Source organism: Salsuginibacillus kocurii DSM 18087 (assembly GCF_000377705.1).
GTDB classification, from domain to species: Bacteria; Bacillota; Bacilli; order Bacillales; family Marinococcaceae; genus Salsuginibacillus; species Salsuginibacillus kocurii.
Genome location: NZ_KB898624.1, coordinates 174,187 through 289,529 on the forward strand (window position 1 = coordinate 174,187; position 115,343 = coordinate 289,529).

93 protein-coding genes, 1 other RNA gene, 2 pseudogenes and 1 riboswitch (2 of these 97 only partly in view) are annotated in these 115,343 nt (G+C 41.7%); of the genes and pseudogenes, 47 read left to right on the forward strand and 49 right to left on the reverse strand.

The features are described from left to right. Nucleotides 1-240, reverse strand: the start of a protein-coding gene (locus D469_RS0105215) for a toxic anion resistance protein (RefSeq protein WP_018922318.1). Its footprint begins 822 nt before the window's first position; only the first 240 of its 1,062 coding nucleotides appear in the window; the start codon lies at nt 238-240; the stop codon falls past the left edge of the window. A gap of 162 nt (nt 241-402) precedes the next feature. On the opposite strand from D469_RS0105215, the gene D469_RS0105220 reads away from it, so the two are divergent. The 5 genes from D469_RS0105220 (at nt 403) to D469_RS0105240 (ending at nt 8,809) form a co-directional block, all read left to right on the forward strand. Then, nucleotides 403-825 carry a DUF2203 domain-containing protein gene (locus tag D469_RS0105220; protein WP_018922319.1) on the forward strand — a complete coding sequence of 141 codons (423 nt, stop codon included), beginning with the start codon at nt 403-405 and terminating at the stop codon, nt 823-825. A gap of 14 nt (nt 826-839) precedes the next feature. Then, nucleotides 840-1,598: an NRDE family protein gene (locus D469_RS0105225; protein WP_018922320.1), complete on the forward strand. Its 759-nt coding sequence runs from the start codon at nt 840-842 to the stop codon at nt 1,596-1,598. A gap of 16 nt (nt 1,599-1,614) precedes the next feature. Further along, the gene (locus D469_RS0105230; RefSeq protein ID WP_018922321.1) at nt 1,615-2,460 is read left to right on the forward strand and encodes an alpha/beta hydrolase family protein; all 846 of its coding nucleotides are present in this window, start codon (nt 1,615-1,617) and stop codon (nt 2,458-2,460) included. A 228-nt stretch (nt 2,461-2,688) separates the two neighbouring features. Further along, nucleotides 2,689-7,284: a glutamate synthase large subunit gene (gene gltB / locus D469_RS0105235; protein ID WP_018922322.1), complete on the forward strand. Its 4,596-nt coding sequence runs from the start codon at nt 2,689-2,691 to the stop codon at nt 7,282-7,284. Nucleotides 7,285-7,324: 40 nt separating this feature from the next. Next, entirely contained in the window at nt 7,325-8,809 is a 1,485-nt protein-coding gene (locus D469_RS0105240) for a glutamate synthase subunit beta (RefSeq protein ID WP_018922323.1), read from the forward strand. Between the two features lie 182 nt (nt 8,810-8,991). Here D469_RS0105240 and D469_RS0105245 read toward each other — a convergent pair whose 3' ends face one another. Then, on the reverse strand, nt 8,992-10,068 hold the full coding sequence (locus tag D469_RS0105245) for an FUSC family protein (RefSeq protein WP_018922324.1): 1,077 nt from the start codon (nt 10,066-10,068) through the stop codon (nt 8,992-8,994). A 130-nt stretch (nt 10,069-10,198) separates the two neighbouring features. Here D469_RS0105245 and D469_RS0105250 point away from each other — a divergent pair, with 130 nt between their 5' ends. The 10 genes from D469_RS0105250 to D469_RS0105295 all read left to right on the forward strand — a co-directional run bounded on the left by D469_RS0105250 (nt 10,199) and on the right by D469_RS0105295 (nt 21,197). Beyond that, entirely contained in the window at nt 10,199-10,513 is a 315-nt protein-coding gene (locus D469_RS0105250) for a hypothetical protein (protein WP_018922325.1), read from the forward strand. A 50-nt stretch (nt 10,514-10,563) separates the two neighbouring features. Then, a complete protein-coding gene (gene kapB, locus D469_RS0105255; RefSeq protein ID WP_018922326.1) occupies nt 10,564-10,944 on the forward strand; it encodes a kinase-associated lipoprotein KapB in 381 nt (126 codons plus the stop codon). 110 nt (nt 10,945-11,054) lie between these two features. Next, nucleotides 11,055-12,215 (forward strand): PQQ-dependent sugar dehydrogenase, encoded by a 1,161-nt coding sequence (locus D469_RS0105260; RefSeq protein ID WP_018922327.1) that lies wholly within the window; start codon nt 11,055-11,057, stop codon nt 12,213-12,215. Between the two features lie 253 nt (nt 12,216-12,468). Further along, nucleotides 12,469-13,668 (forward strand): cystathionine gamma-synthase family protein, encoded by a 1,200-nt coding sequence (locus tag D469_RS0105265; RefSeq protein ID WP_018922328.1) that lies wholly within the window; start codon nt 12,469-12,471, stop codon nt 13,666-13,668. Between the two features lie 23 nt (nt 13,669-13,691). After that, entirely contained in the window at nt 13,692-14,903 is a 1,212-nt protein-coding gene (locus D469_RS19710) for a M20 metallopeptidase family protein (protein ID WP_018922329.1), read from the forward strand. Between the two features lie 20 nt (nt 14,904-14,923). Beyond that, nucleotides 14,924-15,964, forward strand: a complete 1,041-nt coding sequence (locus tag D469_RS0105275; RefSeq protein ID WP_018922330.1) for a homoserine dehydrogenase — start codon at nt 14,924-14,926, stop codon at nt 15,962-15,964. 35 nt (nt 15,965-15,999) lie between these two features. Continuing rightward, complete coding sequence (locus tag D469_RS0105280) at nt 16,000-17,439, forward strand: aldehyde dehydrogenase family protein (RefSeq protein ID WP_018922331.1); 1,440 nt, start codon at nt 16,000-16,002, stop codon at nt 17,437-17,439. A 41-nt stretch (nt 17,440-17,480) separates the two neighbouring features. After that, a complete protein-coding gene (locus D469_RS0105285; RefSeq protein ID WP_018922332.1) occupies nt 17,481-18,647 on the forward strand; it encodes a M24 family metallopeptidase in 1,167 nt (388 codons plus the stop codon). A gap of 201 nt (nt 18,648-18,848) precedes the next feature. Further along, a complete protein-coding gene (locus D469_RS19715) occupies nt 18,849-20,162 on the forward strand; it encodes a TRAP transporter large permease subunit (protein WP_169577111.1) in 1,314 nt (437 codons plus the stop codon). Nucleotides 20,163-20,261: 99 nt separating this feature from the next. Beyond that, on the forward strand, nt 20,262-21,197 hold the full coding sequence (locus D469_RS0105295) for a DMT family transporter (protein ID WP_018922334.1): 936 nt from the start codon (nt 20,262-20,264) through the stop codon (nt 21,195-21,197). Nucleotides 21,198-21,207: 10 nt separating this feature from the next. Here the strand turns inward: D469_RS0105295 and yidD are convergent, their stop codons facing one another. Together yidD and dapA are read right to left on the reverse strand one after the other, a co-directional pair. After that, nucleotides 21,208-21,456 carry a membrane protein insertion efficiency factor YidD gene (yidD, locus tag D469_RS0105300; RefSeq protein ID WP_018922335.1) on the reverse strand — a complete coding sequence of 83 codons (249 nt, stop codon included), beginning with the start codon at nt 21,454-21,456 and terminating at the stop codon, nt 21,208-21,210. A gap of 175 nt (nt 21,457-21,631) precedes the next feature. Beyond that, nucleotides 21,632-22,525, reverse strand: coding sequence for a 4-hydroxy-tetrahydrodipicolinate synthase (gene dapA / locus D469_RS0105305; protein WP_018922336.1), 894 nt, complete (start codon nt 22,523-22,525; stop codon nt 21,632-21,634). Between the two features lie 166 nt (nt 22,526-22,691). Beyond that, nucleotides 22,692-22,876: riboswitch (Lysine riboswitch) on the reverse strand. 369 nt (nt 22,877-23,245) lie between these two features. On the opposite strand from dapA, the gene D469_RS19720 reads away from it, so the two are divergent. From D469_RS19720 to D469_RS0105350, 8 genes are all read left to right on the forward strand, one after another. Next, complete coding sequence (locus D469_RS19720) at nt 23,246-23,521, forward strand: hypothetical protein (protein ID WP_018922338.1); 276 nt, start codon at nt 23,246-23,248, stop codon at nt 23,519-23,521. 50 nt (nt 23,522-23,571) lie between these two features. Then, entirely contained in the window at nt 23,572-23,955 is a 384-nt protein-coding gene (locus D469_RS0105320) for a type II toxin-antitoxin system PemK/MazF family toxin (RefSeq protein WP_018922339.1), read from the forward strand. A gap of 299 nt (nt 23,956-24,254) precedes the next feature. After that, entirely contained in the window at nt 24,255-25,436 is a 1,182-nt protein-coding gene (locus D469_RS0105325; RefSeq protein WP_018922340.1) for an alpha/beta hydrolase, read from the forward strand. Nucleotides 25,437-25,771: 335 nt separating this feature from the next. Then, entirely contained in the window at nt 25,772-26,464 is a 693-nt protein-coding gene (locus D469_RS0105330) for a hypothetical protein (protein WP_018922341.1), read from the forward strand. Nucleotides 26,465-26,703: 239 nt separating this feature from the next. Further along, on the forward strand, nt 26,704-27,033 hold the full coding sequence (locus D469_RS0105335; RefSeq protein ID WP_018922342.1) for a hypothetical protein: 330 nt from the start codon (nt 26,704-26,706) through the stop codon (nt 27,031-27,033). Between the two features lie 142 nt (nt 27,034-27,175). After that, the gene (locus tag D469_RS0105340; protein WP_018922343.1) at nt 27,176-27,415 is read left to right on the forward strand and encodes a DUF2642 domain-containing protein; all 240 of its coding nucleotides are present in this window, start codon (nt 27,176-27,178) and stop codon (nt 27,413-27,415) included. Between the two features lie 70 nt (nt 27,416-27,485). Next, nucleotides 27,486-28,382 carry a manganese catalase family protein gene (locus D469_RS0105345; RefSeq protein WP_018922344.1) on the forward strand — a complete coding sequence of 299 codons (897 nt, stop codon included), beginning with the start codon at nt 27,486-27,488 and terminating at the stop codon, nt 28,380-28,382. Nucleotides 28,383-28,738: 356 nt separating this feature from the next. After that, nucleotides 28,739-29,935: a hypothetical protein gene (locus D469_RS0105350; protein ID WP_156816912.1), complete on the forward strand. Its 1,197-nt coding sequence runs from the start codon at nt 28,739-28,741 to the stop codon at nt 29,933-29,935. 74 nt (nt 29,936-30,009) lie between these two features. On the opposite strand, the pseudogene D469_RS21500 reads toward D469_RS0105350, so the two are convergent. Beyond that, nucleotides 30,010-31,260 (reverse strand): annotated as a pseudogene (locus tag D469_RS21500) (YeeE/YedE family protein). Nucleotides 31,261-31,547: 287 nt separating this feature from the next. Between D469_RS21500 and D469_RS0105365 the strand changes: the two are divergent. Further along, on the forward strand, nt 31,548-32,138 hold the full coding sequence (locus D469_RS0105365; protein WP_018922348.1) for a hypothetical protein: 591 nt from the start codon (nt 31,548-31,550) through the stop codon (nt 32,136-32,138). A gap of 198 nt (nt 32,139-32,336) precedes the next feature. On the opposite strand, the gene D469_RS0105370 is transcribed toward D469_RS0105365, so the two are convergent. Then, entirely contained in the window at nt 32,337-33,122 is a 786-nt protein-coding gene (locus D469_RS0105370) for an HAD family hydrolase (RefSeq protein WP_018922349.1), read from the reverse strand. Nucleotides 33,123-33,833: 711 nt separating this feature from the next. Here D469_RS0105370 and D469_RS0105375 point away from each other — a divergent pair. The 14 genes from D469_RS0105375 (at nt 33,834) to D469_RS0105440 (ending at nt 49,552) form a co-directional block, all read left to right on the forward strand. Beyond that, nucleotides 33,834-36,674, forward strand: a complete 2,841-nt coding sequence (locus D469_RS0105375; protein WP_018922350.1) for a 2-oxoglutarate dehydrogenase E1 component — start codon at nt 33,834-33,836, stop codon at nt 36,672-36,674. Then, nucleotides 36,667-37,959 (forward strand): 2-oxoglutarate dehydrogenase complex dihydrolipoyllysine-residue succinyltransferase, encoded by a 1,293-nt coding sequence (gene odhB, locus D469_RS0105380; RefSeq protein WP_018922351.1) that lies wholly within the window; start codon nt 36,667-36,669, stop codon nt 37,957-37,959. Before D469_RS0105375 ends, odhB begins: the two co-directional genes overlap by 8 nt. A 562-nt stretch (nt 37,960-38,521) precedes the next feature. Beyond that, on the forward strand, nt 38,522-38,827 hold the full coding sequence (locus D469_RS0105385) for a hypothetical protein (RefSeq protein ID WP_018922352.1): 306 nt from the start codon (nt 38,522-38,524) through the stop codon (nt 38,825-38,827). A gap of 597 nt (nt 38,828-39,424) precedes the next feature. After that, nucleotides 39,425-39,835: a hypothetical protein gene (locus tag D469_RS0105390; protein WP_018922353.1), complete on the forward strand. Its 411-nt coding sequence runs from the start codon at nt 39,425-39,427 to the stop codon at nt 39,833-39,835. A gap of 173 nt (nt 39,836-40,008) precedes the next feature. Then, on the forward strand, nt 40,009-41,661 hold the full coding sequence (locus tag D469_RS19725) for an ABC1 kinase family protein (protein ID WP_169577112.1): 1,653 nt from the start codon (nt 40,009-40,011) through the stop codon (nt 41,659-41,661). Nucleotides 41,662-41,908: 247 nt separating this feature from the next. Continuing rightward, nucleotides 41,909-42,388, forward strand: a complete 480-nt coding sequence (locus D469_RS0105400) for a hypothetical protein (RefSeq protein ID WP_018922355.1) — start codon at nt 41,909-41,911, stop codon at nt 42,386-42,388. A gap of 324 nt (nt 42,389-42,712) precedes the next feature. After that, nucleotides 42,713-43,930: a NupC/NupG family nucleoside CNT transporter gene (locus tag D469_RS0105405; protein WP_018922356.1), complete on the forward strand. Its 1,218-nt coding sequence runs from the start codon at nt 42,713-42,715 to the stop codon at nt 43,928-43,930. Between the two features lie 354 nt (nt 43,931-44,284). Further along, complete coding sequence (locus D469_RS0105410) at nt 44,285-45,277, forward strand: phosphate/phosphite/phosphonate ABC transporter substrate-binding protein (RefSeq protein ID WP_018922357.1); 993 nt, start codon at nt 44,285-44,287, stop codon at nt 45,275-45,277. 112 nt (nt 45,278-45,389) lie between these two features. Then, nucleotides 45,390-46,166, forward strand: a complete 777-nt coding sequence (gene phnC / locus D469_RS0105415) for a phosphonate ABC transporter ATP-binding protein (protein WP_018922358.1) — start codon at nt 45,390-45,392, stop codon at nt 46,164-46,166. Beyond that, nucleotides 46,163-46,969 carry a phosphonate ABC transporter, permease protein PhnE gene (phnE, locus tag D469_RS0105420; protein WP_018922359.1) on the forward strand — a complete coding sequence of 269 codons (807 nt, stop codon included), beginning with the start codon at nt 46,163-46,165 and terminating at the stop codon, nt 46,967-46,969. Before phnC ends, phnE (D469_RS0105420) begins: the two co-directional genes overlap by 4 nt. Next, entirely contained in the window at nt 46,969-47,775 is an 807-nt protein-coding gene (phnE, locus tag D469_RS0105425; protein WP_018922360.1) for a phosphonate ABC transporter, permease protein PhnE, read from the forward strand. The genes phnE (D469_RS0105420) and phnE (D469_RS0105425) overlap by 1 nt, the downstream gene beginning before the upstream one ends. Before the next feature lie 12 nt (nt 47,776-47,787). Then, entirely contained in the window at nt 47,788-48,621 is an 834-nt protein-coding gene (locus D469_RS0105430; protein WP_018922361.1) for an HAD family hydrolase, read from the forward strand. A gap of 132 nt (nt 48,622-48,753) precedes the next feature. Next, nucleotides 48,754-48,957: a DUF6501 family protein gene (locus D469_RS0105435; protein WP_018922362.1), complete on the forward strand. Its 204-nt coding sequence runs from the start codon at nt 48,754-48,756 to the stop codon at nt 48,955-48,957. Nucleotides 48,958-48,985: 28 nt separating this feature from the next. Further along, nucleotides 48,986-49,552, forward strand: a complete 567-nt coding sequence (locus D469_RS0105440; protein WP_018922363.1) for a hypothetical protein — start codon at nt 48,986-48,988, stop codon at nt 49,550-49,552. Nucleotides 49,553-49,563: 11 nt separating this feature from the next. On the opposite strand, the gene D469_RS19730 is transcribed toward D469_RS0105440, so the two are convergent. After that, nucleotides 49,564-50,349 carry an alpha/beta hydrolase gene (locus tag D469_RS19730; protein ID WP_018922364.1) on the reverse strand — a complete coding sequence of 262 codons (786 nt, stop codon included), beginning with the start codon at nt 50,347-50,349 and terminating at the stop codon, nt 49,564-49,566. 163 nt (nt 50,350-50,512) lie between these two features. On the opposite strand from D469_RS19730, the gene D469_RS19735 reads away from it, so the two are divergent. From D469_RS19735 to D469_RS19745, 6 genes are all read left to right on the forward strand, one after another. After that, nucleotides 50,513-51,331: a S1C family serine protease gene (locus D469_RS19735; RefSeq protein WP_018922365.1), complete on the forward strand. Its 819-nt coding sequence runs from the start codon at nt 50,513-50,515 to the stop codon at nt 51,329-51,331. An 80-nt stretch (nt 51,332-51,411) separates the two neighbouring features. Further along, nucleotides 51,412-54,918, forward strand: a complete 3,507-nt coding sequence (gene addB / locus D469_RS0105455; RefSeq protein WP_018922366.1) for a helicase-exonuclease AddAB subunit AddB — start codon at nt 51,412-51,414, stop codon at nt 54,916-54,918. Continuing rightward, on the forward strand, nt 54,911-58,639 hold the full coding sequence (addA, locus tag D469_RS19740; RefSeq protein WP_018922367.1) for a helicase-exonuclease AddAB subunit AddA: 3,729 nt from the start codon (nt 54,911-54,913) through the stop codon (nt 58,637-58,639). The genes addB and addA overlap by 8 nt, the downstream gene beginning before the upstream one ends. A gap of 1 nt (nt 58,640) precedes the next feature. Further along, complete coding sequence (locus D469_RS0105465; RefSeq protein ID WP_018922368.1) at nt 58,641-59,858, forward strand: exonuclease SbcCD subunit D; 1,218 nt, start codon at nt 58,641-58,643, stop codon at nt 59,856-59,858. Next, nucleotides 59,821-63,222 carry an AAA family ATPase gene (locus D469_RS0105470; RefSeq protein WP_018922369.1) on the forward strand — a complete coding sequence of 1,134 codons (3,402 nt, stop codon included), beginning with the start codon at nt 59,821-59,823 and terminating at the stop codon, nt 63,220-63,222. The genes D469_RS0105465 and D469_RS0105470 overlap by 38 nt, the downstream gene beginning before the upstream one ends. A gap of 828 nt (nt 63,223-64,050) precedes the next feature. Beyond that, a complete protein-coding gene (locus D469_RS19745) occupies nt 64,051-64,899 on the forward strand; it encodes an alpha/beta hydrolase (RefSeq protein ID WP_156816913.1) in 849 nt (282 codons plus the stop codon). 465 nt (nt 64,900-65,364) lie between these two features. On the opposite strand, the gene parC is transcribed toward D469_RS19745, so the two are convergent. The 9 genes from parC to D469_RS0105520 form a co-directional block, all read right to left on the reverse strand. Further along, nucleotides 65,365-67,812, reverse strand: a complete 2,448-nt coding sequence (gene parC, locus D469_RS0105480) for a DNA topoisomerase IV subunit A (protein WP_018922371.1) — start codon at nt 67,810-67,812, stop codon at nt 65,365-65,367. Then, nucleotides 67,809-69,788 carry a DNA topoisomerase IV subunit B gene (gene parE / locus D469_RS0105485; RefSeq protein ID WP_018922372.1) on the reverse strand — a complete coding sequence of 660 codons (1,980 nt, stop codon included), beginning with the start codon at nt 69,786-69,788 and terminating at the stop codon, nt 67,809-67,811. Before parE ends, parC begins: the two co-directional genes overlap by 4 nt. Nucleotides 69,789-70,039: 251 nt before the next feature. Then, a complete protein-coding gene (locus D469_RS0105490) occupies nt 70,040-70,453 on the reverse strand; it encodes a CoA-binding protein (protein ID WP_018922373.1) in 414 nt (137 codons plus the stop codon). A 172-nt stretch (nt 70,454-70,625) separates the two neighbouring features. After that, on the reverse strand, nt 70,626-71,366 hold the full coding sequence (gene fabG / locus D469_RS0105495) for a 3-oxoacyl-[acyl-carrier-protein] reductase (protein ID WP_018922374.1): 741 nt from the start codon (nt 71,364-71,366) through the stop codon (nt 70,626-70,628). Between the two features lie 86 nt (nt 71,367-71,452). Then, on the reverse strand, nt 71,453-72,736 hold the full coding sequence (locus D469_RS0105500; protein ID WP_018922375.1) for a GntP family permease: 1,284 nt from the start codon (nt 72,734-72,736) through the stop codon (nt 71,453-71,455). A 19-nt stretch (nt 72,737-72,755) separates the two neighbouring features. Then, entirely contained in the window at nt 72,756-74,315 is a 1,560-nt protein-coding gene (locus D469_RS0105505; RefSeq protein WP_018922376.1) for an acyl CoA:acetate/3-ketoacid CoA transferase, read from the reverse strand. A 312-nt stretch (nt 74,316-74,627) separates the two neighbouring features. Continuing rightward, nucleotides 74,628-76,643 (reverse strand): sigma 54-interacting transcriptional regulator, encoded by a 2,016-nt coding sequence (locus tag D469_RS0105510; RefSeq protein WP_018922377.1) that lies wholly within the window; start codon nt 76,641-76,643, stop codon nt 74,628-74,630. A gap of 197 nt (nt 76,644-76,840) precedes the next feature. Next, nucleotides 76,841-78,028 (reverse strand): acetyl-CoA C-acetyltransferase, encoded by a 1,188-nt coding sequence (locus tag D469_RS0105515; protein ID WP_018922378.1) that lies wholly within the window; start codon nt 78,026-78,028, stop codon nt 76,841-76,843. A 125-nt stretch (nt 78,029-78,153) separates the two neighbouring features. Beyond that, a complete protein-coding gene (locus tag D469_RS0105520; RefSeq protein ID WP_018922379.1) occupies nt 78,154-79,662 on the reverse strand; it encodes a carboxypeptidase M32 in 1,509 nt (502 codons plus the stop codon). A 137-nt stretch (nt 79,663-79,799) separates the two neighbouring features. On the opposite strand from D469_RS0105520, the gene D469_RS0105525 reads away from it, so the two are divergent. After that, nucleotides 79,800-80,105, forward strand: a complete 306-nt coding sequence (locus tag D469_RS0105525) for an iron-sulfur cluster biosynthesis family protein (RefSeq protein WP_018922380.1) — start codon at nt 79,800-79,802, stop codon at nt 80,103-80,105. 9 nt (nt 80,106-80,114) lie between these two features. Here the strand turns inward: D469_RS0105525 and D469_RS0105530 are convergent, their stop codons facing one another. From D469_RS0105530 to D469_RS0105605, 16 genes and pseudogenes are all read right to left on the reverse strand, one after another. Further along, nucleotides 80,115-80,321: a hypothetical protein gene (locus D469_RS0105530; RefSeq protein ID WP_018922381.1), complete on the reverse strand. Its 207-nt coding sequence runs from the start codon at nt 80,319-80,321 to the stop codon at nt 80,115-80,117. Nucleotides 80,322-80,401: 80 nt separating this feature from the next. Further along, nucleotides 80,402-81,538 (reverse strand): THUMP domain-containing class I SAM-dependent RNA methyltransferase, encoded by a 1,137-nt coding sequence (locus D469_RS0105535; RefSeq protein ID WP_018922382.1) that lies wholly within the window; start codon nt 81,536-81,538, stop codon nt 80,402-80,404. Between the two features lie 289 nt (nt 81,539-81,827). Then, nucleotides 81,828-82,222, reverse strand: an RNA gene (rnpB, locus tag D469_RS21505) — RNase P RNA component class B. A gap of 57 nt (nt 82,223-82,279) precedes the next feature. Beyond that, nucleotides 82,280-82,672 (reverse strand): ribonuclease HI family protein, encoded by a 393-nt coding sequence (locus tag D469_RS0105540; RefSeq protein ID WP_018922383.1) that lies wholly within the window; start codon nt 82,670-82,672, stop codon nt 82,280-82,282. Nucleotides 82,673-82,690: 18 nt separating this feature from the next. After that, nucleotides 82,691-83,020: a cell division regulator GpsB gene (gene gpsB / locus D469_RS0105545; protein ID WP_018922384.1), complete on the reverse strand. Its 330-nt coding sequence runs from the start codon at nt 83,018-83,020 to the stop codon at nt 82,691-82,693. Nucleotides 83,021-83,095: 75 nt separating this feature from the next. Next, complete coding sequence (locus tag D469_RS0105550; RefSeq protein WP_018922385.1) at nt 83,096-83,671, reverse strand: SLOG family protein; 576 nt, start codon at nt 83,669-83,671, stop codon at nt 83,096-83,098. Between the two features lie 74 nt (nt 83,672-83,745). Next, a complete protein-coding gene (locus D469_RS20985; RefSeq protein WP_018922386.1) occupies nt 83,746-84,087 on the reverse strand; it encodes a spore coat protein in 342 nt (113 codons plus the stop codon). A gap of 166 nt (nt 84,088-84,253) precedes the next feature. After that, nucleotides 84,254-85,498 (reverse strand): ribonuclease H-like domain-containing protein, encoded by a 1,245-nt coding sequence (locus tag D469_RS0105560; protein WP_018922387.1) that lies wholly within the window; start codon nt 85,496-85,498, stop codon nt 84,254-84,256. A 25-nt stretch (nt 85,499-85,523) separates the two neighbouring features. Next, a complete protein-coding gene (locus tag D469_RS0105565; RefSeq protein ID WP_018922388.1) occupies nt 85,524-87,779 on the reverse strand; it encodes a DEAD/DEAH box helicase in 2,256 nt (751 codons plus the stop codon). A 107-nt stretch (nt 87,780-87,886) separates the two neighbouring features. Then, nucleotides 87,887-88,063, reverse strand: a complete 177-nt coding sequence (locus tag D469_RS21980; RefSeq protein ID WP_018922389.1) for a hypothetical protein — start codon at nt 88,061-88,063, stop codon at nt 87,887-87,889. Nucleotides 88,064-88,509: 446 nt separating this feature from the next. Then, nucleotides 88,510-89,024: pseudogene (locus tag D469_RS19755) on the reverse strand (nucleotidyltransferase family protein). A gap of 570 nt (nt 89,025-89,594) precedes the next feature. Continuing rightward, nucleotides 89,595-91,637 (reverse strand): methyl-accepting chemotaxis protein, encoded by a 2,043-nt coding sequence (locus tag D469_RS0105580; RefSeq protein ID WP_018922392.1) that lies wholly within the window; start codon nt 91,635-91,637, stop codon nt 89,595-89,597. Between the two features lie 719 nt (nt 91,638-92,356). Next, nucleotides 92,357-93,292, reverse strand: a complete 936-nt coding sequence (locus D469_RS0105590; RefSeq protein ID WP_018922394.1) for a chemotaxis protein — start codon at nt 93,290-93,292, stop codon at nt 92,357-92,359. Between the two features lie 177 nt (nt 93,293-93,469). Next, the gene (locus D469_RS0105595) at nt 93,470-94,459 is read right to left on the reverse strand and encodes a glycine betaine ABC transporter substrate-binding protein (protein ID WP_018922395.1); all 990 of its coding nucleotides are present in this window, start codon (nt 94,457-94,459) and stop codon (nt 93,470-93,472) included. Between the two features lie 73 nt (nt 94,460-94,532). Continuing rightward, a complete protein-coding gene (locus D469_RS0105600) occupies nt 94,533-95,369 on the reverse strand; it encodes an ABC transporter permease (RefSeq protein WP_018922396.1) in 837 nt (278 codons plus the stop codon). Then, nucleotides 95,338-96,555 (reverse strand): quaternary amine ABC transporter ATP-binding protein, encoded by a 1,218-nt coding sequence (locus D469_RS0105605; RefSeq protein WP_018922397.1) that lies wholly within the window; start codon nt 96,553-96,555, stop codon nt 95,338-95,340. The genes D469_RS0105600 and D469_RS0105605 overlap by 32 nt, the downstream gene beginning before the upstream one ends. A gap of 257 nt (nt 96,556-96,812) precedes the next feature. Between D469_RS0105605 and D469_RS0105610 the strand changes: the two genes are divergently transcribed. Further along, nucleotides 96,813-97,352 (forward strand): GbsR/MarR family transcriptional regulator, encoded by a 540-nt coding sequence (locus tag D469_RS0105610; RefSeq protein WP_018922398.1) that lies wholly within the window; start codon nt 96,813-96,815, stop codon nt 97,350-97,352. A 44-nt stretch (nt 97,353-97,396) separates the two neighbouring features. Here D469_RS0105610 and D469_RS0105615 read toward each other — a convergent pair whose 3' ends face one another. The 4 genes from D469_RS0105615 to D469_RS0105630 form a co-directional block, all read right to left on the reverse strand. Beyond that, the gene (locus D469_RS0105615) at nt 97,397-98,215 is read right to left on the reverse strand and encodes a SurA N-terminal domain-containing protein (protein WP_018922399.1); all 819 of its coding nucleotides are present in this window, start codon (nt 98,213-98,215) and stop codon (nt 97,397-97,399) included. Nucleotides 98,216-98,444: 229 nt separating this feature from the next. After that, nucleotides 98,445-99,233, reverse strand: coding sequence for an ABC transporter ATP-binding protein (locus D469_RS0105620; RefSeq protein ID WP_018922400.1), 789 nt, complete (start codon nt 99,231-99,233; stop codon nt 98,445-98,447). A 186-nt stretch (nt 99,234-99,419) separates the two neighbouring features. Beyond that, complete coding sequence (locus D469_RS22835; RefSeq protein ID WP_476748568.1) at nt 99,420-99,707, reverse strand: iron-sulfur cluster assembly accessory protein; 288 nt, start codon at nt 99,705-99,707, stop codon at nt 99,420-99,422. A 60-nt stretch (nt 99,708-99,767) separates the two neighbouring features. After that, entirely contained in the window at nt 99,768-100,664 is an 897-nt protein-coding gene (locus D469_RS0105630; protein WP_026286119.1) for a dipeptidase, read from the reverse strand. 91 nt (nt 100,665-100,755) lie between these two features. On the opposite strand from D469_RS0105630, the gene D469_RS0105635 reads away from it, so the two are divergent. Beyond that, on the forward strand, nt 100,756-101,145 hold the full coding sequence (locus D469_RS0105635) for a YppG family protein (RefSeq protein ID WP_018922403.1): 390 nt from the start codon (nt 100,756-100,758) through the stop codon (nt 101,143-101,145). A 63-nt stretch (nt 101,146-101,208) separates the two neighbouring features. Here D469_RS0105635 and D469_RS0105640 read toward each other — a convergent pair whose 3' ends face one another. From D469_RS0105640 to D469_RS19760, 13 genes are all read right to left on the reverse strand, one after another. Continuing rightward, nucleotides 101,209-102,429 carry a DUF418 domain-containing protein gene (locus tag D469_RS0105640; RefSeq protein ID WP_018922404.1) on the reverse strand — a complete coding sequence of 407 codons (1,221 nt, stop codon included), beginning with the start codon at nt 102,427-102,429 and terminating at the stop codon, nt 101,209-101,211. A 110-nt stretch (nt 102,430-102,539) separates the two neighbouring features. After that, complete coding sequence (locus D469_RS0105645; RefSeq protein WP_018922405.1) at nt 102,540-102,875, reverse strand: cyclic-phosphate processing receiver domain-containing protein; 336 nt, start codon at nt 102,873-102,875, stop codon at nt 102,540-102,542. Nucleotides 102,876-102,976: 101 nt separating this feature from the next. Next, nucleotides 102,977-106,681 carry a dynamin family protein gene (locus D469_RS0105650; RefSeq protein ID WP_018922406.1) on the reverse strand — a complete coding sequence of 1,235 codons (3,705 nt, stop codon included), beginning with the start codon at nt 106,679-106,681 and terminating at the stop codon, nt 102,977-102,979. A gap of 24 nt (nt 106,682-106,705) precedes the next feature. Next, nucleotides 106,706-107,863, reverse strand: a complete 1,158-nt coding sequence (locus D469_RS0105655) for an MFS transporter (protein WP_018922407.1) — start codon at nt 107,861-107,863, stop codon at nt 106,706-106,708. Nucleotides 107,864-107,902: 39 nt separating this feature from the next. Then, complete coding sequence (locus D469_RS0105660) at nt 107,903-109,117, reverse strand: EAL domain-containing protein (RefSeq protein ID WP_018922408.1); 1,215 nt, start codon at nt 109,115-109,117, stop codon at nt 107,903-107,905. Nucleotides 109,118-109,188: 71 nt separating this feature from the next. Then, entirely contained in the window at nt 109,189-110,031 is an 843-nt protein-coding gene (locus D469_RS0105665; RefSeq protein WP_018922409.1) for an alpha/beta fold hydrolase, read from the reverse strand. Between the two features lie 213 nt (nt 110,032-110,244). Beyond that, nucleotides 110,245-111,153, reverse strand: a complete 909-nt coding sequence (metA, locus tag D469_RS0105670; protein WP_018922410.1) for a homoserine O-acetyltransferase MetA — start codon at nt 111,151-111,153, stop codon at nt 110,245-110,247. A 144-nt stretch (nt 111,154-111,297) separates the two neighbouring features. Continuing rightward, complete coding sequence (locus D469_RS0105675; protein WP_083910731.1) at nt 111,298-112,158, reverse strand: PHP domain-containing protein; 861 nt, start codon at nt 112,156-112,158, stop codon at nt 111,298-111,300. Nucleotides 112,159-112,257: 99 nt separating this feature from the next. Further along, nucleotides 112,258-112,755, reverse strand: coding sequence for a DUF4352 domain-containing protein (locus tag D469_RS0105680; protein WP_018922412.1), 498 nt, complete (start codon nt 112,753-112,755; stop codon nt 112,258-112,260). A gap of 166 nt (nt 112,756-112,921) precedes the next feature. Beyond that, nucleotides 112,922-113,752, reverse strand: a complete 831-nt coding sequence (gene nadE / locus D469_RS0105685) for an ammonia-dependent NAD(+) synthetase (protein ID WP_018922413.1) — start codon at nt 113,750-113,752, stop codon at nt 112,922-112,924. A 237-nt stretch (nt 113,753-113,989) separates the two neighbouring features. Then, on the reverse strand, nt 113,990-114,292 hold the full coding sequence (locus tag D469_RS0105690) for a hypothetical protein (RefSeq protein ID WP_018922414.1): 303 nt from the start codon (nt 114,290-114,292) through the stop codon (nt 113,990-113,992). A gap of 12 nt (nt 114,293-114,304) precedes the next feature. Continuing rightward, on the reverse strand, nt 114,305-114,721 hold the full coding sequence (locus D469_RS0105695) for an acyl-CoA thioesterase (RefSeq protein ID WP_018922415.1): 417 nt from the start codon (nt 114,719-114,721) through the stop codon (nt 114,305-114,307). Nucleotides 114,722-114,725: 4 nt separating this feature from the next. After that, on the reverse strand, nt 114,726-115,343 hold the final stretch of the coding sequence (locus tag D469_RS19760; protein WP_018922416.1) for an AAA family ATPase. Its footprint extends 1,725 nt past the window's final position; the window shows 618 of its 2,343 coding nt (coding positions 1,726-2,343); its start codon lies beyond the right edge, outside the window; it ends in the stop codon at nt 114,726-114,728.

Here is a 115,343-nt window from a genome sequence, read left to right on the forward strand (position 1 = left end):
CAGTTCATTTCCTTTTTGATTCATCATTTCATTAACTGGTCGTTTCAGGGCGTCAAGAGATTCACCAGCATTAGCTTGCTCAGCTTCTCCAAGTCCACCAAGTTCTTTTAATAAGTCATCAGTATCATCAGAGGAGCGGAATCTATCAAAATATTCTTTTGCGTCACTTTCAGCTGCCTGCTCTTCGTTTTGCGGAAGGTCTGTATTTACATCTTTTATTTCTTCGTTTTGATTGCTCATCACAATCCTCCTTTTCGGATCGCGTTATTTCCTTCGGTTTGAACGTATTGTATCATGTTTTGGCCGATGTCGTCGCTTATGCTTTATTTTCATCTGTAAATTCGATACGATACCAAACAAGGAAAAGTTTCAAGTTCGAATGAAAAGATAGGAGGTAACGTGGTGTTTCAACGATATTTTACCATAGCTGAAGCTAATGCTTGGCTGCCACAAGTTAAAGAGCTGATTGTTCATTTGCAGTCATTAAAACGTGAATTTGAAATGAAGATGCATCGACTTGAAAATATAAGCGCTGGGACAGAAGAAGCCGAGCGCACGGTGCTTAGTAAAGAGGACCAATTTTTGCTTGAAGCTTCCATTGATTTTTTAGACTGGCAAGCAAAGGCAAATATAGAACAATTTGAAAAAGAAGGCATTTTAATTAAAGGAGTAGATGAAGGATTAGTAGATTTTCCAGCAATGATTAATGGTGATGTAGTACTGCTCTGCTGGAGGCAAGGTGAAGAATTTATGACCCACTACCATGGTGTTTATGAAGGTTTCATTGGCCGCAAATCGATTGAAGATATAGAGGACACGAACTAGAGAGGAAGTAAGTGATGTGTTTAATTGCCGTTAGTTATTTCGCTACTCCGAATTATCCACTCATTGTAGCAGCTAATCGTGACGAGGCGTACGAACGTCCGGCCCAGCCTGCCCATTTTTGGGGTGAGAATAAGAATATATTAGCAGGAAGAGACCAAAAGGCCGGTGGCAGCTGGCTTGGAGTGACCAAACAAGGAAAACTAGCAGCTGTCACTAATATTAGAAAAACGGAACAGCAAAAAAAGAGGTCCAGAGGCCAGCTTGTAACTGATGTGCTTACGGCAACGAGTAAGGTAGAAACAACATGTGCCACTATTAAAGAAGAAAGCGACTATTATAATGGCTTTAATCTTTTAGCTTACGAAAGAGAAGAATTTCTTTATTTGTCCAGTGAAACTAGAAAACTCGAGAAGTTGCAGCCTGGCCTTCATGTTATCAGCAATGCTGAACGTTCGATTTCTTGGCCAAAAACAAAAAGAGCGACTGAACGTTTTCAAGAAGCGATCGACACCTACCCAGAAGATGAGCTGGCTGCCCCGCTTTTTAACTTGTTAAGTGATCGGAAGCAGCCGAAAACAAGCCACCTACCAGACACAGGAGTGGGGATAGAGACAGAAAAGCTTCTTGCTCCTATTTTCATTAAAAGCGATTCTTATGGAACTCGCTGTCAAACCGTTCTGTTTTTTCATAAAAGTGGAAAGATAAGCTTTTATGAAAAAAGAATCGAAGAAGGCTGGCAATTGAATGCATTTGAATTTTTCACAAAAAACTAACGAATGGAGGTATAAAATGCAAGAAGAATTTGTACTTGAGCGTTCAGCTGATCAAATCATTCGAGGAACCGTTTTCACTGCGGAAGGAACGAGCGGAAAAAAGCCGCTCGTTATTATATCTCACGGTTTCAAAGGTTTTAAAAATTGGGCTTTTTTTCCGTATGCTGCCAAAAAAATAAGCCAAGCTGGTTTTCATGTGATTACTTTTAATTATTCAAAAAACGGAGTAGGACCTGACTTAGAATCTTTCGATGAGCTGGATAAATTTGCCGAAAATACGTTTGCAGATGAGTTGGAGGACCTGGAATACCTGCTCTCAGCAGTTGTAAATGAAAAAGTACCTTATTGTGAGTTTATGGATATCGATAATGTCTTTTTAATAGGCCACAGCCGTGGCGCTGGAGATATCATGCTTTATGGGACTGAGACTAGCCTGGTTGATATTAAAGGAATGGTCAGCTGGAACGGAATTAGTTCGATCGATTTTATTTCAGCTGACATTAAGAAAGAAATTCGCGAAAAAGGAGTCGGCTACATTCCAAATAGCCGTATAGGCATTGATATGCCTCTGCATCAGCCGCTATTAAATGAAATTGAGGAACATGGAAGCCGGTTTAATATATTAGAAAAAATAAAAACAACAACGATCCCGCTTTTAATCGTACAAGGCACAGAGGATGGAGAGTGGTTACTCCAATCTGCTCGTTCATTATATGAGCACGCATCTATTGGAGAGTTGAAATGGATTGAAGATGCGAATCACACGTTTAACAGTTCACATCCGTTTGTGGAAGCTTCCGTTGAACTAAATAAAGCCCTCGAAGTTACAATCGCTTTTCTTCATGCAAGTAAAAGAAATTAAATGCAGGCAAAGGTTATAAAAATGCATATGAATGTATATATCATAAATTGAGTAATTTTTGTTAAACACTTTTTTTTCCTTTCACACCCCTATAGTAAGCGTTTTCAATAACTTTTTGATTTGAGAAATAATTTGCCGAAGTTTCAGAAAAATGATATGATCTTGTATATTACGGCTTCCGTTGCTAAAGGTTTGACCAGATAAAGAATTGAGAGAGGTGTAGAGGGTATGAGTGGAATGAAAATGAGAAAAGCAGAAGGTTTATATGACCCTCAATTCGAGAGAGATAATTGTGGTATAGGCTTTCTTGCGGACATTAAGGGGACTCCCTCCCATAGCATAGTGGAGGATGCACTTACCATTTTGCGCAATCTGGAACACCGAGGTGGCCAAGGGGATGAGCCAAATACCGGTGATGGCGCTGGTATTTTAATGCAGATCCCTCACACTTTCTTTAAGAAGAAAACAAAAGAAGAAGGCATTGACCTGCCCGCTGCTGGGGAGTACGGGATTGGCATGCTCTTTTTGTCTCAAGATGAAAGAAGGCAAAGAGAAGCTGAACGACAGGTAGAAGTTATTATAGAAGAAGAGGGCATGAAGCTTTTAGGTTGGCGCACCGTGCCTACGGACGGGACAATGTTAGGAAAAGCTGCCCAAAGCACGCGTCCAACGATCCGACAGTTGTTTATTGAGAAGCAACCTGCAGAAATAGATCAAGAAGCTTTTGAAAGAAAACTGTATGTAATCCGAAAACGGGCTGAACTAGAAATAGGACCACTTGTGGCTGAAGAAGACAGCTTTTACTTCGCAAGTTTGTCGACTAGAACGATTATTTATAAAGGGATGCTTACAACAAAGCAAGTCAATGAATTTTACTCTGATCTGAATGACCCGGAGTTTAAGACAGCAGTTGCTCTTGTGCATTCAAGGTTTAGTACGAATACGTTTCCAAGTTGGGAACGTGCTCATCCGAATCGTTACTTGATTCATAACGGGGAAATTAATACATTAAAAGGTAATGTGAATTGGATGCACGCGCGAGAGGCAGTATTCACGTCTGAAAAATTCGGCCAGGATTTAGAACGAATCCACCCTGTTATTGATCAATACGGCAGTGATTCGTCAATGTTTGATAACACGTTTGAATTTTTAACACTAGCCGGTCGCAGCATGCCTCACACAGCCATGATGATGATTCCAGAGCCTTGGCAGAATAACGTTCATATGTCGCGGGAGAAAAAAGCATTTTATCAGTTCCACAGCTGCTTGCTTGAGCCATGGGATGGCCCTACTGCTATTGCATACACAGATGGCCGCCAAATTGGAGCTTGCCTGGACCGAAACGGGTTGCGACCAGCAAGGTATTATGTCACAAAAGATGACAAGATTATTATGTCTTCAGAAGTTGGCGTCATAGATATTGAACCAGAGAATGTGTTGTATAAAGAACGTCTTCATCCCGGCCATATGCTGTTAGTAGATCTGGAGGAAGGGCGGATTGTACCTGACGAGGAATTAAAAGCAGATATTGCAGGTCAAGAACCATATGAAAAATGGGTGAATGAGTACTTATGTGACCTTGATGATGTGATGGAGACACCAGAAGTTTATAATACGGATCATGAGAAGTTGTTAGATCGTCAGCTAACTTTCGGCTACACGTTTGAGGAATTGAACAAACAACTTTTGCCGATGGTTACTGATGGAGTAGACCCGGTAGGATCAATGGGCTATGATTCGCCCCTGGCTGTATTATCAAAGAAACCTCAACTGTTATACAGCTATTTCAAACAGTTATTTGCCCAAGTTACAAACCCGCCAATTGATGCGATTCGAGAAGAGGTTGTAACAGCTGTTGGGACAACAATTGGAAAAGAAGGCAACCTGCTTCATCCTGAACCTGAAAGTGCCAAGCATATCTATTTGAACACGCCTGTCTTGAACAATGAGCAGCTTGCTAAATTGCGTGCTAACAAACGGGATGGTTTTCAAGCTTCAACATTGCCAATTGTGTTTGACGCAAATAAAGGTGCAAAAGAATTGGAATTGAAGCTTGAAAATTTATTTGACGCTGCAGATGAAGCGATTGAAGCTGGGTCTTCTGTGTTGATTTTAAGTGATCGCGACGTTTCAAAAGACCAGGCGCCAATCCCTGCTTTACTGGCAGTAGCTGGCCTTCATCATCACTTGATTCGAAAAGGGACAAGAACAAAGGTGACCATCCTTGTAGAATCAGGTGAACCAAGAGAAGTGCATCACCTCTGCTTGTTGCTCGGCTACGGAGCTGAAGCTATCAATCCATACCTTGTATTCGATTCTATAGATGGCATGATTCAAGATGGTTTAATAGAAGATATTTCTTATGTAGAAGCAGTGGAAGCTTATATCAAATCTGCTACAAAAGGGATTATGAAGGTCCTCTCTAAAATGGGGATTTCAACGATTCAAAGTTATCGAGGTGCCCAAATTTTTGAAGCTGTGGGGATTGATAATAGTGTTATTGACCGCTATTTCACCTGGACCACTTCAAGAATTGGCGGAGTAGACTTAGAAACGATTGCAAAAGAAGTATTGTTGCGTCATGAACGGGCCTTTAATGAAGCTGAAGGACGCGATGATACGCTGGATGCAGGTGATGATCACCAATGGCGGAGAAACGGCGATCCGCACCAATACAACCCGCACACTATTCATATGCTCCAGCACGCCTGTCGCCAGAATGACTATGAACTATATAAAAAATATGCTAAAGCGATTAACGAACAAGAAAAAGATCAAACAACGCTGCGCGGTTTAATTAAAACGAAGACAAACCGCACGCCAATTCCACTTGAAGAAGTGGAACCGGCCGAAGCTATTGTAAAAAGGTTTAAAACTGGGGCAATGTCCTTTGGCTCAATATCACAAGAAGCGCATGAAGCATTAGCCATTGCAATGAACCGGCTGGGCGGCCGCTCAAATACTGGAGAAGGCGGGGAAGACCCAGATCGATTCACCCCTGATGAAAACGGTGATCTCAGACGAAGTGCTATTAAACAGGTAGCATCTGGTCGCTTTGGGGTAACAAGTAACTATTTAGTAAATGCTGATGAAATCCAAATAAAAGTAGCGCAAGGCGCCAAGCCAGGTGAAGGTGGACAGCTGCCAGGCAATAAAGTATACCCTTGGGTAGCTACTGTTCGCGGTACCACTGCTGGCGTAGGTTTAATTTCGCCGCCACCGCATCACGACATTTATTCAATCGAAGATTTGGCCCAACTTATTCATGACCTTAAAAACAGCAATCCAGATGCACGCATCAGTGTGAAACTTGTGTCCGGCACTGGTGTGGGGACGATTGCAGCCGGCGTGGCAAAAGGGCGTGCTGATCACTTGGTAATCAGCGGTTATGATGGTGGAACTGGTGCTGCAGCCAGAACGAGTATTAAACATGCTGGTCTTCCTTGGGAGCTCGGTTTAGCTGAAACCCATCAAACGCTTGTCATTAATAATTTACGAAATCGTATTAAAGTTGAGACTGATGGTAAGCTCATGACAGGCCGGGATGTGTTAGTGGCCTCTCTCTTAGGCGCTGAAGAATATGCTTTCTCAACTGCTCCACTTGTTGTCTTAGGCTGTATTGTCATGCGTGTATGCCATCTTGATACATGTCCGGTAGGCGTGGCCACGCAAAACCCTGAACTACGAAAGAAATTTATGGGCAGCCCCGACCATGTCGTTACCTTTATGCATTTCATCGCAGAAGAACTTCGTGAAGAGATGGCCGCATTAGGTTTTAAAACCATTGATGAAATGATTGGCCGCACCGATTTACTTGAAGCGAATGAAGAGGTCGATAACTGGAAAGCAGAGAAAGTAGACCTTTCTAATCTGCTGTATCGCCCAGTAAAAGAGGACCAATCTAAACATTTTGCCCATTTGGAGCAGGACCATCAATTGGCTGAGTCATTGGATGTTAATGAGTTGTTGCCAATCGCAGCAGCTGCTATTGAAAATGAATCACCGATCGAGGCAAGCTTTTCAATTGCAAATACTGACAGGGTTGTCGGTACTATTGTCGGTAATGAAGTCACAAAAAAGCATGGCTTAAAGGGATTAGCTGAAGACACACTTCGTTTTCACTTTAATGGTTCTGCCGGCCAGAGCTTTGGGGCTTTTGTTCCAAAAGGAATGACTCTTTCGCTTGAAGGGGACGCCAACGATTATTTCGGAAAAGGCCTCTCCGGAGGAAAAATTTATGCTTATCCTCCTGAAAACTCTACGTTCGCACCAGAAGAAAGTATATTGATCGGGAATACGAGTCTTTATGGGGCCACTTCCGGCGAGGCTTATATTCGTGGAATGGCCGGTGAACGTTTCGCTGTGCGTAACAGTGGAGCAGACGTAGTGGTAGAAGGTGTAGGCGACCATGGTTGTGAGTATATGACCGGAGGGACTGTAGTGAACCTTGGAAGCTGGGGGAAAAACTTTGCGGCTGGTATGAGCGGAGGTATTGCTTATGTCCTTGACCCTGACAACGAATTACAAGCTAGCTGCAATAAAGAAATGGTTTTACTTGAGCGGGTGGAAACAGAAAAAGAAGCTACTAAATTAAAAACGCTGCTTCAGAACCATGTAACGTATACAAACAGTTCGCTTGCTGCTTCATTGCTTAATCAATGGGATCGAGCAGTACACCAATTTGTGAAGGTTATTCCGAAAGACTTTAAGCGCATGCTTGAAGCGATTGAACGAGGAATGAACGACGGTCTGTCAGAAGAAGAAGCGATTATGGCAGCTTTTGATGAAAATAAGAACGACAAAGCACGTGTAAGCGGAAAATAATATGAAAACAGCTAGAGATTATTAGTTTGGGGTGAGAAGAGTGGGAAAACCTACGGGATTTATGGAATATAAGCGGGAAACTCCGCCAAAGAAAAATCCGCTGGCACGAGTTAAGAATTGGCAGGAATTTCAAATCGTTATGCCAGAGGATAAACTCCAAGACCAGGGGGCTCGCTGCATGGATTGCGGCGTTCCCTTCTGCCAGGCTGGGACTTCAATGGAAGGCTCTGGGGAAATTGGTTGTCCTGTCTATAACTTGATTCCTGAATGGAATGAATTGATTCATCAAAACAAATGGCGGGAAGCTCTTGCCCGGTTGCATAAGACAAATAATTTTCCTGAATTTACAGGGAGAGTCTGTCCTGCCCCATGTGAAGGCAGCTGTACTCTAGCGATTAATGACGATCCAGTCACTATCAAATCAATTGAATATCACATTGTGGAGAAAGGATTCCGCGAAGGTTGGATTACCCCGGAACCACCAAAAACACGAACAGGGAAAAAAGTAGCTGTAATTGGTTCTGGACCGGCTGGGCTCGCTGCAGCAGCCCAGTTAAATAAAGCGGGTCATACTGTAACAGTCTATGAAAAAGATGATCGCATTGGTGGTCTGCTCACGTATGGCATCCCGGACGTTAAATTAGCCAACCGGATTGTTAATCGCCGAGTCGACCTTCTAAAAGAAGAAGGTGTTTCATTTGTTGTAAATACAGACGTCGGTAGCGATTACCCTGTCGATCAACTGTATGAAGATCATGACGGCGTAATTTTGTGCACAGGCGCTCAAGTGCACCGCAATGTACCAGCTGAGAACAGCGAACTTAAAGGCATTCACTATGCGATGGATTTCCTTCGTAAAAATACAAAATCCTTGCTGGATTCGGGGCTTGAAGACCAAGATTATATTAGTGCAGAAGGTAAAAATGTAATTGTAATCGGTGGAGGCGATACAGGAGTCGACTGTATCACTACTTCTGTTCGCCACGGTGCCAAATCAATCACGCAGTTTGACATTCATGAGAAAAAAGGAATGGACCGAGACCATGATAATCCATGGCCTCTATATCCAATGATCTATAATCAAGAAGATGGCCATAAAGAAGCAGCAGCTGTTTATGGAAGAGACCCGCGTTCTTATAAGTTGATGACCAAATCATTTACAAGTAACGAAGACGGTCAAGTAGTAGGTCTCACTACCGTTGAAGTGGATACCGTCTATGAAAATGGCCAGAAAAAACGGGTTGAAGTTCCAGGAACTGAACGGGAATGGCAAGCGGATTTAGTATTTCTGGCTATAGGTTTTACTGGTCCGGAACAAGAACTACTCGAGCAAATGGATGTAAAACGGACAGACCGTTCAACAGTGGATGCTCCGTATGGCTCTTATGAAACCAATGTAGAGGGAGTATTTGCCGCGGGAGATAACCGTCGAGGCCAAAGCCTGGTCGTTTGGGCCATTCATGAAGGGCGGGAAGCAGCTCGGGAATGTGACCGTTATTTGATGGGAACAACTAATTTACCATAACTTCTTCACTTTCTCGTGTATAAGCGATTCCTTAAACGATATGCACAGCTAAATAAGCACAGAACGACGTAGACTAAAGCATACAGAAATGGTACAAGAGGTAAAATGGCGTTTGTTATACGAATGAAGTAAAAGATAATATGAAAGGAAGGGGCTGCCAAGTTGGCGAAAGCTCCTTCTTTTTATTTAAAATAGCGAGCAGGTTGATCATATGCCTGATTTCTATTTTCATACGCTTGCCGCGTGAGCCATTGCTCTATATCTTCGAGGCAATCATGAATAAACAACAGTTCAATGTAGAGTGTTGAAGCCGGCTCAAAGTTATAATTCGTTTTAATCGGTTGAAGTTCTCTAATTTTGATGGAGGGTTTCAGATAAAAAGAGAGTTTTGCTAATGTTTCATATTGACGCTCTGCAATGATGCCATCCTCACTGGCTAAGCAGTCTGCTAAGTCCTTTGAAAAATCAGAAATGGTTTCTTTGGCTGCGGTAGAAAAGTTTGGCTGCTTATTGATCGTCTGAAGCTGACCAATCGAAAATAAAATACGCTGTAGTAAAATAAGCTTTTTTTGTTCTAAAATAAACTGTCGTTTTTCTCGTTGATTCATGTAATGAAAAACTGATTCATTTTTTTGATAAGCCAAAAGCCGAAATAGTTCATCCAATTCAGACAATAAAGAAGCATAAGCTACTCGGTGTGAGCGGCCTTTATTGGAAGAATATAAAAGAGCTTGAACCGATTGACTCAGTACACGGCTTATATTTTTTTGAAAATGATGGCGTCTCATTTCAATCGCTTTTAAATAATTAGGCGGCCATATTAATACATTGATCAACGTAGATACGATTAAACCAATCGACGTGTTCGTGACCCTGAGCAAAAAGTCATATCCATAATGGCCACTTAATTCAGGTATCATCGCGATCGCTGTCAACGTGGCAACAAGAGCTCCTTCCTGCAAACGAAAAAAATGACAAAAATAGAGAGTAAGTACTGCGGCAAGACCATAAGTTAAAGCCCCGGGTCCGAACATCGAACTTAATATAATTGAAATAAAAGCACCGATCATAGAAGCGGGAAAGCGTATTAGGCCTTTGCGGATTGAATCAATAACGGTTGGTTCGATCGTAACAATGGCTGTCATAACTGCAAAGGCTGGCGGCAGCCCAAAATATAAACAGATCCATCCTGTTATAAGCACTGCAATACCTGTTTTAATCATTCTGCCGCCAATAACAGGAAACGGATACTTGTTCACAGCAAGGCACCTCTTTCAACAATTTAAAAGTAGAATGGTTCCTCATATGAGCGTCCATAATGTTAAAATTAAGCTAAGCAACGTATAATAAACTACGTAAACGCTGTGAAAGAGAAAGGAAAATAAAAGTATGAAATCATTATTGGTTTTATCCAGCGCTAGTATACTTTTTATTACAGTATGGCTTTTTGTTTTTTTAGAGCTTGCTGTGGGTATTGATCAAGAGAAGACTGATAAAGTAGCAGCTAATTATTCTCATATAGAACGGAACCAATTAGAACGTGACTTTGAAGAGGGGAATAAAGATCATTTCTTGGCAGAGGAGCAATCGAATGAGGAAGACTTGGCGGACGATGTAGAAACGGGCCAAGAAGAGAAGTCGTTGCCGACTGGGGATGGAATTTCCATTGATAAACTGTTAGAAGAATTAGGAATAGAAAGGTAGTCAAGCGCTGGTTTTTGTGAATGGCGAGGCTAAATGAAGGAGTGATCCATATGAATTTATCAAACAACGTTGTGCAAGCAAAATATAAAACAGGAAAATATGTAGCTGAGGTTGTCGAAAAGAAAGATGCAAAAACATTAATTAAAATATTGGCAGTGCTAAAGCACCCTGTGCAAGGAGATTTACATAACCCAAAGCAAGTCGATGTGCCTTTATTTCACCAACGCAAAGCACTGGCTCAGTTTGAAAAAGTATGGGTGCCAACGAGTACTGTTAAAGAATACGAAGGCGATGTGCCTGATTATAAGGAGTCGCTTCACCAAGCTTTTATGGCCCAATATGATCAATTAAAAGATAGTGATGATGAGTGGAGCCAAGCTGCCCTCAGGCAGCTGGAAGATTTGAAAAGTGATTACCGTTTTTCCTCTTAAATGGAGAGGAAAGTACGGGGGCAAAAGAAACGTATAAAAGAACTTTCGTACAAGAGTCAATCACCACGTGCCTTTTTGCTTAGAATGTCAGGATTTTAAGGAGGAGGCTTATGAAGTACAAAAAACGAGTTAATAAATGCTTATCCATCGGGGCTGTGATGACATTTTTAACTGCGTGTGCTGCTAATGAACAGGATGAGGACATGGAAACGTCTAAAGCACATATAGATGAAGACAGAGAGGTCTCAGAAGATCTCGATGACCCTGTTGACAAACATGATTCTTCGCCTGCTGATGAAAAAAGTGAGCAAGAACCTGAAGTTGAAGTGTTAGCTAGTGAATTAGATGTACCTTGGACAATGGAAAAAAGTGAAGAGTCGATTTACTTTACGGAACGTGCAGGAAGAATTGGTTTAGTAGAAGACAGTGATGTTAGTTACTATGAGCTATCGTTAGAAGAAACCGTCGTTGAAGAAGGTGAAGGTGGATTGCTCGGCTTCGTACTGCACCCAGAGAAAGAGGATTCCGCCTTTATTTACCATACGTACGAAGATAATGGTGAATTGTTGAATCGGATTGTGGAAATCAACAAAGAAGAAGAGCAATTTGTAGAAACAGAGGAATTGCTTGCTGAGATTCCAGGAGCATCTATTCATAATGGAGGCCGGCTCGCCCTCAGCCCTGCCGGTGCTTTGTTTGCAACGACCGGTGATGCTGACGTGCCTGAATGGGCACAAGATACAGATAATCTGGCAGGCTCAATTTTAAAACTCAATCTCGATGAAGTTGGCGATGAGACGACAAATGAAACAGACTTTATGTATTCTTATGGCCATCGAAATCCTCAAGGGTTAGCTTGGAATGAAGCAGGTGAACTATATAGCTCTGAACACGGCCCCGTTGGTCACGATGAAATCAATCGAATTGACGAAGGAGAAAATTATGGCTGGCCTGTCATTCAAGGTGATGAAACAGAGGTAGGAATGCAGGCTCCAGAACACCATTCTGGAGAAGATACTTGGGCTCCATCCGGGGCTGCTTTTGGAGAAGATAATCAATTTTATATGACCGGTCTGCGGGGAGAAGCTCTATACCGCTATAACATCGAGGACAAAGAGCTTACTGTTGTTTTTGAAAATGAAGGACGGCTTCGCGACGTATATATTGAAGGTAATGAATTGTACCTCCTCACCAATAACACGGATGGACGTGGCTCCCCACTACCTGAAGATGATCGGATTTTAAAAATCAGCAATTACGAAGAGTTGTGAAAAATGAACTTCATCTAATGAAGAAAATGACAGATTAAGGTGCAAGTTATTCGGTGATAGCTTACAATAGATTTACACGTACAAAATGAGAGATTTTCAAACGGGAGAGGAAGTGTCTCAAGAGACACTTCGCCCGTCTTTTTATTCTTTTCGTTAGCGTTTACTAGTAATGTTAACTTTATTTGTCATGCGCTGACGAATAAAAGCAGAGGTGAAACCGTAAATATCTGTACTATGTAAAGGAGTGATGGAGATGAGTTCACTATCAAACTATGATAAGCATTCGCAAGCAACCAAAGCGGTATGGGCAGGAGAAAAGCCTTATCGCGTTCATGGAGCTAGTCAAGTTCCTTTAGTTCATAGTGTGGCTTACACATATGATGATTTGGACCACTGGTATGAGGTAGCAATTGGAAATGCTTATGGGCATATTTATGGCAGAAACACCAACCCAACAGTTGAGTCGTTTGAAGAAAAAATGCGAATTTTGGAGGGAGCCGAAGCTGCTACCAGTTTCTCAACGGGTATGGCAGCGATCAGTAACTCGCTTCATACGTTCTTACGTCCGGGAGACCGGATTGTAACTATAAAAGATACGTATGGGGGAACCAATAAAATTTTCAGTGAATTCCTTCCAAAATTAAACATAGATATCACATTTTGCGATACCGGTGAACACGAACAAGTTGAGAAGGAGATTGCTAAAGGGTGTCAGCTCGTTTATTTAGAAACACCGACTAATCCTACAGTTAAAGTAACAGATATCGAACGAATGGTGAAAGCGGCTAAAGCACAAAATGCCCTTATTTTTGTAGATAATACGTTTGCTACACCGTTGAATCAAAATCCGCTTAAATATGGGGTCGATCTTGTGATTCATAGTGCCACCAAATTCCTTGGCGGTCATGCCGATGCGTTAGGTGGAGTCATTTGCGGAAATAAAGATCTCGTGGAAAAAGTGTTCCACTACCGTGAGATTAATGGGGCAACGATGGACCCTAATGCAGCGTATTTTATGATACGGGGCTTAAAAACACTTGACTTGCGCATTACTCGCCAATGTGAATCGGCCCAAAAAATTGCTGAATATTTACAACAGCATCCATTGGTTGAAGATGTATTTTACCCTGGGTTAAAAGACCATTCTCATCATGATATCGCGAAGAAACAAATGAAGCGTTTTGGCGGAATGCTCAGTTTTTCCATGAAAAATGGTATGGCAGCTGTTAAAGAATTCTTGCCGAAATTAGAATTGGCGAACCGCGCCGCTAATCTGGGAGCGGTAGAGACGACTGTCGGTCCGGCAAGAACGACCAGTCATGTGGAAAATACACCTGAGGAACGTAAAGAACTCGGGATTCCAGAAAGCCTAGTCCGTTATTCAGTCGGAATTGAAGATGTGGACGATTTAATCAATGATATTGAGCAGGCTTTTTCCTATGTGACAAAATAGTTGGAATGAAAGGGGGGGTTGCTGTGCAACTAGACTTCCGTGCTCAAGCTGCTGAAATACAGGCTGATATCATTCAATTGCGCCGTACATTGCATCAATATCCAGAATTAAGCTTTCAAGAAAAAAAGACCTCCCAGTTTGTAAAACAAGAACTTGAAAAGCTGAACTATGCCACCGTGTACAGCGGCAAGAACGAAACAGGAGTCGAAACCGGTATCGTTGCCGTGTTTAATGCCGATTCCCCCAGCAAAGCAGTTGCCTTGCGGGCAGATATGGATGCGTTGCCTATACAAGAGGAAAATGACATTTCTTATCGTTCAAAGCATGAAGGAATTATGCATGCATGTGGACATGACGCCCATACAGCAATTCTTCTTGGTTGCGCACAGTTGATTGATAAAGCCTGTGCTGCCGGAATGTGGCCAGGAAAAGTAAAGCTTATCTTTCAACCAGCAGAAGAAGCTGCTGATGTGGAGGGGAAATCTGGTTCTTCTTATATGATAGAAGCAGGGGTTTTAAAAGACGTAGAGAAGGCCTTTGCTCTTCATATGGACCCTGAGTACCCTCTAGGTACTATACGCCTCCATGAAGGAGCAAGCATGGCGAATGTGGATACATTTACAGGCATAGTGCGGGGAACCGGCGGCCACGGGGCTTACCCTGAAACTGGCACAGACCCGGTTTATATGCTTTCTTACGTTTTGCCAGCTTTGTATGGCATCACTTCTAGAGCTGTTTCTCCATTAGCCAAAGCAGTAGTAAGCGTATGTACTGTTAAAGGTGGAGAATCCACGAATGTGATCCCATCCGCTGTTGAAGTAAGCGGTACGTTCCGAAGTTATGATGATGAAACAAGAGATCAACTGACTAAAGAAGTAAAACAAGCATTTGAGGTGGTGAAATCGTTTGGCGGCCGTGCTGACATAACCGTCGAGCACGGGGAGCCAGCTCTGGTGAATGATGAAGAAGCGCTTGGCGAGTTTCATCGTGTGATAGGTGATTCATTCAGCGAATATGAGATAAAAAATGAACCCTATGGACTAGGTGGGGAAGATTTCGGGTATATGGCAAGAGAAGTTCCAGCAGCATTTGCTTTTGTAGGAGCTGCGGTGGAAAATGGCGGGAGTTTACACATGCCGACGTTTAATATCAATGAAAATATCCTGCCGGAAGCATGTGCGCTTTTAACAGAAACGGCTTACAACACACTTGTAAATCTAAACAGCAGCACGTAATGGAATTGGAGGGAAGATAGTTGGCACATAAATTAGCTTTTATTGGATTTGGTGGTGTCGGCCAAGGACTTGTCGACATTCTGCTTGACCGTTCAGATTGGTTGAGAGATAAATTCGGGACGGAGTTTCAAGTAGTTAGCATCACTGACCTGTATAAAGGATCGATTCATCATAATGATGGGTTGGATATTCAACAAGCTCGAAAGCTTGTAAAAGAAACAGGTAGTTTAAATGACTATCCTGAAAGTGAAGGGTTAGTTAAGGGGTGGGATAGCTTAACAACCATTCAAAATACAAATGCCGACACCATCATTGAAATTACGTATACGGATGTGTTTACAGGCCAGCCGGCGATTAAACATTGTGAAGAAGCTTTTAAAAATAAGAAAAATGTAGTTGTAACAAATAAAGGGCCTGTTGCACTTGCGCTTGATGAACTCGAAGAGCTAGCAAAACAAAATGGAGTGCGATTTTTGTATGAAGGTACAGTCATGAGCGGGACACCGGCCTTGCGCATGCCATTAACTTCTTTAATAGGAAATCATATTACTTCCATCCGCGGTATATTAAATGGGACTACAAACTACATGTTTATGCGCATGGAAGAAGGGCTTTCTTATGAAGAAGCTCTTAAAGAAGCACAAGAAAAAGGTTATGCTGAAGCAGATCCAACAAGTGACGTAGAAGGCTTTGATGTCCTCTACAAAGTGATCATTTTAGCAAAGGTAGTAATGGGTGAGTCTTTAACAAAGGATGAAGTCAACCGCACGGGTATGGCTTCAGTCACGGAAAGAGATTTAAATGAAGCAGCTGAAGAAGGCAAGAAATGGAAAATGATAGGACGGCTGGAAAAGACGGAACAAGGTTTAACAGCTTCAGTCGCGCCAGAAAAAGTAGATGAAGAAGATCCATTAGCCGGAATATCGGGCGCAACCAATGCTGTTACGTATGAATGTGATTTATCAGGGCCGGTGACGTTGATTGGCGCTGGGGCAGGTATTCCAGAAACGGGGTTCGCTCTGTTGATTGATTTATTAAATTTGGATCGAGACAACCAATAATCGCTCAAATGATCCTGAAAGGTGGCGATGTTGTAATGAGTATTTCTTTTGATCAGAAAATGTGGGTAGCAGGAGAATGGTTAGAAGCAGAAGAAACGATAGAGGTTTTTGACCCAGGGACAAATGAATGTATTGCAGTGGTCCCATCTGCTACTGCTGAAGATATGAATCGAGCTTTGTCTTCAGCCGAGCAAGGAGCTAAGGTGGCGGAAAAACTGAGTGTTCATGACCGGATGGATATTCTGCACAAGGTAGCCGATGATCTAGAAAAGAACAAGGAAGAATTTGCAACAATTATCGCCACTGAAGGAAGTAAAACGATTAATGAAGCAAGAGGAGAAGCTGCCAGAACAGCTGAAACGATTCGTATAAGCGCTGAGGAAGCAAGACGCTTAAACGGGGAGACGATTTCTTTTGATCAATCTCCCGGCAATAAAAATCGCTTCGGCTATTATTTTCGCTTTCCAGTAGGCGTTGTAGCAGCGATCACTCCATTTAATGATCCACTGAATCTGGTAGCCCATAAGATAGGTCCAGCTATAGCAGCAGGCAATGCCGTCATTTTAAAACCAGCTGCTTATACACCTCTTAGCGCCTTGCGTTTAACCAAATCATTTATCGACGCTGGCTTGCCAAAGCATGTGTTAAATACAGTGACTGGACGTGGAAGAGAAATTGGAAACCCATTAGTCGAAAGTCCTTCTGTGCGCATGGTCAGCTTTACAGGCGGGCTTTCAACCGGTGAAGCTATCGCTAAAAAAGCAGGCTTGAAGAAGCTGGCGATGGAACTTGGTTCTAATTCACCAGTGCTTGTTTTTGATGACGCCAATGTTGAAGCTGCAGCAGAAGCGTGTGTTTCAGGAGCATTTGCTGCAGCTGGTCAAAACTGTCTCGGGGTGCAACGGATTTATGTACAATCAAAATCACATGATGAATTTAAAAAAATTGTCATTCAAAAAACATCAGAATTGAAAACAGGGAATAAAATGGAAGAGAGTACCGATGTTGGGCCATTAATCACGGAAAAAGAAGCAGAACGGGTGGAAGACTGGATTCAAGAAGCTGTTGAGCACGGGGCCCAGATCGTAGCAGGTGGGAAACGCCGAGGGACATTTTTGGAACCGACGGTATTAGTAAATGTACCTCCTCATGCTACCATCGCTCAAGAAGAGGTATTTGGCCCCGTTGTTTTACTAGACACCTTTCAAACGTATGATGAGGCGATAAAAAAAGCGAATAATGTAAACTTTGGTTTGCAAGCGGGTATTTTCACCAGTGATGTCAACCTGGCTGTTCAGGCTACACGTGATTTGCATGTAGGTGGCGTTATGGTAAATGACAGTACGGATTTTCGGGTTGACGCTATGCCCTTTGGCGGGGTAAAAGGTTCTGGGATTGGGCGTGAAGGTGTGCGGGCTTCAATTGAAGAAATGAGTGAACCGCGCGTCGTCTGCTTTAATATCGACCAGCCTTAATCTGGGTAATCGCAGGTAAAATTGCGGGAGGTGACAGTCCGATGATGTTTCCTGAAGATGAGTATATGATGCGAATGAATTATACGAAACAGAAAATGCAGGAATACGGCGTTGAAGTATTAATTGTCTCTAATCCATCTAATATGTATTATTTAACGGGCTATAATGCTTGGAGTTTTTATGTCCATCAAGTCGTCGTCGTGATGATTGACCAGGATCAGCCATTGTGGGTGGGCCGGGAAATGGATGCTCACAGTGCAAAAGTAACGACCTGGTTGGATGATGACCATATCATTCCTTATCCTGATGAGTTCGTCCAGTCATCTATTCGGCATCCGATGGACTTCGTAGCTAATATTTTAGCTGAGCTTGGGCAAGGGGAACGAAAAATCGGACTGGAAATGGATGCTTTTTATTTCACAGCAATGTGTTATGAACGGATGCTGCAAGGCCTCCCAAATGCAGAGTTTAAAAACTCTAGTACCCTGGTAAACTGGGTTCGTCTCATTAAGTCAGACTTGGAAATTGAATACATGAGAAAAGCTGCAGTGTTAGTTGATAAAGCGATGAAAGCAGCATATGACACAGTTGGAGTCGGGGTTAGAGAAAATGAAGTAGCAGCAGCAATCTATCATGCACAAATTGCGGGAACGGCTGATTTTGGTGGAGATTACACGTCCATAGTCCCCATGCTTCCAACAAATGAAAATACGGCTAGTCCACATTTAACATGGACGGATCGCAAATATAAAAAAGGGGATTATTTAACAGTTGAAATTGCAGGCTGTTATGAACGTTACCATGCTCCAATGGCCAGAACAATGGCGCTTGGTGAGCCGCCGGACGAGATAAAGAAACTAGCTGATGTAGTCAAAGAAGGCATTGAAACTACTATAGCCCGCATTCAACCAGGAATGACAGCAGAAGAAGTTGAAGATATATGGAGTCAGTCTATTGCAAAGCGCGGTTTTTTTAAAGATTCTCGCTTAGGTTATTCGATTGGCTGCAGCTATCCACCTGATTGGGGAGAACATACAGTGAGTTTTCGAAAAGGAGATTTAACGGTAATGCAGCCTAATATGACCTTTCATTTGATGCCGGGGATTTGGTTGGATCATTATGGTGTAGAAATAACAGAATCTATCCTGATCACTGAAGAGGGCTGTGAAACGTTAGCTACTACGCCACGCGACTTGTATATAAAATAGAGTTAAAAAGATTGAAGTCAGCGGAGCCTGACTTCAATCTTTTTAATTGACCGTCTGAGCCGTTAGTGATAAGTTATCTTTTTTTATGTGCTAAAGGATTTTTGTTAGGATAGAGATAGTTTGAAAATAGAGAGGCTTGAAAATGTGATGCAGCAACGAAGAGACAGCATGTTAGGGTACATGGCAGTGCTGGCCGTTTGTATGTATTTAATTGAGATCTGGTTTGCTATAGACTGGCTTCAATATCTATACAGTCCACTGGCCGTAGTGTTAGTTATCTGCAGTTTATGGAGGTTGCGTGGTTTTAACCTCTATATTTTATTGTTATTACTTATCATCGCTTTTTATATTTTTATCGACAGGGATGTACATTTTACTGTCATGCTCGCTAGTTTTGGTGAAAACATGAGCTTGCTAGGGTTATTTATTTTAGTTCCGCTTTTTGGTGTTTATCTTTCGAATGCAGGTTACTATGGAGCTTTAAGTGAGCTGATCCAAAAAAGAGAAGAGGTAAAAGGCGCTCACCCTTACCGATTGGGTTATGGATTAACAGCTTTTATGGGGTCAATTTTAAACTTGGGTTCTCTTCCTCTTATATTCCGGATGGGGCAAGAAAGTTTATCTTCTTTTGGCCAAAAGCAATTTGCACTCACCTTGATGAGAGCATTTGGTTTTTGTATGTTATTTTCTCCGTATTTTGTAAATGTCGGCTTGGTATTGGTTTTGTACGATCTTGCCTGGTTAGAGATCGCTGGGTTTGCGGTAATTTTAGCAGTGATTTACACAATTATGGCAGCTTTATTTTTTAAACGAACAACCTTTGCGAATGAAGTGTACCAGGTTAAAAGAAAAGAAGAGCAAAGAAAAGTAACAGAAGCAACCGTTCCAGGCTTCGTTTTTTATATGCTGTGCTTATTACTTCTTTCATTTCTCTTAGAGCTGGCTCTTCCTCTTAATATGCTGACCGTTGTTACTACATTAGCCTTAGTGTACCCATTCATTTGGGCTTTGTTTAAACGGATGGGTATGGTTTATATGCAGGCAGCCCATGAATATATGAAACTGAGTTTTACCAGATTATATAGAGAACTTGGTATTTTTATAACAGCTGGTGTTATTGGGGCTGCGATAGCAGTAACTGGCATGGGAGTTATCGTTTCAGAATGGTTAGTCAATATTTCAAATGGGATCGTTCCGGTTATTATTTTTATTCTTATTATGATCTCTATTCTGCTCGCTTTAGTCGGAATTCATCCTGTAATTATCATTATAGGGCTTGGGAGTGCATTATCACCAGGAATGTTTGGGATGGAACCCTCTGTGATGGCAGTTGTTTTACTATGTGCTTGGGCGTTAAGCACCCAGCTTTCACCATTTTCAGGATCAGTTTTAATGACTTCCTACTTGGCTGATGAAAGCTCTGGACAACTGACAAAGAAAAATGTGGGGTTTGTTATGGCGCTTGTAGGTGTTATGACTGCCGTGCTTACTGTTTTTCATATTTTCCAAAGTTAAAGTATCAAAGCATGAAAAAGCAAGGGTAAAACCAACCCATGAGACAGAGATTCTCAGGGATCCTTATGTACAATCAAGCAGGAAAGAAGGACGAACGGGATGACAACGAAAAATGAACTATGGTTTTTTTATACGCTATTGTTAGTTGTAATGATATTGTGGGGGTTAAATGTTGTTGCTTTAAAAATCGTAGTAGATTATATGCCTCCAGCTACGATGCAAGCATTGAGAATTTTCAGCGCTGGCCTGGTTGTGTTAGGGTTTATGATCGTATGCAAAGATTTTAAGCAGATGAAAAAGGCCAGACCTGCATTAGGGTCAATTGTTATGGCCTGTTTATTAGGGGTGGTGGGACATCATTTCTTTTTAGCGGTTGGCTTGCAGACAACAACCGCTACAAATACATCGCTTATTCTTGCTCTTGTACCGCTTACTACGGCAGTGTTTGCGATGATTTTCTTAGGCGATCCATTAACCAAAACGAGGCTTTTAGGGATATTAAGTGGATTTGGTGGAGTATTTCTCATTTTGAATGCTGGCGATGGGAGCTTAGGAACATTATCAAGCGGTGATGGATTTGTACTTTTAAGTATGGCGGTGCAGGCATTAAGTTTTATTTTTATACGCAGAGCTACTGTTTATATTCATCCGCGGCCCCTTACTGGTCTTATGTTTATGGGAGGGTCAGCTATTTTACTTGTTATGAGCTTTTTGCTTGAGCCCGGCGGCTTTGCAGTTATGTTTTCAGCACCGGTATCAGTCTGGCTGGTTTTTGCCGGCTCTGCTATTTTAGCTACTGCGGTCGGGCATCAGCTTTATAATGGAGCGATTCAGCGGATCGGAGCCGGCGAAGCAGCGATTTTCAATAATTTTGTTCCTTTTTTTGGGGTCGTAAGTTCAGTGATTTTTTTAAACGAAACGGCATATCCAGCACAATGGATTGGCTTTTTATTTATTGTATTGGGTGTATTGTTAGGTACGGGTTATATCGAACAAAAAGTGTTAACAGGTCGTCGTTATAACACGAGTACCTAATGAGCTGTTTTTATTGTTTGTCTTGCTCCGACTTTATCGCTTTATGACTTGCAGGTACACGATCAATACCTCCTGGATGAAAAGGGTGGCATTTCAGCAATCGTTTCAGTAATAAAAGTCCGCCTTTAACGGCTCCGTGTCCTCTGATAGCTTCAATTCCGTACTGAGAACAAGTAGGGTAGAAGCGGCATGTCGGAGGAGTTAAAGGAGATATCCATTTTTGGTAAGCCCGGATCGGCATAATCAACAAATATTTCATCTTGCTCCTCCCAAAAAGATACGTTTGTGGAATCAATTGAAAATAAGAGTGGCCAATTAATGAAGAAAAAGCCTGCAGATGCAGGCTTTTTTTCACTCAATCGGTTACGTGTTTGTTTTCATTCGACATCACTTAGAATTGAAGCGTTAACAGGAGAATTGCGGATACTACATAGTTAGGAGGACTGAATGTAATACGTTGTTGTCGGTTTTAAGGTTGCGTATAAGTGATTCATTTCTTCTTCATTTAAACGCAGCATTGGGAGGCGAACATCGCCAGAGATGATCCCTTCAATCTCAAGGGCCGCTTTGACAGGTGAAGGGTTTGGCGCAGAAAACATAGCTTTCATTACAGGGAGAAGTTCACGATGGCGTTTTGCTGCATATTGAACGTCTCCTCGCACAAAGCTCTGCACCATATCCTGCATTTCTTCGCCAATAATATGAGCAGCAACCGAGACAATTCCCGTACCTCCAACTGACATGAGCGGAAGGGTCATGCTGTCATCCCCACCGTACAATTGGAATTCAGGTTTTGTTTGTTCAATGATCGTAGAAGCAGCATCTAAATCTCCGCTTGCTTCTTTAATGGCTGTAATATTTTCAATTTCTGCTAAACGCAGGGTAGTCTCTACATCAAGGGAGACGACACTGCGGCCCGGTATATTATAAAGCATGATCGGCAGATTCGTAGAAGCAGCAATTGCTTTAAAGTGTTGATACATGCCTTCCTGCGAAGGTTTGCTATAATAAGGAGTGACAAGCATAACGCCGTCTACACCACATTGCTCTGCCTGCTTTGTCAGCTCAATTGACGCTCTTGTGTCATTACTGCCGGTACCTGCGATCACATCAACTTTTCCGTTTGCTGTCTGAACCACATGTTCAAAAAGTGTTAGTTTTTCGTCCTTTGAAAGTGTTGGTGATTCTCCGGAAGTTCCAGCTACGACAATACCGTCAGATCCAGTAGCAATCAAATGTTGTACTAGTCGCGTGACTGCCTGATAATCAATTTCTCCTATTTCATCGAATGGCGTTACCATTGCTGTTATGACACGTCCGAATGCCATTAATAATCACCCTCTGTAAAAAATTCCACGAATGACGTGGTCGTAAGCTGAGGGCCGGTTCTCACCGTTTTTTATGAGAATAGCCTTGAGTGTAATCAAGCATAAAAAAACAACAATGAAGGGATCATTGTTGCAGGAATACTCTCAAAAAAACGGAGCCTTCCGTGCGTGAGATAGCCCTCCATATAGTTAGAAAAACTATATGACAGTCCCGAATTTATTAAATACGAGACCAGCAAATAAGTGAATGGGGTCACCGTTTGCTTCGGCAAAGCTTCCTTTCCACGTTTATCACCGGGTCCCATTTCCCTCCAAACGCGTACTCATAAGATTTGCACCTCTACCCTCACTTCTTGTTTCAGAAGTTGGATAATATTTAACTAATCTAACCTTACCAAAAGTGGGGCTGGGCTGCAACTATTTTTACTCATTTTCATTGGATCGATACCAGCCCATCTGTCTTATAACGACGTCCCCCCCAAATTTTATAGATCAAACCACGTGACAAGGTTTATTATCGAGAGGAAAGAAGAATTTATATTAGTTGTATCAATTGAGGAAAAGTTACATAAACTTTACATGGAGAATAAGGTAAAAGAAGGGTTTTGATTGAACTATACTGTATTTTAAGACGAAATTTCAATAAAATCATTTTCAATTCGTAAATGTTTCGGCTATAATAGATGAAGAACTTCAGTCGCATAGGGGGACATTTGTGCCATGTCTAACATCCAACAAGTTCCAGTTGAGCTACCTGATGACCTTTATTCTGAGATTGAACACATGTCTCAAGAAGAACAGGATAACTGGTTTCATGAAGTAGTTAGAGGCCATATTAAAGAAAGGCGTCAAAATGATCTTCGCTTTCAAATGAAACGCGGCTATATGGAGATGGCTCAGATTAATTTGGAAGTTGCGGAAGCGTTTGTAAACGCTGATGCTGAAGGCTTAATAAGCGGTGAAGCACACGTTGCCGACAAGCGGAGGGACCCGTAAGTCGGCCTCTGTTACATAAAAGTAGGTAATGACGGAGGTGAATAGATGCGTTGAGTGAACAACAGCACCACTCTACAAATCGAAAATCGGTAAAAAGAGGCGATGTGTTTTTCGCTGATTTATCGCCTGTAGTAGGATCTGAACAAGGAGGGGTACGGCCGGTTCTTGTCATCCAAAATGACATCGGCAACCGTTTTAGCCCGACAGTAATTGTAGCTGCTATTACTGCTCAAATTAAAAAGGCCAAGCTTCCTACCCATGTGGAAATCGACGCCAAAAAACACGATTTTGATCGAGATAGCGTTATTTTGCTTGAACAGATTCGCACGATTGATAAACAGCGGCTAACAGATAAAATTACGTATTTAAATCAAGATACAATGGAAGAAGTAAAACGTGCTCTTGAAATTAGTTTAGGCCTTCAGGATGTATAAGTACATAAGACTTACATAAGAAAACCTTCTGCGAATGAACGGAAAAATACCTACTTTAGTTCAAAAACCACTGTCCGCCGGCAGTGGTTTTTTCATGTTCTTAAATTCGTTCTACCTGAAGTTGATTAAGTTGAAAGTCCAATCTATCTTAAAACGAAGAGTAAAAACAATATGTAAAAATGTCAAAAATATTGTGATAATGTAAAGATTTTTTCTCAGAATCTTGTTATACTATAGATACTCATAAAACGATGCACCTTAAGATCTCGGTGAACTGTAGGAAGGGTGACATATTCACTATGATTCTTAAAAGCTTAAAAATTGCTGCTTTATCTGTTACAGCTTTGCTTTTGGTACTTGTCTTATCTGTAAACGAGTGGTCTTCTACTGAAGAAGGTGAATTACCATCAAAAACAGCAGTGGTGCTCCATGCTATTAACAATAATATTATAAATTTAGATATCGATATTGAAGTTCCCGATTTTTTTAATGGAGGGGATAGTGGAACAGGGAGTGGTGAGAGTACATTTGTCCGGGAAGATGAAACATTCACTTCTTCCGACGGGGAAGAGATACCACTGAGAATATATCGGGATACAGAGGCAGAAGATGCCCCGATCCTCTTGTACTATCATGGAGGTGCCTTTTTGGAGGGATATGGAAGCCTGGAAACTCATGATAATGTGCTGCAGGAGTTAGCTAGCCGGACGGGAGCTACTGTCGTCGGTGTAGGATATAGAGTAGCACCAGAACATGTATTTCCTAAAGCTGTCGAAGATTCTTATGAAGCTTTACGCTGGGCTGAAGCGAATGCTGAGGAGTTGGGAGGAACAACAGACCAACTTGTAGTTATCGGAGATAGTGCAGGTGGCAACTTGGCAACCGTGACAGCTCATATGGCAAGAGATAACGATGGTCCCGATATCGCTGCCCAAGTGCTTTACTATCCATTAACCACGTTTCAAGACGTAGCCCTGCCTTCAAGGCAGATGTATGATAGTGGTTATTATCTACTTTCGAGGTATGTGATGGAAAAAGCACGATCTGAATATACCCCGAAAGCGAATATGTGGGAAGACCCTTATACCTCTCCCTTAGAAGCAGATCAATTGGAAGGATTGCCGCCGGCTTTAATTCTTACTGCTGAATATGATCCTCTCCGTGATGAAGGCGAGTTATATGCTGAACAACTTCATGAAGCAGGAGTGCCTGTACAAACGGTTCGTTATGAAGGAGTCATGCACGGTTTTGTTTCTTTCTATGAAGTTATGAAAAGCGGAGAACAGGGGTTATTACAAACAAGTCAATATTTACAACGAATAGTTGCAGAGGAAGAGGATCTAGGTTCTGAAGAATTTTTAGTGCAAGTTCAAGAACCGCCTACAGGGATGGAGCGGGTAAGAGAAGAAGCAGAAGCATATGCAATCGCAGCCTTTCTTATTGGTCAAAGTACGTTGCAGGCTTTGCCAGGCTGGGAATAACAAGAGCTCATCTTGTAGCTGCTAAGTGAAAATGCTTAGCAGCTTTTTCATATTTATTTATAACATTTGAGTGTAGATAATGATGAAGAGAAGAATTGATGAAAATTACAACAATAATTACGATAAACACGAAATATATACGCTGAACGAGTAATAAGAGACGTATGGATAGCTCACCATGTGTTAAATCTAATTTTTTTTGAATTTCTTTTAAATACTTAGTTTTATTTTTGATTTGGATGTGGTACACTACTTTACGGAGTTAGCAGAAAGACTAGCAAATCGGACAATATGAGTCTTATAAAGAGTATATTAAAGCGGAGGGAGGATGACGGATGTTTAACGTCATTAAAGAGAGAATTCAAGAGCAACGCAGTCGTTGGATTAAAGAAACACAAGAACGCATTCAAGAATATGCAGAGCTAGAACGAATAGAGGCGGAACGGCGAAAACACGAAGAGACGTATCAACAAGACCTGTTAAATGAGGAATTGGACCGTTTTGTACGTTCGACACAGCCGAGCTTTTGCTTGCATCCGGAGGTGACAAAATCATACCGTCATCGCCTTTATGCCTACACAAATGAAAGTTCACACTTTGGGCTCGCTGTTAGTAAAGAAATGAAAAAAGCACACCGCTTTTTTAATAAAGATCTTATGATTTTCATTAAACTGTTGGAGCGTAAAGGGTTTCCAATGAAAGGGAATGAAGAGCGTTTCATGGAAGCATTCATTCAAAAAGTACGTACGGAACACCACGAGAAAGTGGAAGCAGTTTATGGAGAAATCGTACTTGAGCATTCAACGCTGTCAGAAGCTTTTGCTTCATACTTGGAAGTGCTTCCTGATGAGGAAGTTTTCGTAAGTGGAAATCTTGACTACCTTCATCAGCAATTGATTGCATATGAGATCATCCCTAGCCGGCGTACTTTTTGTCAATTAAAGCGACATTTAAAAGAATACATGTCACAGCATGCTACGGACCATAAAATTCGCAAATTAGAAAAAAAGTTGCAGGAAACAGGCTAGTACAAAGATAAACTCCCTTTCTTCCAAAAATGAAAGGGAGTTTTTTGTTTTTCAATAAGGTAAGGAGAAAGGGAATGTTAGTGAATTCAACGAAAAGTTCCCGCCCCTTCAGTTGTATCTAATTGAGCGAATCTCGATGGAGAGAAACGATGACAGTTCTCTTTTATTTTTAAGCCCTCGTTATAGACGTAAGCTTTTTGCATATGTAATAATAATAAAAAAAGAGGGGAGAGTTGCACATGCAAGCAGAGATCGAGGCATTTTTCTCCGAAAAAATCGGTGAAGCAAAAAAGCAGTTTGAACGAACAATTGATTGCAAGCATACAGCTTTTGATGACTTGTATCCTTACATGAGTGAGCAGCCCCAATTTTTTTGGTATAAACGGTATGTTGCCTGGCAGGAACTTCTAACCGCTGTGCAATATGCAGAGGAATGGAATGTGGAGTGGAAGAAGTTATTTGACGAACGTCAACATTCCTTTATCGAAAATAAAATCCTTGATGCAAAAGTACTTGATGAATGGTACGGCACTCATCACAGGAATGAAGAAGAATCCGCTTACGAATAAGTTTTGCATAGCGCTGTCCCTTAATGGGCAGCTTTTTTATTTGCTTTAGGCTGACGTTCCCTACACATTTGTGATGATAACGAACACCTGCCCTCTATTTAACATAAACTCTTAGTAGTGAGGAACGAAAGGAGAGAAAAAGATGAGCACAGCTGATGAACAACATAGGCAAACTCCAGAAATTAATACGATGGTGGATCCGTATGTAGTGGGTACATTACAGCAAGGGCAAGGAAGTAATATGGTGATTCAAACTACAGAGGGAAGTGTAGTAGGAAGAATCAGTGAAGTGTACCCAGATCACATCATTGTTATGAAGAACGAAACACCAAAGTATGTACGTATCCAGCAAATTATTTGGGCGATGCCCTTAGATAGGTAAATTAAAGTGTCGTTATACAACCCCCTCCGTGCATACATTCCTTAGCAGGTAGTAAGAAGGAGGGGTTATTTTGTTTACTCGATTTAATCAACTGGCTATTGAATTGCCGCAACCCGACTATGCGGATGCAAACGCAGCAGCAGCTGTTCAAGAACTACTTGGTGGTAAGTTTGGCGAAATGTCTACATTGAATAATTATCTATATCAATCCTTTAATTTTCGAGAAAAAAGGAAATTGAAGCCTTTTTATGATCTCGTCTCAAGTATCACAGCTGAAGAGTTGGGGCATGTTGAACTGGTATCTAACACGATCAATTTAATGATTGAAGGTACAACCTTCCCTGCTGAGCCCGACCTTACACCGATGCAGAATGCAAAAGATAAACGCAGCAGCTATCACTTTATTGATTCAGCCCAAGCTTCGCTGCCTGGTGATTCCATGGGAAATCCGTGGACTGGGAAGTATGTGTTTACAAGCGGGAATTTAGTGGCAGACCTCTTGCATAATTTTTTCTTGGAAATTGGCGCCCGGACTCATAAAATGAGAGTTTATGAAATGACGAATCATCCAACTGCTCGAAGAATGATTGGTTATCTGCTGGTACGAGGAGGGGTCCATATTAATGCGTATGGAAAAGCACTGGAGATAGCTACAGGAGTTGATTTAACAAAAATGCTCCCTGTCCCTAACCTCGATAATAGTGTGTTTGATGAAGCTCGTCCTTTTGAAGAGCAAGGCTTGGACCGTATTTTATACACTTTTAGTGAACGAGATTACCGAGATATAGATAAAATTTGGAAAGGATCTCACCCTGAAACAGGCGAACCTCTAGAAGTGGTAATCGGCCCTCCAGAAGGTGCAGAAATGCCGGATTTCCCTGAGATCCCTGAAGAATTCGCCCCTGGGATTACGAGAGAAGATTATGAAAAGATTAGAAAGCGACTCGAGGAAAAAGCAGGCATGTAAACAAGTTTACAAGTATGACAGGATCAATATGGTAGGTAGTGAGAGTGTCCCTAACTAATGGGCCACCCTCTTTTTAGTTATAGCTTGAGTACGTTCACCTTTATTTACAAAGCGCGAACAGAGGGTAGAGTTATTTTTTTACATAACCAACAAAAAGTATGATAGGGTGATGAACAAGGTACTTTTACGTTTTCAATTTAACAGGTGATAACATGCAAGACGTGCGGCTTCTAATCTATACCACATATTGTCTTTTATATGTAGTAACTATATTTTTTTCAGCCTCTTGGATTGAAGGAGCTCTCGGTTGGCTCGGTTTGCTGGCTTTTATATGCTCTTTTGCTGGAGCTCAATCTATGTATTTAAAATTAGCCTTGTTTTTTATGGGAATGGCATGCCTGCTCCTTTTCGCTTTTGAGCTTCCATTACATGAAATCTCCCAATACTTTACTTCGATGGCTTTGCTGTTATGTTTATTGTATTTGCTTCCGTTTATCCATCATTTTATGATTACTTCCAGGCTTGATCGTGAACTGTACCGTTTTCTAGACAGCAACGTCAAAGATGGACGGCATTTTTACATCCGTACATCGTTTGCTAACTATATACTTAGTTTGTTTATCTTTTTATCAGCTCTGCCGCTAACATATCGGTTTTTAACGGAAAAACTGCAAAAACTGCCAGCGCACGTCCGCACTCGTTTTACCAGCAGCGTTATTTTGCGTTCGTTTGCAAGTAGTAATGTGTGGAGCCCGATCGAAGTTTATATTGTAATCGTAGTCGCTATTACCGGAGTGTACTATTTAGAATTGCTCCCGTATTTAATCACACTCTCATTTATAACGTTATTGTTGGATTGGGTTTTTACAAGCTCGTTTAAATCGATTACAGCGATAGAGGACAGCCACCAGTTGAAAGTGGCACATAAAGGGAAATTATCGCTTTTATTTTTCTTTTTGGCAGGTTTCATTAGTAGTGCTGCCAGCATTCAAGCAATCTCTGAAATTGATTTCTTTGAGGCTATTATTTTGTTAATTGTGCCTTACACCTTGTTATGGTCTGTATGTTTAAAGCGACGCAAATCGTTTGTACGCTACACACGTTTAGTTTGGTATCGGCATATAACCACTATGCAAAATTTTTTCATTCTATTTTTAGCACTTGGTTTTTTTAATGAAGTAGTAGAGCACTCTGGTATATTAGCAGAGGTTATGGAAGTAGCTGAGCCTATAAGTACGTATCCACTCTTATTATTTATCGGTTTACAGCTCAGTACGCTATTCCTTGCTTGTGTTGGAGTGCATCCGCTCGCGACTTTAAGTTTGCAGGGACTTTTTGTTACTCCATTTTTAACTGTACTCGAACCGTTAAGTGTAGCAATTGTTTTAATTACATCTACAGTTGCAAACGATGCAGCAGGCACCTTTAATGTGCCAGTTACGATGATGAGTCAGTATACAGGAGTTCATCCATATTCAATCACTCGTCTTAATCTCGGATTTGCCTTACGGTTAGGTGGAGTGGGAGTAATTGTTGGATATTTACTTCTGTAAAAGAGGAGCAAAAAATATAATTAAAAACCAGCGGTAATAGAACAACGTCTATTACCGCTGGTTTTTGAAAAACGTTAACAACTACGGTCATCAGATTTTGGTACAGAAAGTCCAAACAGTGGTCGTAATTTTAAAGCGACAAACGTACCGAGGATTGCCATCACTGCCCATAGCCAGCCATGCAGGCTAAACGAAGCGATACCGCCGAAATAAGCACCGATGTTGCAACCAAAGGCTATACGGGCTCCGTAGCCCATCATAATACCGCCAATCAGAGAAGCCATTGCCGTTTTGAATGGAATCTTTTTAAGAGCAAATAGTCCTCCAGTAGCAGAGGCAATAAACGCTCCAGTCATTAAACCGAAATTCATAACACTCGTAGTATCTAAAAATACGGATTGATTAAGCGGTTCAGCGGCATCGCCGCTCCAATAACCCCATTGAGTAACGTCAATTCCAACAGCTTGTACGACTTGTGATCCCCATAATGCAAACGCTGAAGTAATACCCCAAGGTTCACCACGTGAAAGTAGAGTAGCTGCGTTTAATACAGCTAAAATCAACGCCGCTCCCCAGAGAGGCCATGCACCTCGTACAATTCTTTTCCACCCTGATTCTGTTGGAACTGGCGCCTGTGGTGGTGGGTTTTTCTTTTTCTTTATATAGAATGTAAACCATATAACTATGCCGAAAAAGATTAGTTGAATAAGCCAAGCACCGAAAAAGCCAACTCCGGTATTTTCTGCTAAGGAAAATGGTTCAAACGTAGGCATTCCATCAGTCCAAAATTCGAAATGCCATGCACCAATTACAGAACCGGCAATAAAACCGAACAATGTGATAAATATAGCTGATCTTCCGCCCCCGGCGGAATATAAAGTACCAGATGCTCAGCCGCCGCCAAGCTGCATGCCAATTCCAAACAAAAAGGCACCAAACAGCATACCGACTCCAACTTGGCTGACGTAGCCAGATACATCTTCGCCAAAGAAACTTAAGTTTAAGGCAAGAATCGGAGCAAAGAGGGTAGTGGCAGCTGCGAGCATAATCATATGAGCTCTAATGCCTTCACCATTTCCAACTGAAGCAAAACGACGAAACGCCGATGTGAAGCCAAAACGAGCATGAAAAAGTGTATAGCCCAATCCCAAACCTAACCATAGCAGCCAAAGCATTTGTAGATCTGCAATCTGGGAGGTTACAAGAGATAATATAATAGCAATGCCAAGACCTAATAATAGTAGCGAACGTTGAGGAGATGGCAAGCTAGGTTTTTCATGGGGAAGAGATAGGCTAACAGATTGTTTTCCTAGTTTAGTATCCATCGATACTCACCTCCAAATTCTTTATAAGTATTAATCTTATAAGATCAATCGGGATTTTGGCAAGGGTTATATTTGGAAAATCTACAACTTCTGCAGTACTTAAAATTTCACGTACCGTACTATTTTATTTAAATACTATAAAAAGTAACTAAATAAAACAGACCTATGACTGGAATGCAAGGGGAGAAAAAGCAGACATTACATTGTTTTGACCTGGTGCTGTATTATAAAATGATCCTGAAATGAAAGCTAATGTTTTGATAATGTTACGAGAAAGGGAACGATCTATGGTTCAGTATGATAAAAGCAATAAGCAATTACTCACCTCAGCGTGTATACAATGTCCAGATGTCGAATTTACACGGCGTGATAAAGAGCTTGAAGAAATAGGGTGCTGTAGTCACAGCCCAACATTTGGGTTAGGGGAAATTCAACACATGCTAGTATGGGAGGGAAAAGAAGAAGTAGAAAGGCAACTCGTTTACCGTGAAGGAAGCGAACTTTCACCATACTCTGTAATGGTAAATGCTTTCGTTGCTCCTTCCTATCACAAAGAAGATACGCGTAACTTAAATCAGATCGAAAAAGCTGACCTCAAACTTTCCTATTCGACTTGTCAATTCTTTGTTTCTCAGCAAGGGTGTAGTTTGTCTCCTCACTATAAACCTTCTGTTTGTCGTTCATTTATATGCTCCACCGTGGAAAATCAATTAGAGTCAGCGGACAAGCAAGCAATGAATCAAGCAGCCAAAGAAATAAGAAAATCATCCAATGAAACACATGATCGGTTAAAAAAGTTACTGAAGTGGTACGGGGTTACCCTAAAAAAAGATAGGTTTAAGGTATATGAAGTGTTGATTGATGACTATATAAAGTAAAAGTGCTTTTTTCGAGAGACAGTCTTCCTATTTCTTCTGTGGCTAGCCTTTCCTTGATTCACCTCAAGCTACCGTTCTGCGGGAACCCCGAGAAGTCTTGGTCACTCCCGCAATTCATTAGGAATATTCTTTAACGGAGACAGAGTAAAAGGAGCTGAGACATTATAGTCAGCTCCTTTTACTTTGCATGTTAAAATATTAAAGCTTATGAATGACTTCAGGTAATTCGCGCAAATGCTGAATGGTTTTAGTAGGATAACGGTCAGCCGGCGTCTCGGCCTTGTGGTGGTTAAGCCAGATTGAGTCTATATTGGTGCGTTGAGCGCCAAGAATATCCGTATGTAAATTATCTCCTACCATAATTACCTCATCTGCCCGTAGTCCGGAAAGATATAGGGCATGGTGAAAGAGTGAAGCGTCAGGTTTCCCGACCCCAAATGCGCCAGAAATCAATATATTTTCAAAATAACTAGGAAGTTGAGGAGTCATCGTTAATTTTTCATTTTGCAGTGAAGGCGCTCCATTTGTAATGATTAGAAGTTTATATTGCTTTTCTAAGGTTCTTAGGATGTCAAATGTTTCTGGGTAGACAAAGGCAAGGTGCTGACGATGAAATCGAAAGCGCTCAGCCCAGTACTTTCCTGAATCCTCACTAATTGAATGTTTTCTCAACGTTTCTTCCCATACACGCCGTTGATATTCTCCGATCGACTGAGCCATGACCTGAAACCTTTTGTCATGCACATCGGTAAATGTTCCCCACAGCCCTTCAAAGGGGTTAATTCCGATCGTGAGAGTCGTTTCATAAAAAGGGTACTCTTTGTACAAAGAAGGAGCAGTAGAACGAACAGTCGCTTCAATTGCTTCTGCCTCTGTATTATAGTGATAGCCAATTTCTCTACATGTTGCATACAACGATTCATTAACACTTCGCTTATCATCAAGAAGTGTATCGTCCAAGTCAAAAAAAATAGCTTTTTTCATAATGGGCCTCCTACATAGTTAAGAAGATCTAATTGAGCTTAGTTAATACAAAGAAGAACATTATTAAACAAGAAGTTTTCATTAAATGGTAGTCATCAGGTATGATTGATTTTAGAAGTTGGGCATCATGTAGTTGGTTCAGGTTCTAAGTTGCTTACTCGAATACCCTCAGTGTAATGTAGCAGCATTGCGGTACTGGCCTGTTTTTCATTATGCCATACTCTCTCTTTTTTTGGGATTGAAAATATGAATTTCAATTATCAACTCTATTTCATTTGATAACTAAAGACGAATGTTTTATTGGTAGACAACTATGAAATTGTTAATAACTAATCTACAGGATAAGAGTAGTTATAAAAAAATAATACAATATTTTTTGGCTATATTATAAATAGGAAGAAACCGGTGAGATTCTCGCAAACCTGCGAAAAAAGTGAAAATAATTTGTCATGTACCTTTTAGGGAATGTGAACATCATGTTAAAATTAAGAAGGTGAAAGCGGTACCCAACTGAACGGGAGGATCAACAAAGTTTGAAAAGCCCGTTGCTTATATTTAACAATTTTAATTTTGATAAAAAAGGCTAATTTGAAAGGAGTGGTCGGAAAAAGTAACAAAGTGAGCAGGATAGGCTAATTCCTTAGATGAAAAGATGAAAAACTTTTGATGAAAAGAAGGTCATCACCTATTTGCAGCTGGAGGTATAAGAAGATGAGCAGAAATCAAACGCAGCAAGAAGAGGCTTGGGAAGATTTTCATGGTCCAAACCTTGGGTATGTCATGGATTTGTATGAAGAATACAAAAATGACCCAGAAAATATTGACCCGGAAATGAAAGAATGGTTCGACCGAAATGGAGCGCCTAAAGGTGTGAATGGAGCCGCTGCTTCGACTGCTGGAACATCTGAACATATGGACGCTTCATTTATGACTAAGGTAGCGTCTGCTGTAAAGTTAGCTGAAAACATAAGAGTTCATGGACACCTTTTAGCGGATGTAAATCCTCTAGAAGAACCTGGCGAAGAAACGTCTTTTTTACAACCTAAAGAATACGGGATTACAGAAGAAGACCTTGCTGTTATGCCTGTAGATATTATTTGCCCGGATGCACCTGGCCATGTTTCCAATGGCTATGAAGCTATTCGGCATTTAAAAAAGATGTATACAAAATCAATTGCGTTTGAGTTTGACCACGTACATGACGTGGAAGAAAACCGTTGGCTTAATCAACAAGTGGAGTCCGGTGATATTTATAAAGCTCTTTCGGAAGAGAAGAGACGCAAGATTTTGGAGAAGCTGACACATACAGAAGGTTTTGAGCAATATGTCCACAAGACGTTCGTCGGGCAAAAGCGTTTTTCAGTAGAAGGACTCGACATGTTAGTTCCAATGTTGGACGAGTCTGTGCAAAATGGAATTAAAAGCGGAGCCAAGAATGTCATGATCGGCATGGCTCACCGCGGCCGTTTAAATGTTCTGGCTCATGTTCTCCATAAACCTTACGATATGATTTTTTCGGAATTTGCCCACGCCCCCAATGTAGAATTGGTTCCTTCTGAAGGTTCAATTGGAATTAATTTTGGCTGGACGGGCGATGTGAAGTACCATTTAGGCTTAGATAAAGAAATTGAGCAAGGGTCACATCATGCCACAGTCACCCTAGCCAACAATCCTAGCCACCTTGAGTTTGTAAATCCTGTAGTAGAAGGATATACTCGAGCCGCTCAGGATGATAGAAACACCACTGGATTCCCGAACCAGGATATGTCTAAAGCACTAGCGGTTTTGATTCACGGCGACGCTGCTTTCCCTGGCGAAGGAATTGTAGCTGAAACCTTAAATCTTAGTCGCTTAAAAGGCTATCAAACCGGGGGAACCCTCCACATCATTGCCAATAACTTACTTGGTTTCACCACTGAAAGCCACGATTCTCGTTCTACAACTTATTCAAGTGATTTGGCCAAAGGGTATGAAATACCAGTTGTTCATGTGAACGCCGACGACCCGGATGCTTGTATTGCTGCGATGCATTTGGCCATTGAGTATCGGAATCGGTTCCATAAAGATTTTGTAGTTGATCTAATTGGCTATCGCCGCTTCGGTCATAATGAAATGGATGAACCGATGGCTACTCAGCCTTCGTTATATGAAAAAATCAAACAGCATCCAACAGTACGTGAACAATACGCTAATGAATTAGAGCAAGAGAACGTAGTAGACCGAGACTATGTTGATTCTTTGTCCTCTAATTTGGAGGCAAAACTTCAAGCAGCTTATCAAAACATTTCAGATGAAAAACAGACTGTCCAAGGCACAAACCCGCCAGAAGTAGTTGAACAAGGATTACCAGACATAGATACAAGTCTAGATAGAAACAACTTAAAAACCTACAATGATGAATTGTTAAACTGGCCGAATGACTTCAATGTCTTCCCTAAATTAAAGAAGATCCTTGAGCGTCGTCATAAGGCATTCGAAGAAGGTAATATCGACTGGGCGCATGCAGAAGCGTTATCCTTTGCGAGCATTATTTCAGAGGGAACCCCAATTCGTATTACTGGCCAGGATTCAGAACGGGGAACATTTGCCCACCGCCACCTTGTCCTTCACGATTATAAGACTGGAGACATTTTGTCGCCATTGAATGAATTGCCTACAGCTGAAGCTACATTTGCTCTTCATAACAGTCCGCTGTCTGAAGGTTCAGTCGTTGGATTTGAATATGGATATAACGTACAAGCGCCAGAAACATTAGTGCTATGGGAAGCACAATTTGGCGACTTTGCTAATGCGGCACAAGTGTTGTTTGACCAGTTTATTTCCGCAGGCCGGGCAAAATGGGGGCAAAAATCAGGAATGGTCTTTTTGCTTCCGCACGGATATGAAGGACAAGGGCCAGAACATTCCAGTGCAAGGCCGGAGCGATTCTTGCAAATGGCTGCGGAGAACAACTGGAACGTTGCCAATCTAACTAGCTCTGCTCAATACTTTCATATTTTAAGACGTCAGGCTAAAACACTGGCCACGGAAGAAGTTCGCCCACTTGTATTAATGACACCAAAAAGTCTGCTGAGAAACTCTAACGTTGCAAGTGATGCAGAGCAACTCATTAATAATTCATTCCAGCCTGTTCTTGAAGAACCACTAACAGGGGAGAGTCCTGAGAAAGTCAAACGAATCGTAATGGGAACAGGGAAAATAATGATCGACTTGCATGAAAAGGTAAAAGAAATGGAAGAGACGAGCGAACTTCACTTGGTTAGACTTGAGGAAATTTATCCTTTCCCAAAAGAAAAGTTAGAGGAGATTTTCTCAAGATTTGTTAACCTGGAAGAACTCGTATGGGTCCAAGAAGAACCGCGTAATATGGGGGCATGGAATTATGTACGTTCATCCCTGTATGAATTAACTAATGACCCAGCTATCGTTCATTATATTGGCCGCAGAAGACGTTCTAGCCCATCTGAAGGTGATCCTAACGTACACAAAGAAGGACAAGCCAGAATTATAAATGACGCACTGACTCTCGAAGGAGGAGCAAATCATGGCTGAAATTAAAGTACCAGAACTAGCAGAATCAATTACAGAAGGAACCATTGCTGAATTCTTAAAAGCCCCTGGAGACTATGTAGAACAGGGGGAAAACCTGGCTGAACTTGAAACTGATAAAGTGAATGTCGAAGTGACAGCTGACCGCTCTGGAGTAATCAAAGAGTTCTTAAAAGAAGCTGGCGATACTGTTGAAGTGGGGGATTCCATCGCTGTAGTTGACGAAGAAGGAAAAGCAGGAGAGGCTTCTTCATCAAGTGCCGAAGAGAAGCAGAGCAGCACGGAGGCAAAGAGTGAAGAAACCGAAAAACAAGCGGCTCCTTCCGCTCAAAGTGAAGACAGCGATCAAGTTGAAGATGATGAGAGCGGAGAACGTCCTGTTGCTTCACCGGCAGCTCGTAAACTAGCGCGCGAAAAAGGCATTAACTTAAATGAAATTCCTGTACGCGACCCACTTGGACGGGTAAGGAAAGAAGATGTAGAAAACTACGAAGAAAACAAAGCCAAAGCTTCAAAACAATCCAGCGCCAAAGAAAGTGATAAACCAAAGCCTGCTGAAAAAAGCGAGCAAGCTGAGTTCGGTGGCAAACCTTATGCCCGCGAAAAAATGACACGCCGCCGTAAAACAATCGCTTCTCGTTTGGTAGATGTGCAACAGTCAACAGCCATGCTAACGACCTTTAACGAAGTAGACCTCTCAAATGTTATGGAATTACGTAAACGACGCAAGGACGCATTCCAAGAACATCATGATGTTAAGCTTGGCTTTATGTCTTTCTTTACAAAGGCTGTGATTGGGGCCCTTAAACAATATCCATACCTTAATGCAGAAATTCAAGGTGATGATATTTTACTCAAACAATTCTTTGATATTGGCATGGCCGTATCAACGGATGATGGCTTAGTTGTTCCGGTAGTTCGTGACGCAGATCGTATGACATTTGCAGAAATCGAACAAGAAATCTTGCGTTTGTCGAAAAAGGCTCGAGACAACAAACTAGCCTTGTCTGATTTACAAGGTGGATCGTTTACAATTACAAATGGCGGAGTCTTCGGTTCCTTATTGTCCACTCCAATTTTAAACTCTCCACAAGTTGGTATTCTCGGAATGCATACAATTCAGTGGCGTCCAGTTGCCATTGACCAAGAGCGCATGGAAAACCGGCCGATGATGTATCTTGCTTTATCCTATGACCATCGTATCGTTGACGGTAAAGAAGCAGTCGGTTTCCTCGTTAAAATTAAAGAACTTCTAGAAGAGCCAGAAAACCTGCTCCTTGAAGGGTAATACAAGTTAAATGTTAACAAGGCCTCCTTAACTTAAAGGGGGTCTTTTTTACGGCATTAAAGGAAGTGGAAGAGTATGGTAAATTGTACAACCTATCTATATTTATTTCTATTTTACTTTTTAAAACTTGTTCAGGAATTCCTCTGACCAGCGGACAAGGAGAACAAGATTTTGGTCGGCCAACTAAATGAGCCCAAGGCAATTAAAACGTTCTATTGCTCACCTTTACAGCTCCATTCGTTTAAAAAATATACTGGATATAATCGGGAACGTATAAAGATGGGTTCATTTGTGTAAACGTAAAATACGCTAAAATCCTAAACACACTATTCCTCTTCCTTTAATATGTTGAATTATGTGGAAAAATGCATTAATAATTTTCTAAATTTCTATGTTTAAACAAACTTCAAACGTGATATAATTCCATATAAAGATGAATTTATCCATAAATCATCTTTATATCATTTTAACCATTCATATCTCCACTTTGCTAATAATAACTTGTTATATATAGTTTATTTTCCGTTGAAAAGTGGAGAAAAATTTAAAAGGAGGGAAAGTTATGAATATTAAAATGAATTTCAAGACTCAACAATGGATCGAAAAAAATGGTGGCATCTTAAAGTTAGATCCGTTTCATCCGCTTCAAGGCAATAAAAGCAAACGTTGCATTGATGCTTTAATTTCTTATAATGTTCCTGAAAACGCAGCTTTTTACACAGAACATTGCATTGGAGATATTAAAGTATACGTTCATAGTGATATCGCAACCAAAGATAAACTAGGATTCCATTTAAGTGGATTTGGGCCGTTTCAACACCTTAACGTAAACGGTATCAAACGTTTTTATAAAAAAGAAACTGTCTAATCACAACAACAATGTAAATCAATCAGGAGGGGCTCCGTTCTATGGAACCAGCTTACTAAAGCGATGCTTTATTCATTTTAATGAGTAAACATCGCCTTTTTTATGGTGGCTCCAGTCCTTTCGGTGTTCGCGAAAATTCCACCTATGGGTTCTGATTTATTTTCTAGTTTCTGCAGGAAGGGGAAAAATATTAATTTATTTTACAGAACAGACAGTACATAATCTTGTAATAATTATCTGACCCCCTCAATAAATAGAGTTCACAAAATTTTAACACAAATCTACCCCCTGTATAACAGTAGTTTTGAAAATTTTTATATAAAATCACACTTTCCCTCTGTACAAATTTTAATTATGTGATATTATATAAATTACCCCATAGTTTTCAGAATTTTTGTTCTGATACTATGGGTTGTCACGCTGTAGTGACAACAATCGCCATCTATGGTTTGGCTATTCTAGACGTTAAGGTGGCAGAAATAGTGATCGCAGACCCCCATTAAAACACAGCTATCACAATGGTTGTAGGAGGTTATTGTTCAGAAAATTGACACAATTTGTGGTGGCCACTTGCACATTTTTTAAGGAGGGATTGTTATGCCTGAAAAACAAAAGGCGCGCGAACTATGTGCAGCGATTAACGTGCGGGGGTGGGCGAACACGCATCTATCCCGTGGCAAAACTGAGGAAATTGTAATTAACAGTAAAACTGGTTGTCGTTCATGGAAGGGCACAAAATGGGGACTAATTTCTGATGATACCCCGAATCGCCTAGACATTTGCATTGATGTTCCCCGTGGCCGGCTCAGTGAAGAAGAAGTGGTGGAAAGGCTGCAATTGCCTGTAGTAGGCGAACACGATACTGAAAGTGGTATCCGCTTGGAGCAAAAGAGTGATAGAGATACATTGCATGTTTATTTATGCGACAATGAACTCCAAGAAACTGTATTTAGAAATTCACCGCTTGTTGAACTGATTAGTGATATTCGCAGATGGTCTTGTTTATAATAAAACCATTCCGGCAATGAACAAGCAAGATGTTCATTGAAAAAGGAAGCGTCCATTTAACAGGACGCTTCCTTTTTAATGTCTCGATGTTTATTCTTTTAGGGGCAAGGGAAAATTTGAAAAGTAAGATTATTGAGGATGAACGTTATGGATACAGAAGGGAAGGCAGTTGCGTGAAGTACATATCGAGCTATCGAATTATCGTTATTGTGTTCATGAGCGTTAAATTTTTTCTGCAAATATATTTTTTCCAACGTACTACACGAACCAGTAGAGAAAAAGAAAAACGATGGAACAAACTTTTAGAAAAACAGGCGGAGGAATACAAGCGAAAAGCCTTACATTTAGAAGGACTAATGATAAAAATGGGGCAATTTTTAAGTACTAGAGCAGATTTAATGCCTCCTGAGTTTTTAGACCAATTAGCTTCACTGGCCGACCGAGTACCACCTGTTTCCTGGGACGCATGCCGGAAGCTGCTTAAAGATGAATGGAATATGCCCTACAAAGAAGTAGTCAAAGATATGGATACAAAGCCTGTCGCCTCAGCCTCTATTGGCCAAGTTTATAAGGGGACACTCTATGGCGGGGAAGAAGTCGCCATTAAAATTAGGCGCCCAAAAATTGAAAGAATTGTTAATGCTGATTTTAAAGCCCTGCGTATAGTATTGTGGCTTGCCAAACACTTTACAAAGCTTGAAAAGCGCACGGATTTAAAGAAAATGTATCGTGAAATACGTGAAGTAATGGGTGACGAATTGAACTTTATTAGCGAGCGTAAAAACGGAGAGAGCTTTAAACGAAAATATCAAGAGTTAGGTACGTTCAATATCCCTTCCTTTTATGAAGAATGGTGTACCGACAAGGTACTTGTTATGGAATGGGTGGAAGGAAAACGGATAACCGATACAGCTTTCATTTCAAATTTTAGTCTAGACGGAACTACCATTTCAGAACAGCTTTTACGGGGGTTTTTAGATCAAGTGCTAGAAGAAGGCTTGTTTCACGCCGATCCCCACCCTGGAAATATTTTATTAGGAGAAGATGGAACGATTACGTTACTTGATTTTGGAATGGCTGCTTCCTTAAAACAAGATGACGCTGCTGCGTTGCGACAGTTAGTTTCAGGATTTATTTTTGATGATTATGATGAAGTCATTGAAGCATTGGAGAAATTAGGGTTTCTTTTGCCTGAAGCAGACCATGAGGCGTTGAAACACTCACTCAGAGATTTGATAGACACTTTTTTCAATAAGGGGCAGAACATGCCTGAATGGGACGAGAGGTTAGTCGAGTCGTTTATTGCTGAATTACAACGGATCGCTCGTGAGCAGCCCATTCATTTGCCAAGTGAATTTGCTTTTTTAGGTCGGGCGGTCTCGACTTTAACCGGGGTGTTATATGCGATTAATCCCCAGCTTGACTTAATCCAGTCCGGGCGTCCGATTGTAATGGATTGGCTCCGTGGACGACCTGAGGCAAATATCCAGACTTTTATAAAAGAAGCTGCATCTACTTATGGCAACACTCTTTTGCATTTGCCCCAAGAACTTTCGAAGTTCTTAAAGGAGCCAGAACGAAAAAGGTTAGACGAAGCGAAGCAGTTTTCCATTCGACAATCCCAGGAAAACCTTCGTCAGATGCGAAGTTTCTTTCTGAAGCTGATTCTTCTAGGCAGTGCAGGTTTTATGATAAGCATGTGGGTCTCGGTGCTGCTAACTGTATATATAAGTATTTTATTTGTTGTTATTGGTGGAATCGGGGCATGTGCCACTACCTATAAGTTGAAACAACATACGATTGTAAGAAGCAAGCAGATGAAATGAGGATGCCTCTATTCAATTGGTAGGTCTCAAAATCTAGAAGAGTTGTACAACACTAACCTTTTAGAAAACAGCCAATATTTAACACAGCCGCTGCGAAGGGAAGCTGAATCACTTGGCTCATCGCGGCCGCCTCAGCAAACGATGGCTGAAAATAATTAAGACGTGAGCTAACACCCTTACGTTGCAGAAAAGTTCATGGTACACTGATGTTTAAACGCTTGCTAGGAAAGAAAGGAGGTTCAAATGAATGGAAGTTGGTTCGAAGGCTTATTATTATCAGCCAAGTACCTTTCATCGGATGGAAGTAATGACGCTTGACAGGATTCGCTCGCTTGGTTTTGATTTAAAAGTATCTCGAGCAGATTTACCTTTTTTTATCGGGTTCTTTCGAAAATTGACAGCTTATTATCAAGAGAAAAAGAAGCAGGTCCCACCTAATTATAAGACGTATATGGAAGAGGCTGCTTACTTTTTTGAGTGGCAGTGTGAACAAATGGTACACACAAGCAGTATCCAGTCCAGTTCACCTTTTTATGTAATTCCATTTACTGACTTAGTAGCAGCATTAATGCTAAGTGACCAAGTCTTTGACCGGGTATTTGAGGACTGGAATGAGTTGTCCAACGGATTTGATCAAATTCTTACGTATTACCGCCGCTTTATGTTAAAAGTCGACCCTTCGAAGGCACAGTTCATATTGGACCATTTGGAAGAATTAAATCTCTAAATAACTAATAGAACTTGTTGTCATCATATATAGCTGGCGTCTCCAAAGATAAGAGCACGACAACCAGTGTGATATAAGAATAAAACTCCCCCCCTTTTTAATAACGAGCCAAGGAGTAGATTTATATTAAGTTGTACAAACTACATGACTACGGGTTAGCTGTTGGCAGCAAGCTCTCGTAGTTTTTTTCAAGTGGACCTAAGATTTGTTTGTTAGGAAATGTTGCAAACGCTTCATCTAATCTTTACAATAAACCTCCCCTCTGATAAGGTTTTAATGGTATTTTTCAAAATCGACATACGTTCAGAAGGGTGTGCTCATTGTATGAACATTTTATGGGGGTTGTTGGGGATTGTCAGTGTGCTTGCAATTGCCTTTTTGGTCTCAGCACGCAAGCGGAACATTCGTCCGCGGACAATCCTTGCCGGCCTAGGGTTTCAATTATTCTTTGCTTTCATAGTGCTTGGCACTCAAGTTGGTGAAGATGCTTTGCAAGGTTTATCACTTGGAGTAGCAAATATTATCGATTATACCAATGAAGGAATCGACTTCTTAGCTGGCGATTTGTTTGATGTAGAGGAAGAGAATGTATTCGCTTTTCAAGTATTGCCGGTTATTATCTTTTTCTCATCGTTAATCTCTATTCTTTATTATCTAGGCATTATGCAACTTATTATCCGCTTTATTGGTGGCATTCTATCCTTTATTCTAGGGACAAGCAAAGCAGAATCAATGGCAGCTGCTGCAAACATATTTGTTGGTCAGACAGAAGCCCCGCTTGTGGTTAGACCGTATTTAGCCAACATGACGCGTTCTGAATTCTTTACGGTCATGACCGGTGGACTAGCCTCTGTAGCAGGTTCAGTCCTGATTGGTTACTCGCTTCTTGGCGTACGCCTTGATTATTTGCTCGCAGCAAGTTTCATGGCAGCCCCAGCAGGTCTAATTATGGCGAAAATGATTATGCCGGAAACGGAGCAATCTGAGACATCAGACGAAATCACGATGCATAAAGACACAGAATCACAGAACGTAATTGATGCTGCCGCACGCGGTGCAGCAACCGGTCTTCAGCTTGCTTTAAACGTAGCAGCGATGCTCCTTGCTTTCATTTCATTGATCGCTTTAGTAAATGGAATTTTAAGTTTAACCGGTACAATTGGTCTTCCTGTGATCACCTTAGAAGAGGTTTTTGGCTATGTATTTGCACCGCTTGCTTTCTTGATTGGAGTTCCGATGAGTGAAGCTATGCTTGCTGGTAATTTCATCGGTCAGAAATTAGTCTTAAATGAGTTCGTCGCTTATGCCAATTTTGCTCCTTACGTTGAAGCAGGTGACATTTCAGAGAAAGCTGAAATTGTGATTACCTTTGCACTGTGTGGATTTGCAAACTTAAGTTCATTGGCCATCCTCATTGGCGGCATCGGCGGGCTTGTCCCTGAACGACGCCGTGAAATTGCGCAGTTAGGTATCCGTGCAATTGTTGCGGGGGCGCTTGCTTCTTTACTCAGTGCTTCAATCGCTGGTATGTTTATTTTGTAAGCTTACAGCATCAAATAATAAACGTATATCAAAAACAGCAACCATCCCTCAATTTAGCATCACATAAATATAAAATAGGATAACAAAAGCCTGGAGAAAATACCTTTCTCCAGGCTTTTTAACATCTTATAACTTCCTTCTTTGTAACATTATTAAACATTATTTTTTTAACTTCACAAAAAAATTACATAAGATTCATTGATTTTTAATATCCGTTGCCATAGAATGTACATGAATTTGTTGAAAAATACATAGTCAACCAAGGGGGCGAGGCTTCATATTTCGCGAAGAACTACAGGTCTTAACATTTTTTGAAAAGTGTGAGTAGTCACAAAATTACAGGGGGGTATTATCTTGAAAAAATGGGTTGTAAGTTTATCTGTAGCAACAACAATGATGGCACTCGCGGCATGTGGAGCAGGAGATGAAGAAGGAGAACCAGCAGATGATGCTGGAGGCGATGATGAAGAAGTAGAAGAAGAGACTGAAGATGACGATGAGGGCGAAGATGAAAACGGTGAAGAAGCTGCTGGCGATTATGATGTAGACGAGCTGACAATGGGCTTTGTCCCTTCTCAGGATGCCGATGAAATCGCTACTACAGTTGAACCATTAGCTGAACGTCTTGAAGAAGAGCTTGGAGTAGAAATCGACGCCGAAGTTATGGTCGACTATTCAGGCCTTGTTGAAGGCATGAGAACACAAAGTATTGATATTGGTTTCTTGCCTCCATTTGGCTTCGTACAAGCAGAAGAGCGTGCCGATGTGGATGTTTTACTTAAGGCATTGAGAGAGGATGAAGATTCATACCTGGCTCAATTTAACGTTGCTGCAGACTCTGATATCGAAGACATTGATGATGTCGTAAATGCTGAACCTGGCGAACTGACATGGGCCTATGGTGATGTTACATCTACAGCTGGCTACTTATTTCCTGCATCTCACTTGATGGACCTTGGTGTAGATGTCGAAGAACACTTTGTCGAAACGACAGTTGGCGGACATGATAATGCAATCCAAGCTGTGCTGGACGGCCAGGCGGACATTGCCACTTCTTTTGACGATGCTCGCGACAATTTTGAAGATGAAAATCCTGATATTTATGATGAAATTGAAGTGATTGAATATACGGACCCAATTCCTAACGATACTATTTCTGTACGCTCCGAAATGGATGAAGGTTTAAAAGATGACATCGTAGACATTTTCCTTTCTTTTAATGATGATGAAGAAATGTTGGAAGTATTAGATGAAGTTTATAACTGGGATGGCATCACTGAAGCCGATTCAGAAGACTACGATATCGTACGTGAAACATATGAGCGCTTTGAAGATGTTGTAGAATAAGTAAAGTTATATTGGATCGTTAAAGGTCTGCAAATACATGTTAAGTACAAATTGATCGGGAAAAGTGCCACGCGCTTTTCCCTCATTTCTATTATAAAAGAGGGAAAATTTTATGATTACATTTGATAACGTATCTCTAACGTATCCAAATGGGCACCAAGGCTTAAAAAACATCAACCTTGAAATACCAAAGGGAGAATTTGTCGTTGTCGTCGGTTTGTCAGGGGCCGGAAAATCAACATTGATCCGCAGTATCAATCAAATGGTGCGCCCAACTGAAGGACGTCTGCTTATTGAAGAAGAAGATTCGCTTGCCATGAATACGAAAAACCTTCGTTTATTACGCCGGGACATCGGTATGATTTTCCAAAATTATAACCTTGTAAAACGTTCAAGTGTTCTTCGCAATGTACTGTCAGGCCGGCTAGGATATACAAGCACCCTAAAAAGCATATTGAACTTATTTTCCAAAGAGGATCTTCAGTATGCGATGGAATGTTTAGACCGCGTCGGTATCCAGGATAAAGCCTATCAACGTGCGGATACGCTTAGTGGGGGACAACAGCAGCGTGTGAGTATTGCGCGTGCTTTATCTCAAAAACCAAAAGCAATCCTCGCAGATGAACCAGTTGCAAGCTTGGACCCGCCGACAGCTCATGCCGTAATGCAGGACCTTCAACAAATAAACAAGGAAGACCAAATTACGATGGTGATCAACTTGCATGCGATTGATCTATCGATGGAATATGCAGATCGTATTATTGGGCTTAGAGATGGGGAAATGGTCTTTGATGGGAAGGCTTCTGAAGTAACGGAACAGACGTTTGAAGATATTTATGGCCGGGCTATTAAAGAAGATGATCTCATTGGAGAGGCTGAGAGCGAATGACAGACCTTAACAAGAACACAAATCGAATTCCGGTGCTGCCGAGTAAAACAAAAAAGACAACGACACTGGTTTTTGCTGTTGTCCTGTTGTTATACACCATGTCTGTCATTCAAACAGAAGCGTATCCGCATCAGATCATTACCAATATACCAATTGTGGTTGATTTTTTTATAGATGATATGCTCCCTCCTAATCCTAGTTATTTTGCTGATTCATTTTTTGCTTTGCTTGAAACCTGGAATATAGCTTTGCTTAGCACAACATTATCTGCGTTGTTTTGTTTGCCGATTGCGTTTGTCGCTGCAGGCAACATTAACCGTAATTGGGCGTTATATCATACAACCCGTTTTAGTTTAAACGTACTTAGAACAATTCCAGATATTATTTGGGCTGTACTGTTTGTTGCTTTTGTAGGGCTTGGTGCGTTGTCTGGTGTACTTGCCCTCTTTTTCTTCTCGCTAGGAATTATAGTGAAACTAGTAAGTGAAACCATTGAAGCCATTGACCCAGGACCACAGGAAGCAATACGGGCAGCCGGAGGGAATTTACTCCAGGTTATTTGGTTCGGGGCTATCCCGCAGATTTTACCTCAATTTGCTTCTTACACATTATATGTCCTTGAAATTAATGTACGTGCTTCTATTGTCCTCGGTTTTGTTGGCGCAGGAGGAATTGGCCAACTCCTAGAACGCCAGATTTCTGTATTTAACTATGGAAATATTTCTATGGTTATCCTAGTAACTTTTGTCGCTGTAACTATTATTGATACCGTCAGTACGTCGATCAGAAAGAGGTTGGTCTAATGGCAAATCAAAGCAAACAATACAATCTCAAAAATCCGAAAGGAAAAACGTACTGGTTAAAGTTTTCAGTGATTTGTGCCATCTTAGTTATTTTATATACGGTTGCTTTTTTGTTCACTGACTTAACCTACCGCGGTTCAGGTGCTTCAACGGGTGAAATGATCAGGCGGATGTTTTTTGACCCATTTTTTGACCCTGTTCATAGAGAAAATATCCCTGAAAACATAGGCTATATGTTTGAAACATTGGCTATTGCTTTTGCGGGTACCCTCGTAGGAGCTATTCTAGGTATACCGGTAGGTTTTCTTGCTGCTCAAAATGTGACTGGTAGTTTTTCATTTTTTGGAAAGAGTATCCTTAACGCGATTCGCGCGTTTCCTGAAATCATGTTTGCGATTATCTTTGTAGCAGCCGTTGGATTCGGACCTTACGCTGGTGTGCTTGCAATTAGTATTAATTCAATTGGAATGCTTGGAAAATTGTATTCTGAAGTTGTTGAATCAATTGATATGGAAATTGTGCAAACATTAAAGATGACAGGGGCTAATAAAATTCAAGTTCTTTGGTACGGTATTCTGCCCCAAGTCATTCCTGAGTTCTCTTCCTATGCTCTTTACCGATTTGAAATCGATGTGCGGGCTTCTTCGATCTTAGGTCTTGTCGGGGCCGGGGGAATTGGAGCACCGCTGATCTTAGCTTCACAGCAGCGAAATTGGGAAGAAGTCGGTGTCATTTTAATGATTGTCATTGTTACAGTTACAATCATTGATTTAATCAGCACCAATATTCGAAAGCGGATTGTTTAACAGGAGGAAATCATGACTATTATATGGGATAAAATTAAGCTCGTCATTTTTGATTTAGATGGGACGTTATATGAAGATACCGCCCATTTTGAGTATTATGCCAATCAGCTTAGTGATAAACTTCCTGAAGAGAAACGTGAGTCCTTTTGGAAAGATTACCGAAACATGCTGAAAGGAAACCATCCAGTAATTGTCGGCCGGGTGTATGACGCAGTTCGCGACCGCATTCTGGTGGTCTCCCCAGAAACGAATCAAGTCACTCGCATCTTTAACTGGGATGGTCAAGAACTAGATGAATTTGAAAAATATCCAGCTCCTATCACGATGGATTTTGACAACTTTATTGCCATAGGAGACGGCTGGTGGCCGCCGGTAGCCGCTGCCAAGCATTACGGCGTAGGGAGCACCTATGACGCGTATTCACGGACAAAAGATTTCATGCAAACTGAAGAGTTTCAGTTTGCGGATAATCCAGGTCTCCGGGAAGCACTTACTCATTTAGGGAAGAAAAAGGATCTGGTGTTGATTACAAATAGTCAAGCTGATGATGTCGAACGTTTATTGGTAACACTTAATTTAAGCGGAGTCTTCCCGCAAATTGTAGCGAGTGCAAAGAAGCCGCAGCAAACATTGCATCATTTTGAGACCCTGCTTGACCAATATGGCATTAATCCGGAGGAAGCTGTCTCCATCGGCGATAACTATTTAAATGAAATTGCTCCCGCTGAACGACTAGGTATGCAGGCAGTGTTAATTGATTCAGCAAATGCTTTTGAAGCAGAGAAAGAATCAACCATGGTGGTACAGACTCTATCTGAATTATTTGCGGAAATGAAAAGTGTTTAACTTGTTTAAAAGAGACTGCTCTCTTAGCTGAAGCAGTCTCTTATTTCTTAGTAAGTAAGTGTTCTAGCCTTCTGCTCTTGAAAACGAGAAGGAATCAATATAAGATAAAAGTAAACAGGAAGGAGCCCGACAATGATTCATAAAACTTGGGAAGCTAATGAAACGATAAAAACAATAAAATGTGTTCATGCGAATGCAGAAAAATACAAAGTAGACACCATGCTTTCACCAGGAAAAACATACGAGGTGAAAAACGAAACCGAGGAATTTTACTTTGTTATAGATAACAGCGGAAGAATGGGCGGTTTTAAAAAAGATTACTTTGAAGAACTATAAACAAGATACATAAAAGGTTGATGAACCGATGAACAGTATAACTCTAGAACCTTCCTTTGGGCCGGTTCAATTTTTAGTTGTAGTGACCGCTCTCGGCGGTCTTTTTTTCATTTGTGTCCGCTGGCTTTTGCGCCTGGTTCGAAGAAGAGAAAAGGATATGTTCCGCTCTCGTCTTGCGAAAGAATCCAGGTTGTTTGTGGCTGGTGTGGGGTTAGCCTTAAAAAAGCATACTCATCAGCTGAGGGAATTGCGGACAGGCCTGGAAACTATTTTTGCACTTATCTGCCTCGTTACGATGAGCTGGAGTATTAACCTTTTACACGGAGCAGCGATTATTGTTTTACTTGTTATGTTGTTGCTATTTTTTGCAGGTCTCAGCTGGCTTTTTCTTCACACTGAACGCAAAAAAAGGGCGATTGAAAGAACATTTATAGAAGATAATTTCCAGCCGGATGAACGTCTGCCGGCCGGGCGAAAAGGCTGGTATGAACAAAAAATGAAAGCTTACTTGGATGTGCGCACGATTGAGCCTATGCAAGCATATTATTACCTTTTATTCTTGTATGAAGTACACCAATATGAACACATAGAGTAGCCAGACAACAATTAAGAGATAGCTACCACACTTTTTGCGCCAGGTATTTCACCCCATCCAGCCTGGTGGGCAATAAATGTACCAATTCTGTGCGCCAACTCTTGTTTTTCCACGTCCATGGTAGCTACATGATACGATTTCTTAAGTGTATACAGCGTTTTGTTAACAGAAGAAATTCGTTGATAAATGTCATCTGAATTGGCAGGAGGCACCACATGATCAATACGGGATCGAACAATTAAAGCAGGTTGTTCGATCTTTTTTAATAAGGTTGGGAGCTGTTTCGTTAAAGAAAATAAATGATAATAACCCTTAACTGGTACATGTTGATACGTAATTTCATGCACATCTTGGGCAAAGGTGTCTGGTCCGTTTTCAGCTAGGTAAGCATGTCTAAGAGGTCCGATTTCTCTTTCCATTCTGCTTAAATCAAAAGCAGCATTTATCGTTATGATACCAGCAAGTTCAGGACTTTTGGCTGCTAATTGAAGGGCAAGTGTCCCTCCCATTGATTGGCCTACTACAAAAACCTTATTACATTGCTGAGCAAGGTAATGGTAGGCATGATCCACATTTTCAATCCAGGTGCGTTCGTTTACTTCAAGTAATTCTTCTGAATCTGTTCCGTGCCCACTCAGGCGCGGGGCATATACTGTAAAGCCAAATTCCGCTAGGAGGCTGCCAACTTCACGAACACTTTGGGGTGTGCCTATAAAGCCGTGCAGCAACAACACGCCAATGTCCTGGCCTTTATAATAAAAAGAGTCCGCTCCTTCGATTACTGTATATTTGCTCATATTGTTACCTCCGGTTTCTAAAGTTAACAATTCTTATTAGTTTACTTGGTTTTAGTTTAGGCGACTTCCATTTGCTTGTCAACGTTTACTGCTTTAATAAAGGTCATGTTCAAGGTAAAATAGAAGCAGTGATAAATACGGACAGCAAGAAAGGGGCCGGCAGATGTTTCAAAAAGATAAGGATCGCGGGGAATTAGATGAAGATTTAATGGAACTAGACCCGGATGAACAGCCGGACCCTGAAGATTTTTTGCCCTCAGTGAGTAGAAGTGACACCCCCCCACGTAAAAAACGTCCAAAACGAACCGGACAACGTCCGCTTGTTAAATTAATTGCGCTTGGCATTGCCTTTTTGCTTGTTTTTCGCGTATTAGCAGTAGCGCTTGACAACGTCTCCTTACAAGCATTTGACTTTATGGAAACCTCTCAAGAATTGTCGGGTGAAGAAGAAGTACAAGCATGGAAACAATCTATAGTCACCCTTCAAGGACAAGGGCCTTTTTCTCGCACAAGCGGAACCGGATTTATTATTGAAGATAGTGGTTTAATTGTTACTAACCAGCATGTAGTAGAAGACTTGGCGGTTGTAGCGGTGGAAACGTACGATGGTGAAATGCATCAAGGTGAAATCATCTCCATGTCGGACGACTATGACCTTGCCTTCTTAACGATTGATGCGAATAACCTCCCCACCCTCCCGCTGGCCGAAGAAAATGGTGACACGGGTGATGTAGTATATGTAATTGGAAATCCACTGGCGTTCACAAGAGTAGCTAATGAAGGGCAGGTTATTTCAAGCTCTGAAGAAGAAACGCTTGTGACTGCGCCCATTTATAGCGGTAATAGTGGCAGCCCGGTAATAAATGAAGATGGGGAAGTTGTCGCAGTTATTTTTGCGTCTCGTGACAGTGGCAATGGGAGTCACGGGGTTGCTGTTTCGGTGGAGCAAGTAAGAGAAGATATGCCGCAAGCAGCTGACTAAATCAAGCCTGTGTAAGAAAGACGTGCAAGTCAAACACTTGCTCTTATTAAACGGAAAAAGAGAAAAGAAAGGAGTATTGTATGGACGTTTCATTTTACATTGGCCGCTCCGGGAGCGGAAAAACATACACTGTGCAAGAAGAAATTCGCCAGCAAATGAGAGCCGAGCCGACAGGAAAACCTATCATCTATCTCGTCCCTGACCAAATGACGTTTCAAGCTGAATATGCTTTGGTCCAGACAGCTTCATCTGGAACGACCCGGGCCCATGTGTATAGTTTTTCAAGGCTGGCCTGGCGTGTTTTACAAGAAACAGGGGGAGCAGCCCGCTATCATATTCAAAATTCTGGAGTACATATGTTGTTGCGCAAGATTGTAGAACGAGAGAAATCTCAACTTAAAGCGTTTGGACGTGCAGCTGATACGACAGGTTTTATTCAACAACTCGAACGGATGTTTAAAGAAACGAAGCAATATAACCTCACTCCAGATACGTTACAGAAAACGTATGAAACATGGGTAGAAGACGATGCAGTGGGCGGGGGGAAGCTTGGTTTAGCAGACAAATTACACGATGCAACTTTAATCTTTCAGCAGGCCGAAGAAGAATTGGCTGGCAAATACGTCTGTGCTGAAGACTACCTTTCCTTGCTTGCTGCACAAATCCCATTCTCACAAATGGTGCAAGAGGCCACCATTTATGTTGATGGCTTCCATACCTTTACTCCGCAAGAACTTGACGTCATACAAGCATTAATGGCTTATGGGGAAGAAATGACCATTTCGTTAACACTTGACCGGGCTGTTGGCAGTTCTCACCGAAACCCGCTTGATTTGTTTTATACAACCGCAAAAACATACGAAGATTTAATGACAGTTTGTAATCATGCGAAGGCTACGCCGTGTGAGCCTAAACTGTTTACGCAAGGGCGGCGCTTTACTGGTGAAGACATCGCCCATCTTGAAGCCACATTTGATCAAAAACCACCATCAAAAAAGGAAAGCAAGGGGTCCCTTCACATCACAAGTGCGGTCAATCGCAGGGCAGAAATTGAAGCCATTGCCAGAACTATGTTAGGGCTCGTTCGCGATGAAGGCTACCGTTTTCATGAATTAGCGGTGCTGGTTCGGGATTTAGGTACGTATTCAGATCTATTAGAAACTGTCCTTTCCGACTATGAGATTCCTTTTTTCATGGATGAAAAACGTTCAGTATTAAATCATCCGCTCGTTGAACTTCTCCGTTCTGTACTTGAAATCATAGATGGAAACTGGCGGTATGAAGCTGTATTCCGCGCGTTAAAAACCGAACTTCTCTACCCATTAGGATACCCGGTTGATGAAATGAGAGAACGGGTTGATGAACTTGAAAATTATGTAATATCCTACGGGATAAAAGGAAAACAACGCTTTGAACAATCAGCCACATGGCAATACAGGCGTCAGCGCACCCAAGCAGATGGAGAGCGGCACCAGTCTGCGGAAGAAGAAGCTCATGAACAACGGCTTCATGAAACAAAACAACTCCTGCTTGATCCGATTTTGACTTTCGAAAATCAAGTGAAAAAAGTAAAGAAAGTAGAAGAGCGCTGCCGGCTGCTTTATTCTTTGCTGGAAGAATTGGCTATTCCTCAAAAAATTGAGCGCTTACGCGATGAGGCTCACGACAGAGGGGACCTGCGCCGTTCCTTTGAGCACGATCAAATGTGGGATAGTATCATTGAAATGTTTGACCAGCTTGTAGAAATGGCGGGCGATGAAACTACAAGCATCCATTTATTCCGATCGATGTGGGATGCCGGCCTTGAAAGTATGAGTTTTGCCATCGTGCCACCAGCGATTGATCAACTGACAATCGCAGATTTGGATCGCTCTCGATTAACGGGGATCAAATGTGCATTTCTTATCGGGGTCAATGAAGGCCAGCTTCCAAAAAAGCCTGAAGACGATGGATTTTTGCGCGAAGAAGAACGAAACTGGCTTGAGGAAGAAGGAGTTGAAGTAGCAGCAGGTAGTACCCAGCAGTTACTTGAGGAATCTTTCTTACTATATCTAGCTGTATCGCTGCCGAAGGACCGTCTTTATCTAAGCTATGCTCTTGCCGATGAAGAGGGGCGCAAGCTTGAACCGTCCCCATTATTTGAACAACTTAAACAGCCATTTGAAGAGGTAATTGAAAACGTCTCCTTTAACGACCCGAACGAATACACAGCTCATGAGCAAATCAGTTTTATCCAAACGCCGTTAAAATCGCTCTCTTTCCTGACGCACCAACTTCAAAATGGCCTAAAGGGATATCCGATCTCCACCGTTTGGTATGATACGTACAATTGGTTTGTGGAAAATGACCGTTATAAAGAAGAAACAGCGCGCGTATTAAGTAGTCTTCATTTCGAAAACCAGCCTATCTCGCTTGATGAAGACACGAGCAGAAAATTATACGGCGAGCACGTAAAAACAAGTGTGTCACGGATGGAAACTTACCAGGCCTGTTCATTTGCCCATTTTGCCAGCCATGGCCTTCGTTTAAAAGAACGAGAAACCTATAAGCTGGAAGCTCCTGACATCGGTCAGCTATTTCACGGCGCTCTAAAAGAAATGGCCGAAAAACTGCGGGTAGATGGCCGTGACTTTAAATCACTTACACGCTCTGAATGCGAGCGGTTGGCCAAAACTATTGTTGATGATATGGCCCCTAAGATTCAGCGTGAGATTCTATTGAGCTCCCATCGCTATTATTATTTAAAAGAAAAGCTGGAAGACGTCGTAGCAAGAGCCTCCTATATATTAAGCGAGCAGGCGAAAGCGTCAGGATTCTCACCTATTGGCCTTGAAGTTGGTTTTGGGCCAGGTGAAGACCTGCCACCATTACAGTTCAACTTAGATAATGGCGTAAAAATGGAACTGATTGGACGAATTGACCGAGTCGACCAGGCTACAAAAGAAGAAGAAGTCCTACTTCGTATTGTTGACTATAAATCAAGTGCAAAAGATATAGACTTAGCCGAGGTATACTACGGGCTTGCGTTGCAAATGCTCCTTTACCTTGATATTGTACTTTCCTTTTCTAACGAATGGCTCGGTACTCATGTTTCTCCAGCTGGTGTGCTTTACTTTCATGTACACAATCCCATCATTCAAGCAAATGAGCAATTAAGCAGTGAAAGCATTGAAGAAAAACTGTTTAAAGAATTTAAAATGAAAGGCCTTCTTACCGGTGACCAAGAAACGGTGCGGTTAATGGATGAAACGCTTGAGACAGGAAGGTCAGATATCGTGCCGGCCGGGATTACGAAAAAAGGTGATTTTTACTCCAATTCGTCCGTCATTTCACCTGAGAATTACCACGCCTTGCGTACGTATTTACGAAAGCTCGTTAAACAAATTGGCGAAGCTATCACCAATGGAGATGTCAGTTTAAACCCATACGAAACGAAACAGCAGAAAGCGTGTACGTTTTGTAAGTTTGCGGCCGTTTGTCAATTTGATCCTGTGCTTGAAACCAATCAATTCCGTACGTTAAAGCCAGTAAAAGAGAAAGAGATAGTAGAAATGATGGAGAGAAAGGAAGAAGAACCTGATGAGTAAGCCAAAACCAGAGAATGTAAGCTGGACAGATACGCAGTGGCAGGCGATCAGTGAGGAAGGACGGCACTTGTTAGTGGCGGCAGCGGCTGGAAGTGGGAAAACGGCTGTTTTGGTTGAGCGGATGATTCAAAAAGTGATCGACCCCGAGCGTCCGGTAGATGTTGACCGTCTCTTAATTGTTACGTTTACCAATGCGGCTGCAAGCGAAATGAAACAACGAATTGCAGAAAGTATAGAAAAAGAGTTAGAAAAACAGCCGGCCTCTCTCCACTTACGAAGACAGCTCGCATTAATCAACAAAGCCCACATATCAACGTTACATTCCTTTTGTATGAATTTACTGCGAAGCTATTATTATGAAATCGACCTTGACCCGCAGTTTCGTATTGTTGATGACGTGGAAGGTGAACTTTTGCGTGACGAAGTGCTTGAAGAGCTGCTCGAAGAAGAGTACGCTCAGCCAGATAATCGTTCTTTTTTTGATTTGGTCGACCGCTTAAGCGGCGACCGCAGTGATGAACGCCTTCGTCAGGTTATACGGAGGCTCTATGATTTTTCTCGTTCGCACCCTGACCCGGCTGCCTGGCTGAATGCCATCCAAGCTGATTATGACCTCAAGACAGTGGAACGAATTGATGACTTGCCTTGGACCAATGATTTGCTTACAGACATTCAAGCTGAATTACAAGCATGCACCATGCAGTTAAATAAAGCATTAGCGTACACCCGCGCAGCAGAAGGACCGTTTAAGTATGCTGATACATTATTGGAAGACTACCAGACAATCGATAAGCTGCAAGCTGCTAGTGCTTCGTTTGAAGCGCTTTATCAAACATTTGAAACTCTCTCATTTTCACGCCTTCCTACTATTACAAAAAAAGATCTGGTAGACCCTCAGTTAAAAGAACAAACCAAAGCGCTGAGAGATCAAGTGAAAAAACAAGTAGAGTCGATCCAAAACGACCTATTCTTACGGGAGCCGGCAGCGTTATTAAGCGACTTAAGGGAATTGAAACCGAGCATGGAAACGTTAGTCCGAATCACGCTTTCATTTTCGGAACGGTTCTTTCAACGCAAAAAAGAACATGCGCTCGTTGATTTTCCTGACTTAGAACAGCTAACTCTTCAATTGTTAACCCGTAGAACCGAGGATGGAACGCAGCTTCCATCACAAATTGCCGAAGAGTATAAGCGTTATTTTCAAGAAGTGCTGGTGGATGAATATCAAGATATCAATCTCGTCCAAGAAACGATCCTTGATCATTTGTCCAGCGCTAGCAATCGTTTTATGGTTGGGGATGTTAAACAAAGCATCTATAAATTCCGACTTGCTGACCCTGGCTTGTTTTTAGAAAAGTATAAAGCATACGAAACTGACAGCAGTGAAGGAAGCCGGATTGACTTGGCGAAAAACTTCCGCAGTCGTAAAGGCATTTTAGATAGTGTGAATTTTTTGTTTCGCCAGATCATGAGCGAAGAAGTAGGTGAACTCGCTTATGACAAAAATGCCGAACTGGTGCATGGAAACGAGGCGTATCCGGAAACAGAAAGTCCTGCTTCTGAACTTATGATAATTAATAAAGGGGAGCCCATTAAAGCAAATCCAACAGCGGAGGAGTTCTCGGACCTTGATGAAGATATCGCCACTGCTCAGCTGGAAGGACGGGCTATTGCCAGGCGGATTCGAACAATGATTGAGGAAGGGCATGAGGTATTCGATAAAGAGACAAAGCAAATGCGAAAAGCAACTTATCGAGACATGGTTGTTTTAATGCGGTCCATGCCCTGGGCAGAAACGTTTGCCGATGAGTTCAAGCAGGCAGGTATTCCTGTTTATGCTGACGTTTCCAGTGGTTATTTTGAAGCGATTGAAGTACAAATTATCATGTCTTTATTAAAAGTAATTGATAACCCGCTGCAAGACATTGCGCTGGCCTCGGTTTTACGCTCGCCAATTGTTGGCCTGAATGAACAGGAACTCGCCTTAATACGCGTGCATGACCAGAATGGCCATTTTTATCATGCTTTGAAGAAGACAGCTTCTTATGATGAACATGCAGCCTTACGGGAAAAGGCAGGCCGATTTTTGGAGCGCTTGGACATATGGCGGACAAAAGCACGGGCAGGAGCATTAAGTGACTTAATTTGGGAGCTGTACAGAGAGACCAATTATTTTGACTTTGTCGGCGGCATGCCAGGCGGGAAGCAAAGACAAGCAAACTTACGGGCGTTATATGACCGGGCCCGAGCATATGAAGAGACCTCTTTTCGTGGTTTGTTCCGGTTTTTACGGTTTGTTGAACGTATGCAAGAAAGAGGCGATGACTTAGGAACCGCCAGAGCACTGAGTGAACAAGAAGACGTGGTTCGGATTATGACCGTACACAAAAGTAAGGGCTTAGAGTTTCCAGTGGTGTTTTTAGCCGGGGCGAATAAAAAATTTAACATGCAAGATTTGCATGCGAATGTTTTGCTTCATAAAGACCTTGGTTTTGGCTCTAAAATGATTGATCCTAAACAGCGTGTAGCCTATCCTTCACTTCCACAGCTCGCGATTAAGCAACGTCTCCGCAAAGAAAGCCTGGCAGAAGAAATGAGAGTTCTGTATGTTGCCCTGACAAGAGCAAAAGAAAAGCTGATCATTACAGGCACTTTACATGATGCAGAGAAAACATTCGCTGCTTGGAGTGCACAGGCCGCTACAGAGGAGTGGCTTCTTCCTGGTCATGTCCGCTCAAAAAGCCAACGTTATTTAGACTGGGTAGGACCTGCTGTCTTTAGGCATAAAGATGCTCAAGCAGTAGCGAACACTCCCCCGGGTTTGGAAGAAGTCTACCAAGACGAATCAAGCTGGAAGGTACAACTTATTGAACAACATGAGCTAGCTGAAGAAGAAATACTCCAACTGAAGGACGATACACCAGAAATCTATCAGTATACAAAATTGCTCAACAAAGTGCCCACAACCGGAGAGTATACAGAGATGGTCGAACAGCGCTTAAATTGGGAATATAATTACAAACGAGCTACGCAGGAACGCGCTAAATTATCAGTGAGTGAACTAAAACGAGAACTAGCAGACCCTTACAGCGAAGATCGATTTCAACGCTTTTTTAAAGCAGATCATGCAGAAAGGCCTCGCTTTATGCAGGCAACCAAACTGACAGCAGCAGAGCGTGGCACGGCTTATCATACAGTGATGCAACACCTTCCACTTACGTCAACTCTTACTAACATCGAAATCCACCATGAGATTGAGAAGATGGTAGCCAATGAGTTGATGACTGAAGAGCAAGCAGAAGCCGTTCAAGGGGAGGATATTGAACGATTTCTTACTTCGCCGCTCGGTCAAATAGTGCTAGGTGGCACAACTATTCATCGCGAAGTCGCTTTTAGTTACGCATTTTCAGCTGAAGAAGCTTACGGAAACTGGGTAGCTGGAGCAAATGAAACCGTGATGGTTCAAGGAGTTGCCGATTGTTTAGTGGAAACAAAAAACGGCGAATTGTTATTAATTGATTATAAGACAGATTTCTTAAACGATCGTTTAAATTCGACAGAAGAAGCAGAAAAAGTCTTACGAGAGAGGTATAAAGAGCAACTGGGTTGGTACGTTCAAGCTATTTCTTCGATTTGGCATCGACCGATCAATGAAGCTTGGATTTATGCGTTTGATACCGACCAACCTCTATTACTTTTTAAGAACGGAGAGGAAGTATAATATGCGCATTCTCCATACAGCGGATTGGCATCTTGGCCGCACGTTGGAAGGGCGGGACCGTTTGAGAGAACATGAACAATTTATTGATGAATTAGTCGATATTTGTGAAGCAGAAGCGGTTGACGTTATTTTAATGGCAGGTGATGTCTTTGATTCTGTTAATCCTCCTGCTAGAGCAGAAGAATTGTTTTATGAAAGTCTCGCCCGCCTCTCTGATAATGGCAGGAGGTCGATTGCTTTAATTGCCGGCAACCATGATCATCCGGAGCGTCTGGCAGCAGCACGGACAATAGCCAAAAAGCAGCATATCTTTATGACTTGTCACCCGACCCTGGAACCTGTGACGATTCAAGTTCCTGAAGCTGATCAAGCTCTTCAAGTAGCAGCGCTTCCTTATCCTTCCGAAGCCCGTTTAAAAGAGAGCTTAGTCGAGGAAGGGGAAGAACTCTCGTTGCGAGAGGCTTATGACGAGCGAATTAAAGAAATTTTTAAGCAGCTCACCTTGTCTTGTCCTAAAGATCATGTGAACGTGGCGATGAGTCACCTCTTTGTTGCTGGTGGAGCTGGTTCGGAATCGGAACGGCCGATTGAGATCGGAGGAGCTTACACTGTTAGGGCCTCAAGTTTGCCGGAAAACGTTCAGTATACGGCCCTGGGGCATCTACATCGACCCCAGGACGTAAAACGGGCACAAGCCCCTGCACGCTATGCCGGATCGCCACTTTCTTTCAGCTTTTCGGAAAGTGGCGTTACAAAATCAGTGACCGTCATAGATGTTGATCCGCGGCAATCAGCTGTCATAAAAGAAATCCCTCTTTCCTGCGGTTCTCCGCTAGTCCGTTGGAAAGCGACAGAAGGCTTAGACCAAGTCCATACCTGGATGGATGACGGCCAGGATGCCAATGCTTGGATTGAACTAGAACTCCATTTAAACGAAACCCCATCCATGAATGACATCCATACATTAAAAAAACAGTATCCCGGCTTGCTTACCATCCGTCCTGTTTTCCCTGATATGAGTAAAACTACTAATGAACAAGCCCGTCAACATGTGCCCGTTGATGAACTATTCACTCGTTTTTACGAACGACAAACAGGAGGGGCAATTCCAGATGAGGCTCTCGTCCAACTCTTTATGGAAGTACTAAATGACGATAAAGAAAAAAGGGAGGGACGTACAGATGAGGCCCATTCAATTGACAGTTCAAGGCTTACATAGCTTCCGCGAAAAACAGAGTGTTGATTTTGAATCGCTTTGTGCCGGCGGTGTCTTTGGCATTTTTGGACCTACCGGAAGTGGGAAATCTACGCTCCTTGATGCGATGACACTAGCTCTTTACGGAAAAGTAGACCGTGCTGGCGGGCAAACGCCTAAAGGAATATTAAATCACGCAGAAGAGCAAGTAGCCGTGTCGTTCACATTTGAACTAGGTTACGAAGCAAACGGAAAACGCTACTGTGTAGAGCGGACGTTAAAACAAAAAGGGGAGGACCGGCTGCAATCGGCGACAGCCCGCCTGATTGACCAAACAACAGATGCTGTATTAGCAGATAAAGCTACCGATGTCACCCAACACGTGATCGCGCTATTGGGTCTTTCTGTCGAAGATTTTACCCGTGCAGTTGTTCTGCCGCAGGGGAAGTTTTCCGATTTTCTCTCTCTGAAAGGAAAAGAACGCCGCCATATGCTGCAACGCTTGTTTCATCTAGAAAAATACGGGGATGAATTAACGAGAAAAGTAAAAGAGCGATTAAACGAGGCCAAACATACGAAAGAATTGTTGGAGCGTGAACAAGCAGGCTTGGGTGAAGCTACTAAAGAAGCGGTAAATGAAGCAAAAAAGACACTAAAACAGATTGAAGAAGAGTTAACAGCAAAACGAACAGCGTTGCAAGATATTGAAGAAACATATAAAGAAAAAGAACAGATTAAGCAGCTGTTAACGGCAAAGGCTGAAATTTTAACAGAATTAGAACGCTTAAAGAAAGAAAAAGAGCGCATGGAAGCGAACGAAAAAAAGCTGCAGCTTGCACAAGAAGCGAAACAGTTAACCCCGTATATCGACGAGCTTGAAGAAAGCCGCAAACAAATGAAGCAATGGCTGAAAGATGAGCAGGCTGCTAAGCAAACGCTAGAGCAAACACGCACCGACGAAAAAGAAGCCCGGATCCTTTTTGAGAAGCGGGACAAACAAAAACAAGAAGAAGAACCTAGGCTTCGCAGTAAATTTCATGAGCTTGAACAAGCGAAGGAAGAAGAAAAGCAACTTTTAACGGAAGAACGTGAAGTCAAAGAACTAACCGAAAAACAAGCTCAAGAAGAACGCAAAATCAAAGAGGCGCAAGAAAAAAGAGATAAAGCTGAAAAGGACCTTTCCGCCTATGAAGCAAAACAAAAAGAGTTAAAGCAGGAGTTGGAGCAATTAGAAAAGCTTCTGAGTGATAAACAGCCCATGTATGCCGCCTTAGAAGAAAAACGGCAGCTTGAAGCCGGCATGAAACAGACAGAGCAGCTAAACGATCAAGTAAAGGAAAAGGAAAATCAACGGCAGAACGAACAGAAAGCTTCAGAGCAAACAGCCGTTGAAGTGAACAAAAAAAGCGAAGCGTTGCAACAGTCCTTCGCTAATGTGTATCGTTGGTATGACCGTACAGCAGAAGAAAAGCGAAACCTGGAGTCATTGGAAACAAAGCTTGTAAATAAAATTCATCTCGTACTTGAAGAAAAGGAAAAACAAAGTATTAAACAACAGGCTGTTGTATTAAGCAAGGAGTTAGTTAGCGGAGAGGCCTGCCCTGTTTGCGGCTCACTCGAGCATCCTCAATTGGCACATGAGGAAGATCATTCGGCAGAAACACTACAAGATGCGAAACCGTATGAGAACGAGTTAACACGTGTTCGAACCTTACTTGAGACTATCACAAAGAGAGAATGGGTATTGCAGCAGCTGTCCGAGCGGTTTAATGAATGGCTAAGTACGGAAGACCTTTTAGCTCATCAACAGATTGAAGCAATGGAAACTCATAAGCTTCCGGGTGTAGACGAGGAGCGTCTCTCTGAAAAACTGCAGCAGCTTTCCACATATATCACAGCAGAAAGTGAAACGGTCACTACTCTCGAACAACAAGCGTTGACGCAGGCAAAAGAACTTCAACAAGCAGAGCAGCTGCAACAAGGTCATACGTTAAAAGTCGAACAGCTAACCACTGATATTAACAACCTAGAACAACAAATTGCTACAGAAGCCAACCATGTAGAACAGCAAAAGGCTGACTGGGAAAAACGCCATCACCCCTTGGCGATTGCGACAATTGAAGAGGATTTTAAAAAACTACAGGAACGCGAACAAAAAGCAGAATACCTGCGGGAACGCATTAATAAAAGCGTGCCGTTTATTGAAGAGAAACAAACAGAATATAAACAGCACGACCGCCTTTACCAGGAAGCTTATACTAATGAAAAAAGTATCGCAACAAGCCTTGACCATATTAAAAAAGCACTCGAACAACGAAGGAAGCGAATCATCCAATGGGTAGGCGAGCGGGCCGCTGACGAAGTTTATCTTGAGGCGAAAAAGCAGTTTGACCAAATGATTGAGCAGTTTGAGCAAGCAGAGAAAGCCCATCAGAAGGCGAACCAGGCCTACCAGGAAGCTAAACAACAGCACGCAGTAGCCGTCTCTTCCCTCGATCAAGCAAAAACTAGAAATGAAAAAGCAGAACAAACTTGGAAAGAACAATTAGAAGATACGCTGCTCGTTTCTGTGCAGCAAGTAAAAGAATATCAACTCTCGACAGAGGAATATCAGACACTAGAAACAGAGATTAAAAACTTTAAAGACAAATTCCAATCACTTCAACACAAAATAGAAGAAGTGGAAAAACAATTAAATGGAAGAGAAGTTAGCGAAGAAGAATGGCAAAAAACTAAGCAAGAGAGGAAAAAAATAAAACACGACATCGATTTTCTTTCTGAAAAACGAGGAGGAGCGCAAACCACTCTAGAAGATATTGAAACAAAACATGACCGTTATTTGGCTTTAGAAGCAGAACGCAAGGAAGCAGAAGAGCTGGAAAGCCAACTTTCTCGATTAGATACCGTCTTTCGCGGTCAGGCTTTTGTAGAGTTTATTGCTGAAGAACAATTAATCCAAATCACGCGTTTAGCCTCAGAAAAACTTCATCAATTAACGCGAGGTCGTTACGCGATCGAAGTGGATTCAAGCGGAGGATTTATTATCCGCGACGATGCCAACGGAGGGATCAAGCGTCCCGTCAGCACATTAAGCGGGGGAGAAACTTTCTTAACTTCGCTCGCCTTGGCGCTAGCCCTTTCTGCTTCGATTCAACTAAACGGTGAGCACCCACTCGAATTCTTCTTCTTGGATGAAGGGTTCGGCACTTTAGATGAGGAACTTTTGGAAACTGTAATTTCAGCTTTAGAAAAGTTACACACCGATTCACTGTCTGTTGGCGTCATCAGCCATGTGCCCGAATTAAAAGAAAGGCTGCCGCGCAGGCTGACAGTAGAACCGGCTGAACCAGCGGGAAGAGGGAGTCGTGTAAAACTTGAGGTAATGTAAAGTGCGCGCGTGAGTGCTAAAGACAAAATGACAGAAGTGAACGTGGTGAATGGAGCCGGCAGAAATATGAGCGGGGGATTAATTGTACGTAGGATGAAACAGCATGGTGAATAAGTTGACCATAATTATATTATGTAAACGTTGCGAATGCATTTTAATTGAGACCAGACGGGGAGAAGGAACGCGGAAGTGAAGAAAACGGTAGTAGCAACACCTTAATGGCTAACGGACATTAGTACCGCTAGTTTCCCTGATTAGGAGTGTAATCGAGATTTTTCGGACATCTGTTCCGCTAAACCTTCCAAAACAGGCAACATTCCAGGCATACAGCTGAAATAAGGGAACAAATGTCCGCTAATGATACAAAAAGCTAATATTTCGCTAAATAAGAGAACGGATGACCGTTAAGTGAAGAATTTACTTTTAATAGGGCGGAAGTAGATCGTGTTACAACATGATCTACTAGATGCGTAAGCTAAAAAGATTCCTCAAGTAACTGTTAAATGAAAAGCTTAGACAAGGAAACAACTAAACGTAAGTTAACACGTTTTAACAAGAAGAATAAAAAATAAAATGAGTACCCTGTAGACATTTAAAGTGAATATCAACTCTCATCTGTTCAGTTTTGGATAATTTCACAAAAATTGACAACTGCGAAGTTATGAACAGGATATCAAATTATACTTATTCTTCTTATTTTTTTACAATGAACTACCCAGCAAGATTTGACAAATAAATATAAAGCGATACTTTACGATAAATCATTATTTTTCAACATCACTAAAGGAGTATGTAATACTTCCGTGATTGTAGCTGCGGAGGGGTAGTGTGAAAGAAAGTACTTGGAAAAAGTGGTTGCGGAGGCTTGGTCTCATGTTGTTCATTGTCTCAATTTTCATTGGCATATTATATTTTTTTCAAGACCGCTTAATCTTCTACCCACAAACGGTTAGTGAATCCGAGTCTGAAAGAATTGCTGACGAGCATAAGCGAGCAGAAGAAGTCTCCTTTTCTACGGCAGATGGTGAGCAGTTACATGGCTGGCTTCTTCATCCTGCTGACGCTGACCAGAAAGCTGCACCGTTGTTAATTTATTATGGCGGCAATGCTGAAGAGCTTTCCAGTCAAATCGCCCCCATGTCAGCCAATCTCACAGACTGGTCGGTTTTGTTAGTAAATTACCGGGGCTATGGCCGCAGTGGCGGCAGTCCTGGTGAACAGGCACTTTATAACGATGCCATTATGATTTTTGATGAAATTCATGAACAACTCGGTCATACAGAGATATCTTCAACCGTATTAATGGGGCGAAGCCTCGGAGGCAGCATAGCTACAAAAGTAGCCAGTGAGCGACAAGTCGATGGAATGGTGTTAATCTCCCCATTTGATACATTAACTAATGTGGCCAAAATTCATTATCCATTTTTGCCAGTATCCTGGCTGCTCAAGTATTCATTTAATTCGTTAGAAAGTGCGCCGGATATTTCTGTGCCGCTGCTTGCTTTGGCAGCCAAAAATGACGATATCATCCCGCCTGAACGCACAAAAACACTGATTGCCAATTGGGATGGCCCCGTACAATTTGAATTAATCGAAAACCGGCATCATAATGATATTCATATGGATTCACAGTTTTGGAACGTGATCACGGAGTTTTTAGAAACAAAACCGGATTAAATCTCAGCTCAGTCATTTTCATTTCATGACTGAGCTGTTTTTTGTGGGCTGACTAACGAAGAGAGGAGATACAGCATTGGATTGCTAACTGCTACAGTTCATAAATTAATAAGTTTACATAATATATATTATCGGAAGTAATTAAAATAACTGATAAAAGCCATAAAATAGCTAGAATTTAGTTTGTTAATGTTATTATTTCTATATAATGATATTCCGACTACTTCCTTGTTCCACGTTTTGACCATTAGTTCGAACGTATTTGTATGAATTTGTTCAGTTAGCCATTATTCATTTTTTACTTTAGTATGCCTTTATAGTTGTTTTGTATTTGACGCGTTCCGTTAATTGCTCGCTGTTTTTCACAAAAAAACGATAGAGTCCACTCAAGCATGCCGCTTCAGCTTCATCTATCGTATGAAACAATTTATAGTTTACATAATATTTATATGGTCAACTTCTTCTTCATGTATTTTCATTCGGCTTCCAGTTAATTTGTTTTGTCACTCGTGTAACCTCACCAACTTTTTTTGAATCAAGTACAAATGATCCATTTGTAAATCTGTCGCTTGGTTTCATCGATGCCGTATTTACGAGTACTGTTTCCTCTTTGTTCGTTTGTAACATGTAGCTTTCATGCCCTCTTGAAATAAGGGTGAAATATACTAATTCGTGCGGTTTAGATTTTAATGCCCGCAACACGACCTGTCCTCTCTTCGCCCGGCCTGTAGACGGTATTTCAGAGAGCGGCATCGTTTTCGCTGATCCGCGCTGTGTCACAGCAAATAAGAGACTCGAATCGTTTTGCAACAATGGCAGTGCTGCCGCGCCAATGACTTCATCTTCTTTCAGATTAATTCCTTTTACTCCTGCTGTGCGTTGACTCGTTTCATTTACTTCTTCTTCAGAAAAGCGGACGACATAACCTTTTTTAGTAGCCATAAGGAGCTCTGCCGCACCATTTGTTTCCTCGACTCGTATTAATTCATCTTCATTTTTCAACTTTATGCCCACTAGAGATTTTGAATAGCGCTGCGGTTGATAATCAGACAGTTTTGTACGTTTGATCAATCCATTTTTTGTAAAGAAGGTCAAATAACTGCTTTCAGAGAATTCCTTGACATATAACGCTTGGATCAACTTTTCGTTGGCCTCCAGCGTCACCAGGTTGCCAAGGTGCTGGCCGTTGTCTTTCCAACGAATATCGGGTAGTTCATAGACTGGCAAGTACACATAGTGACCTCCAGATGTAAATAAAAGAATGCTTTCTGTCGTATTGCCTTCATAAAAAGCCAGCAGCTGATCGCTTTCTTTCATACCTGGAGGGTCTTCATTTGAAGCGTTATAAGAACGCAGACTTGTTCGTTTGACGTACCCATCTTTGCTGATGGTTATAATTACATCTTCTGAAGGAATCATGGCCTCCATATCAATTTTTAATTCTTCTACATTCTCTTGAATTTTCGTACGGCGCTCTTCGCCATAGGTTTTACTAATAGCTTTCAGCTCTTTTTTAATGACCTGTGCTAATTTCTTTTCACTACCCAAAACTTCTTCAAGCTTCTTAATATTTTGTTCTAACTCAGATTTTTCTTGAGCAAGTGTTTGTACGTCTGTATTTGTTAAACGGTATAGCTGAAGGTTTACAATAGCTTCAGCTTGTTCCTCTGTAAATGTAAACCGTGCTTGAATATTCCGTTTCGCATCTGCTTTATCTTTTGATGCTCGAATTTCTTCAATTACTTCATCCAATACCGACACGGCATGCATAAGGCCTTCGACAATATGAAGTCGTTTTTGTGCTTTTGTTAAATCGTGGGTAGACCTTGCAGTTACAACTTCTTTTTGGTGCGCAATATAAGCATCCAACAGCTGTGGTAAAGTTAAAAGAGACGGAGTCTTATTAGCAATCGCTACCATATTAAAATTGTATGTAAGCTGCAGGTCTGTGTTTTTGTACATATAGTTCAATATGCTTTGAGCGTCTGCTTCTTTTTTTAATTCAATTACAATCCGCAAGCCGGTGCGATCAGTGTCATCCCGAACTTCCGCAATGCCGTCGATTTTTTTGTCAAAGCGGATCTCATCCATTTTCTTGACTAAGGTTGCTTTGTTTACATCGTACGGAATTTCGGTAATTACGATTTGCTGGCGCCCGCTGCGCACATCTTCAATTGCTGCTGTTCCCCGTAATACAGCTTTCCCTTTCCCTGTTTCATAGGCTTTTTGAATCCCGTCCATTCCTTGGATCGAACCGCCTCCAGGAAAATCAGGACCTGTTAAAACAGTCATAATATCAGCAACACTGCACGTTGGTTTATCCATCCGCATGATGACAGCATCGATTACTTCTGCCAGATTATGCGGCGGAATGTCTGTAGCATAACCGGAAGAAATACCGGTAGAACCATTAACAAGCAAATTTGGAAACCGTGAAGGAAGGACAACCGGTTCTTCTTGTGTGTCATCAAAATTGGGAATGAATTCAACCGTTTCTTTATCAATTTCTCTTAGCATCTCTGTGGCTATTGGGCTGAGCCTTGCTTCTGTATAACGCATAGCAGCCGGGGGATCGCCATCAATCGAGCCGTTATTGCCGTGCATTTCAATCAGCATGTTTTTTGATTTCCAATTCTGGCTCATCCGCACAAGTGCTTCATAAACCGAAGAATCACCGTGCGGGTGATAGTTACCAATCACATTACCAACTGTTTTGGCAGCTTTTCGAAACGGTTTGTCGGCTGTATTTCCGTCTTGCCTCATTGCATAAAGAATACGGCGCTGCACCGGCTTGAGACCATCTCTTGCATCTGGCAGCGCCCGTTCTTGAATAATATATTTACTGTATCTGCCAAAGCGGTCGCCTAGTACATCTTCTAATGGCAAATCAAGGTACGTTTCAGCTTCGTTCACGATAGATCCTCCTCAGTGACATGCAGGTGTTCATTTTCTAAGATATTGGTTTCTTCTTCTAAGCCAAATGCCACATGTGATTCAATCCATTTTCTCCGCGGTTCAACTTTATCACCCATCAAGGTGGATACACGTTTATCTGCGCGGGCAATATCCTCCATTGTTACCCGGATCAGCGTTCTCGTTTCAGGGTTCATTGTCGTCTCCCACAGCTGGGTCGCATCCATTTCACCTAACCCTTTGTAACGTTGGATGGCATAGCCTTTGCCGACTTGTTTAATAGCATCATTCAACTCATCTTCATTCCAGGCATAGACGACTTTTTCTTTCGCCCCGCTCCCTTTGCTTACTTTATAAAGCGGAGGCAACGCAATGAAGACTTTCCCTGCTTCTATCAAAGGAAGCATATACCGGTAAAAGAAGGTTAACAGCAAAACTTGAATATGAGCGCCGTCCGTATCAGCATCGGTCATAATAATGACTTTATTGTAATTGCTGTCTTCCATCGTAAAATCTGTGCCAACGCCTGCCCCAAGCGCGTAAATGATCGTGCGAATCTCTTCGTTTTTCATAATATCATCAAGCTTTGCCTTTTCCGTATTAATCACTTTTCCGCGCAATGGCAGAACAGCTTGGAATTTTCGGTCTCTTCCCTGCTTGGCAGAACCTCCGGCTGAATCCCCTTCGACGAGATACAGTTCATTTTGGTCCGTTTTTTTCGACTGGGCAGGGGTTAATTTTCCGCTTAAGAGCGCATCTTTTTTGCCTTTCTTTTTGCCATTTCGCGCTTCTTCCCGTGCTTTGCGGGCTGCTTCACGAGCTTGCTGGGCTTTGATCGACTTTTTAATTAGCATCGAAGCTGTATCAGGATTTTCTTCTAAGTAATACGTTAATTTCTCTGAAACAATGGTATCAAGAGCTGACCTTGCTTCAGGAGTACCTAGCTTCCCCTTTGTCTGCCCTTCAAACTGCAGTTTTGCTTCTGGCACGCGGATAGATATAACAGCAGTAAAGCCTTCGCGGATATCAGAGCCTTCAAGGTTTTTATCTTTATCTTTAAGCAAGTTCATCTTGCGGGCATATTCATTAATGACGCGTGTCAAAGCGGTTTTTGTACCAATCTCATGCGTTCCCCCGTCTTTGGTGCGGACATTGTTCACAAACGAAAGAATGTTCTCAGTGTAGCCGTCATTAAACTGAAAGGCCACTTCAGCTTCAATATCTGTCTGCTTCCCGGCAAAATGGACAACAGAATGAAGCTGTTCTTTATCTTCATTTACATATTCGACAAAGGCTTGAATGCCTGTATCAAACTGAAACGTTTCCTGTTCTTTCTTTTCAGGGCGGAGGTCCGTTAAGGTAATCGCTACTCCCTGCAGTAGGAAAGCTGCTTCCCTCAGGCGCTCAGCCAGCGTTTCATAAGAAAATGACGTAACGCTGAATATTTGCTCATCTGGTTTAAATGAAATGGTTGTACCGGAACGCTTGGAAGTTCCTTCTTTTAAGAGCGTTGTTGCCGGTTTCCCACCATTTTCAAAATACTGCTTGTATCTGTGCCCATCCCGGTGGATGTCGACGACAAGCCATTCGGAAAGGGCATTTACAACGGAAGCCCCTACACCATGCAGTCCTCCACTTGTAGAATATCCTCCTTGGCCAAACTTCCCGCCTGCATGAAGGACGGTCATAATAACTTCCGGCGTCGGCTTTCCAGTTTGGTGCGTACCTACCGGCATCCCCCTTCCCCAATCGGTAACGGAGACACTTCCGTCTTTGTTTAGGGTAACATCTATAGTTGTACCGTAGCCGGCAAGCGCTTCATCTACGGCATTATCTACGATTTCAAACACAAGATGGTGAAGTCCACGATTATCTGTGCTTCCTATATACATTCCTGGGCGCTTTCGCACGGCTTCAAGGCCTTCAAGCACCTGAATGGCATCATCTGAATAATCAGCATTGATTTTTGCACACACGTATTTGTTCCCCTTTCTCGGCGTATACGTTCCACTACTAACATAACACATTCTTTCATGAAGGAACATGTGTTTCTATTTTTGTATGTTAAGTTACTGTTCATATTATGCCTTGCTATTTTAAGTGCGACAACCTTATTTTGCATTTCTTTCGAAGAATATGTAAACCGGTTCCACCATTTATCTGTTAAAAACAGCGAAAGAAAAGCAGGGCCAACCCGTTTCTGAGTCAGCCCTGACGACCTTCATGCTTATGTCAAGATGGCATGCTCTACTTTGATGCAACGGTCCATAATAACAGTCATTCCGGCGTTTGTTGCAGTTTGAGCTGCCTCCTCATTCCTAAGGTCGAGCTGAGCCCAAAACACATCCGCATCAATTTGAGCGGCTTCCTCCGCCACTTCAGGTAAATGCTCACTACGGCGAAAAACATTGACAATATCAACATGCCCCTTTAGTTCTTTTAAAGAAGAAAGAGCCTCTACTCCTAAAACTTCGTTTACTTTAGGGTTTACTGGAATGATCTCATAGCCTGCTTTTTGCATTTCTCGGCTCACTTGATAAGAGGTTCGCCCCGGGTCGTCCGATAGACCAACTACAGCTATACGCTTGGCATTGGTTAAGATTTTTTTAATGTCTTCTTGAGACGGGTTGCTAAAAGCCACCAACATCTCCTCCTTCACGTAACATTCGCTTTTATAGATTGTTCGACGAGGGCTGCTTTAATTCCTTTTAATAAAGGGAAAAAGAAAAGTGAAGCTCGTTTTTCGCAAATCCGAAAAACGAGCTCACCTATGTGTTATACGTTTTCCCTGTTAGAACCCCCTTCAAACTAACTCATATAACGACACCCCCATCAACGCTTAGAACCGTTCCGGTGATGAAACGAGCTTCATCTGATGCTAAAAATGTATAAGCATTTGCAATATCTTCTGGTCGCCCAAGCTCGTTTAAGACGGATTTCTCTCTCATCATATCTAAAACTTTATCTGGCATTGCTTCAGTCATAGGGGTAAGAATGAAACCAGGTGCAACAGAGTTAACCCGTATATTGAATTTCCCCAATTCTTTCGCCCACGTTTTGGTCATACCGTTGACACCAAATTTTGTCGCTGCGTAGTTGGTTTGGCCAAAATTGCCGAACTGTCCGACAACCGAAGATGCGTTTAAGATCACTCCTTGCTTTTGTTCTTTCATAATCTGGCCAGCGGCTTGAGACACAAGGAAAACTCCTTTTAAATTGACGTTAATAACCTGGTCCCACTCTTCTTCAGACATTTTTAACAGTTGGGCATCCGCCGTGATACCTGCGTTATTTACTAAAATATCAATCATGCCCATTTCTTCTTGTAAAGTGGTGAAAAAATGCTCTACGTCCGCTTTATTGGTGACATCTAACGCTTTCCCCATCACCTGGACACCGTCTGTAGCAATTCCCCTTGCTGTATCTTTTACTTCCTCGTCTTTTAAATCAACAAGGATCACGTTAGCTCCTTCAGCGGCAAACTTTTCTGCAGTTGCTTTCCCAATTCCACGTGCGCCACCAGTTATTACAGCTGTTTTATTTTTTAATCGCATACGTATCGCTCCTTCTACTTGTATAAGTTTACTTCAAGTAATCAGTACAGCACTGACGTTGTAACATGGATTTATGCTCTCTTTTTTTATACGAGGCCGGTGAGATTAATGAGGATCGCTACAATAACGGATAGAACGGGTATGAACACCGCTACTACAAATATATCTTTATATGCTTCTTTGTGGGTCATGCCCGTAACAGCTAACAAGGTCAGCACAGCACCGTTATGAGGCAGCGCATCCAAGCCTCCTGAAGCAATTGAAGCTACACGGTGAAATGCTTCAGGTGGAATGCCTGTTTCTAAGGCAAGTTGATAATATTGCTCACCTAGCGCATCCAGCGCAATACTCATTCCGCCTGATGCGGAGCCGGTAGCACCTGCAAGCACATTAACTGCAGCAGCTTGAGAGACGAGCGGGCCGCCTTGAATGTTTAATACTAAGGCTGTTAACCGTTCAAAGCCCGGTACAGCTTGAACGACAGCCCCAAAACCGACGGCTGCGCTCGTGTTCACAATAGCAATCACCGATCCGCTTGCTCCAGCATTCATTGCCTTTGTGAATGATTTAATCATGGATAAATTAAGAAGCATGATCAAGATGATACCTGAGATTAACGCCACTATAATATCCCAATTTAATACATTTAACGTAAAAATGACGATCACAAGCGGAAGAAGAGATAGAATCCAATGAGGTACGCGCCCTTCTTCATTCATTTCATTTTTATCTTTTGGTTCTGTGAAACGTTCACCATTCGTTCGCAATTTTCCTTCCCGCCACCGTAAATAATAATATCCACCTACAGCCATAACGAGGGCAGCAGAAATTCCCATCACCGGGGCTGCAGCTGCATTGGTCTGATAAGCTTCCATTGGGATCAGGTTTTGAATTTGGGGTGTGCCTGGAATGGCAGTCATCGTAAACGTGAAAGCCCCAAGTGCAATGGTAGCTGGCAGGAGCCGTCTAGATATATCAGCTTCACGGAACAACGCTAATGCTAGCGGATAGACCGCAAATACTACGACAAACAAACTCACCCCGCCGTATGTTAAAACAGCGGCAGATGTTAACACTCCTAAAATCGCTCGTTTTGTGCCTATCACTTTTGTAATGGCTTCAGCAACTGAACGAGCCATACCTGTGTCTTCCATTAACTTTCCAAAGATGGCCCCTAACATAAATACCGGAAACCAATCCCCTGCAAAATCCACAAACCCTGCCATATACGTATCACGATACGCTTCTAGTAAATTTAGTCCTCCAGTAAGTGCTACTACTCCTGCCGTAATAGGAGCAACCCAGATGATAGACCAACCGCGGTAAGCTAAAAACATAAGTAGCGCAAGTCCTAAGAATATCCCAAACATGATGTGGCCTCCTCTTTAGTTAAGCTGGGCTCGCAGGGTTAAGTCCCATCAATGAGTCTGTGAAAATAGTTACGTCCATTTCTTTTAGTTCGTTGCTTATAACCGGCTTGAAATCCATCTGGGCAAGAATATCTTTTTCAAGGTCAATACCGGGAGCAATTTCAATTAATGTTAATCCCTTTTCGCCAAGTTTAAACACTGCGCGTTCAGTAACGTACAAGACAGGCTGGCCGACCTCATTAGCATAAGTGCCGCTAAAGGTAATGTGCTCGACCTCGCTTACAAACTTCTTAACCTTACCTTCTTCTAAAATGCTGATCTTGCCCTCTTTGATTTCGACTTTTAACCCACTTGCGGTAAAAGTGCCGCAGAATATCACTTTTTGAGCGTTTTGGCTGATGTTAATAAAACCGCCGGCTCCAGCAATTTTTGGCCCAAATTTACTCACATTCACATTGCCGTATTGATCGAGCTGGGCCAGACCCAAATAAGCTAGGTCCAGACCGCCACCGTCGTAATAGTCGAATTGATACGGTTGATCTATAATCGCATCTGGATTCGTAGAAGCACCAAAGCTTAAACCTCCAGCGGGAACACCGCCTATCGGACCGGATTCTAGCGTCAGCCGCAGGTCTCTACCCACTCCTTCTTCCGTTGCTACCATTGCAACGCCTTCAGGGACGCCAATACCTAGATTGGTAATCGCATTTGGAATCAATTCTTGCGCAGAGCGGCGCGCAATAACTTTCCGTTCATCCAAAGGCAGTGTTTTTAACGAGGAGAGGGACCGTTTAAGTTCTCCAGCGTAGGCGGGATTGTACTGTTCGCCAAACGTCTGCATATGTTCTTCCGGTTCTGATTGCACAATTGCATCTACATAAATACCGGGAATTTTGACCATGCGGGGGTCAAGTGTGTTCGCTTCCACAATATCTTCCACTTGCAAAATGACATATCCACCCGAATTGCGCACTGCTTGAGCAATGGAGAGAACTTCAAGCGTTCCTGCTTCTTTTTCTAACGTCGCATTGCCGTTTTCATCGGCAAACGTGCCGCGAATCATAGCCACATGAACGGGAAAGCGCTTATAAAACAAACACGTCTGGCCGTTAATTGTTAGTTTTTCAACCAGGTCTTCTGTTGTTTTAGTATTTAATTTCCCTCCATCAACTTCAGGATCGACGAACGTTTTTAAACCGACGTGTGTCATCGTGCCTGGCTTGCCAGCTGCAATATCACGAAATAAATGGGTGATTACCCCTTGCGGTAAGTTATAAGCTTCAATTTTATTTTCGATCGCTAATTGTTGCAGGCTCGGAGCCAGACCCCAGTGTCCACCTATCACTCGTTTTATAAGACCTTCATACCCTAAATGATTTAAACCTCGGTTTTTGCCATCCCCTTGACCCGCTGCATAGACAAGGGTTAAATCTACTGGTTTCTTTTCTTCTAGAAAACGTTCTTCTAACGCTCTGGATAAAGCTTCCGGATGCCCATTTCCAACAAATCCTCCGGTAGCAACTGTGGCACCATCTGAGATGTTTGCGATGGCTGCTCTTGCTGACATAACTTTTGACATCATTCACATTCCTTTCATAGACAAGATATTGTAAGCGGTTGCAATACTATAATTGCAAAGTCTGTGCCAACATTTCTCAGCATGAAAGCAAAGAAAAAAAGCCTGAACACAGGCTTTTTAAAGAAAAACTATTGAATTTTTCTATCATAGATTTTATTTTTGTTCAGATTATGTACAATTATCGAAGTGCCATTGTTATCTTTGTTCAGATAAGTGTACAATTTTATCCAAACATGTTTAGTTGTAAATCTAAGCGTACAATTCATTTATAAAATTCCGCTGGTACCTATGAGCCGGCCTTATTAGGGCTGTTCATTTCTTATTTTGGTTAGCTAGTTTTTCATATAATGAAGTTCGGCTGATGTTTAAGAGTTGAGCCGTTTTGGATTTATTTCCTTTGGCCACTTCCATCGCTTGTTTAATCGCTTCGTTTTCCGCCCGTTGAACGGTAAGAGAAAGTGGCAGAACTTCAGACTGAGTCGGATGCTCGGGAGTTTTCCCTACAATTTTTTCAGGTAAATGATGAGTTTGGATGGTTCCATGTTCATCAACCATATTAATCGCACGTTCAATTACATTTTCTAGTTCCCGTATATTCCCCGGCCAGTTATAATTGAGCAAATAACGTTTCACTTTATCATCGATACCCTTGATGGTTTTGGCCAAGCGTGCTGAAACCTTGGTGATAAAATAGTTTAACAGAAACGAAATGTCTTCTTGACGATCTCGTAACGGCGGAATTTGAATAGGCACGACATGTAATCGGTAATATAAATCGAGACGAAAATCTCCATCCTCCACCATTTGTTCTAGATGTCGATTCGTGGCAGCAACAATTCGTACATCAATTTTCTGGGAAGAAGAAGATCCGATTTTTTCAACCTCTCGTTCCTGTAACACACGCAAAAACTTCACTTGCATATGAAGCGGTAAGTCCCCGATTTCGTCTAAAAATATGGTTCCTCCGTCTGCGGCTTCAAACTTTCCCGTTTTCCCACCTTTTTTTGCTCCAGTAAAGGCACCTTCCACATAACCGAATAATTCAGCTTCTAGCAGATCAGCAGGTATGGCAGCACAATTGACTTTCACAAATGAACCTAACGAACGTGGACTATCTAAATGAATGGCATGGGCAAATAATTCTTTCCCTGTCCCACTCTCTCCCAACAGCAATAAATTGGACTCTGTCTTCGCTGCTTTTTTAGCCATTTGTTTTGTCTGTTGCAAGGCGGTACTCTCTCCGATTATATCTTCAAAGCGGTAACTTGCTTGGTTTTGTTCTTCAATTTCACCTCGGTAGCGCTTTAGTTCTGTTTCCATTTTATGAATTCGTTTATGCAGCGCGTTAAAGCCTTTTACATTTTTAAATAACACTTTTCCGGCAGCACCTATAATTACGCCATTCTTTCGGATCGGAACCCGGGTGGCAATCATATAGTCTCCATGAATTTTTTGCAGGTCGGCAATTTCCGGTTCTCCGGTTTCAGCGACAATATGCATTCGAGAGTTTTCAATCACTTCTGTACAATGTTTGCCGACCATGTTTTCGACTCGTTTGTTTAAAAAATCGGCATATTCATTGCTGATCATAGTTACATAACCTCTACTGTCGGTCATCACAATACCGTCATATAACGTTTCAAATATGGTTTCTAACGTTTCTGTTTTAGTTGAGGCTTCTTCTGCCTCTAGTAAAGGTTGCTTACGCTGAACGAAGACTCCTTTCCTTCCAGAAGAAAGAGTAATAACTTGCAAGCTCCACTCTTCCTCCTGTTCAGGGAGGAATACAGGACGGACTTGTTGAAATGCTTCAGCAAAATACGCCCGGTAAGCAGACTTAATTTGCGCTTTCGCCTCAGTAGCTTCTACCAGCCACCCAGCCGACGACGTATATGCGAACAAATGATCTGATTCATCAAATAGTAGTATCGCTAATCCACTTGCTTCTGCCCATTCCTGCCATACCGAACCCTCTTTCACATAAGCCTCCAGAAGCTGTTCCGGTTTAATGGTTCCGACAAAGGCCCCGTCGTCATTAACCACTGGATAAACTTCTTTATCAAAAAGTAGTCCGTCAAGCGGCGCAGTTAATGAGGTAAGAACAGGGCGTTCCAATTTCAACGTAGAAATGGGTTCAGTTGGGAGCGTCCCGTTGCTCATGGCGGTTAATAGATGCTGTTGTGTTAATATCCCGGCCACTTCTTTATTTCCTTTTAGCACAATTACACGTTTGGATGGTTGGTTATAAAAAAAAGCGGCCGCTTCTTTAATCGTACTACTCACGTTCAGGGTGTGTTCGTTCTTGTTCACTAGCTCTCTAGCGTCCATGCCACCCCTCCTTAGCTACTTCTAATGATAAAGATTATAGCAAAAAACAAAGAAAGCGTTAACAACGAATTGATTTAAGTGCTTAATTAGTAATCGGCAACTACAATGTCATCTTTATGCCTCTCACTTTATAAAGAGCCGTCCCCTGAATAAAAAGAAGCTGGTCTCAACCAGCTTCTACAGGGTTATAACAGGCTTTAGCGGTGATGGTTTTCTACGATTAACGCTGTACCTTGGCCGCCTCCGATACATAATGTTGCCAGTCCGGTTTGTTTTTGTTCGCGCTTTAATCCATAGAGAAGTGTAGTTAATACACGCGCCCCTGAAGCACCAATTGGATGCCCCAACGCTATGGCACCGCCGTACTGATTCACTTTATCTTCAGGTAACTGCAAATCTTTTACGACAGCGAGAGACTGAGCGGCAAATGCTTCATTTGCTTCAATTAAATCCAGCTCCTCTACCGACAACTTGGCTCTTTCAAGTGCTTGTTTTGTAGCCGGAACTGGTCCGTAACCCATAATTTGAGGATCTATCGCGGCATTGCCGTAGGAGCGGATCGTGGCCAGTGGTTCTACCCCTAATTCTTCAGCTTTTTCTTTAGCCATAACGACAAGCATCGCAGCTCCGTCGTTAATCCCGGAAGCATTTCCGGCGGTCACTGAGCCTTCTTTTTTAAAAGCAGGTTTCATTCGTTCTAATTGATCAATGGTTAAACCATGTTTCGGGAACTCATCGTCTGAAACGATGACATCTTCTCCTTTTCGCTTAGGAATGGTTACAGGAACAATCTCCTCCTCAAATCGCCCTTCCTTTTGTGCTTGTTCCGCCCGTTGTTGGCTGCGCAGGGCAAATTCATCCTGGTCGTCACGGCTAAATCCCCAGCGTTCTGCAATATTTTCTGCAGTAATTCCCATATGAACGTCACTAAACGCATCCATCAGTCCATCTTTTAACATCGTGTCAACCATTTTACTGTCGCCCATGCGCGCTCCCCAGCGGGCATTAGGTACAACATAAGGGGCATTGCTCATACTTTCTGTACCGCCGGCTAGTATGACATCTGCATCACCTAACGCGATAAATTGGGCAGCCATGCTGACACTACGAAGGCCTGAGCCGCACAGCTTATTGATGGCTATGGCCGGCGTGGAATCAGGAAGCCCAGACTGAAGAGCTACTTGTCGGGCTACATTTTGGCCCAGTCCTGCAGATAGAATATTTCCTACAATTACTTCATTAATTTCTTCAGCTTCAATCCCTGCTCGTTCAACCGCCGCTTTTGAAGCGCTTACACCGAGATCAACAGCAGACAGGGAAGACAAGCTCCCCCCAAAGTTGCCAATCGGTGTACGCGCTGCACTTGCTATTACAACTTCTCTCATTTACAGTCACTCTCCTTTACCTTATTCCTCTATAACAAATGCAAAGTGTGTGCCAAGTCCCTGTCCACTTAGAGTGCAACGTGTTATAGAAGCCGGATAAAATGTAAGAAAGGTTGAAAAGAAAACTAAAACTGATAAAGTTCCTTATATTTTGAAGACAGATAAGCAAGAAGTGGTTTAGGGTTTGTCCCTTCTCCCGTTACATCCTGTAATATATCCACAGGCTTTTTCATCGAACCATGTTGATGAATATGTTTGGTTAACCATTCTTTAATTGGAGCTAAGTTGCCTGCTTGTACATAATCATCAAATTGAGGAAGGTCTTTTACCATCGCATTTTTAAATTGAGCCGCATAAATATAGCCAAGTGCATAAGAAGGAAAATAGCCAAATGCTCCAAATGCCCAATGAACATCTTGCAAGACGCCGACCCCGTCATGTGGTGGTTCCACACCTAAATACTCTTTCATTTTTTCATTCCAGGCTGAGGGAAGGTCCTGCACCTGTAAATCCCCAGATATGATCGCTTTTTCGAGTTCATATCGTAAAATAACATGAAGGGAATAGGTCATTTCATCAGCTTCAATTCGAATGAGAGAAGGCTTTGCTTCATTAATTGCTTTATAAAATGTATTTAGTGGGATGGAATCAAATTGTCCATTCGCCTGCCTTTTTAGTTTGTCGTAATGATTCTCCCAAAACCCATAATGACGCCCGACGAAATTCTCCCAGAAGAGCGATTGCGACTCATGAATTCCCATCGAGGTACCACCGCACAAAACGGTCCCTAACAACTCTTCAGAAATGTTTTGTTCGTATAGAGCGTGACCTCCTTCATGGATGGTACCAAAAACAGCTGTTCGAAAATCAGACTCATCATATTTCGTGGTGACTCTTACATCGTATGGATTCAAGTTCAGGGCAAACGGATGGACCGTTTCATCTAATCGGCCAGCTTCAAAATCATATTGCATGGAGTTTAAGACATCCAAGCTAAACGCTTCTTGATTTGCTTTTGGAAACGTAGTAAATAAAAAATCTGTTTCCGGCTTGTTGTCGGAGTGCATAACACCTTCTACCAACGGGGTGAGTCCATCTCTCAATTCCGTAAAAACGTTATCTAATGTATCTACCGTCATCCCTGGTTCATAATCATCTAATAAGGTATTGTACGGATGTCCCTCATATCCCCAGTAACCGAGAAATCTCTTTTTAAAATCGATGATCTTTTCTAAATAGGGCTGGAAACTAGAAAAATCTCCATTTTCTTTCGCTTCTGCCCATACCGATTCAGTTTGAGAAGCAAGAATTTCATATTCTTTGTATTCCTCTTCAGGGATCTTTTTCATTTTCATGTAATTCTTGTTTAATTCTTCAGCTGAACGTTTACTTATTGGTGACACATCGTCAGACTCAAGTATCTCGTCAATATAGGCTTTCATTTCATCAGAGGTTTGAATCTTGAATACTTCTGTTGATAAAGTGCCAAGGGCGTTAGAGCGCTGTTCTGCCCCCTTTTTTGGTGCCTTCGTCCGCAGGTCCCAATTCATAAGGCCAATTGCTTGATTATAGGCATCCATTTGCTGCATTAATTGCCGAAACTGTTGTTCAGTTTGTTTGACATCACGCGTCATGTTATTCATCCTTTCAAGTACAGACATTGATTACGGGTACAATACTTCCACGTTCTATTATAGCGACTGAATTAACATTCAGTAAACGATTATTTCTTTTTGATCTCAGTCAATATTTCGTAAAGGAGACTACCACCATGAATCTTACCATTACAACCGAAGCAGCTAGCCACTATAAAGAGGAAATGGAGCTAGCAGAAGGAGATATACTGCGGCTATTTTGCCGGGTAGGCGGCGTAGGCTCAGGGGGATTTTCAATTGGAGTGACGGTCGAACAAGAAGTTCCTGCAGACGCTTATTCTGTGCAAGTTGAAGGGATTACATTTGTGGTACATGAAAGCGATGCGTGGTATTTGGATGGAATGGTTATTGACTATAATCAAGACCTGGACTATCTACACTTCGAAAATAAAAAAATCGGGGATGTAATTAATCCCCGATAAAATAAGTATTTACATGCGAAACATCGGATAGCGTTCTTCAAACGTCGCAGCAGAATCGACTGCTTGCTGCATTTCTTTAAACGATCGTTTAAATTGTTTTAATTCTTCTGCCGAGGCTTCTTCTGAAGATAATTCGGACTGTAGCTTGGATTCTGCTCGGCGCAACGCTTGTTCTGTCTGAAAAATCGCATCTAAACGCTGCTGTTTCATATCCATTTTTCCCATTCCCCCTAGACAATAATTCGTCTAAAGTAAAGGATATGCGGGTTATTTAGGAAATATGCCTAAAACATTAATTATACACGGGGCGGTTTCGGCCCCCAATACTGGTAATAGTCTGTTTTAATATTCCCGTTATATAGTTTTCGCTTCTTAGTGGCTTGTTTGCCAAACCGCTGTTCAAATTGCTCGTCAGAAGTCAATACATAATACGACCAGGTGGAAAGAGACTTGAATGTTTTCCCCATTTCTTTATATAACTTTGCGACCTCTTTTTTATCCTCTAACCGTTCTCCATACGGCGGATTACAAATAATAACGCCATATTCTTGTTTCGCAGTCAAATCCGTTACTTGCATTTGCTTAAATTGAATGTCATTGTGAAGGCCTATTTCTTCAGCATTTTGCTGTGAGAGTTCTACCATATCATGAGAAATATCAGAGCCAGACACGAAAAGCGGACGATCATATTCGGCCAAATCTTCAGCTTCTATGCGAGCATTTTCCCAAATAGAGCTATCCATCCACTCCCAGTATTCTGATACAAAGCTTCGGTTAGAGCCTGGGGCAATATTTTTCCCAATCATAGCTGCTTCAATCGGAATGGTGCCTGAACCACACATAGGATCAACAAATGGGCGGTCTGGATGCCAATTCGTTAATTGGATAAGAGCAGCAGCTAACGTTTCTTTTAGCGGGGCTCTACTATGAAACGGCCGGTATCCCCGTTTGTGTAATCCATTCCCTGTGCTATCTAATGTTAACGTTGCTACATCTTTGTGCAGGGAGACTTCAATCCGGTATAGTTCTCCGGTTTCTTCAAACCAGCTCGTATTGTATGTTTCTTTCAATTTTTCTACAACAGCTTTTTTAACAATCTTCTGGCAGTCCGGCACACTATGAAGCGTTGACTTCACCGACCGACCAATGACTGGAAACTCACCGTTTTCGGGAATGAATTCGGGCCAAGGCAGGGCTTTTGTTTGTTCAAACAATTCATCAAACGACTTAACCTTAAACGAGCCAATTTCAACTTTGATTCGATCTGCTGTTCGAAGCCATAAATTCGCCCGGCATAATGCTTCTTGATTACCAGTGAAACGAACTAGCCCATTTTCCACTTGAAGATCTTCATAGCCTAACTGTCTAAGTTCTTTAGCTACTATCGCTTCTAGTCCCATGGTAGCCGTGGCAATATAAGTAAGTGTTGACATCGGTTATCCCTCTTTTCTTAAAATAAAGAGCTCTTTTTTCATGTTGAATTCTTACACGTTCGTGTACCAGCAATAAATATACCCATCCTCCATGCATGTATAGGGTGCACGGCTGATTTGCTTTATAAAAAGGTTCTGTTAAAGAGTCGGGTTGTATTCCTGCCCTGCTCGTCCTGTAAACAGGCTTCTCGGCAATCCTGAAATATCAACTCTTGATCAACAAGGTCTTTTAACAGCGCCCATAAAAAAGAAAAAACCCCTAATTAGGGGTCTCAGAGGCTAGATAGCACCTTATAAGCCATGTTCTGTCCCTCAGTGCTGCGACGGCTATTAACCTCGCACGTTGGGAGCAATCATCTCTCTGCAGCGGGTACGACCCACCGCCCTTCCTTTCCGTTGAATTCCTTCAGGAAGGCGCCCCTACCATATTTTTGGGTTTCTCGCTCGAGGGGTTTACCTCGTTCCACTCCGTACGTTTCCGCACGGACTACGTCACTGTGGCACTTTCAAGGAGCTCAAATCCTATCTTATTACTAAGACGTAGATTTTTCTCCTGCCGTCAGCCCAGCGCAGAGCCAGGCTGCCCTGACTTATGGTTTCGTCAGGCACGAACATTACGATCATCTCAGATCGTGCGAGCATGGACTTTCCTCTGCACACAGAGTGCAGCGATTGCTTAGGTGCTCTCCAGCTTCAAGCACGAACTACATTGTAGCGAATTTATGTTCGAATTGCAAGGGGTTATTGCTTTTGAATTCCTTGTTTAGCTAAATAATCAGCTTCTTTGTTTGTACGGCCGGGTATCCATTTAACAAAAAAGAGGCTAAGATCCGCGCTTAGTAACAGTATTTCTTTAAGGTAAGGCTTATAAGCTGGGTTGTCTACTTTACCATGATTTGCAGCATCATCTACAAGTTGAGAATCCGTGTAAAACATGGCTTCAGTAATTCCATGGGCGACACAATACTCAAGCCCTTTTTGAAGAGCTAAAAATTCAGCTTCGTGATTTGAATAATTTGCCCCCAGATAATAGCTCTTGCGATATACATCTCCATTTTCATATTTAATAAAGACTCCGGCCCCTGAGTGGCCTGGGTCGCCACTACTTGCACCGTCTACATAAATATGGAGCATATGTTTCCCCACTTCTTATCAAGATTCGTGCAGCTTACTTCCAAATACTTCTTTCTCCAAATTTGATAACCGCCGCAATATATCATAATTGGTGGAGCCTGCAGCAGGAGGAGGGCTTTGCTCCGTAGTTGCCTGCGTCTCCTGAGAGCGTCTTGGAGGTTGACTTGTTTGCTTTTTCAAGCGTTCAACTTCATGTTCTAATGATTTAAGTTGGTCCTGAAATGTTTCATAGTCCTGGATCACAATATCAAGAAATTGGTCAACATCGTCTTTATTATAACCTTTCATGCTTGATTTAAATTCCTTATCTAAGATATCTTTTGCAGTTAACTGAATGGATGATGCCATAATGACTGCCTCCTCGTCTTCTCCCAAAAGGTAGAGAACTTGTTTTTATTATTTTTTCAAAAGCTATGAAAAAAGTCAATTTTCCTCTTCAAACCAGGATGCCTCCGCATGCTCCCACTCATATTCACTAATAGTGTCTTGCACCTCATCAGGAGTAATAAACAAAATGGAGTAGTTGCTATTTTGTTCCTTCCGTCTCGCCGCCTCTAACATAAAGCGGGGACTTCCCGGTTGGTCTTCATCATATAAAAGCAGCAGTCCCTCACTTTTATCCACCAAAAAATCATTTTTAGCTCTCAATTGATAAGGCCCGTCATACCCTCCTTGATAGAGCGGCTGATAATGATCAACGGCTTCTTTTAAATAAGCATATCGTTCTTGAGCTATCTCGGGCCAAATACTTTCCTGGCCTTCAAAGGGAGGGAAAATAGCAAGTCCAACCGCATAGTCATTTTGTAATTCTATTGCAGCTTCTACAGCCCATTGTTCCACTCCGGGTTGTCCACTTGAAAGGAGCCACTCTCCTCCTTCTTCAACAAAAGCAAGCAGTCGCTTTTTTAATGTCATTTTTATAAATTCGATTTCTTTTGCATCCGGTTGGAAAATCCCTAATTCTGGTGGTTTATATCCACTTACTGCAAGAATTCTCATAAAGCACCTCACAAATAAAGGTATGTAAAAAGAAAAGCTGAAGAACTCAGCTTTTCTATATGATATATTTTATATTACCACGGGCGCGGACGTGGTCTTGGTGGCATATGCTGGCCCATAGGTCCGTGGCCTTGAGGCCCCATATGCCCATTGGCTTGCGGTCCCATCGCATCTGGTGCTCCCATCTGTCCTTGCATATTGTTAGGTCCCGGACCGCATTGAAAATGCTGATGATATACTTGATCTACCGTTGACTGCGTATGAGGATAAGAGTGTAAATGCTTATATAAGTGTTTATTCACATGAGTAGTGTGACTTGGGTGAATTTCAGGCACTATATACTCACAACACTTTTCCTGAACATGCTGCTGGGTCGGATGACAAACTGGTGGAAGCATAATTGGCCGACGACGCATAGCATTCATTCCCTCCTTTATCTGACCTATGATTACTGTATGTTTGAATTAGACACCTTGTACTAGGATTAACACCTATTTCTGCTTTTTCGACAATAACTAGGCTATATGGAAGGCGAATAATGGCGGTCTATGCGCTTGCCCGGGAAATAAATCCTCTCTCCACTCAGGAAATATTCATTTCTGACTTTTCTATTTTTTCTCGCAGCCGTTTTGTTCTTTTATCTAATTCTCCCCATTCAGCAGATGGGCAGCTGTCTTTCAAATGGAGACAGACGTTATATGCACTAATATAATCTTTCACTTTATGTTCAAGCTGTTTGGCATATTCGATTCCAGCTTGATAAGCATAGCTTTCTGAGCGTCGATAAACCTCGGCAAACAATGGAAGAGCTTGTTCTGTATTCCCACATTTTTTATAAAGACATGCTTTGCGAAACATAAGCTCACTGGTGGCGGGTGACGTTATTTTCTCATAGCAGGAAAGAGCTGAACGGAAATCACGGTTTGCTTCATGCCATTTAGCTATTGCGCCCGTTTCTGTTTCATCGCGTCCTCTTGTTATAACCCTTCTGGATATATCAATATATAAAAGAATTAAACTCAGGACATCTTGTTCATTGTGCTCTAAAATGCCTTCTACATAGGAGAGATCCCCTGATTTTAAATAATCAAAGTAAAGCATTGGCGCTAAGTAGCCTGGAACATCATCTTCTCTATGCACGCCTAATATGTCATTTTCTATAACCGAAAGTTTGCAGGATGGCAGGCGGTCTTTAAACAAGCGCCTGGCTGCGTGCAGGAGATCAAAATGACCAAACGCAGGAAGCTTTGGCACATTATCTTTAACAAAGGTATGCCTTGTTTTTACTTGCGGCCAATCGAAAGACTTTCCATTAAAAGTTACAAGCTTACGATCTGTTCCGATATCGGTTAAGAAATGGTAATAAAAAGCGACTTCGTGTTCAGGTCCTGGCAATAACCATTGCGTCACGACAACTTGGTCTCCCTTTACCTCAGCAGCTCCAAGCAGAAAAATGGTTGTTCCTGCACCGCCTTGTAATCCGGTTGTCTCTGTATCAAAAAACAAAAGGTCTGTTTCGGAAGTGTCACCATCTGGTGTAAGCGGGTGGTTCGTAATCGTAGAAGCGGCCCACTCATTAACTATTTCCTTTAGTTCATTCGTTTCTTTTTTGTTAAATATGGAAGGTAAGCTATACGTTTGCTTTCTTTTATAAATATACATATCTTCGAACCAACATATTTCCATGGCGGAAGACGACCATTTTTCCTGTTCAGTCTGTGCCTCTTTTTCAATAGATAACGAAACATCCACTGGTTGCTCCGGTTCTCGTGCAGGCTCATCGGCACGTATCATATGTTTTTTTAGCCGATTTAATTTCTCTTTCATGCTTTCTCTCCTTTATTAGCATGCATTACGGACGAATAGACTGTAAAAGTTTCAGGACTAAGCCTTTCATATCTTCAAATTCATCATAGCCAACACAAGACGGGCATCCTCTCGAACAAGCACAAGCATGTAACAATTCAATCGATTCAGCAATTAATTCTTCAATATGAGCATATAATTGTTTGGCTAAGCCAATTCCGCCTGGATAATGATCATAGAGAAAAATCGTAGGTCTTTCTGAATGGTCAGCTTTTACTTGATAGGCTACATGAACGTCACTGCGATCGCTTAACGTAAAAACAGGGACTAAATGTTCAAATAATAGGCTGATACCAAGCAACGCCTTTTCGAACGTATCATGGCCATCAGTATAGAGCATTTCATCATCAAGTTCTAACCATGAAGCTTGGGTATGAATCTCCTCTTGAGGCAAGTGAATTGGCCCGGAACCGATTGTTTCGTAAGTCGATAGCTTCAGTTTTTTAAAAAGGCTGGGCATAATGGTTACTGCAACATCCCCGAAACCAGCTGCGTGTTTACCCATCTCCCGATATTGATCGATATCAAGTACATATAAGCGTACATTTAAATTAGCATCAGTGAAATATTCAACATCTACCTCTTTTACATAAGCTTTTTTCTCTTCCCAATCTAGTTCTTCCACTTGAAATTGAGTACCTTGATGCAAATAAATAGCCTCTTCATGCAGCAACGTCATTGCACTAAACCGATCCATTTCCCCAATAATTTGTACGTTTGCAGGTACGGTTTGATCGACAATTACTACATTTTCCTGTGAAGCGGAGCGCAAACTAACATTGTGGGCCGGGAAGGCCTGATCCATCCAATACCATTTGCCAGCGCGCTTATGCAGAACACCTTCTTCGTTTAAAAAGTCCAGAATTTCACTAATCTCTTCTTCGCCAAATGATTCTTCTTCGGTAAATGGCAGTTCATATGCTGCACATTTTAAGTGATCAACTAAAATAACAAGATTATCTGGGTGAATCCTGGCATGTTCAGGGGAGGCACTAAAAAAGTACTCGGGATGCTGAGTCATATATTGATCGATTGGGGCAGCACCAGCAACCATAACCACCAAAGACTCTTCATTTCGTCTGCCTGCCCTTCCAGCTTGCTGCCATGTGCTGGCAATTGAACCAGGATAGCCGGTCATTACACAGACTTGCAGCTGCCCTATGTCCATACCAAGTTCAAGAGCATTGGTACTTACTACACCTTTCACACTGCCATTGCGAAGTCCTTTCTCAATATTTCGCCGCTCACCCGGCAAGTATCCACCGCGGTAGGCTTGTATTGATTTTTGACCGAACTCTTTTTTTACCAGCTCTTGTAAGTGGCTTAAAATGACTTCCACCCTAACACGACTTTTAGCAAAAACAATGGTTTGAATACCTTCTTTTAAAAACCGTTCAGCTAAGTAGGTGCTGTCTTTTGAAGCGCTGCGTCGAATGTTCATTTGTGAGTGCACGACCGGAGGGTTATAAATAGCAAAATGCTTTTTTCCTCGCGGCGCTCCATTGTTGTCAACTAAGGTGATCTCTTTCCCAGTTAACGTTTCAGCTAATTCTTTAGGATTAGCTATAGTTGCTGAAGTTGTAATAAACTGTGGATCACTTCCATAGTACGCAGCCAAACGCTTTAAACGACGTATTACATTCGCTACATGACTGCCAAACACTCCCCGATACGTATGAAGTTCATCGATAACAATGTATTTGAGGTTTTCAAATAATGAAACCCACTTGGTGTGATGAGGAAGGATTGCAGAATGAAGCATGTCCGGATTAGTGATGACAATATGGCCTGCCTTGCGAATTTTTTGCCTGATGGCAGGCTGGGTATCTCCATCATACGTATAACTGTTAATCGGTATATTTAACTGTTCAATCCACTCATTTAACTCGTTTTTTTGATCTTGGGCTAAAGCCTTCGTAGGAAATAGATATAACGCTCTCGCTGAAGCGTCATTTACTATATCATTTACAACAGGAAGGTTGTAACAGAGCGTTTTTCCAGACGCTGTGGGTGTAACTGCTACGATATTTTTCCCGCCTTGGATAAAATCATAAGCATCTCGCTGATGAGTATATAAAGAGGAAATACCTCTTGTTTGTAAAGAAGCATGGAGCCTGGCATCAAGTGAAGCTGGAAAAGAAGCATACACAGCTTCTTTAGAAGGGACTTCTTCCCAGTGAACGACTTGAGGCTCTGCTGCTAGTTCATTGATCAGATTTTCGAATGAATGTTTGCCGAACATAAGTTTCACCTCACTCTTATTTTATCATATCCTCACCTCTTCTTTGTTCTTTAAAGGTGAGATATTAAAAGAAGCTCGTCCCTTTATAAAAAAGAAACGAGCTAGGCCTATACTATATAGTAAACGTTGGTTGGTTTTGATTCGTCTGGATGATGTACTTCATCAAGTCGTTCGATATAAAGCTTTTCTAGTTCACTTTCGTCTAAGCGTAACAGGAGAGAACGGGGGATTCCACAAAGCGAAACGAGCAAGTTAATAATCTCTTCTCGACGAACATTGTCCACTAACGTTCCTCCTTTCTAATACTATCGCAGAATGTAATGTATTAGCTGATAGCAAAAAGCAAAGACGTTAACTTGATTTATTACACGACTAGAGTTTATCTTATTATGATATATATTATAAGTGATTTTAATCATTCTTTCAATTTTTAAAATACGGTGTGTGAAATTTTATAAGTGCATGGTAGGTTCTAACCTTTTCCATATGATCTTCATCCTTCCTGCAAGCGTTCTCTTCATTCCTTTTACATTGCTTGCTCACGGCCTTGCTGGTCCTCTTTTGGCAGAAAAGAAAGCCGCATACAACTAAGTAGTTCCGATAACGTGGAGAAAACTTAAAATCGCAGCCTAAACACGTATATACAAGGGAATTAGCAATACAATTAACACACAAAATAGAGCTTGGGAGGTCGTTCTTATTGACTAACGCCACCTTTACTTGAAGATGCTTAAATGTGATGAACCCTAATTTTGTGCCAGATTGCTTTCCAATTTTTCTTAATAATTCGTTCCTCATATATTGCAGCTCTTTCTTTGGTCTCTTGAAAATATGGTGTCGGCTTCAACTCTAAATTTAATATATCGTCTATACCACAAGGAGCAGTAAGAATTAGTTTGTTATTCTTGTCTAGTTCACACCAAGAGCAGTTGCTGTCTCTGGAAACTTAGAAATAGCATCCTCTGAGGAAATATAAGGTGGAATGTCATTTATAACGTGCATTCTTGCTTCATTTTTAATAGACCAAGGTATATCAGGAAGAATTTCTCTCAATTCTGCTTCCATTTCTTTTTCAGTATTCTCATCAATGTTTTTATCATCAAAATATATAACATCCACATCTGGAGTATTTGTCCTATTTTCAAATACGTGTAATGTATCCCAGATTTTAGAACGTACAAATCCTGCACATATCCACCAATCTGGCAAGTTTAGTTTACTCGCAGCCTTAACTATTTCCATCATTCTATCATCATTTTGAATTAACTTTACTACATCCTCTTGAGTCTTTAACACCCAATCCCTCCTTTACTTACGAACATACATTCTATTATATCACAATAAAACAATAAAGGAGGATTATTACATTAAACTGCCCGTTAATAAAGAACTGAATTTTCATAATATTAAAATGTATTCACCACATCATATTATAAATCCTTGAGTTTTCTGGAGAAAGATTAAAATCATATCTCAAATAACAAGTAAAATAGCACACTTTAAATCACACGATGACAACATCTATGGTTAAGTCGTTAGTTGGGGTGCTATTTGCTATTTTATTGATATGATCTTAAAAAACGTTAATTAATCAACAAAAACACCTAAGCAATTTAATGCGCTACAAGGTATGCTAATTCATACGCCATTTACAATGTTTCTCCACAAAAACGGAGCTACTTAGCATACAACCCATTCCTCGTACAAACCCCCTGCTCCAAAAACGGAACAGGGGGTTCTAAGACCTTTTAATACATATTCATGTTTTATTACGTTTCGATTACGTAAACTCGGTGGTGTTTGCATATGACACGTTTAATCAGCGTTGTAGCGAAATGCTTTGGCTTTTTCATTCATTTCCTCGCTCCAGTGGTTTAACGACTCAGCTGATTCAGCTACACTGTAGAGCGCATTTAACTGTTCATCAGATGATGCACTAATCTCTTCACTAGCTGAGGCCATGTGCTCTATTTGCTCATTCGTATCTTCTAACGATTGAAGCATGTGTTCTTTTCTCTCGTCCATATGTCTTGTGTCCTGCGAAATAGTTTCAAGCGAACTCGACAATTGGTTAACCAGTTCAGTTAAGCGCTCGAATACTTGGTTGGTTTTGTCCGTTGCTTCTGTTTGTGTTTCATTTGCTTTTAAGTTTTGATTCATTGCTTCTGTAACCGCCTGGGTTTCTTCTTTAATATCACTGAGCATTTCATTTACTTCAGTTGTTAAACCAGACGTCTGTTCAGCCAATTTACGTACTTCATCTGCTACCACTGAAAACCCTTTGCCGTGCTCTCCTGCTCTAGCTGCTTCAATACTTGCATTTAGTGCAAGTAGATTCGTTTGTTCTGATACATCCTGAATCGAAGTCATTGTTGATGAAATGTTTTCAACTTGTCCGCTTAAATCGTTTACTTTTTTGGCTGCTACGTGAACATGGTGAGTAGCAGCAGCAGAGCTTTCAGTTAAATGGGTCATTTCCGCTTGGCCGCGAGCATTTTCTTTTTCTTGTCTGCTAGATAACTCATTCATAGAGGAGATCGAAGCAGTTATACCATCAATACTAGCCGCCAATTGATAAGTGTTTTCTTTTGTTTCCCCTGTTTGAGTAGCTACTTTGGCAGCAGAGGCTGCAACTTCATCAATGGCTTTATGAATGTCTTGACTTGAAGCGGTTGTTTCTTGTGAAACTGCGCTTAATTGTTCAGCCGACGATTGTAGGTCGCCACCCGTTTGTGCCACTGAGGCAAGAAGATGCCCCATTTCATCAGTCATCGTTTTAAATTGGTCACTTAGCTCGCCAATTTCATCGTTGCTCTCCACTTTGGATTCAACGGTTAAATCACCAGCTCCTGCCTCTTTCATTTTTTCTTTCAAAAAGGTCAGATGTTTGGTCAAACGACCAGAGAACCAATAAATAATAATAACGGCAATGCTTAGGAGAACTGTCCCAACGATTATAAGTTGAGTAAGCAGACGATGCAAAGGAGTTAAATACGTATCTTCAGGAACTGAGATTCCTAATGTCCAACCTGTTGTTGGTATTTCATCTATGTATAAGAGTTGACTTTCATCATCATGGACAGTCAGCATCTCACCCTCGGTAAATTCGGATTCTACCTCTTTACCAAACTGATCGGCTACTGTGTCTTCCATCACTCTCTCTTCATCGGCATGGGCTATAAATTGACCACTATCCGCAATTAGAAAGGCTTCTCCTTCCCCGTTTATATTCAACGCACTTATATGGTTCTGTAATGTGCTAAGGTCAATATCAGCAGTAACTACCCCTACGTTCTCCCCGTCAGCAGTTGCTATCGGATAAGAAGTAGTAACCATCGTTATGCCTGTTTCTTCATCTTCATAAGGTTCTGTCCAAACAGCTTCTCCCTCAGCGGCATTCATGCCTGCTTCGTACCACTCCCAGGCATGAAAATCGTAAGAAGGGTCTTCATACATGTCCGTATATAAGGCGTCATCCCCCTCTTTATATACATAAGGGCCAAAGTATTCTTCATTTGCAAAATAAAAAGGCTCAAACCACACACCTACTCCTAGCGTATCTTCATTCGCCCAAATGATATCTTCTAACATGGCAACAATATCTTCTCTATCACTCTCTTCTGCTTGAGTACTTACAACGGCACCAAGCGATTCAGCAATACGCTGGTGCGATAAGGCGTTACGTTCAGTAGCTTCAATAGCTGTTCCACTTTCAGATACCATTTGATTTTTCAAAGCAGTTTCTAATTGATGATAAGAAGTCAGATAAGCAATAAGTGAAATAACAATACCAAAGCCTATAATTAATGGTATAAAAAGCAATAACATTTTTGCGCGCAGGGTTTTTTGTCGTTTCAACCCAATCATCCCCCAACGATTTATCTAGTTCATTTACACTAGTAAGAGTATAACGGAAATTCCATACAAAATATACAATAAAACAAAAACATTTAATAATTACAAAACATTTTAAATAATATTCTTATGCAACTGTGGTCTTTACTTTTTCAAACGGCAACACTCTAAAGCATTTCATTTACACAACACAAAAAACCCTCGATCCATTTTTCGGATCGAGAGTTTTAAAGTGGGACAGCTAAGGTACAACCAATTATTTAGTTGTGGTGTAATAGTCGTTAATCATTTCAAGAACTGATTTGTCTTCACGAACTGGTTTAAAGCGACGTTCATTGTTTTTCTGGGCAGCTCTTTTCATTACGATCAGCTCCTTCACTTTCATTGATTTATTTAAGTTACTTATAGTATACGCCGTTGTTATAAAACAGTCAACGATAAAATTAAAATTTTATATAACACAACTGCCTATTTTTTATTAATTCTCTTCAACTTTCTATACAAAACCTCTTTTGTACTACAACAACCAAGTTAGAAAAACTCACTGTCTAGCTATTGCTACTGCATCTGATTTGTTGATGTAGGGATTTATGTTGTCTCAATACGTTTGTATTTTAGGGATACGTGTTATTTCCTCTGACCCTCCCTTCCCCGTATCCACATTTTACAAACTGCTGTATTTCTACCTCTGCATAACAAAAAGTATTAAAAAACAGCCGCACTTATACAGAACGGCTGTTACTTTCATTATTAAAAAAAGAATCTACAGTTTCGACTAAGCTTACAATTTCAGGTTTACTTACTTGAGCATCGGCGCCTACTTTTTCCCCTTTATGATACAGATCTTCAGTAATTAAGGAAGAAAAAACAATGACTGGCAAATGTTGGAGTTCCGGTTCATCTTTTACTTTTACTGTTAAATGGTGTCCATCCATTTGCGGCATTTCAATATCAGTAATAATGATATCGACTTCGTTATGGGATTTTTCTCCAGCACTTATGCGTTGTAAATACTCCCAGGCCTCTTTACCGTTTGTAAACATACGTACATTTTCATAGCCTGCCTCTCCCAACGTATCTTCCAACAGCTTTCTTAGAATGGGAGAATCTTCTGCTATGACAATGTTTATATTTTGTCGTTCCCGGTTGTTAAGCCGCTTTATGTCTTGTGCATTTCCAGCCGCTTCTGGGGCAATGTCTACTACGATTTTTTCATAATCCAGTAATAGCGCCATCGCATTCTCCATTTTTACTACACCAATCGTATGAGCATGAATCCCTTGCGATATTTCATTCGGTTTTTCAATTTGTTCCCAAGAAATGCGGTGAATACGGGAGACACTGTGAACATGAAAAGCAACCTTCATTTGATTAAGTTCTGCGATTACAAACTTATCCTGGCTGCTTTCAGGCACGTCATTTTCTAGACCGAGAACGGCTGCTAAATTAATGACTGGCATCACTTCATCACGAAGTCTAATCATTCCTTCTACGTGTTGATGCTTATTTGGAGTTTCTGTCACTTCTACAGGCTGAATAATTTCCCTTACTTTAAGTACGTTAATTCCAAACGTGCCGGAGCCCACGGAAAACATAACTAACTCTAGTTCATTTGTACCGCTGTCTAACAGGATATTTGAATTATTTTTTTGGATCATTTGTTGAAATCCTCCCTCACCCTATACCAAAGGTTATATGCATTAATCGTACCTAGGATTCATATAGAACACAAGCTTAATTTATCAAAAAGTAATATTGTCTTAATTAAAAAAGAGGAGGTTCCCACTGCGGGGACCTCCTTCTTCATCTTAGCTATGGTGTTAAACCATGATCAATTAATCTTGGAGATCTTCGATGGAGTCAATGTCCATATATTCTGGAACAACTAGACCGATAGCAGCACCTTCTAGATTTGCTCCAAGGTCTTCAAAGTCCTCTTCCATCTGGCCATAATATTCTTCATGGGTTGCTGGAAGCCATGCAGCTACATGAGCATCAGCGTCTCCACCAGCTACGGCGCTGAACATATGATTCGCTTCCATGGAACTCATGTCAACCTCATAACCAAGATCCTCAAGCACAGTAGCAACGACATTAGTAGAGGCAATTTCAGTATCCCACGTTACATAAGCAAGTTCAATGGACTCACCGTCTACTTCATCGACACCGTCTGTCCATTCATTAACCGTGTCTTCATTTTCTTCAATCCAAGCTTGAGCTGCTTCTTGTTCATCAGCTCCATCGTAGATTTCAAGCATAACTTCTTCCATATCCTCAGAAGTCCAGGAGAAGTTGTCCAAGACTTCATATGCTTCTGGCTGGTCTTCTTCTAAGCCTTCACGCACAATGGTATGGATATCTTCAGCTTCACCGAAGGAACCTTCTGGGTCATCAAGATATTTAAGGTCATATTCTTGGAACTTCCAGTGCGGGTCCCAACCTGTTACGATAATAGGTTCTTCATTTTCAATCGCAGAACCAAGCTCACCTGTCATCGCTGCATCTGAACTTGCCATCACTTCAAAATCTAGGTCGTAATCTTCTACTGCTTGTTCAGCGGCTGCCATAACACCAGCACCAGCATCAATACCTGTGATCGTATACTCTAATTCTTCATTGTAATTTTCTCCTGCTGCTTCTTCATCAGCATCTTCGTCTTCTTCTTCCTCTTCTTCGTCGTCGTCTTCGTCTTCTTCCTCAGCTTCTTCTACATCATCACCATTTTCTTCAACGCCATCTTCTTCTTCATCCGCACCGCAACCAGCAGCGACAAGAGTTAATGACAAACCAGTGACAACACCAAATCTTTTCCAGCTTTTAATCAAGGTTGACCTCTCCTTTTTCTCTTTTTTATTTATGATTAAACGTCAAAACGACGTAAAATCCAGTAAGGATGAATCATTTGCGCGACTGACCAAAGCTTTGTGTTAACCGGTCGAGAATAATGGCCAAAATAACAATTGCAATACCTGCTTCAAAACCGGCACCTGCCTGGTTACGACCAACCGCATAGTATACTTGCTGCCCTAAACCGGATGCGCCAATCATTGAAGCAATAACTACCATCGATAGAGCTAGCATAATCGTTTGGTTAATACCTGCCATAATGGTTGTTTTAGCCATTGGAAGCTGTACTTTGAATAACTTCTGGGCACCAGTAGAACCAAAAGCATCTGCTGCTTCGATTACTTCAGTTGAAACTTGGCGAATACCAAGGTTTGTCAAGCGAATGGTTGGCGGCATAGCAAAGATTACAGAAGCTACTACCCCCGGCTCCATTCCAATTCCAAAGAATGCAACTGCTGGAATCAAATAAACAAAGGCCGGCATCGTCTGCATAAAGTCGAGCACAGGCTTAATAATTTGTTCCATAACGCTATTTTTGGCCATCCAGATTCCAACAGGAACCCCGATAAGAATGGATATAACTGTTGATGCAATTACAAGGGACAAGGTAAGTATCATATCATCCCAAAATTGTAAGTTATCAATCAACAATAGTCCTGCAAGCACAGCAATGGTAAGGCTTGGGCTTCTGCCTGCAAATGTGTATGTTAACACGGTCAACGCAACGATAAATATCCACTCAGGAATGACTCCTAACGAAGAAGTCAGGATCGTCAGGACAGCGCTGATTATCCCTTCAATACCATCAAATAAAAATGCTGCATTTGTAAGCCAATCTACAAAATCATCAATCCACTCAGCTAGTGGAATCGGTGGAAACAGATCCATCCAAATTCACCTCATTTCCAGTCAAAGCAGACAACAGTGACCCTCTAATAATAATCCCTTTTAATTTTTCATCTTCCACAACGGCGAGTGGGACACTGCTTGAAGTAAGAAGTTCGATAAAGTCATTAACCGGTGTATTTGGATCAACTTGCGGTATATCTTTATCAATGATGTCTTCAAGGGACTCTTTTTCATCATTTACAAGCTTGGACACATCAGACGCATGAGCGATACCTAATAATTCACGATTTCGGTTCACTACATAAATACTTGAAATCTTAGAATCACGCATCCGCTTTAATGCAACCCGCGGTCCTTCTTTTTCAATGTTCACGGTTTCTGGTCTAATCATTACATTTGAAGCTGTGTAAACTTTGGAACGGTCTACATCTTCAACAAACTTTTCTACATAATCATTCTCTGGATTTGTAAGTATTTCTTCTGGCGTTCCTACCTGTACGATAGCCCCGTCTTTCATAATCGTAATGCGGTCGCCAATGCGCAGCGCCTCATCCAAATCATGGGTAATAAAGATAATTGTCTTTTTCATCGATGTTTGCAGGTCAAGAAGCTCGTCCTGCATATCCTTTCGAATTAACGGATCCAGGGCAGAGAAAGCCTCATCCATCAACAAGATTTCCGGGTCGTTTGCTAATGCACGTGCAAGGCCAACCCGCTGCTGCATTCCCCCTGACAATTCATCTGGATATTTCGTTTCATATCCTTTTAAGCCAACGAGCTCAAGAGATTTTTTCGCTTGCTCATAACGTTCATCTCGTGGAACTCCTTGAATTTCCAAACCATACTCAACATTAGACACGACTGTTCGATATGGAAAGAGCCCAAATTTTTGAAAGACCATGCTCATATCTTTCCGCCGTACTTCACGAAGCGTTTTCTCATCCATTGTTGCTAAATCTTTACCGTCAAGGTGAACACTCCCTTTTGTAGGTTGAATCAATCGATTTAGCAAACGTACAAGGGTTGATTTCCCGCTTCCGGAAAGACCCATGATTACAAAAATTTCTCCTTCTTCTACTTCAAAAGATGCTTGGTTCACCCCAACCGTACATCCGGTTTCGTGTAGAATTTCGTCTTTTGTTCTTCCTTCGTTGAGAAGTTCGAGAGCTTTTTTCGACTTTTTTCCAAAGATTTTTGTTAAGCCCTCTACTTTAATCTTGGCCAATACGTAACACCTCTTTGTTTGGATTCCGTACTATCGATCACCCTTTTATACTATACATGTATAGGGCGATTGCTTCAATATCAAGAAATCCGACAAATCTTCAATTTATTCCGTACAGTATATACTGTATGGATTTTATCTACAAGTTTCGTTTGATTTCGCGACCATTCATGCAAATTAGTATGCTATCTGGATGTTTAGCATAATTTGTCGTTTTGTTAAACTTTTATATAGGCAACATGAAGGAGAGGTTGTAAATGAAAGATGCAGATACAGAGCAGCACACCTTAGAAGAAATTCGGACCCGGTTTATTTCAGTGATGGCTAAAAACATGGAAGTATACGGGATATCTGAAACAGTAGGTCGCCTTTATGGCACCGTTTATTTTCATGACCAACCAATGACTCTTGATGAGATGAGCGCTTCCCTGTGCATGAGTAAAACAAGTATGAGCACAAACATAAAAATACTATCTGAAGCCAATATGGTAGAACGCGTGTGGCAAAAAGGTGTCCGGAAAGATCTTTACCAAGATGAAGATGATTGGTACAAGTCTTTCACTACTGTTTTTATCGACCGTTGGCGTTCAGCTACAAATGCAAACCTCGAAAGCGCAGAACATACTAAAAAAGAATTACAAGCAATCCTAGACAAGACAAACGATAGTATGGTGTATGAGAAAGCAGCTACTGATTTAAGCCGAGTAGAAAAAGCGCTTGACTATTACGCCTGGTTGGATGAAATTATTCATTTATTTGAAACAGAACAAATTTTTGACTATGTAAACAAAAAATAAAAACCTGAAGGGACACATCAGTACCCTCCAGGTTTTCTTTTTCCTTAAATATGGATTTCAACGTCTGCGTCTTCTTCTAATTCTTCAGCAATGCGCATCATTTCGCCTGTTTGCTGTTCACTGGCCAATTGTTGTTCAAGCATTGCTCTCATTTCATCTTCGCCGCCGAACTGCTCAAGCTGTTCTTCTGGAATTTGTTCCATTTGCTCGTCAATGTCCTCATCGCTGACTTCCACATCTCCTGCTTCTTCTTCAATAAGCTGTTCGATTTGAATTTCAGATTCAATCATAGCACGAAGCTCATCTTCGCCGCCGTATTGTTCATATTGTTCCTCAGGGATTTCAGCCAAATATTCATCTACTTCTTCTTCATCTACATCATAGCCGCGTTCTTCCGCTTCTTGCTCAAGCAATTCCATGCTTACTAATTGTTCCACGATATCTTCACGGATCATTTGGTCTTGCTCTTCGTCATCTGGGTCAATTTGGCCCATAGCGCCCATGATCACGTTGTTATACTGCATTTCAAAATCTTCTTTATTGATCGGCTCACCGTTTACTTCCGCAACTGGGTCCGGAACATCGTCAAGGTCAACCTCTGGTTCTTCCATCATGCCTTCTTCTAATTCATCGAGCTCCTCTTCATCCAGCTCTTCGCCTTCTTCAAGCTCGTCTCCTTCAGCGGCTTCGCCGTTTTCCTCATCATCTTCAGCATCATCTGCTGCGTCATCTTCACCATTTTCTTCTGTTTCAGCTGGTTGTTCTTCACCATTATCTGTTGCTTCTTCGCCTTCTTCACCGCAAGCTGCTAAAACGACAGTTAGAGCAGTGGTTGCAAAAGCCATACGCATAAATTTTTTCACGGTGATTCTCCTTTCCTGTTCGTGCTGATTGGTATTGTAACACAGTCGAAATACCATGACACCCTTCTCTGTTTGTTCAAAGACGAAAGCTCCTATTTTCCCTTCGTCCAATTGCATTCAACCCTTATATGACAAGGGTCACAGCAGTTGTAAAACAAAGCTAAAAAAATGTGTGAAACTTGTTTATTACTGGTTTTTTACTAGCAGATTGCAAAAAACCACCCTATTATTACATTATTGTAGTCTGCAGCCATGTTCGGCTATGCTCTTGACGGAGTTTTACGGGTAGCCCAAATGCATTGCTTAACACTTGTTCGTTTAGTACGTCTGCTTTCTTTCCCTGCACCAACATTTCTCCATTTTTAAGAGCAGCTACATGAGTAATGGAAGGAACTATTTCTTCAATATGATGGGTGACATATAACAATTTAGGGCCGTTTGCCTGTTGACTTAATTCATGAATCGCCTGTAAAGACTCTTCTCGTCCTTTAATATCAAGTCCACTTAATGGTTCGTCCAGAATAAGAAGCTTGCAGTCTGTCATCCACGCCCTGGCTAGCAGGACACGCTGCTTTTCCCCTTGAGACAGCTCTCCAAGCGAGCGCTCCAAACAATGCCCAATTCGAAAAGTGTACATCAATTGCTCGGCTTTGGCCAGATTCTCTTCTTCTATTGCTTCATACAAACCTACTGTGGCTTCTGCCCCGCTTGCTACTGCTTCCAAGGCCAACATTGAGTTCTTCATCCTAAAACGTTCAGCAAGGTCATCACTCACCCAGCCTATTTCTTGGCGGACTTCTTGTACAGGGCGGCCTCCCATTGGTGTCCCAAAAATATGTACCTGCCCGTTCGTCGGCCAAAGAAATCCGGTTAACATTTTTAACAATGAAGTCTTCCCGGCCCCGTTCAAGCCAATTAAAGCCCAATGCTCCTCTTTTTCAGCTTTCCAATTCATTTGCTCTATAATCGTTTGCCCACTTCTCTTCAAAGAAACATCTTCAAATGCAAAAAGTGACATGCTGCGTTCCCCCTTTTTATTGGCTAGTGATACACACGGGCCCTACTATAAAGAGAACTTGGCAAAGCCAAGCCTACGGCGTAGGCTGGGCCTTTGTTGCACGTATACCGTTTCCTTCAACCATTTATACACTCTTACTGTGTAAAAAGATAAACCGCTCACTATCGGTGAGCGGTTCGTCTATACTTAACAGCAGTCATCACCAGCGCCGGCCATGATTAGACCTTTATTTCCATTATCATCTGCTTCCACGTCAAGTGTCACTTGTTCAACGTGGGAAACAATCTGGTCTTCAATGCCAACCGTGATCCCATTGATTTCTCGTACAACATCAGAGTCAGCTACCTCGTCCAGAGATAGTCCAAATTTAGGGCCTCCTCAGCCCATTCCCGCAAATACGACCCGCATCTGTCCAGCACCTTGTTCGTTCATTACGTCTTCTAAAAAGTTTTTCGCTTCATTTGTAATTTGCACTTTCATCACCTCTTTCGTAGTCATTGTAGTATATCCATTATAAAATTCAAGTAAAGTAGCTTACCCATTGTTTAAAAAGCGTTCAAAATTTTGCGAAGTAAATGCCCGTACATCCTCTTCCTTATAACGCTTTATTAACCATTCAATCAAATTGCAGTAACCGGACGGGTCTTCAAGACCTGTTACAGCCAGGGTCGTACCGTCAAAGTCCGAACCAAAGCCAATCAACTCTTTTCCTCCCAACCCGGCAACATGGTCAATGTGCCGGCCAATATCATCACATGCAGCTTCCTCGCTCCCATTTAAAAAGAGCGGATGCCAGACGAGACCGATAAATCCTTGCTTCTCTGCCAATGCTTGAATTTGCTCATTTCTTAAATTACGAGGGTGATCACATAGTGCCCGGGCATTACTATGGCTTGCTAACACTCGCCCTTCTAAAGCTAACACGTCCCAAAACCCTTGTTCATTTAAGTGGGAAACATCCAGCGCTATATCGCGTGCGAACAACCGCTTTACTTGCAAACGTCCTTTCTCTGTTAACCCTTCTGTTGGATCTTCTTTACACCCCGTAGCCAGTTCGTTTTTTTCATTCCAGGTGAGACTTGCCATAATAATATTGCTATCATATAAACGTTCCCACCGCTTTTCATCATCGCCTAAAGACATAGCCCCTTCTAGGGATAAAAGCGGTGTGATTTGTTCGTCTGCTAACGTTTGATTGGTCGCAATTGTGTTTTGAAATAATTCTAGCTGTTTCTTAATGATCGGCCAGCCGTCACTGTGTCCAAGAAAAACAGGGTCAAAAATGGCAAATACTTGTTTTTTTACCCCGCCCTTTTTTAGCTTTTCAGGAGTGACAGTTAATTCGCTGTGTTCAGAGAAGGTCTCCAGTTTGTGCTCCCACATTTTCCACAATACATCACAATGTGTATCGGTAATTGCAAACGTCATCATAATCTCCCCTTACTTAACCTAGTTATGCGCCCAAACCTTCCGGGCTTTACTACCATATACTAAACAAAATGTCTCTCTGAGGTGATGTGCGATGCAAACGAATATGTGGTTTTCTAATCAAGATTTTCCGTTTCCTGATCCATTTCAACATCCCCCCGCTCCGAATACCGGAACTATTTCGCCGCCACCTTCAACTGGAACTTATACGACACCAATACGTCCCCCTTACCCGGCTCAGGCAAGGCCTCCTTACCCGCCTTATTATTCCCAGCCTTATGTCGGACCGTACAGTCATGGGGGAAACTACAAACAGCCACCTCATACTGTTGGAGGAGCGACCACTCTTTTGAACGGGTTCACCAATGAAAAAGGAGAACTTGATCTGCAAAAATCAATGACTACAGTCGATACTATGATGAAAACATACCAACAAGTATCTCCGTTGCTTCGCATGGTGACCACGTTCTTGCCAGGGAAATAGTTTCATGAAACAAGCGGGCAATATAACGGCCCGCTTGTTCATTGTTATATTGCTTTTTGCTTTTCAATCATCTGAATCCCGTTTAAAACGCGGACGTTCCCGATAAGTGAAGTATCGCCAGAGCCACTCAAGGGGCCCGTAATAAAACCACTTCATCCAATGATAGCTCAAACCAATTTGTATACAAAATATAGAAATGGTAAGCACAATGCCCATCAACGGCCCCACCTGGTTATAAAAACCGAATCCATATCCGTAAAATAAAGTGATGCATATAAGCGATTGCATAATATAATTAGTCAACGCCATCTGGCCGACTGGTTCTAGCCAAGCAAAGGCTCGGCTCCGAAACGTAATAATAAAATACATACTCGTCATATAAAAAATAGAGAGCGATAACCCAGACACCGCTGTACTAAGTTCACCCAGGCCGGCATCGAACAACGGGTGTACCAGCACTTGCTGACCGCTAAGCAGCCCTTCCACCCCAATAAAGCCGATACCGATAATTAGTGACCCGCTCCAAAGCGATTTTAAGCGTGCTTGATGTTCAGCTGGGTTTTTAACCAGCCCGGTTTTAGCAGCGTAAAATCCTAATAAAAAAATACCTAAGACGGTCGGAACATAAAGGAAGAGGTTAGCCAGCACGACAGGGAGTTCTTCACTGATTCGAAAACTTAAAATATCGAGATACGTTCCCGTACTAAATACGAGTACAGCTTCTCTAAATAAGTCTTCGACCACACCTGATTTTTCGGGAAAATAGAGGCTGATCCCTTCAGCTGCTACCATTAATAATGCTGTGACCGCAGCAGCCCCCCCGTAAAGAGCAAATCCCCAATTACGAAGCTGAGCCGGGGTTTTGTTTCTAAATAGTAACAATAAAAAGCCTGCTAAAGCATATGTAAATAAAATATCTCCAATCCAGATAAAAACAAGGTGGATCCCACCAAAAATCAGCAGGCCTACCATTCTGCGCTGAAACATCGCTGCAACCGGCAATCCTTTTTCTTCTACCCGTTCCATAAAAATGTAGAACCCGATTCCAAACAGCAGCGAAAACATCGTATAAAATTTTCCCGTAGCAAATAGGTGGATGAACGTTTCAGCCAATTGGTTATGCCACATGCTCCAAAGCTCAATATCTGTTCCAACAAGAAAAAATTTTGGAGAATTAAAGAGCTGCATATTGACAAGTAAGATACCAAATAATGCAAAGCCGCGTATCGCATCGAGTAGATGAATGCGTCTAGCTTGATCAATTGGAAGACGTTCTGCATCCACAGGCATTCTCTCCTAACACAGGTTTTGATTAAAAATAGAAAGGGAACCAAGCATTTAAAGCCTGGTTCCATTTGTATAACTAAAGCTTTATCTTCTACATCATTGATTTATTAACGAAGAGGCAACGGGCGATGGTATACTTTAACATAAGAAGGGAAAATACCGTCCTTTCTTGCATTGACCAACAATTCATACATTATCTTCCCGCCAATAGCATTGGCAGAATGAACTGTCATTCGCTCTGCATACACTTGATGAGAAATCATGTATTCTACTACTGCTTGACCATTTTGACGCTTACTGCCTAGGTCGTGGTCTAAGGATATGTGAGCGATTTCACTATTTTCCTCTCTCAGAAGATCAACGCACTCTTCAGCTGTGCGCGCAAGAATGTGGTCTTCCGGGCAGGGGCGAATATCGTCCATGAAAATTTGCATACGTTCCATATTACCCATCCTTTAACACTTGACCTAATCTTATCCCAAGCCTACCAATATGACACAATTTCATTTTACCATGCTTTTCCGGTAAATAAAACCATGAATCCTTACACTTCCTTTAATTTTTCGTAATTATCACATATTTTTTGTTTTAGTTGCTGGAGTTTTTCTTCTCCCTCCCCCTCCGTATAATATCTCCATTGGCTCGCTTTTCGTTTGTTGACTTCCCCCATAAATACAGATGTAAAGCGATGATAAGCCGCTTGGAGCTGAAATTGATAATAACTTTGTATTTCTTTACTCTTCTTTTTTATAAAAGCTTCCACTTCTTCTCTTAACTCGTCTTGGAGCTTTTCCCGCAGTTGCTTATGCTGATTGTCGGTAAAAAATGTCCTCCGGTCTGTATAGGGCCGAATGACTTCAGTAATATGGTCTGGCCATTCTATTTCTTTATCTTCATAAGGTAAATACAGTATATTCTCGAGATCTTCTTCATGTATTGGTATGTCTTCTATATGAAGTTCGGATGCTAAATCCCTCAATTCCTTGAGTAGAAGTCGTTGAGAAAATGTTTTGATACGGACCTCGGTGATCCTGATTTCTTGGTATAATTTATGCTGAAACCAGCGGAGCAGTTCAAATATGAGACGTTGGAGCTGAGGGTGAAATTCACGCTCAAGCTGAAAGACTGTTGGATTCAACCTGTATTTACACTCGTCATTAAACTGATAAAATACCCGTTGGCCTACATAATAGAATAATTCCTCAATTTCTTCATGCACTCGCTGTTTTACTACCTCCCCACTCCAGCTTGCAATCAATGAACTGGCCTCTTCTTCTTCGACTCTTAACCGCTCTGCCATTACCGCATCACTTCTTTGTGTGCGGGCTTGTTCATAAAGCTCGTTTGCTCGTTCATAAGCGTTATGGATTGTTTTTTGTATATTATTTACTAACTGTGGTGTCATAGCAGATGTTAGATGAGAAATGAGTTCCTCTTGCAAGGAAGAAAATCCTGAGCCCGTAAGTTTCCAATTGTTCTCGTACACTTGATAGCATGATACAGCAAACAGACGGGGCGCCTGCACACCTGCTTTCACCAACTCTTCTTCTACATATTGGCGTACAGTTTCTAGTTCCTCGTTGGAGGCTGCTAAATCAGCAGCGTTTATGAGGAAGAAAATATTGTCCATCCCCCGTGCTGCAGTCAAACGTTGGATATCTTCAACAAGTTGCTGGTCATAGCGTGTAAAAGCATGACTGAAATACGTAACAAACACAACCGCATCTGCTTCGTTCAATTCTTGAAATGCTTCTTTTGTATGGCGGGAATGTATAGAGCCTGCTCCTGGTGTATCGGTTAACTCAATCTTATGGGAACTTAAGGGACTGGCAAAATAAAGATGGGCTTCTTTATAAAAAAGAGCAACTGCTTCATTGGCACAATTCGCTTTATATTGCGCAGCAGTTTGAATTTCAGTAGTAGAAAAATAAGGTTCGAACTTATCAAATCCTTGATCAAACAGGCGTAATAATGAACGTTCATTTTCCTCTAAATACAAAAGCGCTGGCAAGGGCTCCTGTGCTTTTTGCTTTTTATCTTCTTGTGCCCTAGCCAAATACCGTTCTTCTTCTTCCCATAACTCTCTCAACTCATGAACACCTTCTACCCTTCGCCCAGTCACAAACAATAAATCATTAACATCCTGAAATAGTTCTTGATATGACTTATATACAACCTTGCAGGTCCCCGCTGGCTCTTGGAAAGTAGGGGCGTGAAGATGAGTAGTAACTGCTGTAGTCGGCTGAGGCGTAGAAGGGAACAGCATTTGGCCGGCTAGGACATTCGCCACCGCCGACTTGCCTGCACTAAATGAACCAAATAATGATAAACGAAAGGATTGGTTTAAAAGACGATCTTTATAACGTTCAAGCTGCTCACGATACATTTCAAAGCCAGCCATATAAGCCAGTTCATCTCGTACAATGTCACAAATAGACAAAGCCAAAGCTGCCTGTTCGTCACTCACATTGCTGTGTTCCGCTTCTACTGAAGGATTGAATTCGTCAATATTGAGCCTTCCACTTGCTTCAGAATGAAAGGAAGCAAGCTGCAGCGTTTGTTGCGCAGGCTGAAGGCCAACTGAGAACGTTAGCGCCTGTTGGAAGTCACGGTGCCAGTGTTCCCTCAGCTGAGCAATTTTTTCTTCATAACTGCTTGCTTTGCGGGCAGCCTCATACAAATCATTAAGCTGTTGGTATTCTTCGAGACGGGCTGTTTTTTCTTTAGTGATTTCACTCGTGATTTCTGCTGAAATTAAGGGTAAATGCTCTCTCAACCAACGTTTATACGCCTGACGGACTTCATCCGCTAAATGATGACAAAACACGAATACATAATCAGAATCAAGTCTTGCCCCACTTCTTTCAGCGCGTTGGATAACTTCTTCTTCAAACGGGGCATGAAGAGTTAATAGCAGAGATTCTAGGTTGGCAACCGGGATATGATAAGCTGCAAAAAGCTGTTTGAACTGCTCACGATAAGGGAGGGACATATATGCTTTTGCATTAGCCTGCAGTGCATATAAAAGCTCTTTTTGCTGACTTAGTAGTTTGTGTTTTCTTCGTTTTCTAGGCAAAAGTTTGCTAAGTCTAAACGTAGATTGTTGAGAAGCGAGATACTGCCTCGCTTTTAAACGAGTAGGATGGGGTGTCAAACTTGCTTTTTCCCAAACGGAAGTGATTCCTGCAAAGAGAAGACGTTCCCAGTCAGCTTCTAATTCTTCTAATTCTTTAAGCCGCTGCGTAATATGTTCCTTTTCGTTCAGGACTTGAGAGCTCGTCCACCCTGCTTCCTGAATTAATCTCTCCTCTTTCTCCCACTGCTCCCATTCCTTCGTCTTCTTCCATTCAATATAATCTTCAAGTAAACGGTAAAGATACAACCAAATGCTATAATATTTCTCTTGGATAGGGTCCTGCAAAAGAGCCGCCATATACTGCTCAAATTCCTGTGTTTCACTAAACTGGTGGGAAGGTTCTTTGGCAGAAAGGTAGAAACGGGGGATGCTTTTGGCTCCTACCTGCTCCAAAAAAGAAGCTGCTGTTTGCTTAAAAGTATCAACAGAAAGTTCCTGTTCCCGGTGTTTGTCGATTTGATTTATAACTGCCACTATTCGGCAACAGCGCTCTTGTAACTGTTGTAACACCATTTCGTTTTCTTTCGTTGCCAATTGTGAATAATCCATACAATACACAATTAAATCGCTCTCATATAAAGCTTGCTGAGCTGCGTGTTGATGAGTACTATCATTCGCATCTATTCCCGGTGTATCGACCAATATCACATCATTACGTAAAGAAAACGCCTCTGTTTGGATGAAAATTGAAGAAACAGTCATTCCATCTTTACAGTAGGTCTGGACTTCATCCCAATCAACAGGAGGCGTTCGTTTTAATTGGCTGCCATTGGCTAATTCAATCGTTACACAGGGAGAACCTTGGGCGATATAGATCCTGGTCGCTGTCGTAGGAATCGGGTGGGCAGGCAAAAGCTGCTCACCTACCCACGAATTAACAAGAGTGGACTTCCCTGCCGAAAAGGAGCCGGCGAAACTTATAATAAACGGAGAATCTTCCTGCCTGCGTAAGAGCCGATTCACTTCCTGCAAGCGTTCATCATCGCCTTCCTTCGTAAAGAAATGATAAAGTTCAGAGAGAATAGAGTGAAGTGACTCGCCGCTTATGAACACGTCTTCTTGTTTTCTCCATATATCTTTAAACGACCGGAGTATATACTTCCCTGTTGTCATGTTTATCCCTCCACCTTCCTTTACTTAGGCATAAAAGGCTTTGCGCTCATTGATTAGGGTAAATAGTATTAAGCCGAAACTTCCAGCCAGGCCAAGCCATCCTAGAACATAATACATGCCAACTCCAGTGACTGCCTCCATTAAAACGCCTCCGCCAAGAGAACCGGCGATTCCCGAAACACCAAAAAAGGTAGTAATAAATAATAAATGGCCGGTAGCCTGTAATTCTTCTGGCATAAGTTTGGAGATATACTGAAGAGCACTGATATACATAAAAGCAAAGGTGATCCCGTGCAGCAACTGCAGCCAAAGAACAGCCTCGGGCGTAGCTAGATAGCCCATAAGCAGCCAACGTATGGCATATAATAAAGCTGCTATAATAATAAAATACAAAGCAGGAAACCTTCGAAACCAAAGATAGGATAACATCAGTACTAATGCTTCAGAGATTACTCCGATAAACCAGGCCCAGCCAATTAATGATTCGCCTCCGCCTTGTTCCACAATGAACAACCCTAGAAAACTGTCGTTTGTCCGATGCCCGACAGAAACAAAAAACATGATCACTAAAAAGATAATAATTTTCGGGCGCAGCCCATGCTTTACGGCATGAATAAGCGTAACGGAACGACTTGAAGGTTCGACGTCCTTTAATCGAAGAATCACTAAAAAGGCAATTCCTATGCAAATCGTGAAAGGAAGCAACATCCAGCTTGCCCCTAGTTCCTCAATAACAAAACCAGTAGCAAGAGAGGTGATCGCAAAACCGATCGAACCCCACATCCGAATGCGGCCAAATGACACTTCCTGCCTGGAGGCATGTTTATGAGCAAGACTATCTCCAAGTGCTGTACAAGGAGCTAAAAAAGCAAAAAGAAAAAAACCTGCTACCAAGAGTAACGCAAGCGAAGTCATTTGAAAGAACAGGATACTGACAAATAAAGCCATCACCGCGCATAACCCTAGTATTTTTTTTACTGTATTATAGCGATCACTTAAAAATCCCCAGAAGGGCTGGGCAAAAATAGTGGCAAACGGCCCCACTGCCATAAGCCAGCCAATCTGGGTCTCACTAAATCCATTCGCTTGAAAATAGACCGGTAAATAGCCGATCATGACCGTTAAGGCAGAGTAGGCCATAAATAAATATGCCATAATTTTATACGTTTCTTTAGTTACCATCTGTGTTGCCTCTCTTTCTGCTTTCTGGTAGAGAAGGCTCTAAAGCAAATAATCTCGCTCAAATAAAACATCATACGGGATATCTAAAAACAAATAAGCTTCTTCTTTAATGGGATAGGAATAAGTTCGTATGCGCTCATTAATATGAATATCAGTATATAGATCAGAAAGAATGCCTTTGCCTTCATATGCCATGCGCATAATGTTTTCAAGAAAATAAGGACGCCAACTCCAGTTCCGGTCTTTATCTTTAGGATTGTACGCCCACCCATCCGACGTGCGGTAAGCGTTACCGGATTCTTGAATCCCGTCTGCATTGCAAATATAAATTCGGAAACAAAGATCGCTTAATTCCTCAGCAATAGATAACGTAAGAGTTTCGTAATCTGTAGTAGTCTCCACATTCTTTAATACTGAGGAAACCCGTTCAGCCAGCGTTTCGCTTAACGCCATTTGCGCTTCAATTTTTTTGCGTTCGTAATCCATGAAATAATAAAAGTCTTTGTGTAGCCGCTCTTCCAAGGCATTTGCCTCCAGCCACGTGCTTCGCGGCTTCTGTAAATAATAGCCTTGATAATACCTGGCTCCATGCCGCCAGGCAACATTTAACTGTTGAAATGAACGAACACGTTCAAATAAGAGTGAGGCACCCATTTTCCGAGAGAGCATAGTAATTGAATGCAGCATTTCTCGATAGAGCTCTGTTGGTGTATCTTCATTAAATGCTCCCATATCAACTTTAAGAATATCCGGCTCAAGCTGAACCAACCGTTCTAAACTATCCCCAGTTGGGCGCACATTATCAATCGCTACTTGAATGCCCAGACTTTTCACATATTGTAAAAAAGCTTTTAAGCCCGAGCTTTCATCAAATAAATCCTGTTCGCGTATGTCAAATACAATCTGTTCAATCGTATGCTCATCAGTTTGGTAGCTTTCCATCCGTTCAATCAAAGCTTCACCACGATCATAAATGAAATGAAAAGGATAAATATTAAAAAAGAGTTTGACAGGGTCTTCTTGCTGCGCCCACGCTTCGAGTGCCTGCACCTGGATCCATTCATCTACTTCTAGATGATACTCTTCGGGTATGCCTTCATCCTGAAAAAATCCCCCAAGACTATACGGTTCGTCCTCTTGCATGATTCTACCCAAAACTTCATAGCCCATAATCGTGTGACGGTCCGCACTTAAAATAGGCTGATAGTAAGGAAAAATCTGGTCTTTATTCATAACAATATCTAATGCATCCATATGTATCACCGCTTCTTTTTAAAGTCAGTCAAAGCTTGAACAAACAAAATGCTAGATGAAGGCAGCGCGTGCTACCTGTAGTGATTAATAAAATCACGAATTTCAGCAGCTACACGCTCAGGCTTCTCTTCGCTTAGTAAATGACCCGTATGCTCTAGTTCAACTAAACTGGCATGCGCTATATCATGACAGAATCTCCTTCCCAATTTCACGGGCAAAATCCGATCTTCTTTTCCCCATATGACTAAAATAGGCAAGGTGAGCTCCTGGATTTCCGCCGAGTCTAGGTCTCCTTCTCTTTGAAAAATAAAGCGGCTGAGAGACCGATAAAACGATGGCTCCTTTAATGGTTCTTCGTAGGCTGCAATTCGCTCTTTGGTAACAAATGCAGGATCGTAGAAAACGCTTTTGAGTACGTCTTCCACGCGCTTTTTTTTAATATAGCGTTTGAGCCATTGTGAGAAAAAGGGAAGCTTTGCTACGTACCGGAATGCCAGCTTGCTTTGCGGCAAATATAGAGAAGGAGCTAATAAGACGAGCTGATGCAACAAGGAGGAATTTCCCTTCGCTAGTCGCAGTAAAACCTGGCCTCCCATCGAATGCCCAACGGCAATGATGGTTTTTTCAGCAGCAACCTTTTGTAATAAGTCTTCCAGTAAGTTTGCGTAATCTTGATAGGAAAAGCCTGCGCGCCTTCCTTTTTCACTTTTGCCAAATCCTGGCAAATCCACCGCCAAAACATCTCCGCTTTTTCGCAATTCAGGAAGCAAGGGTAAAAAACTAAAAGTAGAAGAAAAAATACCATGTACTAATATAAATAACCTTTTCGACGCAGCTCCCCGCTCTTGGTCGGTACATTCATACCATTCCGTATATACGTTAACTCCGTTTATCATATGAATCTCGTTTGCCACCGCTTATCACCTGCCGGCTTATGTTCTGCGCGCCTCCAAATAACTTCATAGTCAGCTAAACTTCAGCATGTATTTACCTATATTATAGCATGAGTGACCAGCTAACAATTTCCTGTCTCTTGCATTCTTTTTTTGCTGGGCATTGTTAGAGCACCTGCCCCCGGGCAAATGCTAAACAAAAGATCCGCATGTGCTGATGCGGATCAATTCATTCTATGCGAAGTCAAAAGGAGTTTCCTGATAAACATAATAATTTAACCAATTTGAAAACAAGAGGTTTGAGTGAGCTCTCCATCTAAGCGGAGGCCTTTCAATATTGTCGTTTTTTGGGAAATAATTTTCGGGGGCACTTGTGTAAATACCTCGGCGTTGATCACGTTCATATTCTTCCTTTAAGGTAAGGGCATCATATTCACTATGACCCGTCACAAATATCTGACTTCCATTCGTATTACTCACCATATATACTCCGGCTTCATCGGAATCAGAGAGAACTTTTAATTCGTCCACTTTCTCAACATCTTCTTTGCGCGTTTCAGTGTAACGAGAGTGAGGGACAAGAAAGACGTCATCAAAGCCTCGCATTAATTTTTCGTTAGGGGCATGCACGACATGTTCATAGACGCCGAATTGCTTTTTCGGAAGCGGGTGCTTAGGCACGCCATGGTGATAATATAGTCCTGCTTGAGCTCCCCAACAGATATGAAGAGTCGAAGTGACATTCGTTTTGGTCCATTCCATGATCATCTTGAGCTCGTCCCAGTAATCTACATCTTCAAACTCTAGTTTTTCAACTGGAGCACCCGTAATAATCATACCGTCAAATGTTGTTGACTTTACTTCATCAATCGTTTTATAAAAAGAAGCTAGATGTTCCTGTGGTGTATTCTTCGACCGATGCGTATCGGTGTGCAAAAAGGAGACATCTAATTGAAGTGGGGTATTTCCAAGCAATCGTAATATTTGCGTTTCTGTTTTTTCTTTTTCCGGCATCAGATTTAATATCAGTATCTTAAGAGGGCGAATGTCCTGGGTGTAGGCCCGGCTTTCATTCATGATAAAGATATTTTCTTCCGTTAATATATCTTTAGCCGGCAAATAATCGGGTACTTTTATAGGCATAAGGCTTACTACTCCTTTGTAAATTCATAAACATACAAATTCCTTCTAATGAATAAAAGTATCAAAATTATTCGCATTCAGCAATTGTTTTGTCAATTTAAAATGAATAAAAAAGCTCTTTTTTTCATTAGAATCAAAGGTCAGTCATGTCTGGGCGGTGGAAATTCGCTTTTGCAGCTGTTCAGCGTACTGGTTAGATATCGTAACTTCTCCTAAATGCAGAGGAATGCTTCCATGTGCCTCATGGTGAAAGTCTGATCCCCCTGTGCGGATAACAGGTCTGCCGCTTTCTTGTTCTGCTATATCAGCAAGCTGTTCAAAGCGCTTGACCGTTTTTTTGTCGTGTTCACGATGCCAGATTTCAATACCTGCAAGTTTCTCTGTTACCAACCAGGAATGAATCATGGCATCCAAGTTATAATCCTTCGGGTGAGCAATAACGGAAAGACCGCCGCTTACCTCAATGAGTTCCATCGCTTCTTCTGGTGTGAATTCCTTCGGCTTTGGCACATAACCCTTTTTCCCTTCAGCCAAATACAAATCGAACGCTTCTTTGACTGAACGGACATACCCTTTGTTCAACAGGGCTTTAGCCAAATGAGGACGCCCAACATTTTTATTACTAGAATAGGTGTAAACCTCTTCTTCTTCAAGTGAAATACCTTCCATTTTTAATTGTGTAAGCATATGGGTAAGACGTTCTTGCCGCATCCATTGCTGATTTTTCAATTCATTCTGTAATCTTTTACTACTTGGATCTATACCGTACCCAAGCATATGTACACTCTTTCCATTATGAACACATGACAATTCAATACCATTAATGACATTCATTCCGTAATCAGCTGCAGCTGATTTTGCTTCTTCAATCCCAGCTGTTGTATCGTGGTCCGTAATTGCAATCCATTCAAGTTTAGCCTCTGCGCATTTTTTTATCAATTCCTGTGGTTGATAGCTGCCGTCAGAAGCAGTTGTGTGCATATGTAAATCTGTCCGTTTCATCATGATCCCTCTTTTCACCAGTATTCTTCATGCTTACCCACAGAATAGTGGAAGTAGTTAACAAGAGCAAAGAGAGAACCGGTCCATAACAAGTTGGACCGGTTAATCTTCTTCATCTTTTATTAGCCAGCCTTTTTGACCTGTGCCAAAATGGTCCGTATATATCCACTCATAGTAAGCAGAGGAAGGCACCTCATACGCAATCGTTCCTCTGCGCTGCCCTCCAGAGCGTAAGTGACCGCCAATAAGTCGTTGATCACCATATTCACTGTCATATTCATACGTATATCCGTCTTCATCAACTAAGTGAGCATTAAAGAGTGAAATTTGCTTCGTATCTTCTGTCGGATTAAAGAAAGAGACATCGACTACAATGTAGCGGTTATCGCTCTCATCATACTCTTCATATGCCTCGTGAACGGTAACATTCAAATCACCGATGCGTTTTGATTCCCCGAAAGCAAGCAGGTTATCACTAGTTGTTTCAGCGTTGAATTCAGTAGCGGTAGTTGTCGCTGTTTCCTCACTCTGAAAAATATAACCACTCATAAAACCTAATAAAAACACGAGAAAAACTAATATCACGTATTTCCACTGCATAACGTCTCTTCCTTCCTGCTGTTCATTCCATTATCTTTTAAGAAGGCTCTGTTTAAGGCTTTGTGTTGATTGTAAGTCTGGCTGAAAAAGGGAACAGCCCGAAGCGAAAATTAACCACATGTTACAGAGCTCCTAATTAAAATGAGGTGAAGACCAGAATGACCATTTAAAGTTCGGTCCACCACTCCTCTTGCGGAGTAACAGGAAGTTGGCGCTTATGTTCAGTCATTTCATAGCGCTCGATAATTTTGGAATGAATCGATGCTGGCACTTCTTTTCCTTCAAGAAAGTCATCGATCTGCTCATAAGTCATACCTAATGCTTTTTCATCGGCCAAAGCAGGTTTGTCACTCTCCAAATCGGCTGTTGGAACTTTTTCATAAATAAAAGCCGGGGCATCTAGGACGCGAAGAAGAGCTTTCCCTTGTCGTTTATTTAAACCAAACAAAGGAGCAATATCACAAGCCCCGTCTCCAAATTTAGTGAAAAATCCTGATATGGCTTCAGCCGCATGATCTGTTCCTAACACAAGCGCACCATATTCAGCAGCTAAATCATATTGAACTTTCATGCGTTCGCGTGCTTTTGTATTCCCTTTATTAAAATCACTCATTTCATGGCCGATGGCCTCTTGAAACGCTTCCTCCGCACTATCAACAGCTTTTTTTATATTAACCGTAATCGTTTTATCTGGTTTGATAAAGCGAAGAGCTTCCTGGGCATCATCTTCATCCACTTGTTCACCGTAAGGGAGACGGACAGCTATAAAAGTTCTTTGCATAGCTGAGACTTGATTTAGTTCATGAATCGCGTCCTGGGCCAATTTACCTAATAAGGTCGAGTCTTGACCACCAGAGATGCCGAGTACAAAACCTTTTGTTTTTGTCTTTTCTAAGTAATTTTTCATAAATTCTTTACGGTTATGAATTTCTTGTGCTGGGTCAACATCCTGCTTTACTTCCAATTCAGAGATAATATCTGTTTGTGTTTTAGCCACAGCTTCTCCCTCCTTAAATAACTACTACCTTAGTTGTTCATTTCCTACTTCGGCATAAGGTAAACATATCCCTCTCTGTAAGCGATTTGAAAATCCCGCTTCTTTCCTAGCATGTTGCTGAATCTAAGCAGTCGGCTACAACGTCTACTCGTTAAAGAAAATTTTGCAAAGCCAAGCCAACGGCGTAGGCTGAGCTTCGTTGCACAAATACCGTTTTCTTCAACTATTTATACATTTTTACGGTGTAAAAAAACGTTCAAGCTGATTATATTTCTTTTCTTCTTTTAAAATATAAACCTGCCACTCACCACGCAAATCAAAGTGAGGAAAAGGCTCACGAAGATGGATCCACTCCGGTTTCAAGCCATATTTTGAACCCCATTCTTTTAGTAGATGGAGGTTTTCGCATCCTACTTTCGTTACCGTTGTGTACTCCGGATTATTTTCGTCGATCCAATAATGAGTAATAAAAGCAATCTCATGATTTTGCGCTTTCCTTTTCCATTCTGTTAATTCATGGCGGTCGATTCCAAAAGCCATACTCATACTCCCTTATTTTTTTGCTTTCTCATAAGCAGCATGCCAAGCAGGCAAATGCTTGCGAATGGCTAGCGGACGAAAGGTTTCTTTGTTCACACAGACATGGGTTGAATTCCCGGTCACACAAATCTCATCTTTGGCATTTTTAATTTCATATCCATATATTACTCGTACGCCGTCATAGGATTCAACCCAAGTTGCAATTTGTACTGTTTCACCATAGACTGCCGGGACTTTGTAGGTTAAATCAATGTTCGTTACTGGAGAGAGCACACCTTCTTTTTCCAATTGATGGTATTTGAAGCCGAGCTGTTCAATAAAATGGGTACGACCAAGTTCACACCAGACTACATAATTTGAATGGTGAACGACACCCATTTGGTCAGTTTCTGCATAGCGAACTTCTATCTTTGTATAAGCAACTTCCACCTGCTTAGTCCCCTTTCAGCTGCTGCTTTTGGTAGTTTTGAGCGGCATGATCTATATCTTCTGGTTCAATAAGCATTAGACTGGGCTCAAGTTCTCTACTGCTTTCGCTTAAACGCAAAGCTTGTTGTTCAAAAGCCTCTTCTGCGATCGCTTTGGCCAGCCGGCCATTTCCTTTCAGATCATAGGTCGTGTAGACATGATATAGGCGCCGCTTAGCAGCCTCACTTAACGTGTAATCAACATCGTTCATTTTCATTTCTGTAATAGCTGTTAGTTCCTCAGCGGAATAGGAAGGAAAATAGAATGTCTTCTTAAACCTAGAGCGAAGTCCTGGGTTTGTTTGCAGCAGATCATTCATCAACTGAGGATACCCTGCAAAAATGACGACCAAGTTCTCTTCATGTTTTGTCATTTCTTCTACGAGTGTATCAATTGCTTCCTGACCAAAATCCCCGCTGCTTCCTGAACGCAACGTGTACGCTTCATCAATAAATAAAACGCCTCCCAAAGCTTCACGAACTACTTTTTTTGTTTTTAAAGCCGTTTGCCCTGTATAACCGGCTACTAAATCAGCTCGTCCTCTAACAAGCACCTGGCCTCTTTTTATCAGTCCATAGCGGTA

What these genes read in the sequence shown, in the direction of transcription:
- D469_RS0105225 (WP_018922320.1), top strand. Translation starts at nt 840, where the DNA reads ATGTGTTTAATTGCCGTTAGTTATTTCGCTACTCCGAATTATCCACTC.
- D469_RS0105230 (WP_018922321.1), top strand. Translation starts at nt 1,615, where the DNA reads ATGCAAGAAGAATTTGTACTTGAGCGTTCAGCTGATCAAATCATTCGA.
- gltB (WP_018922322.1), top strand. Translation starts at nt 2,689, where the DNA reads ATGAGTGGAATGAAAATGAGAAAAGCAGAAGGTTTATATGACCCTCAA.
- D469_RS0105250 (WP_018922325.1), top strand. Translation starts at nt 10,199, where the DNA reads ATGAAATCATTATTGGTTTTATCCAGCGCTAGTATACTTTTTATTACA.
- kapB (WP_018922326.1), top strand. Translation starts at nt 10,564, where the DNA reads ATGAATTTATCAAACAACGTTGTGCAAGCAAAATATAAAACAGGAAAA.
- D469_RS0105260 (WP_018922327.1), top strand. Translation starts at nt 11,055, where the DNA reads ATGAAGTACAAAAAACGAGTTAATAAATGCTTATCCATCGGGGCTGTG.
- D469_RS0105265 (WP_018922328.1), top strand. Translation starts at nt 12,469, where the DNA reads ATGAGTTCACTATCAAACTATGATAAGCATTCGCAAGCAACCAAAGCG.
- D469_RS0105280 (WP_018922331.1), top strand. Translation starts at nt 16,000, where the DNA reads ATGAGTATTTCTTTTGATCAGAAAATGTGGGTAGCAGGAGAATGGTTA.
- D469_RS0105285 (WP_018922332.1), top strand. Translation starts at nt 17,481, where the DNA reads ATGATGTTTCCTGAAGATGAGTATATGATGCGAATGAATTATACGAAA.
- D469_RS19715 (WP_169577111.1), top strand. Translation starts at nt 18,849, where the DNA reads ATGTATTTAATTGAGATCTGGTTTGCTATAGACTGGCTTCAATATCTA.
- D469_RS0105295 (WP_018922334.1), top strand. Translation starts at nt 20,262, where the DNA reads ATGACAACGAAAAATGAACTATGGTTTTTTTATACGCTATTGTTAGTT.
- yidD (WP_018922335.1), bottom strand. Translation starts at nt 21,456, where the DNA reads ATGAAATATTTGTTGATTATGCCGATCCGGGCTTACCAAAAATGGATA.
- dapA (WP_018922336.1), bottom strand. Translation starts at nt 22,525, where the DNA reads ATGGCATTCGGACGTGTCATAACAGCAATGGTAACGCCATTCGATGAA.
- D469_RS19720 (WP_018922338.1), top strand. Translation starts at nt 23,246, where the DNA reads ATGTCTAACATCCAACAAGTTCCAGTTGAGCTACCTGATGACCTTTAT.
- D469_RS0105325 (WP_018922340.1), top strand. Translation starts at nt 24,255, where the DNA reads ATGATTCTTAAAAGCTTAAAAATTGCTGCTTTATCTGTTACAGCTTTG.
- D469_RS0105330 (WP_018922341.1), top strand. Translation starts at nt 25,772, where the DNA reads ATGTTTAACGTCATTAAAGAGAGAATTCAAGAGCAACGCAGTCGTTGG.
- D469_RS0105335 (WP_018922342.1), top strand. Translation starts at nt 26,704, where the DNA reads ATGCAAGCAGAGATCGAGGCATTTTTCTCCGAAAAAATCGGTGAAGCA.
- D469_RS0105340 (WP_018922343.1), top strand. Translation starts at nt 27,176, where the DNA reads ATGAGCACAGCTGATGAACAACATAGGCAAACTCCAGAAATTAATACG.
- D469_RS0105350 (WP_156816912.1), top strand. Translation starts at nt 28,739, where the DNA reads ATGTATTTAAAATTAGCCTTGTTTTTTATGGGAATGGCATGCCTGCTC.
- D469_RS0105365 (WP_018922348.1), top strand. Translation starts at nt 31,548, where the DNA reads ATGGTTCAGTATGATAAAAGCAATAAGCAATTACTCACCTCAGCGTGT.
- D469_RS0105370 (WP_018922349.1), bottom strand. Translation starts at nt 33,122, where the DNA reads ATGAAAAAAGCTATTTTTTTTGACTTGGACGATACACTTCTTGATGAT.
- D469_RS0105375 (WP_018922350.1), top strand. Translation starts at nt 33,834, where the DNA reads ATGAGCAGAAATCAAACGCAGCAAGAAGAGGCTTGGGAAGATTTTCAT.
- odhB (WP_018922351.1), top strand. Translation starts at nt 36,667, where the DNA reads ATGGCTGAAATTAAAGTACCAGAACTAGCAGAATCAATTACAGAAGGA.
- D469_RS0105385 (WP_018922352.1), top strand. Translation starts at nt 38,522, where the DNA reads ATGAATATTAAAATGAATTTCAAGACTCAACAATGGATCGAAAAAAAT.
- D469_RS0105390 (WP_018922353.1), top strand. Translation starts at nt 39,425, where the DNA reads ATGCCTGAAAAACAAAAGGCGCGCGAACTATGTGCAGCGATTAACGTG.
- D469_RS0105400 (WP_018922355.1), top strand. Translation starts at nt 41,909, where the DNA reads ATGGAAGTTGGTTCGAAGGCTTATTATTATCAGCCAAGTACCTTTCAT.
- D469_RS0105405 (WP_018922356.1), top strand. Translation starts at nt 42,713, where the DNA reads ATGAACATTTTATGGGGGTTGTTGGGGATTGTCAGTGTGCTTGCAATT.
- phnC (WP_018922358.1), top strand. Translation starts at nt 45,390, where the DNA reads ATGATTACATTTGATAACGTATCTCTAACGTATCCAAATGGGCACCAA.
- phnE (WP_018922359.1), top strand. Translation starts at nt 46,163, where the DNA reads ATGACAGACCTTAACAAGAACACAAATCGAATTCCGGTGCTGCCGAGT.
- phnE (WP_018922360.1), top strand. Translation starts at nt 46,969, where the DNA reads ATGGCAAATCAAAGCAAACAATACAATCTCAAAAATCCGAAAGGAAAA.
- D469_RS0105430 (WP_018922361.1), top strand. Translation starts at nt 47,788, where the DNA reads ATGACTATTATATGGGATAAAATTAAGCTCGTCATTTTTGATTTAGAT.
- D469_RS0105435 (WP_018922362.1), top strand. Translation starts at nt 48,754, where the DNA reads ATGATTCATAAAACTTGGGAAGCTAATGAAACGATAAAAACAATAAAA.
- D469_RS0105440 (WP_018922363.1), top strand. Translation starts at nt 48,986, where the DNA reads ATGAACAGTATAACTCTAGAACCTTCCTTTGGGCCGGTTCAATTTTTA.
- D469_RS19730 (WP_018922364.1), bottom strand. Translation starts at nt 50,349, where the DNA reads ATGAGCAAATATACAGTAATCGAAGGAGCGGACTCTTTTTATTATAAA.
- D469_RS19735 (WP_018922365.1), top strand. Translation starts at nt 50,513, where the DNA reads ATGTTTCAAAAAGATAAGGATCGCGGGGAATTAGATGAAGATTTAATG.
- addB (WP_018922366.1), top strand. Translation starts at nt 51,412, where the DNA reads ATGGACGTTTCATTTTACATTGGCCGCTCCGGGAGCGGAAAAACATAC.
- addA (WP_018922367.1), top strand. Translation starts at nt 54,911, where the DNA reads ATGAGTAAGCCAAAACCAGAGAATGTAAGCTGGACAGATACGCAGTGG.
- D469_RS0105465 (WP_018922368.1), top strand. Translation starts at nt 58,641, where the DNA reads ATGCGCATTCTCCATACAGCGGATTGGCATCTTGGCCGCACGTTGGAA.
- D469_RS0105470 (WP_018922369.1), top strand. Translation starts at nt 59,821, where the DNA reads ATGAGGCCCATTCAATTGACAGTTCAAGGCTTACATAGCTTCCGCGAA.
- fabG (WP_018922374.1), bottom strand. Translation starts at nt 71,366, where the DNA reads ATGCGATTAAAAAATAAAACAGCTGTAATAACTGGTGGCGCACGTGGA.
- D469_RS0105500 (WP_018922375.1), bottom strand. Translation starts at nt 72,736, where the DNA reads ATGTTTGGGATATTCTTAGGACTTGCGCTACTTATGTTTTTAGCTTAC.
- D469_RS0105505 (WP_018922376.1), bottom strand. Translation starts at nt 74,315, where the DNA reads ATGTCAAAAGTTATGTCAGCAAGAGCAGCCATCGCAAACATCTCAGAT.
- D469_RS0105510 (WP_018922377.1), bottom strand. Translation starts at nt 76,643, where the DNA reads ATGGACGCTAGAGAGCTAGTGAACAAGAACGAACACACCCTGAACGTG.
- D469_RS0105515 (WP_018922378.1), bottom strand. Translation starts at nt 78,028, where the DNA reads ATGAGAGAAGTTGTAATAGCAAGTGCAGCGCGTACACCGATTGGCAAC.
- D469_RS0105520 (WP_018922379.1), bottom strand. Translation starts at nt 79,662, where the DNA reads ATGACGCGTGATGTCAAACAAACTGAACAACAGTTTCGGCAATTAATG.
- D469_RS0105525 (WP_018922380.1), top strand. Translation starts at nt 79,800, where the DNA reads ATGAATCTTACCATTACAACCGAAGCAGCTAGCCACTATAAAGAGGAA.
- D469_RS0105530 (WP_018922381.1), bottom strand. Translation starts at nt 80,321, where the DNA reads ATGGATATGAAACAGCAGCGTTTAGATGCGATTTTTCAGACAGAACAA.
- D469_RS0105535 (WP_018922382.1), bottom strand. Translation starts at nt 81,538, where the DNA reads ATGTCAACACTTACTTATATTGCCACGGCTACCATGGGACTAGAAGCG.
- D469_RS0105540 (WP_018922383.1), bottom strand. Translation starts at nt 82,672, where the DNA reads ATGCTCCATATTTATGTAGACGGTGCAAGTAGTGGCGACCCAGGCCAC.
- gpsB (WP_018922384.1), bottom strand. Translation starts at nt 83,020, where the DNA reads ATGGCATCATCCATTCAGTTAACTGCAAAAGATATCTTAGATAAGGAA.
- D469_RS0105550 (WP_018922385.1), bottom strand. Translation starts at nt 83,671, where the DNA reads ATGAGAATTCTTGCAGTAAGTGGATATAAACCACCAGAATTAGGGATT.
- D469_RS20985 (WP_018922386.1), bottom strand. Translation starts at nt 84,087, where the DNA reads ATGCGTCGTCGGCCAATTATGCTTCCACCAGTTTGTCATCCGACCCAG.
- D469_RS0105560 (WP_018922387.1), bottom strand. Translation starts at nt 85,498, where the DNA reads ATGAAAGAGAAATTAAATCGGCTAAAAAAACATATGATACGTGCCGAT.
- D469_RS0105565 (WP_018922388.1), bottom strand. Translation starts at nt 87,779, where the DNA reads ATGTTCGGCAAACATTCATTCGAAAATCTGATCAATGAACTAGCAGCA.
- D469_RS0105590 (WP_018922394.1), bottom strand. Translation starts at nt 93,292, where the DNA reads ATGATCCAAAAAAATAATTCAAATATCCTGTTAGACAGCGGTACAAAT.
- D469_RS0105600 (WP_018922396.1), bottom strand. Translation starts at nt 95,369, where the DNA reads ATGGATCTGTTTCCACCGATTCCACTAGCTGAGTGGATTGATGATTTT.
- D469_RS0105610 (WP_018922398.1), top strand. Translation starts at nt 96,813, where the DNA reads ATGAAAGATGCAGATACAGAGCAGCACACCTTAGAAGAAATTCGGACC.
- D469_RS0105620 (WP_018922400.1), bottom strand. Translation starts at nt 99,233, where the DNA reads ATGTCACTTTTTGCATTTGAAGATGTTTCTTTGAAGAGAAGTGGGCAA.
- D469_RS0105630 (WP_026286119.1), bottom strand. Translation starts at nt 100,664, where the DNA reads ATGATGACGTTTGCAATTACCGATACACATTGTGATGTATTGTGGAAA.
- D469_RS0105635 (WP_018922403.1), top strand. Translation starts at nt 100,756, where the DNA reads ATGCAAACGAATATGTGGTTTTCTAATCAAGATTTTCCGTTTCCTGAT.
- D469_RS0105645 (WP_018922405.1), bottom strand. Translation starts at nt 102,875, where the DNA reads ATGGAACGTATGCAAATTTTCATGGACGATATTCGCCCCTGCCCGGAA.
- D469_RS0105650 (WP_018922406.1), bottom strand. Translation starts at nt 106,681, where the DNA reads ATGACAACAGGGAAGTATATACTCCGGTCGTTTAAAGATATATGGAGA.
- D469_RS0105655 (WP_018922407.1), bottom strand. Translation starts at nt 107,863, where the DNA reads ATGGTAACTAAAGAAACGTATAAAATTATGGCATATTTATTTATGGCC.
- D469_RS0105660 (WP_018922408.1), bottom strand. Translation starts at nt 109,117, where the DNA reads ATGGATGCATTAGATATTGTTATGAATAAAGACCAGATTTTTCCTTAC.
- metA (WP_018922410.1), bottom strand. Translation starts at nt 111,153, where the DNA reads ATGCCTATAAAAGTACCCGATTATTTGCCGGCTAAAGATATATTAACG.
- D469_RS0105675 (WP_083910731.1), bottom strand. Translation starts at nt 112,158, where the DNA reads ATGATGAAACGGACAGATTTACATATGCACACAACTGCTTCTGACGGC.
- D469_RS0105680 (WP_018922412.1), bottom strand. Translation starts at nt 112,755, where the DNA reads ATGCAGTGGAAATACGTGATATTAGTTTTTCTCGTGTTTTTATTAGGT.
- D469_RS0105690 (WP_018922414.1), bottom strand. Translation starts at nt 114,292, where the DNA reads ATGGCTTTTGGAATCGACCGCCATGAATTAACAGAATGGAAAAGGAAA.